We start from the raw sequence: 109,672 nt of genomic DNA on the forward strand, positions 1-109,672 counted from the left end.
ACGGCCATGTCGATCTCGGACTCGCCGGCGGGGGCGACCCTGCGCTCCTTGATGCCGACCCTGGACTGGATCCACTCGTCGTTGGTGTCGATGGTCTTGGCCAGGTCGTCGTTGGTGACGATGTTGGTCGGCTGGTAGTGGCCGAAGGCCAGGATCCTCGCCCCAGGGGCGACGTCGGGAATCCTCATCACTTGATCAGCTCCCTGGCCGCGTCGAGGTCGTCGGGGGTCTTCAGCGCGACGCTCTCCACGCCGCGCAGGGCGCGCTTGGCCAGGCCGGTCAGGGTGCCGCCGGGCAGGAGCTCGACCATCCTGGTGACGCCGAGCGAGGCCATGGTCTCCATGCAGGAGTCCCAGCGGACGGGGTTGCTGACCTGGTCGACCAGTAGGGCGACGAACTCCGCGCCGCTGTCGACGACCTTGCCGTGGGCGTTGGACAGCAGCTTGGTGTGCGGGTCGCCGGGGGTGATGCCGGAGGCCGTCTCGCGGAGATGGTCGACGGCGGGGGCCATGTGGACGGTGTGGAACGCTCCGGCGACCGGCAGCGGGATGAGCCTGGCGCGGGCGGGCGGCTCCTCCTTGAAGGCGGCCAGCTGCTCCAGCGTGCCCGCCGCGACGATCTGTCCCGCGCCGTTGATGTTGGCGGGGGTCAGGCCGTGCTTGTCGATGGCGGCCAGCACGTCGGCCTCGACGCCGCCGAGGACCGCGGTCATGCCGGTCTTGGTGACCGCGGCGGCCTTGGCCATGGCCTGGCCGCGCTCGCGGATCAGCGTCAGTGACTGCTCGGGGGTCAGCACTCCGGCCAGGGCCGCGGCGGCGAACTCGCCGACGCTGTGCCCGGCCAGCAGGTCGGGGGTCGCGCCGAGCGCTTCGGCGGCGGCGAGCGAGGCGGCCACGAGCAGCGGCTGGGCGACGGCGGTGTCCCGGATCTCGTCGGCGTCAGCGGTGGTGCCGTAGGCGATCAGGTCGAGCCCGACGACCTCCGACCATGCCGAAAGCCTGTCCGCGAGGCCTGGTAGCTCTAGCCATGGCGACAGGAAGCCTGGGGTCTGGGCGCCTTGGCCCGGGGCGACGAGTACGAACACGGATTCCACCATGCCCTGTAGAAGTCCGACACGCGGATAGAGATCCGTACGAACTTTGTCCCAGGCATTTTGTAGGAACCCTACAGTGGGGGTTTCGGTGGAGTTACGTTAGTGCGCGCCAGGTTACGGCGCTCTCGGAGAGCCTGCCCAAAATCAGTCCCACCTGTAGGGTGAAGGCCGATCTGCCCTCGGTCGGCTGGTAGCCGGTCAGCTCGGTGATCTTCTTCAGCCGGTACCTGACGGTGTTGGGGTGCACGAACAGCAGCCTGGCCGTCGCCTCGAGCGAGGTGCCCTGCTCCAGGTAGGTGGCCAGAGTGTCGAGCAGCGGGGTGCCCGCCAGCGGCAGGTAGACGTTCTCGACCAGCTGCTCCCTGGCGTCGTCGTCGCCGTCGAGCGCCCGCTCGGCCAGCAGGTCCTCCGCGTGCACGGGCCTGGGCGCGTCGGGCCAGCCGGAGGAGGCCTTGAGCCCGGCGATCGCCGCCCGCGCGGAGCGGGCCGCCGCGTGCAGGTCGGGCACCTCGGGCCCGATGACGATCGGGCCTGGCCCGAAGCGCGGCACGACCTGCCTGGAGGCCTGGTCCACGCTCTGGGCGCCGCCCACGATCACGATCAGCCGATCGGCCTGGACCCCGGCGAGCAGGTCCATGCCGATGCGCCTGCCCTTCTCACGCAGGGAGTCGATGACCGCGCGCGGGTCGTCGTCCGGCGCGTGACCCGCGAGCACCACGACGGGCGAGGAGGTCCAGCCGAGCGCCGCGGCCCACGAGTGCAGGCCGTCGTCGACCTCGCCGCGCACCAGAGCGTCGACGATCAGGGCCTCCAGCCTGGCGTCCCAGGCGCCGCGCGCCTCCGCCTCGCGGGCGTAGACCTGCGCGGCGGCGAAGGCGACGTCGCGGGTGTAGCGGAGCATCGCCTGCTCCAGCTGGTCGCCACCGCCTGGCGCGGCCAGCTCGTCGGTCATCGTCTCGACGACCTCGACGACGATGCGGACGATGTCGACCGTCTGCTGCAGCGAGATGGAGCGCTTCAGCTCGCGCGGCGCGGTGCCGAAGAACTCGATGCTCGGGGTGGGGCGGCCCTCGCCGGCGTGGGCGAACCACTCGACGAAGGCGGCGATGCCGGCCTGCGCGACCAGGCCGACCCATGAGCGGTCCTCGGCCGAAAGGGCGCGGAACCACGGCAACCGCTCGTCCATGCGCGCCATGGCCGCGGTGCCCAGGGTGCCCATGTTGCGCTCGAGACGCCGGGTGGTGTCCTCCCGCGTCCGGTCCTCGTGGTCTGTCACGCCTCTAGAGTGCCAGGTCCGCGAGAGTGCGCCGGTCTCGCCCGAACCGGGCCGCGGACATCCGGTCGGGTACGGCGATGCTGACCGTGTCGGTGATGTCCAGCGGCGTGAGGTCGCCCGAGCCGACGTAGTACCGGACGATCGGGTGCCCCCACGCGTTGCGGGTGGTGACGTCGGTCATCAGGTCCTCGGTGAAGACCGTCTCGGGCCGGCCGTACCCGATGGTGACGCCCTCGGTGAAGTTCACCTCGGAGAAGACGCAGACGGGCAGCTCGAGCGTGGTGCGCAGGAGCTCGGCGATGGTCGCGACGAGGTGCGGATTCTGCTCAGGGTGGGGCGGCGCGTGCTCGAACGCACCGCCGTCGGCGAGGTGGACGTCGCGGCGGTCCTCGGCGAGGTGCTGGCCTCCGCGGCTAGATGACGGCCACGGCGGTGATGAGGCCGATCGCCAGGTGGGTGACGGCCAGCAGGCGGGCGCCGGGCTGCAGGTCGCTCTCCTTGATCAGCTCACGCACCGAGATGCCCGCGACCAGGTCGAAGACCACCATGGCCACCGTCTGTACGGCGATGCCGACCAGGCCGAAGACGGCGGTGGCCAGCAGGCCCTCGTGCAGGGCGCCGCCCGACGACCAGATCGAGGCGGCGACGATGAGGCCGACGGCCGCCAGCCCCGAGGAGGCCAGCAGGGTGGCGTTGGGGTTGCGCTCGTGCTTGATGACGGAGCTGAGCTTGCCGGGCGTGGCCAGGTCGATGACGTAGAAGCCGACGATCAGCAGGATCATGCCGAGGACGGCGTAGGCGGCGATGGCCAGCGCGCCTGAGGCCAGGTGGTCGATGAGGGGCACGGTGACGTCTGCGCCGTTGGTGTTCAAGGTGCCTCTTTCTACGCCGATGGGAGGGACGCAACCCGCCTTCACGTCGGCGAGACCCTCGGCGACGGCGGGTGCGGGGGGTGCGGTCAGCGGATCGGGGGGACAGGGGGAGGGGGTCACTGCTCGATCCTGTGGGGGACGAAGGACGAGGTGTCGTCGGTGATCAGCCCCGCGGTCTCGCGGATGCCGAGCCCCGCGGACTCGTCGGCGACCATCCAGGCGCCGAGCACGGGCCGCTGCCCCTCGAACGAGGGCAGCGCCTCGAAGCCCTGGTGGACGTAGCCCTCCGCGCCGTAGGATCCGGGCGTCTCCGCCACGCCCGAGGGGGTGACGATCCGCATGGAGGCGCCCTCCCTGCCCAGCAGCGGCTTGACGATGTAGGAGGTCAGGTCGCGCGGGCCGTCGAGGTAGGCGGGCAGCAGGTTGGGGTGGCCCGGATACAGCTCCCACAGCACCGCCAGCAGCGCCTTGTTCGACAGCAGCGCCTTCCACAGCGGCTCGATCCAGGTGGTCGAGGCGGCGTGCCGTACGGCGTGCTCGCCGAAGCCGTCGGCCAGCATCCACTCCCACGGGTACAGCTTGAAGGCCGAGCGGATCACCCGGCCATGGGTGTCGACGAAGCGCCTGTTGAGGGGATCCCAGCCGATGTCCTCCATCGCGATGGCGATCGTGCCGAGTCCCGCCTGATCGGCGGTTTCCTGCAGGTAGGCGACGGTCATCGCCTCCTCGCCTGTCTCGTCCATGTTCGTCCAGGCGAAGTGGGTCGGCCCCGTCGGCAGGACCAGCGCGCGCCACCTGTCGATGAGGCGCTCGTGGATGGAGTTCCACTGGTCGTCGCCGGGGAAGCGGTCCTGCAGCCAGTACCACTGCACGACGCTCGACTCCACCAGCGAGGTGGGAGTGTCGGCGTTGTACTCCAGCAGCTTCGGCGGGGAGACGCCGTCGTAGCGCAGGTCGAAACGGCCGTAGACGTGCGGGTCGCGCCGTTCCCACGAGCGGGCGATCTCCTGCCACGTCCACTCGGGCAGCGCGAAGTCGGCGAAGCGCCGTTCGGCGACGACGTGCTCGACCGCGGCCAGGCACATCAGGTGGAGCTCCTCGACCTGCGCTTCGAGGCCGAGCACCTCGTCCATGGTGAAGACGTAGTGGACGGACTCGTCCCAGTAGGGGCGGGGCAGGTGCGCGGCCTGCACGGAGCGGTGGAAGGCCAGGCCGTGACCCTCGACGATCTTCTCCCAGCCGTCGCGGGGAGTGGCGTGCTCGCGTCGCATCAGGATCCCGTCGAGGTGCGGTTGCCGAAGCCGTTCGTGGAGATCTTCCCCGCGCGGGTGATCTCGTCGCCGCTCTTCGTCACGACGAGCGAGTCGCGCGGGCGGGAGGTCGTGCCCTTGGAGACGCGGTTCCTGACCTTGGTACCGCCGTAGTACCAGAGGTAGGCGCCGTGCCTTCCCGCGCTGTCGCAGCGGTCGTCGTCCACGATCACGTAGCGGCCGTCGTCCTCGCTGTCCCGCCTGACGCACCGGGCGACGACCTCGTCCTCGTCCTCTTCTTCCTCGAGGAGGTCCTCGTCGGTGGAGGTGTCCCCCTCCTCGAAGGAGTCCATCACGACCTGCTCGGAGCCCGCGTAGGTGGAGCCGCCCGTGGCGCAGCCCGCCAGGACGACGGACGAGACGGTCACCACGGCGCCGAGCGCCACCGCGCGGGAGGAGAGCCTGCGCGCCATCAGCTGCCGCCTCCACCCCTGCCGCCGAACCCGCCGCGCTGGACGACGTGTCCGCTCCTGCTGCTGATGCGCGCCTCGGCGGGCTTCACGGTGGTGCCCTTCAGCACCCGCATGCCCGTTCTGACGCCGCCGTAGTACCAGCCGTAGGCGTGGTGGGAGGAGTGGTAGCCACTGCCGCCGTCGTCGTCGCAGTAGTCGTCGTCGACGACCTGGTAGGAGCCGTCGGGAAGCTGGGTGTTGAGGTCGACGCAGTCGGCCGCGACCTCTTCGTAGTCGTCCTGCGCCGAGCAGAACCCGACCACCATCAGCGAGATCACACCGAGCGCGGTCAGCGTGATCACCTTGGTCGATTTGCGGGAGCGGGTTTCTGCCATGGGGCTCCAGAGCTTATCGGGGGTTTATACCTCGGACAACGTGGTCGTGCGGAGCCGGGTTCCCTATGGGTAGGTATGTCGGCATGGAGCCGGTCGAGGCACTGCGTGACATCGCGTTCCTTCTGGAGCGCGCGGGCGAGCCGACCTACCGGGTGCGGGCGTTCAGGCGGGCCGCCGCCGCGGTCGAGGAGCTGCCGCGGGAGGAGCTCGTACGGCTGGCGAGGGCCGGCGCTTTGGCCGACCTGCCGGGCATCGGCAAGGTCACCGCGCTGGCCATCACCGAGGCGCTCGACGGGAAGACCCCGACCTACCTGCGCAGGCTCCAGGCCACCGAGGGCGCCGACCTCGACGAGGAGAGCGCCGCGCTGCGGGCCGCGCTCAAGGGCGACCTGCACTGCCACTCCGACTGGTCGGACGGCGGCTCCCCGATCGAGGAGATGGCCGCCTCCGCGAAGGCGCTCGGACACGAGTACTGGGCGCTGACCGACCACTCGCCGCGGCTGACGATCGCCAACGGCCTGTCGGCCTCCCGGCTGCGCAGGCAGCTCGACGTGGTGGCCGAGCTGAACGAGCGGCTCGCGCCGTTCAGGATCCTCACCGGCATCGAGGTGGACATCAACCTCGACGGCACCCTCGACCAGGATCCCGACCTGCTGGCCCGCCTGGACGTGGTGGTGGCGAGCGTCCACTCCCAGCTGCGCATGAACACCCACGAGATGACCCGCAGGATGGTGACCGCCATCGCGAACCCGGACGTCGACGTGCTGGGTCACTGCACGGGAAGGATCGTGAAGGGCGGCACCAGGCGGGGCGGCCTGCGGCCCGAGTCCGACTTCGACGCCGAGCTGGTGTTCGAGGCGTGCCGCAGGTTCGGGGTCGCCGTGGAGATCAACTCCAGGCCCGACAGGCTCGACCCGCCGAAACGGCTGCTGCGGCTGGCCTACGAGACGGGCTGCGTGTTCTCCATCGACTCCGACGCCCACGCGCCCGGACAGCTGGACTGGCAGCGGTTCGGCTGCGAACGGGCCGCGCTGTGCGGGGTGGAGGCCGAGCGGATCGTCAACACCTGGCCGCTGGAGCGGCTGCTGGACTGGACGGCCGCCTAGCGAAGGCGAGCGAAGGGTCCTGGTTTCGGCATGCCCTGCCGTCCTGCCCGATTTTTTGAAAGTTTTCGCGGCAGTATTGCAAGTCCGGGAAACACGGAGGTAACGTCTGGCCGCGTCAGGCCACGCTCTGCACCCCCTGGAGACCCCCATGGCCCACCTCGACCGTCGCCGTTTCCTTCAGCTCAGCGCGCTGGCCGCCGCGGGAGGCGCGCTGAGCGCCTGCGGCGGCGGCACGTCAGGGACCTCCGCCGGAGGGTCGGGGAAGATCACGGTGTGGAGCTGGCAGGGTCCGGCCGCGATGATGAAGCAGCTGGTCCCCGCCTTCGAGAAGCAGTTCCCCGCGATCAAGGTCGATGTCCAGGACATCGGCAACCCCGCCATCTGGGACAAGATCACCGCGGGGCTCGCCGCGGGCGGACAGGGGCTCGGCGACGTGCTCCACATCGGCGTGGACTACCTGCCCGCCTACGTCGAGAAGTTCCCCGACGGGCTGGCCGACCTGTCGCCGCTCGGCGCCGGCAAGCACAAGACGGCCTTCGCCCAGGGCATGTGGGAGACCGTCAGCCGCGACGGCAAGGTCTACGCGCTGCCGTGGGAGGCCAACTCCGCGGGCTTCTACTACCGGGCCGACCTGTTCGAGAAGGCGGGCGTCGACGTCGAGGCGCTGCAGACCTGGGACGAGGTCATCGAGGCCGGAGTCAAGCTCAAAGAGAAGACCGGCGTCCAGCTCCTCGGCATCGACAAGCCCGCGACCCAGGCCGACTCGGCCAACCTCTTCCAGATGCTGCTGCAGCTGCAGGACAGCTTCTACTTCGACATGCAGGGCAACATCACGATCGACACCCCGCAGGCCGTCACCGCGCTCACCGTCATCAAGAAGCTCAACGACGCGGGCCTGGTCGCCGACATGGCGGGCGGCTGGAACACGATGATCAGCTCGATCAAGAAGGGCTCGGTCGCGGTCCAGGCCATGCCGACCTGGTTTGGCGGCATCATCGAGGAGACCGTGCCCGCCGAGAAGGGCAAGTGGAAGGTACGGCTGCCGCCCGCCGTCGCCGCGGGCGGCAAGGTCTCCGCCACCGTCAACTCCACCCACCTGGCCGTCGCCAACACCAGCCAGGACAAGGCCGCCGCCTACGCCTTCGCCGAGTTCGTGCTGACCAGGCCCGAGAACCAGGTCGCGATCTACAAGGGCAAGGGCATCGCGCCCGCCCTCATGAAGGCCTACGACGACCCCGTCTTCCACGAGCCATCGGAGTTCTTCAGCGGGCAGAAGAAGGGCGAGATCTTCCTCGACGCGCTCAAGCAGCCCTCCTACGTCACCAACTACTCGGCCGACTACCCCCGGGCGCTCAAGGCGGTGACGGACGCGCAGGGCAAGGTCCTGCTCAAGGGCGCCGACCCCGCCACGGTGCTCAAGGAGGCGGCCGACCTCGTAGCCCAGCAGACCGGCAGGAAGGTGCTGCGGTGACGGCGCTGGCATCGCGCGCCACCGCCGCGAAGGCGACACGAGCGCGGCGGCTGCCCGCGATGAAGGCCGCCCCCTACCTGTGGGTGCTCCCCGCCGTCGCGCTGTTCGCGATCTTCAAGCTGTATCCGATCGCCTGGTCGTTCTGGCTCAGCCTGTTCAAGACCGACGGCGCGCTGCAGACCTTCGCGGGCGCCGCCAACTACCGGCGCCTGGCGGGCGACCCGCTGTTCTGGACGGCGCTGCGCAACACCGTGGTGATCCTCGTCGTCCAGGTGCCGCTGATGCTGGCCATCGCGGTCGCGCTCGCGGTGGCGTTCAACTCGCCGCTGCTGCGGTTCAAGGGCCTCATCAGGCTCGGGTTCTTCCTGCCGATGATCACCGGTCTGGTGGCGTACGGCCTGCTGTTCGCCGTCCTGCTCAACCCGCAGTCCGGGCTGGTCAACTGGGTGCTCGGCCTCGTCGGCGTCCCGCCGGTGCCCTGGCTGACCGACACGCTGTGGGCCCGCATCGCCCTCGGTCTGGCGTTGACCTGGCACTACACGGGCTACAACGCGGTGATCTTCCTGTCCAGGCTGCAGTCGCTGCCCAAGGACCTCTACGACGCGGCGTCCGTGGACGGCGCGGGCGCCTGGCACCGCTTCGCGCATGTGACGCTGCCGGGACTGCGGCCGGTCATCCTGCTGACGCTGGTGATGTCCACGATCGGCACGCTCCAGCTGTTCGACGAGCCTTACGTGCTGACGAACGGCGGCCCCGACAACAGCACGCTCACCGTCGGCCTGTACCTGTACAACAACGGCTTCAAGTACCTCGACTTCGGCTACGCCTCGGCCATCGCCTACGCGCTCGCCGTCATCATCGGGATCCTCGGAATCGTGCAGTTCCGCGTGCTGGGGGACAAACCGTGAGCCGCCGGATCATGCTGACCTCCACGCTGCTGATCGCGGTCGCCGTGGTGCTGGTGCCGTTCTACTGGCTGGTCGTGGCCGCCACCCACAGCAACACCGAGGTCTTCGGCAGCCCGCCGCCGCTGCTGCCCGGCGGCCACCTGCTGGACAACCTGGCGAGCCTCGAGGCCGGCATCGGCTTCAGCCGCGTCGTCGGCAACTCGCTGCTCATCGCCACCGTCTACACGCTGCTGGCCGGCCTGGTCTGCACGATGGCGGGCTACGGCTTCGCCAAGTACGACTTCCGCGGCAAGGAGTTCCTGTTCGGGCTGCTCATGCTGGGCCTGGTCATCCCCAGCCAGGTCACGCTCGTGCCGCTGTTCAAGATGATGCTGGCGCTCGAGTGGCTCAACACCTACCAGGCGATCATCCTGCCCAACCTGGCGCTGCCGTTCGGCGTCTTCCTCATGCGGCAGTCGATGTCGGCGCTGCCGTCCGAACTGCTGTCGGCGGGCAGGGTGGACGGCTGCGGCGAGCTGCGGCTGTTCGTGCGGGTGGTGCTGCCGCCGATCAGGCCCGCGCTGGCCGCCCTCGGCATCTACCTGTTCCTCTACCAGTGGAACGACTTCGTGTGGCCGTTGATCGCGCTCCGCACCAGGGACGCCTACACGATCCCGCTCGCGATCGCCGCACTCCAGGGCGCCACCGAGACCGACTACGGCCAGATCCTCGCGGGCACGGCCGTCGCCGCGCTCCCGATGGCGGTCCTGTTCCTTCTCCTTCAACGACACTTCGTGTCCGGACTTCTCGCTGGAGCGGTGAAAGAGTGAGCGTCACGACCGCGGGCCTCGCGCCCGCGCCGACCGAGCACCTGCTCGACGACGTACGGCTGGCCGTGCTGACGCGCGGAGGCACGGCCGACTGGCGGCTGCACGGCGACGTGCTGGAGATCGGTGCCCACGAGGAGCTGGAGATCCGGCTGTCGGTGCCGCTCGGCGACGCCGTCGGCTTCTGGCACCCGGCCTGCGACTGGCAGCGCACGCTCGTCGCCGACTGGGCCGGGTACCAGCGGATCTCGCTGGTCCACGGCGCGGCCGCCGGATGCCTGTACGACAGCCGGGGCCGCACGCTGCTCGCCTTCGCGGCCGAGGACGCGGTGCCCGAGGTGTCGATGCGGTTCGGGGTGTCGGAGGAGTCCAAGACCTTCGTCGTGCACCTGTCCGTGCCCGCGGGGCCGTACCGGATCCACTTCGCCAGGAGCGCGCCCACGGTGGCGACGGCGATGCGCGCGCTGCGGCGCGCGCTGGGGGAGGGCGCGACCGAGCCCGCGGAGGGAGCTCGGGAGCCGGTCTACTCCACCTGGTACGGCTTCACGCAGGACGTCTCGGCGGAGGGCGTCGAGGAGGAGGCGGCGCTGGCGGCGGCGGCCGGGTGCGGCGTGCTCATCCTCGACGACGGGTGGCAGGAGTTCGGGAACGGGCGTGGATACGGGGGCGTCGGCGACTGGGTGCCCGACAGCCAGAAGTTTCCCGACTTCGCGGAGCATGTGGCGCGGGTGCGGGCGCTCGGACTGCGCTACCTCGTGTGGGTGGCGCCGCTCCTGCTCGGGCCGGGCGCCGCCTGCTTCGACGAACTGGAGCCCCACGCGCCCGCCTCGGCGGGAGTGCCGGGAGCCAGGGTGCTCGACCCGCGAAGGCCCGAGGTCAGACGGCACGTCGTCGCATTGTGCGCCAGGCTGATGGAGCTCGGGATCGACGGCCTCAAGATCGACTTCCTCGACCAGGCGATGGTCTACGCGGGCAGGCCCGCGCACGGCGCCGACATCCACGACCTCGGCACGGCCATGCGGGTGCTGCTCGCCGAGGTGCGGCAGGCGGTGGGGGAGCGGGCGCTGCTGGAGTTCCGCCAGCCGTACGTCGGGCCGGGGATGGCGGGGCTCGCCGACCTGCTGCGGGCCGACGACTGCCCTGCCGACGCGACCGCGAACAGGGTCAGGACCATCGACATCGCCCTGCTCGCCGTCGCGGGCACCGTGCACGGCGACATGCTGATGTGGGACCCGCGGGCGGGCGCCCACAGCGCGGCCAGGCAGCTCATCGGGTCGCTGCACGCCGTGCCGCAGATCTCGGCGCGCCTCGCGGGGCTGCCGGAGGAGCAGCGGCGGATGGTGGCGTTCTGGCTGGGGGAATGGCGGCGGCTGCGGCACGTCCTGCTCGACGGCGAGGTCGAGCCGGGCAGGCCGGACGAGCTGTACCCGGTGGTGAAGGCAGCCCGCGGCGACGAGTGCGTGATCACGGTGAGCGCGGAGCGGGTGGTGCCTGTCGACAGCGCGGCCTACCGGTCCATCACGCTGGTCAACGGGACGGGCGCGGGGCGGCTCGTGCTGGAGGTGTCGGGGCCCGGCGCCGACGTGGCACGCCTGCACGGGGCTGACGGCTCTAGGATCGAGCCGGTGGTACGGCGGCTGGAGGCAGGGCTGGTCTCGCTGGCCGTACCCGCCTCGGGTCTGGTGGTCCTGGACGCCCCTGGTCCGCCGGTCTCGTCGGTCTCGGGTGTGGCGGGCTTGGAGGAGGAACGGTGAAGATCGGCATCACCGAGGTCGCCGCGCGGGCGGAGGTCAGCGAGGCCACGGTCAGCAGGGTGATCAACCGGCGGGCAGGTGTGTCGGCCAAGACCCGCGAGGCGGTCGAGCGGGCCATGACCGAGCTCGGCTACGAGCGATCCACCCGCGGCCAGATCGTCGCGGTGATAACGCCGTGGCTGTCCAACCCGTGGTTCGCCGACGTCGCCGAGCTGATCGAGGCCGCGCTCGCGCCGCACGGACTGAAGGGCGTGCTGTGTCCCGCGCTGCCCGGCGGCATACAGGAGCGCGAGTTCGTCTCCGCGCTGGCCGAGCACGGCGTGGCCGCGGTGGTGTTCCTGTCGGCCAGCAACACCCTCGACGACCCCGACCCCGAGACGTGCAACATCCTGGCGGCGCGGCGGATCCCGTTCGTCGGCGTCAACGGCGGGTTCGAGGGGCACTCGATGCCCGTGCTGTCCACCGACGACGTCATGGCGGCCGAGCTGGCCGTCGACCACCTGTGGCGGCTCGGCCACCGCCGGATCGGCATCGCCTCGGGGCCCGTCGGCAACAGGCCGGCCGACAGGAGGGTGGAGGGGTTCCTCGCCGCCATGGCACGGCGCGGGGTGGGGGAGCCCGAGTCCCTGGTGATGCGGCAGTACTACACGATCGAGGGCGGGCAGTCGGCGACGACCGTGCTGCTCGGACGGGGGGTCACGGCCGTCGTGGCGGCCAGCGACTTCATGGCGCTGGGAGCGATCAGGGCGATCAGGCGTGAAGGCCTGACGGTGCCCGGCGATGTCTCCGTGGTCGGCTACGACGGATCGATGATCATGGAGTTCGTCGACCCGCCGCTGACGACCGTCAGGCAGCCGATCGACCGGCTGGCCAAGGAGGTGGCGCGCAGCGTCATCTCGCTGGTCAGCGGACGCGGCGTGCCGGCGGGCGAGCTCATGTTCGGTCCCGAGCTGGTCGTGCGCTCGTCCACGGCGGCGCCGCGCTGAGGCACACCCATCGTCCTGCTATCCGGATTTGTGCCCATTAGATTCATCCGATGATCGGGAGTATCCATGAGGATGTTACCTGTCCTGCTCAGCTCCGTCCTGGCCGCCGGGCCCGTCGTCGTCAACCCCGGCTTCGAGAAGGGCGCCGAGGGGTGGACCTTCACCGCCGGCACCGGCGTGGCCACCAACATGCCCCACGGCGGGGCCAAGCTCATCTACCTCGACGCGGGGCCCGGCAAGAGCGTCAGCCAGACGATCACCGTGCCCGCCGCCGGCACCTACTCGGTGTCGGCGTGGATCGCGACGGGCGGCGCGGGCGGCACGTTCACCGTCCTGCGCGGCGGCACGCCCGTCCAGACGCTCACGCTGCCCGCGCGCTCCACCTACTCCCGCTACACGATCTCCGACGTCGCGGTGGCCGAGGGCGACCAGCTCGGCATCGCCTTCGGATCCGGTTCCGGCTGGGTGAACGTCGACGACGTCATGATCTCCCCCGGCGCCAAGGCCTCTCCCACGGTCAGCTCGTCCAACCCGAAGATCGTCGAGATGTTCGGCTGGGCGAAGGCCAAGGCGGGATCATGGGTGCACCAGGACGGCGTCCCCGGGCTGCTCAACGTGGACGAGCGCCAGCCGGGCGGCACCGGCGAGGGCGTCTACACGCCCTCCTACTGGGCCGGGTACGCCAACCGCAGCGGCTACTACTCACGCGACTTCGCCCACCAGCTCGCCGGAGCCCACATCCTCGGGCTCGCCGCCGAGAACAAGAACATGCTGCGCTCCTTCGCCCAGTCGGCGACCGAGGAGCACAAGTTCTACCCGGTGTGGGCGCTGAACTTCGACGCCACCACCTACCTGTCCATCGACTACCGCTCGCCCACGAACTTCGTCCGCGAGGTCCCCGCCACCTTCGAACTCGTCGAGAAGGCCAACCAGGCCTTCCGGTGGTCGGGAGACCGCGCCTACGTCGACGACCCCGTCTTCTGGGACTACTACAGGCACGCGACCAAGGAGTTCGTCGCCCTGCACGACGGCCAACTGCCCAACGGCGTCGCCGAGGGCACCGGCAGGGGCATCTTCCAGGGCGCCGCCAGCTACAACGAGGTCAGCGGCGAGCCGCTGGCCGAGGCCGGAGACGCGATCGGGTCGCAGTACCAGGCCCACAGCGCCCTGGCCGCGCTCGCCCTCGACAAGGGCGACCACGCGCTGGCCCGCACCCAGGCGAAGCAGGCGCGCACCGTCAAGGACTACTTCAACAAGACGTGGAGCGTGAAGCAGGGCACCGGGGAGTTCGTCAGGGCGTACACCGTGGACGGGACCCCGCTGACCGGATTCGGCAAGGAGAACAGCTGGTTCATGCCGATGAAGGGCATCATCGACGCAGGGCCGCGCAACGACGCCTACCTCGACTTCGTCGACGCCGAGGCCTCAGGGGCGGGGCGGCCGCGCAACATCGAGGCGATCACCTACCTGCCTGACACGTTCTTCAGGCACAACCGCGCCGACACGGCGTGGAAGTGGATGCAGGACGTGTACGACAAGCGTGAGGCCAAGCACGTCAACTCCCGCCAGGGGTTGAACGGCGACTACCCGGAGGTGCCGTTCACGCTGGTCAGCCAGACGGTGGAAGGCCTCATGGGCATCCAGCCCGACGCGCCCCGCAGGACCGTGGCCACACAGTCGCGGCTGCCCGAGGACATCGGCTGGCTGGAGGTGGCCGACGTGCCGGTCGGCTCGGGCAAGGTCACCGTACGGCATGACGGAGCGGTTTCCAGCACGTTCACCAACAAGGGGTCGTCGCCGGTGTCCTGGGAGGCGCGGTTCGCCGGGCAGCACCGGTGGCTGGAGGTCAACGGACACCGGTTCCCCGGGCTCCCGCGGGTGATCGACGGGGTGACGTACACGGTGGCCAAGGTCCCCGTACGCGCGGGCACGACGGCGACCGTCAAGATCGCCGCGTAGCCACCCGGCCCGCCGTACCCCACCCCTTCCCCGGGCGTACGGCGGGCCCCACCGCTCCCAACCCCGCCGTCATGGTCCACCTGACCACCTACAGTGACGATCGGGCGATACTCTCCTCACCAACCCCCGCCACACAAGCGGAATTGTCGGCACCGGCGCGTACCGTGCCGATTGTGAACCGTACCGATCGGCTCTACGCGCTAGTCGAGGACCTGCGCGCGATCTCCCCCAGGTGCCGGTCAGCGCGCCAGCTCGCCAAACGCTTCGAGGTCAGCGCCAGGACCATCGAGCGCGACATCGCCGCCCTCCAGGAGTCCGGCGTGCCCATCTACGCCGAGCCGGGCCGCAGCGGGGGTTACGCGATCGACAAGACACACTCCCTCCCTCCGCTCAACTTCACCCCCGCCGAGGCCGTGGCCATCGCGATCGCGCTCAGCAGGGCGGGTGACCAGCCGTTCGGCCGCCAGGCGCGCAGCGCGCTGCGCAAGGTCGTGGCCGCCATGCCGGGCTCGGAGGGCGAGCTGGCCAGGGAGCTGGCCAGCCGCGTGCAGCTCGTCGCCCCCGTGGAGACCGGCGAGGAGATCCAGCCGCTCGGCCGCGCGGGCGTCTCCCGCACGATCGAGGACGCACTGCTGCGCAGGCGCGTCCTCCACCTCGAGTACGCCGACAGGAAAGGCGCCCTCACCTCGCGCGACGTCGAGCCTGGCGTGTTCCTCGGCGGGCGCGGCGGGTTCTGGTACCTCGTCGCCTGGTGCCGCCTGCGCGACGACGTGCGCGTCTTCAGGCTCGACAGGATCGCGGGCGCCGCGGTGAGCGAGGAGCGCTGCCCCGATCGGCCGCTGGAGGGGTACGTCTCGGACGTCCCCGACATGATCGTTCACGGCACGGTTCTCGATTAGGAAATCGAAAACACCGACATAGGGTTGTCGCATGGACGTCTTATCGTTGTCTTGTTCGAGAAACTTGACGACTTGGAGCGCACATGCTGAACACCGTGGCCTGGTTCGAGGTCGGCACCGACGACCCCGACGGAGCACAGCGGTTCTACGGCGACCTTTTCGGCTGGACGTTCGCGACCGACCCGAAGGCGCCGATGGACTACCGGCTGATCACCCAGGGTGAAGGAGGCCAGCCCTCCGGGGGCGTGTACGGGAGCAAGGGAGAGTTCCCCAACTACGCCGTCTTCTCCGTGCTCGTCGAGGACGTCGAGGCGACGTGCGCCAAGGTCGAGAGCCTGGGCGGCAAGGTGATCCACAAGGTCATCAGCGCCGACGACACCAGCTTCGCCTACCTGAAGGACGTGTCGGACAACCTGTTCGGCGTCTTCACGCCACCGGCCGGCTGACTCGCGTCATCCGTCCGCTGAAGGGTGTCGGGTCTTTCCCCCCGTCGCCCTGACCGGCGCCTTCCCCGCCGCGGACGTGACGCGTACCGACCGCCTCCTGGGCGGTCCACCCCTCCCTGGGCACGCCGCCAACCGCCGAGCGGCGGCGCGCCCAGGGCATTCGCACGTCTGACCCAGTTCGCTCCGCTCGGGTCGCGTGCCCCCTCCGGTCGCGTGCTGCTCCGGTTCCTGGCATGCGACGGAGGGAGGCGGCGGGAGTGCGCCGTCATGCCCGCCGGCGTAGAGAGGGCCGGGACCCCGGTCGAGGCGTCAGGCTGGGCAGGAGGCGTCCTTGGCGGGGATCTTGCCGTCGATCAGGTAGGCGTTGACCGCGCCCTGGATGCACTTGTTGCCCGACAGGTAGGCGCCGTGTCCCTCACCCTCGTAGGTGAGCAGGGTGGCGGTCTTCAGCTGCGCCGTCAGCCTCGGCCCCCACTGGTACGGCGTCGCGGGGTCGCCCTTGCCCGCCACCACCACGATCGGCCCCGACCCCTTGGCGTTCACCTTCCTGGCCTCGTTGCTGCCCGGCACTGGCCACAACGTGCAGATCGAGCCCGCGCCCGCGTTGCCGAACAGCGGAGAGATCTTCAGCGCCGCTTCCTCGGTGCGCAGCAGTTCCTCCCTGCCCGGCCGCTCGGCGGTGTCCACGCAGGTGATGGCAGGGAAGCTGGACATCTCGGTCGAGTAGCTGCCATCCGACCTGCGGCCCGTGTAGGTGTCGGCCAGGTACATCAGCGCGCCGCCGTCGCCCTTGAACCCCGACGACAGCGCGCTCTCCAGGAACGGCCAGCTCAGCTGGGAGTAGAGCGCGGCCGCGACGGCGGTGCTGGCCAGGCCCTGGGTCAGCTGGCGGTCGCCCACCTGCAGCGGCGAGACGACCATCTTGTTCATGAAGTCCTCGATCTTCCTGTCGGCCGTCTCGACGCTGTCGCCCAGCTCGCAGCCCTGCGTGACGCAGTCCTTCAGGAAGCTCATGTAGGCCTGCTGGAAGCCTTTGGTCTGGGCCAGCGTGCGCTGTTCGAGGGTCACGCTCGGGTCGAGCGGCGCGTCGAGGACCGTGCGGCCGACGTTCTTGGGGAACTTGGTGGCGTAGACGGCGCCGAGCTGCGTGCCGTACGACATGCCGAAGTAGTTGAGCTTGGGGTCGCCGAGGGCGTCGCGCATCCTGTCCATGTCCATGGCCGCGTTGACGGTGCCGACGTACGGCAGGACCGGGCCGGAGTCCTTCTCGCACAACCTCGTGAACTGCTCGGTGGCCGCCCGGACCTTGGCCCTGGTCTTGTCATTGGCGGGCAGCGTGTCGAGCGAGACGTAGGTGTCCATGTCCTTGCCGGTGCCGCAGACGACGCCGCGGCTGCGCTGGACGCCGCGCGGGTCGAAGCTGACCAGGTCGTAGCGGGCGTTGAGGGTGCCGAACGCCTTGACGGCCCGCGCCATCGTGTCGACGCCCGACGCGCCTGGCCCGCCGAAGTTGAACACCAGCGACCCGATCCGCTGGCCGGGGCCCTTGGCCGGGATCCTGATCATCGCGACGTCGATGGTCTCCCCGTCCGGCTTGTTGTAGTCGAGCGGGACGGCCAGCTTGCCGCACTGCAGGGTGGCGTCGGGAGTGGCCGTCGAGCCTTCAGGCACGGCCAGGTCGGTGCAGGCACCCCAGGCGATCTTGTCGGACGCCGCCGAGCCGGCGGGCGTCGAGCCCGAGCTGCCGGGTGTGGGGTCACCGGAGGTCCCGGTGGAGGTGCCGCAGGCGGCGAGCGAGATGGTCAGCCCTGCCGTCAGGGCGACGGTGGTGAGTGCGCGGCGCATGAATATCCCCCGATATCGAGTACCGGGGAAAATCCTTTCACATGCCCGGCCTGGGCGTCGCACACGCCGCGCTTTCTCGCCCGGCCGGTGGCTGCCCTCGCGGGAACCGGCAGGGAACGCGCGGGAACCGGCAGGGAAAGGAAAGAGCCCGCGCCGGCAGGGCGCGGGCTCTTTCGGAGTAGCGGATCAGACGCCCATGGACTGGGTGTCGTTGCTCTCGGCGCCACCGGCCTCGGTGACCCCGTTCTTCAGGTGGTAGCGGGCGATCGCCTCGCGCAGCACCTCGCCGTCGAGCTCGCCCCTGTAGACCAGCTGGGTGAGCACGGCCAGCGTGATCGACGCGGCGTCGACGTGGAAGTGACGGCGCAGCGCCGAGCGGGTGTCGGACAGGCCGAACCCGTCGGTGCCCAGCGAGCTCCAGTCACCCGGCACCCACTGCGAGATCTGGTCCTGCACCGCCTTCATGTAGTCGCTGACGCCCACGAACGGCCCCTGCGCGCCCTGAAGGGCCCGCGTGACGTACGGCACGCGCTGCTCGGAGTCGGGGTTGAGCAGGTTGTGCTCGTCGCAGGCCAGCGCCTCGCGGCGCAGCTCCGCCCAGGACGTCGCCGACCAGACGTCGGCCGAGACGCCCCAGTCTTCCGCCAGCATGCGCTGGGCCTCCATCGCCCACGGGCCCGCGACGCCCGAGGACAGGATGTTGGCCTTCGGCCCCTGGGTCTGCGGAGCGTCGGCGAACTTGTACAGACCCTTGAGCAGGCCGTCCACATCGAGGTCGGCGGGCTCGGCGGGCTGTACGTAGGGCTCGTTGTAGACGGTCAGGTAGTAGAAGACGTTCTCCGGCTGCTCGCCGTACATCCTCCTGAGGCCGTCCTTGACGATGTAGGCGGTCTCGAACGCCCACGAAGGGTCGTAGGAGACGGCCGCCGGGTTCGTCGAGGCGATCAGCGGGGTGTGCCCGTCCTCGTGCTGCAGGCCCTCGCCGTTCAGCGTCGTACGGCCGGCGGTCGCGCCGATCAGGAAGCCCCTGCCCATCTGGTCGCCGAGCTGCCACATCTGGTCGCCGGTCCGCTGCCACCCGAACATCGAGTAGAAGATGTAGATCGGGATCATGTGCTCGCCGTGCGTGGCGTACGCGGTGCCTGCCGCGGTCATCGAGGCCATGGAGCCCGCCTCGTTGATGCCCTCGTGCAGGATCTGGCCCTCGGTCGACTCCTTGTACGACAGCAGCAGGTCCCTGTCGACGGCCTCGTAGGTCTGGCCGTGCGGGCTGTAGATCTTCGCCGTCGGGAACATCGCGTCGAGACCGAAGGTGCGCGCCTCGTCGGGGATGATCGGCACGAACCGCTTGCCGATCTCCTTGTCGCGCATGAGGTCCTTGAGCAGGCGGACGAAGGCCATCGTGGTGGCCACCTGCTGCTTGCCCGAGCCCTTGGAGAACTGCTTGTAGACATCGTCGCCCGGCAGCTTGACCGCCTTGGCGCGCACCATGCGCCTGGGCAGCACGCCGCCCAGCGCCGCGCGGCGCTCCTTCATGTAGGCGATCTCTTCGTCGTTCTCGCCGGGGTGGAAGTACGGCGGCAGCTCGCCCTCGAGCGCGGAGTCGGGGATCGGCAGGTAGAGCCGGTCGCGGAACTCCTTCAGCTCGGCCTTGGTCATCTTCTTCATCTGGTGCGTCGCGTTGCGCGCCTCGAAGTCCTTGCCCAGTGTCCAGCCCTTGATGGTCTGGGCGAGGATGACCGTCGGCTGGCCGACGTGCTCGCGGGCCGACTTGAAGGCCGCGTAGACCTTGCGGTAGTCGTGGCCGCCGCGCGACAGCTTGCGGATGTCGTCGTCGTTCAGGTGCTCGACCATCTTGCGCAGGCGCGGGTCGCTGCCGAAGAAGTTGTCGCGGATGTAGGCGCCCGACTCGACCGAGTAGGTCTGGAACTGGCCGTCAGGCGTGGTGTTCATCTGGTTGACCAGGACGCCGTCGACGTCGGCGGCCAGCAGCGGGTCCCAGTCGCGGCCCCACACGACCTTGATGACGTTCCAGCCCGCGCCGCGGAAGTACGACTCGAGCTCCTGGATGATCTTGCCGTTGCCGCGTACCGGGCCGTCGAGCCGCTGCAGGTTGCAGTTGATGACGAAGGTGAGGTTGTCGAGCTCCTCGCGGGCGGCCAGGCCGATCGCGCCGAGCGACTCGGGCTCGTCCATCTCGCCGTCGCCGAGGAAGGCCCAGACGTGGCTTCTGGAGGTGTCCTTGATCTGGCGGCTCAGCAGGTAGCGGTTGAACCGCGCCTGGTAGATCGCGCTGATCGGGCCGAGGCCCATCGAGACGGTCGGGAACTCCCAGAAGTCCGGCATGAGCCGGGGGTGGGGGTAGGAGGGCAGGCCGTGGAAGCCGTGCGACAGCTCCTGGCGGAAGGCGTCGAGCTGGGCCTCGTTGAGCCGGCCCTCGAGGAAGGCGCGGGCGTAGATGCCCGGCGCGGCGTGCCCCTGGAAGAAGACCTGGTCGCCCGACTCGCCGTGGTCCTTGCCGCGGAAGAAGTGGTTGAAGCCGACCTCGTACAGCGAGGCGGCGGAGGCGTAGGTGGCGATGTGGCCGCCGACGTTGGTGCGCGCGTTGGCGCGCGAGACCATCACCGCGGCGTTCCACCTGATGTAGGCCCTGATGCGACGCTCGACGTGCTCGTCACCTGGGAACCAGGGCTCGCGCTCCGGGGGGATGGTGTTGATGTAGTCGGTGCTGCGCAGGCCGGGCACGCCGACCTGGTGCTCGCGGGCCCGCTCCAGCAGGCGAAGCATCAAGTAACGGGCGCGCGTACGACCCTCGGTCTTGATGACGTTGTCGAGGGACTCGAGCCACTCGTTGGTCTCGCTGGGGTCGACATCAGGCAGCTGGCTGGGTAGGCCGTCGCTGATGATCGAGAAACGCTGGCGTCCGGAAGCCACTGGGTCTCGCCTTCCGAGGATCGACTGATGTCTGGGTTGGGTCGCCTTCCATCCTGGTCGCTAACTCCGGAAAGTGCATCTCTACTGACCGGTAACCAGAACGTCCCTGCTGGCAGTGACATTGATGGTGGCCTAGACCACCGATGGTAGGACGAATCGCCACCAAAGGTTACAGTGCACGCCAGATTTATCAAGACTAGAAAAGAGACGAAATTTCGCCCGCCGCTATGACTCTGGGACAGGCTCACCGGGCGGCGCTCGCCACGCAGTATAGGAATGGTCTCGCCCGCGCCGGTCGGCGGGACCGCGGCCGCTCGCGATCATCTCGTGTGTACGGCACGCGACGCCGTCGTGCCGTGCGGGCAGAAGGGTCGTCGACCCCGGGATCAGGAGGACGCGGCGAGCTCGGCCCTGGCGGCAGCGGCGACGACGTCGCCCGCGACCTTCAGCGCCTCCGTGTCGCGCAGCGACCTGCACAGCACGAACGCCCCCTCCAGACTGGTCACCAGGCAGATCGTGAGTCTGCGCGCCGCCTCACGGGACAGTCCGAACCTGGCGAACCCCTCCGTGCCCGCGGCGATCCAGGCGGTGAAGACGTCGGCGGTCGCCCTGCGCAGGGGTTCGTTCGTGCTGGCCACCTCGAGGGCCACCGTGGCGATGGGGCAGGCATCGGCGTAGCCGGTCTCGACCAGCGTGTCGGCCGCGGCGGTGAAGAACGTCTCGATGCCGCTGACCACGTCCGGCGCGGGCGCGATGAGGGCGTCGAAGAGCTGGACGTAGGTCATCCCCGACGAGCGGACGACCTCCTCGCCCAGCTGCTCCTTGCCGCCCGGGAAGAAGTGGTAGATCGACCCGAAGGGCGCGTTGGCGGCGGTGACGATCTGCTTCAGGCCGGTGCCCGTGTAGCCGTTGCGACGGAACAGCTCGGCGCTCGCGTCCAGGATGCGTTCCTTGGTGTTGCCCACACCCCGACCCTACCCTAGGGTCTCGCTAGAGCGATCTATCAAATCGGAGGCGGCCTTGCCGGAGATCGAGCTGTCAGCGGGCACCATCGACTACGAGGACACCGGAGGCGAAGGTCCCGTCCTGGTGTTCCTGCACGGGGTCACCATCGACGGCTCCGTGTGGCGCCAGGTGGTGGCCGACCTGCGCCGCGACCACCGATGCGTGTGCCCGACGCTTCCCCTCGGAGCGCACCGCCGCCCGATGCGGCGCGACGCCGACCTGTCGCTTCAGGGCATGGCCCTGCTGGTGGCGGAGTTCCTCGACCGGCTCGACCTGCGCGAGGTGACGCTCGTGCTGAACGACTGGGGCGGCGGGCAGCTGCTCGTCCCGCTCGGAAGGGCCGAGCGGATCGCCAGGCTGGTCCTCACCTCCTGCGAGGCCTTCGACAACTATCCTCCTGGGCTGCCGGGCCGCCTGATCGAGCTCGCGGCCAAGACTCCCGGCGGGTTGTGGCTCACCATGCGGATGCTCGGGCTCAGGTCCTTCCGCAGGGCGCCGGGCGGATGGGGCTGGATGAGCAAGCGGCCCGTGCCCGACGCGGTGATGGACGCCTGGTTCGCGCCCGCGCGGACCAGCGCGGCGATCAGGCGCGATCTGGCCAGGTACGCGGTGTCCGTGCCGCCGCGGCGGGTCCTGCTCGACTGGGCGGAGCGCCTGCGGTCCTTCAAGGGGCCCGTCCTGGTCGCGTGGGCGGTGGAGGACAAGCTGATGCCCAGGGAGCACGGTCCCCGGCTGGCGGCGCTGTTCGAGGACGCCAGGCTGGTGGAGATCGAGGACAGCTACACCCTCATTCCCGAGGACCAGCCAGCGTTGCTCGCTCGCACGATCGAGCAGTTCGTCGCCGAGACCCGCACGGGCGGAACGCCCGCCTGACCTCGCCCGCCCGTCCCTCCCGGCGCCCTCGCGCGCTGACCGCGCGGGACCTCGCGGGCACTCCGCGATGACGGGTGGGCGGAGCGTAACATTTCGATTATCTTTTGCCCTTCTACCTGGGTCGGGGGGCTTTTCGGATGGGCTCCGCCGTACGAAGGTGGAGGTATGAACGCGACGGTAGGCGACCGGCTCCTTGTGCACGGAAACACCGTTGGAGAAAGGGACCGGATCGGAGAGATCATCGAGGTACGCGGGTCCGACGGCGGGCCTCCGTACATGGTCAGATTCGACGACGGCCACACCGGCCTGGTGTTTCCCGGCCCGGACGCGGTCGTCGAACATGCGTAGGATTCCCATGTGAAATCCCAGATCATCTCGGTGACCACGGGGTCGCGCGAGACGGTGCACGACATCACGAGCGCGTGCGAGGCTTTCGTGCGCTCACTCGGCGGCGACGGCTTGCTGCACGTGTTCGTGCCGCACGCGACCGCCGGGGTGGCGCTGATCGAGCTCGGCTCGGGCAGCGACGACGACCTGCTGGCCACGCTCGGCGACCTGCTGCCCGCCGACGACAGATGGCGACACGCCCACGGCTCGCGTGGCCACGGGAGGTCTCACGTGATGCCTGCGCTGATTCCGCCCTACGCCATCGTTCCCGTACTGGGCGGGCGGCTGGAGCTGGGCACGTGGCAGTCGATCGCCATCGTCGACCTGAACGTCGACAACCGTGAACGGCAGGTTCGCCTGTCGTTTTTGTCTGATTAATTCGTGTGGACTACGGCCGTCATCGTGGCGACCGTTGACGACTGAGGGTCACAGCGTGTGGACTGTCCCGAAGCGATGACCGCATATCAGGAGGGATACAAGTGAGCGCGACCGCGGGTCAGGCGCAGGGCGAGCGCGGCCTGGCCGAACGACTCGGCCTCAAGCCGGGTCAGGTGGTGCAGGAGATCGGTTGGGACGAGGACAGCGACGAAGAGCTTCGCGAGTCCATCGAGAACCTGACCGGCACCGAGCTTCTAGACGAGGAAACCGACGAAGTAGCCGACGTGGTGCTGCTGTGGTGGCGCGACGGCGATGGCGACCTCTTCGACGCTCTCAGCGATGCGATGAGAGGTCTGGCCGACGCGGGCCAGATCTGGCTCCTGACTCCCAAGGCCGGGAGAGACGGCCACGTGGAGCCGAGCGACATCGGGGAGGACGCCGCCACCGCGGGCCTCTCGCAGACCAGCAGCATCTCCGCAGCACCCGATTGGTCGGGGACCAGGCTCGTGGCGCCCAAGGGCCGTCGCTAGCTAGACGTTGATGCCTGCCGTACGACCGAGGAGGTCGTACGGCAGGATGAATCGTATGGCTCCCGACTTCGAACTGCCCGACCAGCACGGCACCCCGGTCAGGCTGTCCAGCCTGCGGGGCGGGCGGGTGCTGTTGATCTTCTATCCGCTGGCCTTCAGCGGCGTGTGCCGCAGCGAGCTCGGCCAAGTGCGCGACGAGCTCATCCCACGCCTGCCCGCCGACGTGCGGGTGCTGTCGGTCTCCGTCGACTCGATGTTCACCCATCGCGCGTGGGCGGAGCAGGAGGGGTACGAGTTTCCCCTGCTATCCGACTTCTGGCCACATGGACAGGTCGCCGAGGCGTACGGTGTGTTCGATGAGACGAAAGGGCTCGCCAAGCGCGGGACCTTCCTCATCGATGGCGAGGGCGTGATCAGGTGGTCGGTCGTCAACCCGATCTCCGCGGCGCGCGATGTCGCCGACTATCTCAAAGCATTGTCCTGACTGTCGTATCGGAGGACACCATGCCCTGCTACCGGTGCGGGGCCCGGCAGACCGACCCGGTTCGCGGAGCGAGCCCATGGCGGCGTGGGGTACACAGCGAGGTTCAGGTGCTCATCTGCCCTGACTGCCAGCGCGCCCACGACCTCGAACTCGACCTCTGCGAATCCTGCGGCTCCACGTCGCTCATCTGCCGGCTCGGCGAAGTCGAGTGCCGCGCCTGCGGCTCGGTGCGGCTCGCGCGGCTCACGCAGCCCGCCGGATCGGAGCCGCCCCCAGGCCTGGCCGACGAGGTCGAGGCGGCCCTCAACAGAGTGCTGGGTCTTTCCCGACAATAGGGTGCGCTATCGTTCATAGCCGTTGACCAGCCACCCGCCTCCCAGGATGACCGCTATGAGTTCCTACGTTGTCGCGCTCGATGTCGGCGGCACGTCCATGAAGGGCGGCCTCGTCAGCGAGAACGGTCAGGTGCTGGTCACCGACCGGCGCGCCACGCCGCGCGCCGAGGGGCCTGACGCCGTCGTCACCGCCATCCGCGAGTTCATCGCCGACCTCGCCGCCCGCGGCGGGGCGGACCTCGCGGGCGTCGGCCTCGCCGTACCGGGGCTCGTCACGGCCACCAGCGCCGTCTACGCCGCCAACCTCGGCTGGCGCGACGTGCCCGCGCAGGCCTTCGTCGACATGGACGTCCCCGTCATGCTCGGCCACGACGTCCGCACCGGCGGGCTCGCCGAGAGCGTTCTCGGCGCGGGACGCGGCGTGTCCGACTTCCTATTCCTGCCCATCGGCACCGGGATCGCCGGCGCCATGATTCTTTCCGGCCGGCCGTACGGCGGGGCGGAGGGCTGGGGCGGCGAGATCGGCCACATCCCCGTCTTCCCCGACGGCGAGCCCTGCGCCTGCGGGCAGTTCGGCTGCCTCGAGACGTACGCGTCCGCGGCCTCGGTCGGACGGCGCTACAGCGAGCGTTCAGGCGTGCCGGGGGTCAAGGCGGAGGAGGTCGTCGCCTCCGACGACCCGCTGGCCATAGAGGTGTGGGACGAGGCCGTGGAAGCGCTCTCCCTCGCGCTGGCCACGTACACGCTCCTGCTCGACCCCTCGGTCATCGTCCTGGGCGGCGGCCTCGCCGAGGCGGGTCCCGCCCTGTTCGACCCGGTACGCACCAGGCTGGTGAAACGACTCGCCTTCCGCGACGCGCCCCCACTGGTACCGGCGTCGCTGGGCGTGAACGCGGGCATGCTGGGCGCCGCCTTGCTGGGCTGGACCGCGGCAGGCCGGCCTTCGGTGGGGACAGGGTGGACAATGGATGTGCGATCGGCGCCTGCGGTGTCGTAAGGTGTAGTGCCGATCAGGGGCGGTTAGCTCAGCGGTAGAGCACTCGCCTTACAAGCGAGGGGTCACTGGTTCGAACCCAGTACCGCCCACATGTTCCAGGGCTCGTGGGGGTCCGGTGGTATATCGAGTGGCGGCCGGCTAGGTCGTGGCCGTTGCCTCCCACAGGGCGCTGACCGGGACGGCCAGCATTCGGTCGCTGAAGGAGAATGTCTGCGTGCCGGTGTGCAGGACCAGACCGGCGACGAAGTCGGGGCCCACCCGTTCCGCAAGGTGGCGGAGTCCTTTGAAGTCGTCCGGTCGTACGGTGGAGGCGGCCTTGACCTCGATGCCCACAACCCGGCCCTGGCGGCTCTCCAGGACGGCGTCCACCTCCACCTTGTCCTTGGTTCGGTAGTGGTACAGGTCGACCAAGGTGTCCGCCCAGGTCACCTGCCGGGCCAGTTCCGTCAGGACGAAGCCCTCCAGCAGCGGCCCGAATGCGGAACCGGGCCGGAGGAGGCTGTGGGCGTCGACGCCCAGCAGGTTCGCTGCCACTCCCGAGTCGACAAAGGTGACCTTGGGGGTGTGTACGGCCCGGCTGCTGATGTTCTTCGACCAGGCGGGGATGCGTTTGATCAGGAAGACTTCTTCCAGCAGTGCCAGAAATCTGGCGGTGGTTGTGCCGGGCAGGCCGAGGTCACGGCCCAGCGCCTGAACGACGAGGAGTTGGCCGGATCTGGCCGCCAGAGACCTGACCAACGCGCGTAGTTCCGCAGTACGTTCGATCTCCGACAGTTGCATCACGTCACGGTTGATCAGATCGCCGACGTAGGAGTCGAAGAAGCGTTGCCTGCGTCGAGGGTTGGTGCGGGCGACAGCTTCGGGATAGCCGCCGCGGACCAGGCGGTCTGCATAGTCGGCCCGGGTGAGCCGGGAGGTGTGCCGGAGGGTCGGGCCGTGCGTGAACACCGCGTCGACGAAGGCATCAGGACGGCCGTCGATCTCGCCCTGCGCGAAAGGCCACAGTTCGATGGTTTCCATCCGCCCGGGCAGGGTGTCCGGCAGACCGCGTAGGGCGAGTAGCCGGGAGGAGCCGGTGAGCAGGTATCTGCCGGGTCTCGGATCGGCGTCCACCTGAGATTTGATGGCGAGCAGTAGTTCCGGAGCACGCTGGATCTCATCGATGACCATGGGCTCCGGAAAGTCGACGAAGCCGCTGGGGTCGCTCAACGCAGCCTGCAGGGTCAGTGGATCGTCGAGGTCGCGCCACTCGGTACCGTCTGCCTTGGCGAGCCGCCGGACCAGCGTGCTCTTGCCCGACTGTCGTGCGCCGTTGACCAGGACGACGCGCGTGTCGGCCAGGGCGTCCGTGACTGTTTGCTCCGCGTGACGGTGGATCAAGCGCCCGAGCGGGGTGGTGACCATGCTCTCTATCATGACATGTTGTGGTGAGTTGGTCGCCTCATCGGCAGTGACTTGGTCGCCATATTGATGGCGGAATGGTCGCTAGAGATATGGGGTGATGGTCGCTCGCTGAGCGGCTCGTGCCGCGCAGCAGTGAAGGTGAACGGTGCAACTCCTGATCAAGGAGGACACACCTGATAAGTAGCGTTGACCAGGCATCGATGGCAGGGGCCGGGCGAAGGTGACACAGGAGACGTCGTAGATCCAGCCGTGTTGCGCAAGCCGGTCGAACCCCCTATGCGAGCGTCTCATCATGACTCCCTTGGTCAGTTCGTGTCATGATGGCGGCCGTCCAGTGGGTCCGCGCCTTTCCCGGGAGCGGCGACGGTCTTTCTGAGGTCATGTGCCTGGGTGACCAACTGAGTGACAACCGCCCCGGACAGCGGCGGACGCCGGTGGACTTCCGTGGATTGCTCGCGCAGATGGGAGCGGGTATGGGTGGTGATCCCGCCCCCACCCGGATTGACTTACAAGCGAGGGGTCACTGGTTCGAACCCAGTACCGCCCACTAGCACAAGAAGCCCGGTAGCGATCTTGCTGCCGGGCTTCGTGCCATTAGCGTGCCATGAGGTCTTGGCGATCATGGCGTCCATCCGGATGGGGATGCAGCCGACGGATGGGACCGTCGTAGACCGGGCCTGCAGAAGTCGACGTGCTGAAACGTGTCGCTAGATCACCCGGGGCTGGTTGTCCGCCGGGTCCACCGGGACGATCTCCTCCACCGTCACCCTGTGGTCGCGGCCGTTGTGATAGCCGAACGACTGGCCGGGCTCGTTGGCGAGCTGTGAAAGGGTCGCGTCCGGAGCCTGGTCGGCGTCGATTCCGCCGTCCTGGACCGAGAAGCTGTAGTGGCCGCCCGCGCCGGCGTTGGCGTCGATCATCGCGTGGAGCCGGTCAAGCCGAATCCTGGACGGCACCTGCACCCGGAGCGGCTGTGGTCCATCGACACGCAGGATGGCCCGCCCTCGGTCGGGCACCGGCTGGTCGCGGAATCCGGGCCGGCCACAGCATTTCTTGTACTTGCGCTGAGAGGTGCACCAGCAGGGCGTGTTGCGCTCCGGTGGCCAGGAGATCGCGTCCCGGTCCGGCAGCGTGGACAGGTAGGCCAGCCGTGTACTTCGACGTCGGGGGTCGCGTCCCGTCCGCTTGGCGAACGCGTCGACCTCCGCCAGGTCGATCGCGACCACCGAGACCCTGCCGAGCTCGGCCGAGTCGCGCAGCGATGACTCCAGCTCGCGACGGTAGTCCTCGTGGTCGAGGGGGAATGTGGCGTCGAGCAGCCCTTCGGCCAGGCCCTTGGCGTACTCCCGCGCGGGGAGATAGGCCATCCGATACCTGGAGCGCTCCCCGCCCAGCGCACGTTTCCCGGAGGGCGTGGCGGCAGTGCGGGCTGCGCTGAGCAGCTCCTCCATCGCACTCCGAAACGGATATCGCGGCGCTCCGGTAGCAGGAACGACATGTCGCGATGGAGGGCCTCCATCTCGGCCAGGCCCTCGGCGTCGCGGTGGGCCGCACGCAGGGCGCCCAGGGCGAAGCGCTGGTCGGGGTGGGCGTTGAGTACCTCGGTCAGCAGCTCGACCGCGTCGTGGAGCTCGTCGTCGTCATAGAGGTCAACCAGTTCCCAGGCAAGCTCGAACACCCCGGGATCGCCCTGGCTGCGCGGATCCAGTAGCACCTGCCGAACCGTCTCCCTGGCCGCAGACTCGTTGGTGAGTTCGCCGAACTCGTCCGGCTCGCCGAACTGGTCGTAGACGGTGTCGAGCACCTGCGTGGGCTTGAGGGGGTGGAAGAATCTGTCGGGGAGCATGGGTTCATTGTCCATACGGCGCGGGCACGATGAGCCGGTTCTCCTTGGCATGCGGTTGGAGGAGCGACCTCGTCGCGCTTCGACGCGGCATGGTTCTAACGGTGCCACATCTGCGCCGCATCTCAGTTGCGGATCGTGTCTCTCGAAGGCGAGCATGGACTTGTAGTCAGCACCCGCACCAGTTCAGAGACCTACACCTGGATGCATGCGTTATGCGCGAGGAACTGCATCACCTGGTGGATCAGTTGCCGGAGTCGGAACTGCGGCCCGCACCGGAACTGGTTCGCGGGCGCTTGGGTGAGGCTGGCCATGAGCGCGACCTGCTGTTCTTTGCATCGTTCGAGGGTGAGCCTGATCTGGCCGAGCGTCATGAGGAGATCCTGCTCGCCGAGTTGGGCCGCTGACGTGTTGCGTTGTGACACAGGTGTCCTTCTCGCCGCCGGCAACGTCAAGGACGAGCGTCATCACGCCTGTTTGATGCTGCTTCGCCAGGCAGTGGGGCAGCTGCTCGGGCCGCCCCGGTGATGGGTGAGTCGGTTACCTCCAGGACCCGCGCGTCGGTCCGCAAGCCGAATCACCTTCTCAAGTCGTGCGATTTGGCTGGGCCGCGCTAAGTACCTGTACATACACTGGCGGCATGAGCGCGCAACCGCAGGAGTTCACCCCCGAAGGCCCCCCGCCGGAGAAGAATCTGCGCGCCATCCGCAGTGCGTTGGTCGTCCCGCAGGACCGAGATGGGTTCGACGCAGGTCTTGACGTCGTCTTGGCTGAGGTCCGCGCCAGTTTGGACCTCGGCCGACTCGGCGAGTTCATCCATACCTGGTGGCTTGTCGCGTGCGACTCGATCAAGGATCCGCAGGGCCGGAGAGATCTTTACGAGCGGGCTGCCCGTGTCCAGGAACTGGCCGATGTCGGCAAGCCGATCCCTCGGGGCGACAAGACGTGGCGCCAACTGCTGGCTGAGCGCGGGGTTGAGCGGTAGGTGTATTTGAACGAGTCGAGATGTTCCTGTACGGCGGGGATGATCGCCCGGGGGATGGCGACCGTGCGAACACCGGCGCGTGACTTGGGCGGCCCGACCAGGAGTTCGCCTGTGTCCAGCTCGACGTGCTGTTGCCGAACGCTGACCGTGCCCTTCGTCAGGTCCAGGTCCATCCGCCGCAGGGCAGCCACCTCACCCCACCGCAGGCTCGCGAAGGTGGCCAGGAGGATCAGCGCCCGCAGACGCTTCACGACGAGGTCAGCCAGCTTGAAGACCTGCGCCACCGTGAGCACCGGTCGCTCATCGGGCTTCTCCTCACCGGCTCCCCTGATGCGATAGGGGTTGCGCGGGATGATCCGATCGTCTGCCGCCGTCATGAGCACGGCCCGCAGGAACCGGTACGCCTTGGCCACCTCCGACGCGCCGACGCCGTTCGAGATCAGCGCGGTTCGCCACTCTCGGACGGCCGACGTGTCGATCTTTCCGAGAAGGATGTTTCCGAGGTAGGGCAGGATGTACCGCTTGAGCAAGCCCGTGTAGATCTCGACCGTGCGGGGGCGGAGGTTGGTCCGTTCGGCTATCCACTTCGCTGAGTAGTCGCCGAGCTTGACCTTCGCGCGCTGAGGGTCGGTCCAGTCGCCTGTGATCAGCTTGGCTTCGATCAGGGAGAGCGCCTTATCGGCGTCGCGTTCCTTCACATAGGTCGTCTCGCCGACGTAGATCTTGCCGTCAGGCCCGGGGTACCTGATCTGGAATCGGCCCGAGGGCAGCGCGCGGATGCTGCCGAAGCGGCGCTTACCAGGTTTGTTCGCCATCACGCCGCCCTCCTCTCTCCGGTTGCCGAAAGATCTGTGCTGTCTGCCTGCCCCTGCCGTTCGGCCATGAGTGCGCGCCATCGTTGGCGGTTGGCGATCTCGACCAGGAGGCGTTGCCCGAGGGGCGGAAGGTCCGGATCACCGGGTGGGATCGGTCGCCAGGTGTAGCGGTTCGGATCGGTGCCTTCGGTTGCCGAAAGACCGAGCGCTTCCAGGACCCAGGCACGTCGGTCGGCGCGGTGGTCTGTCAGGGTCTTGTTGGACCACTTGCGGGAGACCAGGACGCGCCGGCCCGGGTAGCCGAGGTGTTCAGGCTTGTGTCCCTTGCCACGGCACTGTCCGGGTGCCTGGCCTGGCTTGGCGCCCTTGGGTTGCACGCCGTAGCGGAGCCAGTTCGGGCAGGTGGGCGAGCACGGCTCGTAGCGCAGCGCCTCTGCCATCCGGTCGGCGTGGTCCTTCTGGCGCTGGTTGTCCGGGTCGCAGGTCTCGGCGATCGACTTGGTGAGGTACTTGGTCAGGTAGTGCTTGATCAGGTGGTCGGCTCGTTCGGTACCACCGAGCACGCCTTTGGCGTCTACCTGACTGCCGAAGGTGAGCACGTGCAGCCGCAACCGACCCGCCGCCGCCCTACCAGTTCGTCGAGATGACCGGGGCCCAGGAGGTTCCCGGTCCCGGCGATCCGGACGGGGTGGGGATCTTCGCCTGGAGGGTGATCGAACGGTCGTTGCTCTGCTACGTCATCACCGCCCACAACATCGACCGCGCGACCGCGGCGCACATCCATGAGGGGAGGGCAGGAGTGGCGGGTCCGATCGTGGTGACCTTGCAGGCGCCCAGCGAGGGCTTCGCGAGCGACTGCATCCGCGCCGTGAAGCGCCAGACGGCCGACAACGCCGACTGCGGTGTCCGGGTAGCGATCCTGTAGCCCCCTGCCCGACGCGGCTGGCCGTACGGGCAAACGTCCCGTCCAGCGGCATATCGATGACGCTAAGTGACCGCTTCACGGAGTTTGTGCCAAATTTCGTGAAGCGGCACTATTTGTGCGCCGTTCGGGCGCCAGTGGCGATCAACTGGTTTCGAAATGTCGATGGGCGCCTCTACCTCTTTGACCCGTCCTGGAGAGACCGCCGGTCTTGAGTGGTTGCCGCTCGATGTGCGTCGACGAGAGGACGTCGATGTGCTGATCGGCGCATTCCGGCCAGAGGTGGTCATTAACGCTGCCTTCCGGCGTTGAGTTCGGTACCTTCGCGCCCGTCGGCCGGACCACACGGGGGAAGAGCGGACCGTAGGAAGACCCAACCCTCACGCATGAGATCCCCGAGAGATGAACACAGTCCATGAAGACTCGCGAGGCTACGGTGAGAACGCCATCGACCAGCCGCGCACCGGCAGCGGGCACACCGGCTCTCCACACAGGCCGACTCCCGGTTCGATCTGGGCGTAGGGCGGAGAAATCTCGCGGTCTCGGGTCCCTCAATGTGGTTCAACCGAGGCCGGGCCGGCCACATTCATTGCCGGGTCCGAACCGGAGGTTCGGGGCTGCAGGTCACCGGGGCCGGTGGCCCTTCCTTTTACGGCTGGCCGGCACGGCCCGGCGTCCGGAGCCATTCTGTGCGGGTTTTTGTGCCTGCCGCTGTGCCGGTTTCTCCGCGGGGGAGGCGGAGGTACGGCCCCGCGAGCTGTTCACTGTCCGGCCGCGGACGACGCCGATGAAATCTTCCACCAGGTCAGTGGTCGCGTCCGTGGGCCAGGCCAGCGCGACCTGGGACTGCGACGCGTCCTGCACCGGCCGGTAGGTGAGATCCCTGCGGTGGTGGAGGCGTGCCAGCGACTGCGGAACCAGGAGAAGCCCAGTGCCGGCCGCTACCAGCTCGACCGCGTCCGCCGTTGTGGCCGGTCGGGTGAACGCGGGCAGCCCGGGCCGGACCGTCCACTCGATGGTGTCGTCCAGAGGATGGAACACCTCGTCGTCGGTCAGGTCGGCGATGGCCACCTCGTCGGCGGCGGCCACCGCGTGGTCCTTGGGCACCACGACCACCGTGGTCTCCACGTAGAGAGGAATCACGCTGAGCCCGTCCCGGTCGACCGGCAGCCTGACGAATCCGGCGTCGGCGCCGCCCTCCCGCAGGAGCCCCACCACCTCGGCGGCGGGGACCGCGACCAAAGTAACCGGCACGCCGGGCATCCTCTCGGTCCAGACGTTGACCCATTTCGCGGGTGTCACCCCGGGCACGTACGCCAGCCGGAACACCCTGCCGGTCTCCGCATCAGTCACTTCCTCAGGGTACCGATGTCAGGGAACCCGTTCCGACTGACTACTCTCGACGCTATGAACTCGTCCAAACCGAAGACCATCCAGACGATGAAGCCCGAGACCGCGGCCAAGAAGCTGGGTGTTCTCCTTTCGGCCACTCCCGCCGAGTTCCAGGCGGGTGTCGTCTCCAGGGACGAGCTGAACGAGTTGCAGTCGAGGCCACCCGCCTGGCTCGCCGACCTTCGCCGCAACGGCCCGCACCCCAAGCAGGTCATCGCCGCGAAGCTCGGAATCTCCATTTCCGGCCTGACCAGAGGCGGGATCACCGAACCGCTCACCACCACTGATATCGATGCGCTGAAGGCGGAGAACCCAGCGTGGCTGGAGCGCGAGCGGTCCATCCAGGCCGAGACCCGCAAAGAGGCACTCCGCCTCAAGCAGCGCTAGACAGCTGAGATCATGAACGTCTCCGACTCGAGACGAGCTCGTCGACGGAGCGGCTGATCAACTATGGTGACCGGCCATGAGAACCCTCATCGTCGGCGGCAGCGGGTTTCTCGGCAGAGAGCTCGCTCGACAGTGTTCGCTGGCAGGGCACGAAGTTGCTGCGACGTATCTGACCCGGTCGGGAGAGACCGCTGGCGTTGAGTGGTTGCCGCTCGATGTGCGCCGCCGAGAGGACGTCGATGTACTGATCGGCGCATTCCGGCCAGAGGTGGTCATCAACGCTGCCTTCCGGCAGACGGATTGGGCGACCACGGCGACTGGCGCCGCGAACGTGGCTCTCGCTGTCTCCACGGCGGGTGGACGCCTCGTCCATGTGTCCAGCGACACCGTCTTCTCCGGCGCCGCGATCCGCTATGACGAGACGTGCGTTCCTGACCCGATCAGCCCGTATGGTGCGGCCAAAGCCGCCGCCGAGACAGCGGTGAACGCGATCGTGCCCGCTGCGGTGATAGCCCGGACATCCTTGATCATTGGCGACGGTGGCTCCCCGCACGAGGCGTTGGTGCATTCACTGGCCACCGGCAGGGCGAGAGGAGTGCTGTTCACCGATGACGTGCGGTGTCCCGTGCATGTAGTTGACCTTGCCGCGGCGCTCTTGGAACTTGCCGCATCTGAGTATCGCGGCATCCACCACGTCGCCGGAGCCGATGCCGTAAGCCGATACGAGCTCGGGCTGCTCATCGCTCGCCGCGATGGCCTGGACGCGGACCATTTGCCTTCAGGCCGGCGGGCGGACACCAGGTTGTCCGGCCCTATAGACGTGCGTTTGGACTGCACCATGACTCAGCGGCGGCTTCAGACCAAATTGCGCGGCGCGCGGCAGTTTCTGGGTGATGGTCAGCGATGATCGTGACTTCAGTCTGAAAGGCGAGTGACCAGCGTGCAGGTCGCCTGGCGTCCCGACCGCCATGCGCGAGGAACTGCACCACTTGGTGGACCGGTTGCCGGAGTCGGAGCTGAGGCGCGCTCTGGAGTTGGTCCGTGGGCTTCCGGACGAGTCCGGTACCGCTGAGCGCGTGAGTGAGTGACTCCCGAATTGGCGTGACCTCTGGCACGCTCCCACCGGGTCTACTTGCCGGCTCCAGCGCGCCCGTGTTCGACGACGGCGCAGACCAGCGCACCGAGCATCATGCCGATACCGGCCTTGAGCGCTGTATCGATCTTTCCGGGCTCGAGACCGAAATAGAAGTAGCGGCCGATCGACCAGCGAGTCAATCCGACAAGCGCGAGTAAGAGCAGAGCGACTCCACCGCTCAGGAATGCTTTCCTGAAGAACTGAGCAGTGGAGGACGGATCTGCACGCGACCGCCACATGGCGTGCAAGAGAGCGGCTAACGGCAGAAGGATGAGAAGCGGCGCAACGACGTTCATGGGGCGTGATCGTATGGGAAGCCGCGTCAACCGCCACATCTTCTCGGACAGGTATCCGGAAACCGACGACAATCGCCTCGGACGGCCATGGACCGAAGAGGATCACACTGGACTGTGAGCCCAGGTGAGCATAGGAACCCGGGGTGGTCCCGCCTTCTTCAAGGGGTGCCTTACTAGCGTGGGGTCACTGGTTCGAACCCAGTACCGCCCGCAAAGGAAGTCCTGAGCTGGAAACACACCTCGGGACTTCGGCAGTTCTGCGTATTTGCCATCTGGCTACATCGCTGAGCGATCACTCGCTTTGTCGGTCGCCTTTCCGGCATCGCGCTCCATGCCCTCAACGACACCGGATCCCGCCGTTACGGCCGCAAGATCACCTCGTTTCGGCGACACACGCTCGTTGTGGTCGGCATCCAGACGGGGTGGCGTCTTGAAGGCAGCGACCGACTACCACGAACGCGTCCTCGCCCCGCCTGAAGGTGTCCGCCCGCGTCTACCGGTACGTCACGCTGGACGGGCCGCCTTTCTAGGTCGCTGAACGCAACGAGTTCCTGCGGCGTGCCCCCGTACGACGTGATCCCACAAGCTCGCCAAAACTCTGGCTGGGTTGAAGCTGCAGGAGGTGAGCGACGTCAAGCCGACAGCGCTGGTTGGGCGGTCGGCCAGTCCTACCTCGCGGTGACAGCGACCACGGGGAGGCCGGTGGGCCGCCGACCCGCGAGTGGTCGGCGAGCGCTGCGCCCGTGAGAAGGACCGCCTCAGCTCGCGGCCTTCTTGATGAGCGCGCCGTTCCTGGGATACGCGGGCATCCCGTACCAGAGCTTCGGCGAGAGGGCCGGCGCGTTGGCTTTGACGATGTCATGGAGCCGCTCGGCGAGGACGCGGTCCGCCTCCTCCATTTCGACGATCTTCGCGAGCACTTCGCTGTCCGCGTCCGGCTTGGCCGCGCGCGGGCCGCGCCGCGCGGACGCCTTCCGCTTGCTCGCGGCCACGTCCGCTGCTCCCAGAACGATCTCGTCGAACTGCTGGGTGGCCGGCCGGTGTCACGACCTTCAAGATCGTCCCATCCGGGGCCTGTACGACGCCGCCGTAGCACCGAAGGCGGTCCAGAAGCGGTCGGCGGCCGCGGTGTCGACCACCTCGAGGGTGAAGGATTCGATGGAAGTCATATCCGTCACGCCAGTTGCGGCTCGGTGACCGGCGCCTCTCGACTCCTGACCGGTCTCGTCACCTGTTTCGCCACGCACGACGGCATCCCCGCCGCAGCGCCCGCCGTGCGGCGCTGGTAGGCGCTGGGCGGCATGCCGACCAGCTCGGTGAAGCGGGTGCTGAAGGTGCCCAGCGACGAGCAACCGACCGCGAAGCAGACCTCGGTGACGCTGAGGTCGCCACGACGCAGCAGCGTCATCGCGCGCTCGATCCGACGTGTCATCAGATAGGCGTACGGCGACTCGCCGTAGGCGAGCCGGAACTGCCGGCTGAGATGCCCGGCCGACATGTGCGCGCCGCGGGCGAGCGCCTCGACGTCCAGCGGCTGCGCGTACTCCCGGTCGATCCGATCGCGGACGCGGCGCAGTCGCGCAAGATCCTTCAGGCGCTGTGCCGCGGTAAGCGCGCGCCCCCATACGGGATGACACATGAGAGAACTCCTTTCATCGATGTCCGCGAGCACCTGGGCTACATGGCGAGGTGCTCGCCGGTGAGGGTGAAGCCGGCGGCGAGGCCGGTGGCCGGTGGGCGCCGCCCTTCTCCGCCATGTGAACGGCCGGCGTGCGCGCCTCTCGTTCGCGGCGGCCGACATCGCGAGGACCTCCGCGATGTCTCGGCCGTCGAGGGTGAGTCGAGGACGGAGTCCTGGCAGCGCTGGCCCCCGCATTCTCTGCGGCGGTCATCATGGCCAAATCGATTACCGAACGGCTCAGCGAAGCTCCTGGATGCGGACCAGGTTGCCCGCGGGATCGCGGAAGGCGCAGTCGCGGACGCCGTACGGCTGCTCCGTCGGCTCCTGGACGACCTCGGCGTCGCCGGCCTGTAGCTTCTCGAAGGTGCCGTCGAGGTCCCGGGTGGCCAGCAGGATCCAGCCGTAGGTGCCCTTGGCCATCATCTCGATGATGGTGCGGCGCTCGTCCTCGGTGATGCCGGGGTCGGCGGCCGGCGGCGCCAGGAGGATGGACGTGCCGGGCTGGTCGACGGGACCCACCGTGATCCAGCGCATCTTGCCCTGTCCGACGTCGCTGCGTACCTCGAAGCCGAGGGCGTCGCGGTAGAAGGCCAGGGCGGCGTCCGGGTCGTCATGCGGGAGGAAGCTCGTGTGAATGGTGATGTCCATGGACGTCACGTTATATGCGGCCCGGTGACCGGTGCTTCTCGAATCCTGATCGGTCCGGCCACCTGCTCACCTAGGAGCTCCACGACTCGATGTAGCCGTCCCATGTCGGCCACAGCGCGGAGGGTACGAGACTCTGGTTTCATCGTCGCAAGGCCATTACCAGCGTCACTGCTGTGTCGAGTAACTCCACCTCTCGTGGGCTCAGGGCCGCGTCGGCGGCCCGTCTCGCCCGGGCCTGCGCGAGGTACCCGGTTCGGGCATCGCCGATGTTCACGGTGCCGTCGAGATGCGCCAGCAGCGATGAGAGCACCAGGCGGGCCGGTGTTGCCACCTCGCTCACCGGGTCCACGGCGACCTGCGCGTGGATCAGGGCCGACATCGCCCAATCCAGTCCCGGCGGCCCTTCCGCCGTGTTGCACCAGTCGATCACAACCGGTCCTTGCGACGTCAGCATCACGTTGTCCGGATGCAGATCGAGGTGCAGGATTCGATTTCCGGGAGCGGTAGAGGCCCGCGCCGGAATCGTGTGCAGGCGGCGCAACAGGTGCGCGAGAATTCCCCCCGCTTGCTCCGGCGTTATCGCGGCGTCGATCAGTGCCCGCAGCATGGTTGGTCCGGACAGCCGCTGCATCACCAGATCGGTGCGCGCGACCGAGCGGGCGTCCGGATCCGCGACGATCGTCATCGGAGATACGGCGGGCACGGGAAAGCCTCGGTCTGCGAGGTAGGACATCACCACTGCCTCGTCGGCCGCGTCACTGCCGTCTCGGTAACGGCGCAGCACCCACCCATCATCGATCGCGAACACATCTGCGCTGCGGCCTGAACCCAACAACTCTCCGGTCTGCACCAGAAGAATCCAATCAAGGAACGGCCGGGACATCCACTCACCCAACGCTGCTAGATCAACACGTCAATGGGCGGCAAACGCGGAGAAACGACATCAATCCGCGGAACCTTCGAGAAGACACAATCCGTAACGTCCATAATTGAGGCTCTATAGCGTTCCATGAGGTCGAATCGATTAGCGCGCGGTCTTGCGGTCTGCCTTCGTCGTTTCGTGCTCGTCGATCAGCGCGGCGCGCCCTCATGGCCGGGTTCGGGCTTGTTCCTCGACCAGGGCGGCGAAGCCGTCGAGATGGCGTGCGAGGCCGTACTCGAAAAGTCCGTCCAGGTCCGACGCGGTTTCCTCTGGAATCGTGGCCAGCAGTGGAAATCGTCCGCTGTCGAGGAGTTCGTCGGCCCGCTTCCGCTGTGTCACCCACCACCGGTCGAGCGTCACACCAGTCTCCTGCTCCGCTTCGACCTCGTCCGCCATGGACAGGGCAACGGTGACGACCAGTGCGTGCAGCGTGAGTGCCTCTCGAATCCGTGTCGTCATGGGCAATCCAAGCCCGTCGAGTGCGCGCAGGGTCCACTCGGTGTGGGCCATCATGTTGGGCACGAGCAACGGGCGAGTGAACGAGACGGCCCTGGGCAGCCAGAGGTGTCGCCGGCACAGCTCCCACTGCCGGCGGGAGATCAGTTCGAGCTTGGCTCGCCACCCCTCCGGCCCCGGGATGGGTAGCTCTGGTTCGCCGAAGGCTTCGTCGACCATCTGCGTCACCAGTTCGTCTTTGTTCGCCACATGCCGGTACAGCGACATCGGACCGACGCCGAGCTCGGCCGCGACTCGCCGCATGGACACGGCGTCGAGCCCCTCGGTGTCGGCGATCGCGATGGCGGTGCGCAGAACGTGCTTCCGGTTCAGTGCCTGCTTGGGGACACCGGTCTGTCGCGGTCTCGGTGACGTGGTCAGGCCGGCCGGCTGCTGCAGGCTCGTGAGCGCGCTGACCACCGTGCCGGAACCGACCTTCGCTTCGACCAGCCCTTCGTCGCGGAGAGTCGCCATCACTCTGGTCGCGGTCGCGACCGCGACGCCCCATCGTTGGGCGATCTGCCGGATGGAAGGCATCCGATCGCCGGGCCGCAGCTCGCCTGCCGCGATCCGGGCACGGATCTCCGCGACGATCCGCCGGTACGGCGGATCCGGTATCTGCGTTGACGACGACATGGGAGCCCCCGGGTTCATCGGTAGGTCGTTGCCTGCAGCAGTGTACTAGTTCAATCTCTACCGTACTAGTTCACTTTTTTCGCCTACGTCGCGGAATAGCGCCAGTTCTGCGGCTGGTTCAATACTCTGTACGCATGACATCAGATACGTCGTACGCGCTTGTACGGCAGGCGGATGACGCGGACCGGCAGGCGGTGTTGGACGTCCTGACCGAGGCGTTCGTGGACGATCCCCTCGTCTGCTGGATCTTCCCCGAGGCGAGCGAACGAGGTCGTCTCCAGTCGCACTTCTACCGTCCTCTGCTCACCCATCCCGCCGGCGAGGCATACCTGGCCGGCCGTCGCGAGGGTGCGTCGGTGTGGCTGACGTTGGCCACAGGCGAGGCGCCCCATGGGGAGCATCCAGACGTGCCCGAGACGGGAGAGAGCAGCGCGCGGTTGCGGGCTCTGGGCCAGGCGCTGGCTCAACGGCACCCCGATCGCGAACCACACCTCTACCTCCCGTGTATGGGGGTGATCAGTGGGCGGCAGGGCGCCGGGCTCGGCTCGGCGATGTTGCGGCACCGGCTCGCGCGGGCGGACGCCGACGGGCTCGCCGCGTATCTGGAGGCGAGTTCGCCCCGGAGCCGTGCCCTCTACCTGCGGCACGGATTCGAGGATCTCGGCGAACCGGTTCGCGTGGCCGACAGCCCGCTCCTGCGGCCGATGTGGCGCCGACCGCGCCGTTGACCGCCGGCTCGCACCGCCCGTCCAGCCACCCTCACTCAACAGCGGAACCCGCCAGACAACCCAACAGGCAAAAGGAGAGAGAACGTTGATGACAACGAACCACGAAGCAGGGACCAGCGGTGTCAGCGAGCTCGGCGCGACGCCGCTTCACGACACCGCGACCCCCGCCATCGATCACGGTGATGATCGGCGCCCGCCGACCCTGGTCTTCGTCCACGGCACCAACGCCTCGTCGTCCTGGTGCTCGGGGCTGATCCGCGAACTCACCCTGCGCGGGCACAGGAGCGTGGCCGTCGACCTTCCAGGACACGGCGATGAAGGGTTCTTCCCCCGTGCGTACCAGGCCCCGCAGGACCTCGAAGCGCTGGCCACCGAGCCGTCGCCGCTCGCCAAGATCACCATCGACGACTATGTCGAGCGCGTCGTGGATGTGGTGCGCCGCGCCCGCCGCCACGGGCCGGTGATCCTTGCCGGTGCCAGCCAGGGCGGCGTCACCGTGAGCAGGGTCGGCAACGCCGTCCCTGACCTGCTCGAGCGGGTTGTCTATGTCGCGGCGTACTGCTGTGTGGACCTGCCGAACATGGCCGCCTATCTCGCCACGCCGGAGAACAGCGACAGCCTGCTCCCTCTTATAGAGGCGGTGAAGGTTGCCGATCCAGCGATCCTGGGGGTGAACCGGCTCAACTGGCGCTCGGCCGACCCGTCGGTGTTCCAGGCCGTCAAGCAGTGCCTTGCCGGCGACTTCACCGACGAGGAGGTGAGCCGGCTGCTCAACATGCTCGAGCCGGACGAGACCGCCAGCATTCCCATGGCTGAGGCTCGGGGCGAAGCGCAGACCTGGGGCCGGATTCCCCGGACGTATGTGCGCTTCACCCTCGACCGGCTGATTCCGCCTGCACTGCAAGACCGATTCATCAACGAGGCCGACCGCCTCACTCCGGACAACCCGACTGAGGTGCGAAGCGTCGCGGCACCCCATGTCGGCCCGTTCGACCGGCCTGAACTGGTGGAGATCTTCGCCGAGCTCGCCGGCCGCTGACCCAGCGCACCCCGAAGCGGCGAGCCGCGCTGGTCGTGCCGAGCGGCCGGTCCAGCGCGCACCCCGGAACGGCGGGCCGCGCGGGTCCTGCCAAGCGAGCGGTCCAGCGCGGTCGAGCAGCAGTTGCCGGGCGAGCGCCGCGCGGTTGAGCGCCCTGGTGTCGAGAACGGTCATCTGGTCACGCCGCGGCGCGCTCGTGGGCCGCTCGCCTGCGCAGCGCCGCGTGCTCGATGGCGGGCGGAACATAGGACACGTCAAGCGGGCCGATGTCGGTCCTCCAGGGTGTTCGCGGGTGTTGGCCTTCGCGTGGGCAGGGCGGTGGCACTGGCGGGGCCGGGCGGTCGGCACCCGGCCCCAGCCCGATCCGGCGCGGCGCCGGATCGGGACGGCGGTCCGATCCTGCGGAATCCGCCGGTCAGCTCGACTTCTGCCCGTCGAGCGTCTCGCGCAGGATGTCCGCGTGCCCGGCGTGCTGGGCGGTCTCGGCGATGAGGTGCGTCAGCACGCGGCGCACGCTGCGCACCGCCCCCGGCTCGTTCCACGGCGCCTCCGGCAGCGGGTGGGTGGCCGACAGGTCGGGGACGGCGGCGATGATCTCCGCGGTCCGGGCGGCGACCTGCTCATAGCGCTGGAGGATGCCGGTCAGCGTCTCGCCGGGCAGCACCTGGAAGTCGTTCTGGTGGTCGATCGCCCACTGCGGGTACTCACGGGCGGTGCCCGCCGCGAAGTCCTCCCAGGTCACACCCTCGGGCAGGTCGTAGCGCATGGCCGACGGGCCCTCGACCACGAACCTCAGCCAGTCCTCCTCCATGGACGCGACGTGCTTGACCAGGCCGCCCAGGCACAGCGCGCTGGCCGTCGGGCGCTCGCCCGCCTGCTCGTCGCTGAGCCCGCGCACGGTGGTGAGCAGGGCGGACCGCGCGGCACGGAGCTGGCCGAGCAGGTCGGCCCGCTCGGCGTCGAGGGTCGGGGACGTCGCGGGGTCGGTGGTGGCGGTCATCGCCTTCAGATCCTTCCGGTTGTTGTCGGGAACGGGATGACAATCGCAGGGGCAGCGGCCAGGTTGTGTCCGCTTCTCAGGGGAATATGGAGTCATGCCGAAGACCTCAGCGCGACTGCTGTCGTTGCTCTCGCTGCTCCAGGCGCGCCGGGACTGGCCGGGGGCGCTGCTGGCCGAACGGCTGGATGTCAGCCCGCGCACCGTGCGCCGTGATGTCGACCGCCTGCGCGAGCTCGGCTATCCCATCGTGGCCTTCAAGGGGCCCGACGGTGGGTACCGGCTCGAGGCCGGCACGGAGCTGCCCCCGTTGCTGTTCGACGACGAGCAGGCCGTCGCTCTGGCCATCGCACTCCAGATCGCCACCACCACCGCTGCCGGCATCGAGGAAGCCGCGGCGCGGGCGCTGAACACCGTCCGGCAGGTCATGCCCGTACGGCTGCGCCGCCGGATCGACACTCTCCAGGTCACCGCCGTCGAGCGGCCCGCGAGCCGACCGGACCCACAGGTCGACAGCACCGTGCTCATCGCACTCAGCGCCGCCGTCCACGCCCGCGAAGTACTGCGCTTCGACTACACCCCCGCATCCCCACCAGGGGTGGAGGACGACGGCGTGCAGACCCCGCCGCGCCGGGTGCAGCCCCATCACCTCGTCACCCGGGGCGGGCGCTGGTACCTCGTCGCCTGGGATCTCGACCGCGAGGACTGGCGCACCTTCCGTGCCGACCGGATCACCCCGCGCACCCCTACAGGGCCCCGCTTCACCCCGCGCGAACTGCCAGGAGGTGCGGTGGCCGCCTTCGTGACCAGCAGGTTCCGGGGCTCCGACGGCTCGGGCGACTGGCCCTGCCGCGGCGAGGTGATCCTCGACCTCCCCGCCTCCGTCGTGTCCGGCTACACCCGCGACGGAGTCGTCGAGGAACTCGGCCCGAACCGCTGCCGGCTCGTCCTGGGCTCGTGGTCATGGCCTGGCCTGGCCGCCGCCATGGGCAGGTTCGACGCCGACATCGAGGTCGTCGGCCCGGCCGAGCTCAAGGACGCCTTCGCGCACCTGTCCCGCCGTTACGCCGACGCCGCAACCGGCGCGCCCGCCACGCCGCCCCCGATCCAATGAGCCAAGCGCGCGTCGAGCACGGTACGGCAGCGTGCGGACGGCCTCGCATCCACCGCCGGATGCGAGGCGGTGGGCCGGGTCCACCGCATCGTGCCTTCGCTCAGGTGCAGGGCCGGTGATTCACCCGGCAGATGCACCCGCTGCCGCTCTTGGTGTAGTCGCAGCAGTCGAACCGGTACAGCGTGCTCCCCAAGTAGGCACACGTCGTCCAGCACTGCTTGCCGCCGCAGGTGTAGCGCTTGGTGCGGCCGCTCGCGCAGCAGCTTGTGGCTGAGCAGCAGCTGCAGCCGGGCAGACCGTAGCAGCCGTCCGGCGCCGCCTCGGCTCGTCCGGGGAACCACGCGTTGCTGGCCACCCCGACGAGTGTCGCCCCGGCGACGGCGAGGAACCTGCTCCTCGTCAGCCGCGTCTTCTTCACGTGCTCGACGAGCATGCTGTCATCCCCCGTTGGTACGTCCAGTCTCTGTTCCCGCAGCACCTCGAGGTCCGCGGCGCTGTCGGCGTCGCCGCCCGTCGCGACAGCGATCATGAAGCCGTCCCTCTGCAGGACGACGGTGGGCCACATCGCGATGGGCAGGTCGGCGTCGACGGCCTTGGCCTGCTCGCCGTCGAAGGCATTGACGTGCGGTGGGAGCATCGCGAGCAGATCGGCGGAGGAGCCGCCGGCGATGATCGCCACCATCTGGCGGCCCGCGAACCTGCCCAGATCGGCCGCGAGGCCGTGACAGGTGCCGCAGGTGCTGGACATGAAGAGCAGCAACGCGTCCTGCGTCGCCTGGGCCAGCGGCTTGGCGGACAGCGGGACGGGGAACGCGGTGGGGGACGCCGCATGGCGGGTTCACCGCGTTGACGACGACCCCCGGTCGCTGTCATGTGCCGGGGGCTCGGTATTCCACCTCCTGCCTGGTGGCCTCGTCGATCTCCTCCGACGTCAGGAGGACAACCGTCTTCGTTCGTGCTCCGCCGGCTGCCGTCACTCTGAGGCCAACGGCGGCCGCGGCGACGTTGCCGGGCAGGTCGGCGACGATGTAGACGTCGTTCTCGCCGAATGCGAAGTACATCTGCTCGACCCGGCCACCGACGCTCTCCACCATGCGATCCACCGCCTGGCGCCGCGCGGTGCCTCCATCGCGAAGGACCCCCTTGAGGCCGTCCACGGTGTAGCCCGCCTGGATGAGGTATTTGGGCATGGTTGAACCCCTTCCTTGGCCGCCCCTGCCGGAACGGCCACGAATGCGATGACGTGGACGAACTTCTCGACATCGGTCGACGGTAAGCCCAGCCGATGGACTGATTTCCGCCTGGCGACGCACAGGACCTTGCGATGGTGTGCCGTCGCCGAACATGCCGCGCACCCACCGCACGGACGAAGAACCGGAGCGCTGCCGGCGCGGGTCGCCGGCGCTCCCGATGATGTTCGAGTGCCTCATGGGCCGCTGACCGGACCGGGGTCGCTCGCGCAGAGCGGGGGGTGGCCGCGCGATGACGCGAAAAGCCCTCGCTCTGTGTGAGAGCGAGGGCTTCGATGTGGTGCCTGCGGTCAGGTCAGCATCTGCTGGCGCCGTCGAAGGATCGGACGCCGCGGGGCACTTGTGTGCTGATGGTCTGCCCGGGCCGCACGGTCTCGCAGGGGCCGTCTGTGCCGCGCGCCCAGACGATCTTCAGGTTCAGCGAGTAGTCGCAGTCGTTTCTGGCGTAGCCGGTCTTGGTGATGCGTCCTGTGTGTTCCCAGACGGTGACGCAGGTCGGGGCGTTGCCTGCGGGGACTGCCGCGGCGGCCTGGCCGGGCAGGGCGAGAAGGCTCGCGACGAGGAGGCCGGACGCGGTGAGGGCGGCACCTGTGCTGAGAGCGATGCGCATGGTCGGGGTTTCCTTTCATGGGGGAACCTCGCCATTAGTAACTGCACGACTACATGGAGTCAAGCTCTCTTGTGGGGTGGCGCTCCCGCCTGGGTGGTCGGCGGCTCTTGACGACGTCGGGGGAGTACCGCGTCGGATGTGAGAGGTCAGGAGGCGGGCAGGACGTTCAGGCGCTTCAGGAGGTCGCGGGCCAGCGGCACTCGCTTGCTCGTGTCGCTGTCGGCGTTCACGTCGATGTTCAGCGCGAAGGTGTACAGGCGGTGGTCGCGCTCGACCCAGCCCACCCACCAGCCGATGCTGGGCTTGACGTCGAAGGCCCAGCCGGTCTTGGCGTAGAGGGCGTAGCCGTCCTTCTCCTCGATCTTCAGCATGTCGCGGACCAGCTGCTGGTTCTTCTTGGAGGCAGGCAGCTTCTGGCGGGCGAGCCTGGACAGGAAGCGCGTCTGCTCGACGGCCGAGATCTCCAGCGGTCCCTCGAGCCAGAACGTGTCGACCACGGCGCCGACCTCGCGGTTGCCGTAGCCGAGGCGGTTGAGCCACTGCTGTTCCCTCTTGAGCCCGATCCGGCGGGTGATCGTCTGGAAGACGGGGACGTTGGAGGCCCTGATGGCGTCGCCGAGGTTCATGTCCTTCTCCCACTCGGGGAAGCGCTGGGGTCGGCCGCCGTAGGGGATGACCTCGTTCTCGTCCTTGACCGCGCCGCTCTCCAGCGCGACGAGGGCGTGAGGGATCTTGAAGGTCGACGCGGGGATCAGGCGGCGTTCGGCTCTGGCGCGGTCGACGACCGTGGTGCGGCCGGTCCTGACGTCCATGAGGGCGAAGGTGCCGCGTACGCCGGCCTGGTCGAAGAGAGCCCGCAGATCGTCCCTGACGACCGGATCGGTCTGGAGGGCGGCATCGGCGGCCTGGGCTGGCGCGGGGGTCGCCGTGGCGGGGACCGTGCCGCCGGCCAGCGCGGAGATCGTCAGAAGGGCGGCGTTCAACAACATCGTGGGACGCTTCATGCGGGAGATCAGACCAGCGCGCCGGTGACATGTCCAATAGTGATATTGATCATCGAACGATACGAGAACAGATATCGTGCCTGTTCATAGGGCAAGAGGCGGCCCGGCCGTCCAGGGAAGGCCGGGCCTGACTCGCTTCATCTCCGCGACGGTCTCCCGCAATTCGTTGGCAGTCTCGTGCAGGAAACCGTCATGGAGGATCATGACGCAGCAGCTGACCGTTCGTCACGCCGGCGCGTTACGGGTTCTTCTGTGCTTCAACGTGATCCGGTTCGGGCGTCGCGCAGGCTCGAGCGTGATCGTGCGTGCCATTGCCGGAACATGGCGCAGATCATGGGTGATCATGATGGTGGTGCGCCCCTCCATCAGCCGGGCCAGCGGCTCCATGATGCGCGCCGCCGTGACCTCGTCGAGGCCGGTCATCGGCTCGTCGAGCACCAGCACAGGCGCGTCGCGCAGGATGGCCCGCGCGATCGCCAGGCGCTGCCGCTGCCCGCCCGACATCAGGCGTCCCCGCTGCCCGATCGGGGTGTCGTACCGCTGGGGCAGGGTGTTGACGAAGTCGTGCACCCCCGCGAGCTCGGCCGCCTGCACGACCTCGTCGAGCGTCGCCTCCGGCCTGCCGTACGCGATGCTGTCGCGGACGGTCCCCGAGAAGAGCAGGCTTTCCTGGTGGAGCAGGGTGATGTTGTCGCGGAGAGAGGCCATGGTCACGTCGCGGATGTCGGTGCCGTCGAGCAGTATCCCTCCCGTCACGGGGTCGTAGAAGCGCAGCAGCAGCTTGGCCAGCGTCGACTTGCCCGCGCCGCTCGGCCCTGTCACCACGACGAGCTCGCCGGGTGAGACCGTGAACGACACGTTCAGGAGCGTCGGCTGGCGGCGCTTGGGATAGGTGAAGGAGACATGGGCGAACTCGATGTAGCCACGGCTGCGCGTGGCCAGGGGTACGGCGGAGGCCTTGTCGCTGACCGCGGGACGGGCCCGCAGCACCTCCATGACCCTGTCGGATCCCGCCGCCGCCTCGGAGACGGTGAGCGCGATCTCGCCGAGGCTCTGCACGGACGGATAGAGGTAGGCCAGGTAGGCGGCGAACGCCAGCAGGCCGCCGATGGAGAGACGTCCGGAGGCGATCTCCCAGGCGCCGAAGCCGATGATGACGATCAGGCAGATGGTCTCCAGCACCTGTACGGCAGGGCCGTACGCGCCGGACAGCCACGCCTGCGTCATGTTGGCCTTCAGCCAGGTGCGCCCCTCTCTGTGCAGGTGGCGTGACTCCGACCGCTGACGGTTGTAGGACTGGACGAGTGACTGGTTGGACAGGCTCTCCTCGATGACGCTGTTCATCGCGCCGTTGCTGAGCCGCTCGCGCGCGGCCGCGGTCCTGAACCGGCCGGCGAACAGCTTCGACACCAGCAGGAACGCGGGGATCAGCGCCATCGTCACCAGCGCGAGGTCCCACCTGATGTAGAAGGCGGCGCCGGCGAAGAAGACCACGCTGGCCAGGGTGGTGACCACCTTGACAAGCCCTGACCCGACGAGTTCCTCGATCGCCTGGACGTCGTCGGTGAGCCTGGCCATCAGGTCGCCGAGCTTGCGGTTGTCGAAGAAGTCGGGCGTCAGGGTCTCGAGGTGAGCGAAGACGGCGTCCCTCAGCTTGAGCAGGAAGCGTTCGGCTCCCAGCGCCGTGACGTAGGAACCGGCGAAGGAGAAGACGCCGGCGACCACCGCGAGACCCAGCCAGGTGAGGGCGGGGCGCCAGAAAGCCCCGAGGTCACCTGCGCTGAGCACCTGGTCGGTGATGTAGCCGAACAGCGCGATCGCCGCCACTTCGCACAGTGCGGCCAGGATGGCGAGCACGACGCCGGCGACGAACAGTTTCCGTAGGCCGCGGGTGTAGGGCCAGAACTCCCTGAAAGTCCTGCGGATGGTGACAGCGGGGGCGAGGGGGGAGCTGTCCCGAGCATGAAATGAGAGCCGACGGGAAATCCATCGGCTCTCACGGGTGTCAACTACCACCACCACCCCCTGCGCCAGCCGCCGCCCCAGCCCCAGCCGCCGCCCCAGCCACCGCCGCAGCCGCAGCGACGCCGACGCCGGCAGCCCCACCAGTTCGCGCTGGTCGGGTGTGTCGGGAACAGTTTGTTGAGAGTCATGTTTCCTCCCCGTGATGTGCTGTCTCTCACAACAGGACGTTAGCACCCAAATCGGGATGAATCATCAATTGTCGCGCATATTGAACATCTCTTTGCGGCGCGATCCCAAGGAGATCAAAAGGACATTTTCGGTAAATTGACGATAAATCCTCTACAGGATTGCCATACCTTGCTCGACCTGGGTCAATGCCATCTCAAGCCAGGCATGGCCGGCTGCCAGATGTCGCAAACTTTGACATGATTTCGTTGTACGGGCAAAGATGTCCGCGCAACAAATCGAACACAAAATTCCATGCCTGTATGCGGATATTTCGGCATAAGGATGGTGATCTAACGGCTTGTCGCCACGGTTATGCCTTCCGCGCGGCAATTGAGTCGTCCGTCCGCGGTGGCTGAGAAGGGGAGAGGTGGCAGGCTGAACGGGGTTACGCAAGCGCCTGCATGAAGGGAAGAGGGGGGTGGGGGCGAGGGGGTGGGCGCAGGCCGCGCGCCGCGCGGCGGCCTGCGCTTGGAGTGGCTACACGCCTGCGCGGGCGCGGCTGCTGCCGGCCATCGACTTGTCGAACACGGCCGTCTCGGAGATCTCCTCCTTCTCCTCGCGGGCCTCTTCCATCCGCAGGGCCATCCCGAGCACGAAGAGCGTGGGTGCCCACTCGCCGATGAAGATCCCCCACCGGTCGGCCCTGTCGATCCCGGCGTCCTCGGCCGTCGCGGAGATCAGCCAGGTGCAGATGGACGCGCCGATGGCGGCGAATCCCGCGGAGTACATGTGGCCGGACCTGAGGCCCATGTGATGCAACTTCTTGATCATCTAAGATCCCCCCTTGTCGTGGGGAACCTGCCCGTCCCGGTAGGCCGAAACCCGGCATGAGGGACAAAGAGTTCGTATTCTGAGCCGCGGAGGACACACCATGACCGCTGATCGCCACCGCCCCGGCCATGTCCGACGCCGCCTGGGCAGGGCGCTGCTCGGATACGCCGTCGCCCTGCTCGTCGCCGCGCTCGTGATCGCCTACTGGTGGTTCACCAGGTGATCAGGCCGGCGCCGAATATTCGGATGTGGGGCGCCGCGTAGATCGCTACCGTTGGGGCCATCTGGTCAGCCCTGCCGGTGACGCGGGTCGAATCCCGTCGGTTATCGAGGTTCGACTCCTTGCGGCCGCTCTCGTGCGGCCGCCGCCCACCTGGCGGGCACACCCGGCCGGAGTCCCCACATCCGCGCCACCGGCAGGGCTGACGAGCAGGGGAGCGGGTCGAAGGTCGTCGGTTATCGGGAACAGAGGGTCGCGGGTTCGAATCCCGCCCTCCCGCGGCAACGCGAGAGGTGGCGCAGTTCGGAAGCGCATCTGTCTAACCCGGCGGCCATCCCCACATCCGCTCCCCTTCCCACATCCGCCTTCACGGCGGGTCGAAACCGAAGGAGCACCACCGTGGCACGCGACCCCCTCGCGTCCGTCTCGGCGATCGCGACCCCGCAGAACCGGCCGATCGCCGGCCGTACAGACCAGGTACCCAACGCGGCCGGCGGCCACGTGTTCGCCAAGGACCTGTGGACCAGGCTGGAGGACTTCCTCATCCTGGGCACCACCGGCGGCACCTACTACGTCGGCGAGGACAGGCTGACAGCCGACAACGCGGACGTGCTGTTCCAGGCCATCGGCGAGGACGGCCCCCGCGTCGTCGCGCTGCTGACCGGCATCTCCACGGCCAGGCCGCCGCGCGCGCCGAAGCAGCGCCCCGCGCTGTTCGCCTTGGCCGCCTGCTACGCCAAGGGCGACGCCGACACCCGGCAGGCCGCCAAATCGGCCCTGGCCAAGGTCGCCCGCACCACCGACCACCTGGCCCAGTTCTTCGGCTACTACAAGAACCTGGGCGGCAAGGCCACCGGCAGGGGCAGCGCGCCCGTCGTGGGCCGCAGCCTGCGCACGGCGCTCGGCTCGTGGTTCCTCACCGGCGACGCCGACGACGTCGCGTTCAAGGCGTGCAAGGCCGCCCGGCGCAGGACGCCGCAGGGCGAGGCGTTCTCGCTGCGCGACGTGCTGCGCATCGCGCACCCGGCCGCCGACGACGAGCGGCGCAGGACACTGTTCGGGTGGATCGCGGGCAACGTCTCCGACGACGAGGCCCGTGACGTGCTGCCCTCCGTCGACCGGTTCCTGACCGCCAAGGCGGTCACGTCGGCCGGGCAGGCGGTCCGCGTGGTGACCGAGGCGCGCGTGCCGTGGGAGTTCCTGCCCGACGCGATGCTGCGCGAGCCCGGCGTGTGGGACGCGCTGGTGGACACGGTCGGCATGACCGCGCTCATCCGCAACCTGGCCCGCATGACCCGCATCGGCACGTTGCGGCCCATGGGTGACGCCACGGCGCGCGCGGTCGCGCGGCTGTCCGACGCCGACGCGGTCCACAGGGCGCGCATCCACCCGATGGACGCGTGGCTCGCCATGCGCGTGTACGGCTCGGGCCGTTCCCAACCGGACAGGAAGGCGGAGGCCCAGACGTGGACGCCGGTCCCGGCGATCCTCGACGCGCTGGAGGAGACGTACGAGCTGTCGTTCGGCGCCGTCGAGCCCTCGGGCAGGCGGCTGCTGGTGGCGGTGGACTCCTCGGGCTCGATGAGCCAGGCCGTCCACTCCGGCGGATCGCCGCTCGGCACCGCCTACGAGGCGGCCTGCGCCCTGGCCGTCATGCTGACGCGCATCGAGAAGGACAACGTGCACGTCATCGACGTCGACACCGTGGTGCGCGCGTCGAAGGTGACGCCGCGCACGAACCTGCGGGAGATCTCCTCGTGGGCGCCCTCGGGCGGCGGCACCGACCTATCGCTGCCGTTCACCTGGGCGGCGCGCGAGCGGTTCGCCGCCGACGGGATCGTCGTCCTGACCGACAACGAGACGTGGGCGGGCCGTTCGCACCCGAGCCAGGCGCTCACCCACTACCGCCGGTCGGTGAGCCCGGACGCCAGGACCGTCGTCGCCGCGATGACCGCCGCCGGTTACACGATCGGCGACCCGAAGGACGACGGCGTGCTCAACGTCGCCGGCCTGGACGCCTCGTTGCCGATGGTGGTCAACGGGTTCGTCAGGTCCTGACGTCCGGGGTGCCGTCAGGGCCTGGTCCTAGCCGAGGCCCTTGAGCGAGCCCACGGCGGTGCCGCCGAGCAGCTTGCCGAGCAGCTGGGTGATGAGGTCGGAGCCGGTGTGGACGGGCACCGGCGCCGAGTGGGCGGTGGCGGCGACGGCCGGAGCGGCTGCCAGGCCCAGCGCCAGCACCACGCCGGCGGTCATGATCGTGAAACGCTGCATGTTCAGTCCCCCTAAGGTGATCGTTGCCCGGCAGGTTATCGACCCCGATGGCAAGGGGCCGCCAAGTACGAGGTCGCGTTCGTCAAGGGGAGACTCAGCCCCGCGGAAAGGGTTGTGGCGCTTCATCATGAATCGCGAGAGCCGGGAGCACCCCCGTCGACGTGGCGGTTTTGCCGCGGCTTGGTGCGTCTCCTGTCACCGTGAAGTATGGACTCCTCGGGGGAGCGCTGGATTTCCGCACTCCGTGACCAGGCCGCCCGCCTGGCCTTCCCCGAGTGGGTGCCCGGACCCGACGACTGGACCTCCCTCTACACGAGCTTCGAGGAGGGTGGCGCCCCGCTGACCGAGGTGGCCGTCTACCGCGGCCACGACCGCATCCACTTCATCCGTTACACCGGCAGCGAGCTGATCGCCTTCTGGACGAAGCTGGTCGACCGCATCGCCGAGTGAGCCCCACCGCGAAACCCGAAATTGTCGGTCAGGTACGAAAGACTGATGTCCATCATGGTGATCTCCCCTTCGCTTCCCTTCACCCCCGTGCGCTCCCCTTCGGGGGACATCGTGGTGTTCTACACGGGCACCGAGCCGCGCATGTCCCGTGAGCAGGCGCTGGCGTTCGCCGACCAGCTCCGCGAGCTGGCCGCCGAGGCGCCGGGCGCCGGCATGGCCGAGGCCCTGCGCAGGGTGGACAGATGAGCCTCTACGTCGAGCTGGCGCTCACCGCCGCCGAGCGGCAGCGGGTCCGCGCGCTGGCCGGCGACGTGCCCGTGTGGTTCGCCCAGCCCAAGGAGCAAACCGGCCGCGACGCCGAGGCGTTCGCCGCGGCGAGCGTCGCGGTCGGCAACTGCCCGCCCGAATGGCTGACGGAGACGGGCAACCTGCGGTGGCTGCAGCTGTCGTCCATGGGGATCGACAGGTACCTGGAGCTCGACTGGTCCAAGCTCGGGCAGCGGATCACCGTCACGAACCTGTCGGGCACGTTCGCCGATCCCGTCGCGCAGACCTGCCTCGCCGGGCTGCTCGCGCTGTACAGGGGGACGGACGAGCTGGCCAGGCTGGGAGAACGGCGGGCCTGGTCGAAGGAGCCGATCAGGCCCAGGCTGCGGCTGCTGACCGGGGCGTCGGTCGTCATCCTCGGCGCGGGCACGATCGCGCGGCGGCTGGCCGAGCTGCTCGCCCCCTTCGGCTGCCGCGTCACGTTCTACTCGCGCAGGATGAGCCTGGCCGAGCTCGACGCCCTGCTGCCCGAGACCGACGTGCTGGTGGGGCTGCTGCCTGGCACCGAGGAGACGGCGGGGCTGCTCGACGCGGCGCGGCTGGCGCTGCTCCCGGCCGACGCGATCCTCGTCAACGCCGGGCGCGGCTCGCTGGTCGACGAGGACGCGCTGGTGGCGGCGCTGCGGGAGGGACGGCTCGGCGGGGCGGTCCTCGACGTGACGTCGACCGAGCCGCTGCCGCCGGGACACCCGCTGTGGAGCACCCCGAACACGCTGCTCACCCAGCACACCGCGGGCGGCTCCGACCAGGAGTCGGGCCAGATCCTCGAGGTCTTCGAGGACAACTGGCGCAGGTTCGTCGCGGGCGAGCCGCTGCGCAACGTCGTGCGGTGGTCGAGGGGCTACTGACCACCTGCCGGACGGCCGGCGTCACGAGCGTGACGCGGCGCCCGCCCGCGGCGGCCCTTCCTCCGTCACCCCTTCACCGCCCCACCGAGCAGGCCGGAGACGAACTGCTTCTGGAAGACGAAGAAGACGAGCATGAGCGGCAGCGTCGCCAGCAGCGCGCCCAGCATCAATCCCGAGTAGTCGACGCGGGTCAGCCCGGTCAGGTGGCTGAGCGCGACGGGGAGCACGTACTTCTCCTCGGAGTTGAGCATGAGCAGGGGCCAGATGAAGGAGTTCCACTGGCTCATGAAGGTGAAGATGACCAGCGCGCCGAGCTGGGGCCGCACCACGGGCAGCACGATCCGGTAGAAGATCCGCAGGTCGCCCGCGCCGTCCAGGCGCCCACTCTCGATCAGCTCGTCGGGGAAGTCCAGGAACGCCTGCCGCATCAGGAAGATGCCGAAGGAGTTGGCCAGGAACGGGATGACGATCGCCTGGTAGGTGTCGACCCAGCCGATGCTCGCCATCATCTGGAACAGCGGCACGAGCAGCACCTGGAACGGGATCATCATCGTCGCGAGGACCACCGCGAGCAGCACGCCGCGGCCCCTGAAGCGGAACTTCGCCAGGCCGTACCCCGCCATGGCGCTGACCAGCGCGCTGCCTACGGTGTAGACCAGCGCGGTGGCCAGGCTGTTGACGACCACCCTGGTGAAGCCGACCGCCTCCTCCAGGCCGCGCAGGTTGGCCAGCAGGTCGTCTCCCGGCAGGAACGGCGGCGGCGAGCGGAACAGCTCGCTGGTGTCGTGCGTGGAGGCGACCGCCATCCAGTAGAACGGCACGACGCTGACGAGCGCGCCCGCCGCCACCAGCAGCCAGACCAGCAGCCGCCTCATTTCAACCACCTGAACTGCGCGTAGGACAGCACGCCGATGATCAGCACGATCGCCCATGCCATCGCGGCGGCGTAGCCGAAGTCGAACTGCTTGAACCCGACCTGGAACAGCAGCAGGATCGGCGAGAGCGTCGCGTCGTCAGGGCCGCCGTCGGTCAGCACCTTGTTCTCGTCGAACAGCTGGAGCGTGCCGATCGTGGAGGTGATCGAGCAGAACAGGATCACCGGCTTGAGCTGCGGCACGACCACGCTGGTGAGCGTCCGCCACGGGCCGGCGCCGTCGATGGCCGCGGCCTCGTACTGTGATCTGCCGATCGTCTGGAGTCCGGCCAGGAGGATGACCATGTTGTAGCCGGTCCACCGCCAGGTGATGGAGGCGATCAGCGCCACCCGCGCCCACATCGGGTCGTCCAGCCAGGCGATCTCGTGGCCGAGCAACTGGTTGACCATGCCGCCCTCGGTCTTCAGCAACACCCTGAACACCACCGCGTACGCCACGAGCGTGGTCACGGCGGGCAGGAAGAAGGCGACCCGCAGGGTGGCGCGGAAGCGCAGCCACGACTGGTTGAGCACGTAGGCGAGCACCAGCGCAAGCCCGATCATGATCGGCACCTGGACGAGCAGGATCAGGCCGACGTTCAGCAGGGACCGGCCGAACCTGGCGTCGCCCAGCAGCCTGGCGTACTGGTCGAGGCCCGCCCACGCGGTGACGCCGTCCTCGGTCCGCTGGAAGCTCTGCATCAGCGAGGCCGCCAGCGGATAGGCGAAGAAGACGGCGAACAGCGCGGTGGCGGGGCCCGCGAAGATCCACGGGATCAGCCGCCGGTGACGGGGACCCGGCAGGGCGGGGGCCCTGACGAGTTTCTCGGTCAGCGCGGTCACGGCGCCGCGATCTCCCGCTTGGTGGCGGTCGAGATCTGCTTGGCGGCCTCGTCCAGCACGGTCTTGGGGTCCTCGCCGCCGACCACGGCCCGCGAGAGCAGCTTCTTGAGCAGTTCGGAGGCCTCGGCGTCGTCGTCGGTGGACTCCACGGGCGGGATGTCGCGCACCTGCTCGGCGAAGAGCTGGTTGACCGGCTGGCCGCCGAAGTAGTCGACGGGCCGGCCGAAGTAGGGGTCGGCCAGCGCGGGCAGGTAGGCGGGGAACAGGCTCTCGGTCTTCATCATCGACAGCTGGCTGTCCTTGTTCGCGGTGACGAACTCGACGAAGGCGTAGGCGGCCTGCTGATTGCGGGTCTGCCCGGTGACGGCGAGCATGGAGCCGCCGTTGGCCGAGGTGCGCACGCCGCCCTCCTCGAAGGCGGGCAGCGGGACCACCCCGAACTTGCCCGACAGTTCGGGCATCTCTGAGGTCAGCGTGCCGGTCCACCACACAGCGGTGGGCGCGGTGGCGGCCTTGCCCTCCTTGGTGGCGGTGACCCTGCCGTCCCAGCCCTTCTCGTTCTGCAGCAGGTCCTGCTTCTTCAGCTCGGCCATCAGGGTCAGCGCCTTCACGCCCGCCGCCGAGTTCACCGCGACCTTGCCGTCCTTGAAGATCCCCTGGCCCTGCTGCTGCAGCAGGGTAGTGAACAGCGGGGTGCTGTCGCCGAGGTCGGCGACGAACAGCCGCTTGCCCGTCTTGGCCTTGACCTGCAGGCCCGTCTTGACCAGCTCGTCCCAGGTCGTGACGTCCTCGGCCTTGACCCCGGCCTGCTCGAAGTAGTCACGCCGGTAGAACAGTCCGACGGGGGCGGAGTCCCATGGCAGGGCGTAGAGCTTGCCGCCTGGACCCGACGCGGTCTGCCATTTGGCGGGGTCGAAGTCGCTCTTGTACTTGGCGGCGACGGGGCCGAGGTCGACCAGGCCGTTGGGGAAGTTCTTGGCGTAGGCGGAGACGCGCTCGTCCTCCAGGTGCACGACGTCGGGCAGGCCCGAGCCGGACTGGAGGCCGACCGTGATCTTGTCGTAGACGTTGTCGTAGCCGACGTCGGTCACCTCGACCTTGACGCCGGGATGCAGCTTCATGAACTCCGGCGCGAGGCGCTGCAGTGCCTTGGCTCCGACGTCGAACGACCACACCTTGACCTCGCCGGACAGCTCCTGAGAGCTTGGCGCGATCGACGGGGCGGCCCGCTGGACGCCGCCCGTGGCGCATCCGGTCAGGGTGACCAGTGCCGCCGCGGCGGCAAGGAGAGCTTTCACTTCCGCTCCAGGTACGTACCATGTCACACGCTGAATAATGAGTGCTGAGTAACGTACGCGGAATAATGCCGAAGCGCCAGCCCTCTTGCAGCGGGAACTCCGGGAATACCCGAGCATGACGGGCAAGCTCAACGCGTCACCCCGGCGCGAGGGCGCTGGCGGTCTCGGCGCCGGTGGCGCAGGTGGTGGCGGCGCGTTCGTGGGCGGCGGGATGCTTGAGGTGGATGGGGCGGGCGCCGCCTGGTATGCATTGAGCGTCAAGGGGAGAGAAGGGGCCATGCGGATCGAGCGCCGCCCGCTGCGGGAGCAGATCAAGGACGAGTTGCTGCGCCGGCTGGAGCGGGGCGAGTTCGACCCCGCGGAGCCGTTGAACGAGGGGCAGATCGCGGCCTCGATGGGCGTCAGCAGGACGCCGCTTCGTGAGGCGCTCATCGCGTTGGAGATCGAGGGGCTGATCCGCAGCGAGCAGGGCAAGGGGTTCAGGTTCGCGCCGATGACCCCGAAGGAGTTCAGGGAGCTCGCGCAGGTGCTTTCGGGGATGGAGGCGCTGGCGCTGCAACTGTCCGACCTCGACGACCTGCGGCGGATCGCGCCCGCGCTGCTGGAGAAGGCGCGCGACTTCTCCGCGCCCAGGGCCGAGCACGGCGTCATCGAACGCTACGACGACGAGTGGCACGACCTGATGCTCAGCGGTTGCCCGAACGAGCGGCTGATCGAGCTGATCACCAGCCTGAAGCTGGGCATGCACCGGTACGAGCGGCTGGTCGTGGGTGATTCGGAGGTGCTCGAACGCGTGGCGGAGGAGCACGAGCGGATCGCCGAGCACCTGCTGCGCGGTGACGTGGCGGGCGCGGTGTCCGCGCTGCACACCAACTGGAACAGCGGCGTGAGTCGCGTCCTTGAACGGCTCCCGTGATTTTTACCTCGGCACTGACAGGCTGGTGACCTGCGGTTTCGTGCGCTCCATGACGTGAGCGCGATCACAGTTGACCGATTTGTAATCAACCGCCCCCTTGCTGGGGCGGTTGATGCGTTTGTACGGTCCCTTCATTGCCACTTAACAACTTGTTCAGTGCAGAGAATCGAGACGTTCGATGGCATCTGAGCCCTTGGGCGACCGGATCCGTGCCTATCGGAGCATGCGCCAGATGACCGTCAGGGGTCTGGCGGCGCAGGCCCAGGCGAGCGCCAGCTTCATCAGCCAGTTGGAGCGAGGCCAGACCAGTGCGAGTGTCGGGATGCTGCGGCGGATCGCCCTGGCGCTCGGCATCACGGTCGCCGATCTGTTCAGCGAAGAGGAAGCGGACGGCCATCGCGTCGTCAGAAGGACCGAGCGCCCGGAACTGCACGCGGGACGAGGCTCGCGCAAGTACCTGATCTCGCAGCGACCACTCCAGAACCTGGAGGTGTACAGCGGCGAGTTCGAGCCAGGAGCCTCCACAGGGGACGACCAGTACACCCACGGCGACTCCCAGGAGATCCTGCTCGTCCTGCGCGGCACGGTAGCCGTCCAGCTGGGCGAGAAGAGCCTGCTCCAGATGGGGCCGGGCGACAGCGTCGAGTACCGCACCTCGATCCCGCACCGCGTCGTCAACGACGGCGAGGTGGACGCCGAGGTCCTCTGGATCATCGGCCCGCCCACACCTGACTGACCCCTGACCACCCCGCAAGAACCCCATTCAACGATCAACGAGGGGGCAACCATGCTCATGCGACCCAAGCGACTGGCCGGTACGGCTGTCGCCGCGGCCTCCCTCCTGCTGGCCGCGGCCTGCGGCGGAGGCGCCGCGGCGCCCGCGGACGTCGATCTCGGCTCGGGACCCGCACAGTCCGGAGCCGTGAAGAAGGACGCCCTGAAGGGCGTGAACATGACCTTCGTGTCCTACGGAGGCGTCTACCAGAAGGGCCAGCAGGACGCGGCCATCGACCCCTTCGGCAAGGAGTCGGGCGCCCAGGTGGTGCAGGACGGCCCGACCGACTACGCCAAGATCAAGGCACAGGTCGACTCCTCCAACGTCACGTGGGACGTCGTCGACACCGACTCCATCTGGGCCGAGGCCCAGTGCGGCAAGCTGCTGCAGCCCCTCGACTTCAAGGTCATCGACAAGTCGAAGGTCCCCGACGGCCTGGCCACCGACTGCAGCGTCCCCGCGATGCAGTACGGCATGGTCCTCGCCTACAACAAGGACAAGTTCGGCGCCAACCCCCCGCAGGGCTGGAAGGACTTCTTCGACACCGCCAAGTTCCCCGGCAAGCGCGCCATCCCCGGCAACCCCGGTGACGCGGCGCCCGGCCCGTTCGAGGCCGCGCTCGTGGCCGACGGCGTCGCCGCCGACCAGCTCTACCCGCTCGACGTCGCCAAGGCGACCAAGAAGCTCGACGCCGTCCGCGGCAACCTCGTCTTCTGGAAGACCGGCGCCGAGTCCCAGCAGTTGCTGGAGTCCGGCGAGGTCGACATGGTCATGATGTGGAGCGGCCGCGCCTACGCCGGCATCAAGAACGGCGCGAAGTTCGACGTGCAGTGGAACGAGTGGATGCCCATCATGGACTCCCTGTCGGTCCCCAAGAACGCCAAGAACCCCAAGGCGTCCATGGCGATGATCAACTACTACCTGGGCGCCCAGCAGCAGGCCAAGCTCACCGAGCTGACCTCCTACTCGCCCATCAACACCGACGCCAAGCCCAAGCTCGACGAGCTCGGCGCCTCCTTCCTGACCACCCGTCCCGAGGTCGCCGACAAGCGGCTCAAGGTGGACGACAAGTGGTGGGCGAAGAACCAGCCCGAGATGATCGAGAAGTGGTCCGCCTGGCTCGGGGGCTGAGCACGCCGTGAAAGAGAGAACGGCGGGGTCCGCGCTCCTCCTGCTGCCCGCGCTGATCGCGCTCGGCGTCTTCTTCCTCTACCCGCTGGTGTCGATGCTGATCAGCGCCTTCACCGACCCTGAGCCGGGGCTGGGCAACTTCGCCTGGTTCTTCGGTGAGCGGGCGAACCTGCAGGTGCTCGGCAGGACGTTCAGCACCGCGTTCTGGGTGACGCTGGTGGCGCTGGCGCTGTCCTACCCCTACGCCTACGCGATGACGATCGCGGGGTCGAGGGCCAGGGCGATCCTGACGCTCCTGGTGCTGGTGCCGTTCTGGACCAGCCTCATGGTGCGCACGTTCGCGTGGGTGATCCTGCTCCAGGACACCGGCGTGATCAACAAGATGCTCGGCGTGATCGGGATGGGGCCCTTCAGCCTCATCCGCACCCAGACCGGTGTGGTCATCGGCATGGTGCAGCTGCTGATGCCGTTCATGGTGCTGCCGCTGTACGCGGTGATGAGCGGCATCGACAGGCGGCTGCTGCCGGCGGCCACCAGCCTGGGCGCCCATCCGGTCAAGGCGTTCCTCAAGGTGTACGTGCCGCTGTCGCTGCCCGGCGTCTCGGCCGGGTGCCTGACGGTGTTCATCAGCGCGCTCGGGTTCTACGTCACCCCCGCGCTGCTGGGCTCGCCGACCGACGCGCTGATCTCGCAGCAGATCTTCACCCAGGTGAACGGCCTGCTCAAGTGGGGCCGCGGCGGCGCGATGGGCGTCGTGCTGCTCGGGCTGACGCTCGCCATGATCGCGCTGCTGGCGCTGACGCTGCGCCGTACGGGAAGGAAGGTGACAGGATGAGGGCCCGCGGCCTGCTCTGGGCCTTCTGCGCGCTGATCGGCGTGTGGCTGGTCGCGCCCGCGCTGATCGTGGTGCCGCTGAGCTTCACCGACAAGCCGTCGCTGAAGTTCCCTCCTGACGGCTACTCCACCCGGTGGTATGCCAACTTCTTCGGCGACTCGGCGTGGATGTCCGCGCTCGGCACCTCCGTGCAGGTGGCGCTGCTGGTCACGGTCGTGGCCACCGTCCTCGGCACGGCCGCCGCGCTCGGCCTGACCAGGGCGAAGATCAAGGGTCTCGCCGTGGCACAGGGCTCCATGCTGGCGCCGATGATCGTGCCGGGCGTCGTGCTGGCCATCGGCACCTACGCGGTGTTCCTCAAGCTCCAGCTCGTGGGCACGCTCGTGGGATTCGTCATGGCGCACACCGTGCTGGCCCTGCCGTTCGTCATCATCCCGGTCACCGCCTCGCTGCGCGGCTTCGACAGGCGGCTGGAGGACGCGGCCGCCAGCCTCGGAGCGAGCAGGTGGACCGCCTTCCGCAGCGTGACGCTTCCCCTCGTCGCCCCCGGCGTGGCCTCGGGGGCGCTGTTCGCCTTCGTGACCAGCTTCGACGAGGTGGTCGTCTCGCTGTTCATCCAGAGTCCGTATCTGCAGACCCTGCCGGTGAAGATGTACGCCAGCGTCACCCGTGAGACCGACCCGACCATCGCCGCCGCGGCCACCATGATCATCGTGCTCACCACGACGCTCGTCCTCGTCGCCACCTTCTTCGTCGCCAGGAGGACCCGTGCCAAGTAGCATCGAGCTCACCGGCCTCACCAAGACCTACCACGACTTCGTCGCCGTGGACGACGTGTCGCTGTCGATCGAGCCGGGCGAGTTCATGACCCTGCTCGGGCCCAGCGGCTCGGGCAAGACCACGACGCTCAACATCATCGCCGGGTTCGTCAGGCAGACCAGCGGTCAGCTGACCGTCGACGGCACCTCCATCGGCGCCACCCCGCCGCACAAGCGCGACATGGGCATGGTCTTCCAGCACTACGCCCTCTTCCCGCACATGACGGTCGCCGAGAACGTCGCCTTCCCGCTCAAGCAGCGCAAGATCCCCAAGGCCAGGCGCGCCGAGTTGGTGGAGGCGGCCCTGGCCACCGTTCACCTCGGCGACTTCGGCCATCGCTACCCGCGCGAGCTGTCCGGCGGCCAGCAGCAGCGCGTCGCCGTCGCCCGCGCGATCGTCTACAACCCGCGCGTGCTGCTCATGGACGAGCCGCTCGGCGCGCTGGACAAGAAGCTGCGCGACTGGCTCCAGCTGGAGATCAAGCGCATCCACGCCGAGCTCGGCACCACGTTCGTCTACGTGACGCACGACCAGGACGAGGCGCTGGTCCTGTCCGACAGGATCGCGGTGTTCAACAAGGGCCGCATCGAGCAGGTCGGACCCGCCGCCGAGCTCTACGAGCGGCCGAAGACGCTGTTCGTGGCCAAGTTCCTCGGCGAGTCGACGGTCCTGCGCGGGCCCGTCTCCGACGGGGGCATCGGGGTGTGCGCGCGCAACCTGCACGTCCAGGACGGCATCGACGCCAAGGACGGCGCCCTGGTGGTGCGGCCCGAACGGCTGGCCGTCCGCAAGCCGGGGCACGAGGCGGAGGCGGGCTGGAACGCCCTGCCGGGCACCGTCACCGGCGAGATCTACCTGGGCTCCAGCCGCAAGCTGGAGCTGCGGCTGCCGGACGGCTCTCCCGCGCTGGTCCGCGAGCAGGCCGGCGGCCTGAGCGAGGCCCGCGTAGGCGACGAGGTGACGCTGACCTGGCGCGTCGCCGACTCCGTCCTCCTACCCGACGAAAGCGACGCGGAGGCTGTGCTCACGTGAACGTCACCAAGGACTTCGCCAACGGAGGAGTCTCCTTCTGGTACCGGCAGATCGGCATCCCCGACCGCAGGGCGGCCCTGCCGGGCTCGCGCGACTACGACGTCGCCATCGTGGGCGGCGGCTACACCGGCCTCTGGACCGCCTACTACCTGAAGAAGTCCCAGCCCGACCTGCGGATCGCGATCCTGGAGAAGGAGTTCGCCGGATTCGGCGCCTCGGGGCGCAACGGCGGATGGCTGTCGGCCGAGTTCGCGGGCTCGCGCGAGCGGCACGCCAAGGCACGCGGCCGTCAGGCGATGATCGACCTGCAGCACGCCATGTTCGCCTCGGTCGACGAGGTCATCCGCGTCGCCGACGCGGAGGTCATCGACGCCGACATCCACAAGGGCGGCCTCATCCACACCGCCACCAACCCCGCCCAGCGTCGCCGCCTGCACGAGGAGCTCGACGAACTGCGCGCGTGGGGGTACGGCGAGCAGGACCTGCGCCTGCTCGAGCGCGACGAGCGCGAGTCGCGCCTGCGCGTGGCGGGAGCGCTCGACGCCACCTTCAGCCCGCACTGCGCCCGCATCCAGCCGGCCAAGCTGGCCGTGGGCCTGGCCAGGGTGGTCGCCGCGCTCGGCGTCGACATCTTCGAGGGCACCACGGTCACCGCGATCAAGCCCAGGCAGGCGATCACCACCAGGGGGGTGGTGAAGGCCGAGTACGTCATCCGCGCCACCGAGGGTTTCACCGCGGGGATCGAGGGCCAGCGCCGTCAGTGGCTGCCGATGAACAGCTCGATGATCGTCACCGAGCCGCTGCCCGCCGACGTGTGGAAGCACCTGGGCTGGGAGGACCGCGAGCTGCTCGGCGACGAGGCGCACGCCTACATCTACGCCCAGCGCACCGCTGACGACCGCATCGCCATCGGCGGGCGCGGCGTGCCGTACCGGTACGGCTCCCGCACCGACGACCGCGGCGCCACCCAGCGCTGGACCGTCGAGTCGCTGTGGCGGATGCTGGTCAAGCTCTTCCCCGCCGCGGCCGACGCGCGCATCCAGCACTCCTGGTGCGGCGTGCTCGGCGTGCCGCGCGACTGGTGCTCGACCGTCCACCTCGACCACGAGACGGGGCTCGGCTGGGCGGGCGGCTACGTCGGCAGCGGCGTCACCACCACCAACCTGGCCGGGCGCACGCTGCGCGACCTGGTGCTGCGCCAGGACACCGAGCTGACGGCGCTGCCCTGGGTGGGCAGGCAGGTCCGCCAGTGGGAGCCAGAGCCGCTGCGCTACGCCGGCGTCCAGCTCATCTACACGCTGTTCCGCGCCGCCGACCGGCGCGAGAACGACAGGGGCACCACCACCTCCGGGTACGCCCGCCTGGCCAACCTGATTGCGGGGCGCTGATGACGCATCTGACCGACGCCGTGTCCGTGGCGCTTCCTCCCGCCGTTCCCAAGCCCACCAGCCTGACCGGGCAGCGCGAGTCGACGCTCCAGCTGTGGCGCGACGGCGGCGCGGAGACGGGAGTGTGGGAGTGCGAGCCCGGCACCTTCACCGCCGTGCGTGACGGCTTCCACGAGATCTGCCAGATCCTGACCGGCAGGGCCACGCTGACCGCCGAGGACGGCGAGGTGACCGAGCTCGGCCCCGGCTCGACCGTGGTGCTGCGGGACGGCTGGAAGGGCACGTGGGTGGTGCACGAGACGATGCGCAAGACCTATATCACAATTGACACAAATCCTACCTGATAAGTAGATTACTGGGCGGCCCGTCGTGATGGCGGGCCGTCTTCTTCGCCAAATTTCCTGCTTTTCCTACTTGGATATGTGATATGAGTAAGCGCATCGTTCTGGCCCTCACCGCCCTCCTTGCCGTCTCCGCCTGCGGATCGAACGGCTCAGGCGACTCCGCGGGGGCCGCCGCCAACCCGTACAAGCTCCTTCAGCCGGGGACCGTCAGGGCGGGGACGCTGACCGACGCGCCGCCCAACGTCTTCCTCAAGGACGGCAAGTTCACCGGCTTCGACAACGACCTGTTCTCCGCGGTCGCCGCCAAGGCCGGCCTCAAGGTGGAGTTCGTCGGCACCGACTTCTCCGCGCTGCTGTCGCAGGTGGCCACGCACAAGTTCGACGTGGGCAGCTCCTCCATCACGATCACCGAGGCCCGCAAGAAGACCGTCGCCTTCACCAACGGCTACGACTTCGGCTACTTCGGCCTCGACGTGCCGTCCGGCTCGGCGATCAAGTCCTTCGACGAGCTCAAGGGCAAGCGGGTGGTCGTCGTCCAGGGCACCGTCCAGGACGACTACGCCACCCAGCAGGCCCTCGACCCCGTCCGGGTGCCCGACTACAACGGCGCGGTCAACCAGCTCAAGGCAGGCACCGCCGACGCGTGGATCTCCCCGGCCGAGATCGGCGAGACCAGCGCCAAGGAGAGCGGCGGCAAGATCGCGCTCGCCGCCAAGCGGCTCAGCCCCGCGCCGACGGCCTTCGCGGTCGCGCAGGACAAGCCCGAGCTGCTGGCCGCGCTGAACAAGGCGCTGGACGAGGTCATCGCCGACGGCACATGGAAGAAGCTGCAGGACCAGTACTACCCCGGCCGTCCGATCCCCGCGGACTTCAAGCCGGGTAGCGCGGGCGCCCGATAATGGACTGGTTGTCGACGCTGTGGCGGATGTTCTTCGACTGGGAGTCCATGCGCGAGGCGCTGCCCGACATGCTCACCGTCGGGCTGCCCAACACGCTGATCCTGGCCGGCGTCTCCGCCGTGCTCGGCACGGTCCTCGGCATGCTGCTGGCCATGGCGGGCATCGCCAGGGCCAGATGGCTCAGATGGCCCGCGCGCGTCTACACCGACGTCTTCCGCGGGCTGCCCGCCGTGGTGACCATCCTGCTCATCGGGGTCGGTCTCGCGCCGATCGGCATGCGCGTCTGGGGACCCAACCCGTATCCGCTGGGCATCCTCGCGCTCTCCCTGGTCGCCGCCGCCTACATCGGTGAGATCTTCCGGTCAGGCATCCAGAGCGTCGAGAGCGGCCAGCTGGAGGCAGCCCGCGCGCTGGGGTTCTCCCGCGGCGCCGCGCTGCGCATGGTGATCATCCCCCAGGGCGTACGGCGGGTGCTGCCCGCCCTGGTCAACCAGGTCATCGCGCTCATCAAGGAGTCGAGCCTGGTCTACTTCCTCGGCCTCCTGGCCACCCAGCGCGAGCTGTTCAGGATCGGGCAGGACGCGGCGGCCAACACCGGCAACGAGTCCGCGCTGGTGCTGGCGGGACTGTTCTACCTGCTGCTCACCGTGCCGCTCACGCACCTGGTGAACCACATCGACAGACGGCTGAGGGCCGCACCGAAGGAGGCGAGGGCATGAGCGGCGTCGTCACCCGCGACATCCACCTGTCCTTCGGCGCCACACCCGTCCTGCGCGGTGTCGACCTCGACGTCGAGCACGGGCACACCGCCTGTGTCATCGGGCCCTCAGGCTCGGGCAAGTCGACGTTCCTCCGCACGATCAACCGGCTGCTCGAACCCTCCAGGGGCGACGTCCTCCTGGACGGTCAGAGCGTGCTGGGGGAGGACCCCGACCGGCTGCGGCGCCGGATCGGGATGGTGTTCCAGCAGTTCAACCTGTTCCCGCACATGAGCATCCTGCGCAACCTCACGCTGCCGCTGCGCAAGATCAGAGGCGTGTCCGCCGACGAGGCCGAGGTGATCGCCAGGCGCCAGCTCGACCTGGTCGGCCTCGCGGGCAAGGCGGATGCGCGGCCCGGGCACCTGTCAGGCGGCCAGCAGCAGCGGGCCGCCATCGCCAGGGCCCTGGCGATGGAGCCGCAGGTGATGCTCTTCGACGAGGCCACCTCGGCGCTCGACCCCGAGCTGGTCAAGGGCGTGCTGGGGCTGATGGCCGACCTGGCCCGCGAGGGCATGACCATGGTGGTCGTCACCCACGAGATGGGCTTCGCCCGCGAGGCGGCCGACACCGTGGTCTTCCTCGACGAGGGGGTGTCGGTGGAGGCGGGGCCGCCCTCGCAGATCTTCGAGGCGCCGGTCAGCCCCAGGCTCAAGCAGTTCCTGTCCGACGTGCTGTGAGCGTGGCGCCCGGCGGTACCCGCCGGGTGCGCCCCCCGGCCGTCCAGGTGTAGGTGACGTGATCCGACAGGTTGGTGAGCGTGGTCGTCCCGCCCTCGTGGCGGACCGCCACGCTGCCGCCGCCGACCGGGATGCCGGAGACGGCCAGCCAGTCGACCCCAGCGGGCAGCGAGGGCTCCGTGGCGATCGCGCTGCCGTACGGCCGCACCCCAAGCAGGCCCTCCACCACCTGGCTGACCAGCGTGAACGACACCTCCGGATAGTCGCCGTTGCGCCCGCCCGCCACGTGCTCGCCTTCGCGGGAGGCGTAGATCTCCCTCATCCACCGCCAGGCCGCCTCCGGCCTGCCGTGCCGGAAGAACGTGTCGGGCAGGTACGTCCACGCCTCCACGTTGTGCGGCCTGCCGGGACCGCCGGCCTGGGCGTCGATGTGGTCCAGGAGGTCGTCGTCGGCGGTGAGCCGCTTCAGCGCGGGGAACCAGCTGCTCTCCATGCCCCAGCCCGTGACGGGCGTGCCGTCCCTGGTGAAGCCGCGCACGCCCGTCCACTCGGACGCGAAGTGGCGGCGCAGGTCGGCGGCTCGCCGCTCGTAGTCCTCGCCGTCCAGGCCGCGCGTCCTCGACAGCTCGGCCATCGCCAGGAAGGCGGCGTACCGCGCGGCGACGCCGTCACCGGCCACCGCCAGCGGTTCGGCGTCCTGCTCGTTGTAGGTGGCGGTGCCCTCGAAGATGCTCGCCCCCATGGCGGTCGGGGGCAGCTCGACCGCCCGCCGGTAGTAGTCCCACAGCACGGGGTCGTCGACGTAGGCGCGGTCGCCTGTCCACCGGTAGGCGACGGCGCCCGCCTCCACCAGCTCGTACCCCGCGGGCGCCTCCCTGACGAACGCGTCGGGACCGCGGTAGTCGATCGCCAGGTAGGAGCCGTCGAAGTTGAACGCCCACACGGGGCGGTGGCCGTGCTCCTCGGTGGCCGAGGCGGCGAAGCAGCGCAGCATCGCGAGGTTGGCCTCGTCGAGGCCGAGCAGGTGGGCACCTGGCAGCTGGTGGACGAAGTCACGCAGGTAGAAGCCGCTGCGGTGGGCGTACCCCGCCCAGTACGAGGGCAGGTAGACGCCCTCGCCCGTGCCGGACGGCTGCCGCTCGTCGACGTTGAGCGGGCCGCGCGACCCCGCGGGGTGCGCCCAGCGCAGCGCCCTGTCGCACGCCCACTCGAACATCGCCACCAGCTCCTCGTCGGAGGAGTCGATACGCATGGAGGATTCCGATCTCAGGGCCCTCACGGGCCGAGGCTGGGGCGGACCACCAGCTCACCTGGGAGCAGGAGGCCCGCCTGGGGGGTGACACCGTCCTCGACGATCTGCAGCAGCCGGCTGACCAGCGCCTCGGCGATACGGCGGAGCGGTAGCCGTACGGTGGTCAGGGCCGGTTGCAGGAACGCGGTGACGGGCAGGTCGTCGAAGGCGGCCAGGGCCAGGTCGGCGCCGATCTCCACGCCCTCGGCCCGGGCGGCGGCGTAGACGCCGAGCGCGAGCCAGTCGCCCCCTGCCACGATCGCGGTCGGGCGGGAGCGGCCGGTCAGCAGCTCACGGGTGGCCGCGACGATCTCGCCAGGGTCGTCGCCGGGCACGGAGAACTCCTGGCCCGCCATGCCGTGGCGGCGTACGCCCGCGAGGAACCCGTCGCGCCGGTCGTCCATCCACGGCTGCTCGGCGGAGGAGCCGAGGAAGGCCACCTTGCGGTGCCCTCTGGCCGCCAGCAGGCCCACCAGCTCGATCACCGCCTGGACGCTGTCGACGTCCACCCACGACTGCGGGTGCTCGGGCTCCGTGCGGCCGAAGGCGGCGAAGGGGAAGCCCTCCGTGGCCAGATGGGCGACACGGGGGTCGTCGCGCAGTATGTCGGACAGCAGGAAGCCGTCCACCGTGCGCGCGGCGATCAGCTCGTCGAGCGACTGCTCCTGGCTCTGTCCCGGGCGCGGCCTCACCAGCAGGATCCGGTAGCCGGCCTCGCCCGCCGCGGACACGACCGCCTCGAGGAAGCCGCCCATCAGCGGGTTGGGGTTGGCCGGATCGTCCACCGGCGTCGGGTAGGCGATGATCCGCCTGGTGCCGGACTTCAGGGCGCGCGCCGACTGGTCGGGCCGGTAGCCGAGCTCCTCGATCAGCGCCGTCACCCGCTCCAGCGTCTCGGCCTTCAGCCGGTGCGGGGCGTTGAGCGCGTTGGAGATCGTCTGACGTGACACGCCGGCCGCGCGCGCGACGTCCTCGATGGTGACCCCGCGCTCGCGTGGCCGACGTGTCGTCACCTAGTCTCTCCTCAGCTTCAGCAGGCCGCCCATGGGCACCTCTACCAGGCTCGCTCCCGCGTCGAACCGCAGCCTGTCGGCCCTGACGAGCGAGCCTCCGCAGTCGAAGACCTCGGCTCGTGCCTCGCCCTCGCCGTAGAGGACCACGCGGGGGTCGGGGTCGGCGTTGGCGACGAGCACCTCGCCCCTGCCCGGCACGTCCACGGCGAGGGGAGCGTAACGCGCGATGATCGTGGTCTCCCCATCGTAGGCCCGCACGAGGGGGTAGCCGTGCTCTGGCTGGGCCGGTTCGAGCACGCCCAGCTGCAGCGCGTCGAGGTGGCGGCGGAAGATCCCCAGCCAGAACCCGATGGCGGCCAGCTGGTCGGGCCGCTGCGCCGCCAGGTCGACCGACAGCTGCGGCACCGAGAACAACGCGTTGATCAGGTGGACCGCGACTTGCTCGGCGGGCTCGTCCGGGTGCCAGAGGATCATGTCCGAGTGGACGGCGACCGGGCCGGCGGTCAGCCGCAGGTCGATCGTGCGCTGCCGGTTCTCCTGCGGGCTCAGCGGGCAGTCGGTCGCCCGCACCATGTTCGCGTACGGCCACAGCCCGGGGCTCGTGTACGGCTGGCGGTGCTCGATCAGCACCTCCGGCCTGGTACGGCGCAGCCGTGCGTCGAGATCGTGCAGCAGCCGCCGCACCCCCTCGTCCACCTCCGCGCAGTCGGCGCCGTCGGCGGGCGCCGGATCGCCGCCGGGCGTGGCGAACCGGTCCACGAAGTCGATCTTCAGGCCGTCCATGCCCCAGAGCTCGACCGCCTGGGCGAGCCTGCCGACGAGGAACTCGCGCACCTCGGAGTGGCGCGGGTCGAGCACCGCCGCGTCCATGTGGTCGAGGTAGCGCAGGAACCTGCCGTCGAAGCGCTCGAAGGCCGCGTTGTGCTTGCCGACGAACGGCAGCGCGTACCACAGCATGTAGGCCATGCCGTTGCTCTGGACCCTGCGCACGTGGCTCGCGATGTCGGGGAACGCCTCCTTGTTGGGCTCCCAGTCGCCGCAGAAGGCGTAGCCGCGCGTCCGGTCGGCGGTCTGCCAGCCGTCGTCCACGATGATCGTCTCGCAGCCGAGCCGCTTCGACAGCCTCGCCTGCACCTCCACCGCCTCCTCGGTGACCTCCTGATGCATGCTGTACCAGGTGGAGTAGACCGGGAGCCTGGCCTGACGTGGCGTCGGCGGCAGGTGGCGGCCCTCCTGCCACCACTCCGCCACGCCGGCCAGGGCCGCGGAGTACAGCCGGTCCGACAGGTCGAGCCTGATGCGCAGCCCGTCGCCCTGCAGGGTGAAGACGAACTCGCCGGACTCCTCGATCAGCCCTCCGGTGAAGCTCACCGGCGCCACCGACTCCGCCAGCGCCGCCGTGCACACGTTGGCGCCCGCCGTACCGACCAGGCTCACCACGGGCGCGCCCACGGTCAGCCTGGCCGTCATCGGCGCGTTCCAGATCGGCGGCACCCAGCGGGTGCCGCTGCCCGGCGTCCAGAAGGCGGCGGTGTTCACGCACGGCACCCTCCACTGCGCCGCCGTCGCCTCGGGGGCGTCGATCAGCCAGACGCCCTCGGCGACCGGCGTCACCGTGACGCCGGTGGTCCCCGCGACCGACACCTCGACCCCGCCCGCGTGGACCACGGTCGTCTCGCCGAGCGCGTGCGGCTCCCAGATCTGCATGTCTATCCCTTCGTGGCACCGGCCAGCAGGCCGGATATGAACTGTCTCTGGAGAACGAGGAAGAGGATCATCATGGGCAGTGAGGAGATCGCCGTGCCCACCATGACCTGGCCGAAGTCGGTCCTGGCCAGCCCCTGCAGGGTGGCCAGCGCGACGGGCAGCGTGTACATCTCGGGCGTGCGCAGCGCGATCAGCGGCCACAGGAAGTCGTTCCACGCGCCGAGGAACAGGAAGACCGCCAGCGCCGCCAGGACGGGCCGCATCACCGGGACCACCACCCGCCACAGCACCCGCAGCTCTCCCGCGCCGTCCACCCGCGCCGCGTCCAGCAGCTCGTCCGGTATGGCCAGCAGTGACTGCCGCATCAGGAAGATGCCGAACGGCACCGACAGGCTCGGCAGGATCAGCGCCGGATAGCTGTCGATCATCCCGAGGTCGTTCATCATCTCGAAGATCGGGATGATGGTCACGCCGCCGGGGATGACGAGCGTCGACAGCAGCAGCACGAAGAACAGGTTGCGGCCCCTGAAGGAGAACTTGGCGAAGGCGTAGCCCGCCAGCAGCGACACCACGATCGCCCCCGCGGTCTGCACGACCGCCACGTACAGCGTGTTGCCCAGCACCCGCACGAGGCCGATCGACTCCTCCAGCTGGGCTGTGTTCGCGGCCAGCTGGTCGCCGGGGTAGAACTTCGGCGGCCAGGAGAAGATCTCGGCGTTGCCGTGCGTGGCGGCCATGGCCAGCCAGTAGAACGGGCCGACGCACAGCCCGAACACCACGGCCAGCGTGAAAGTCAGCGTCCAGCCCTTCATTTCTTCTGCAACCTCATCTGTGCGATGCCGAACACGGCCACGATCAACGTCAGGGCGTAGGCGATCGCCGCGGCGTAACCGAAGTCGAAGTAGCGGAAGCCGTTCTGGTACAGGTAGAGCGAGATCGTCAGCGTGGAGTTGTCCGGGCCGCCGCCGGTCAGCACGAACGGCTCGTCGAACAGCTGCAGCGTCCCGATCGTCGACAGCACCACCGTCAGCGCCAGGATCGGCCGCAGCTGGGGCACCGTGATCGACCAGAACCTGCGGGCCGCACCCGCGCCGTCCACCATCGCCGCCTCGTACAGCTCCTTGGGGATGCTCTGCAGGCCGGCCAGGTAGATCACCGCGTTGTAGCCGGTGTAGTGCCAGGTCAGCGCGATGACGATGGCGATGCGGGCCCAGAACGGGCTGCCCAGCCAGTCGATCGGCGTCACGCCGAACAGGCCGAGCATCCAGTTGAGCAGGCCCGAGTCCTTGCGCAGGATCACCGAGAACATCACGCCGTAGGCGACCAGGCCCGTCAGGCTCGGCATGAACACCCCGAGCCGCCACAGGCCGCGCAGCCGTACGAAGGGGGAGTTGAGCCCGAGCGCCAGCAGCAGCGCGAAGAGCAGCATGATCGGCACCTGGACGACCAGGATCAGCCCGGTGTTCCAGAGGGAGGTCCAGAACAGCGGGTCGTTCACCAGCCGGACGTAGTTGTCGAGCCCGACGAAGCTGCGGGCCGCGCCCGCGCCGGTGGTCAGGCTGATGTACATCGCGGCGAGGATCGGATAGGCCTTGAAGACCAGGAAGCCGAGCAGCGCGGGCATGATCAGCAGGTAGGGGATGTTCCGCCTGGTGACGTACGACCGCCTGGTCCGCGCCCGCTCCCGGGGCCTGGACAGCGTGAGCGTCATCCGGCCAGCTTCCTGTTCGTCTGCTGGGACAGCAGGGTGGCGGCCTCGGTCAGCGCGGTGGCCGGGTCGGCGCCCTTGAGCAGCACCTTCGTCTGCGCGTCACTGGCGATCTTCAGCGCCCTCGCGTAGTCGCCCGAGTAGTAGGTGGCGTCGGCGCCCTCGGTGAGCGCGTCGACGAACGTCTTGAGCGCGGGCTGGTCGCCGAAGTACGGCTGGGGCGCGGTGAACCTCGGGTCGGCGTAGGCCGCGGTCAGCGCGGGGAAGACGCCGCCCTCCTTGAACACCTTGTTGATCACTTCGGGCTTGGTCAGCGCGTACTCCACGAACTTGTACGCCTCCTTCTGGTGCGGGCTGGTGCCCGACACCGCCAGGTGCGTGGAGTTGACGATCGCGGCGCGCTTGCCGCCGGGCGTCACGGCGGGCGGCTGCATCACGCGCCACAGGCCCTTCTGCTCGGGGCGCATCTCGGGGATGTAGCTGACCGCCCACGCCGCCCACGGCAGCACGGCCAGCTTGCCGCTGCTGATGAGCTGCTTGGCGGTGCCCTCGCCGGAGGTGTCGGCGATGATGCCCGCGTCGTTCATCTTCTTGATCAGCGTCATGGCCTGGACGGCGGGCGCGGAGCTGAGCGTGACGTCGCCCTGCTGGTTGAAGTAGAACGCGCCCTGCTGCTGGAGTAGCGCCTGGTAGAAGTCCATGTCCACGCCGCCCGCCGCGGGCTTGTTGAGGCCGATGAGGAAGGCGCCGGTCTTCTCCTTGAGCTTCTTGCCCGCCTCGATCGCCTCGTCCCACGTGGTGATCTTCTCCACGTCGACGCCCGCCTTGTCGAACAGGTCCTTGCGGTAGAAGAAGCCGATCGGGTTGACCTCCCACGGCATCGCGTAGACGCCGCCGTCCTTGCCCGTCACGGTCGGCCACAGGCCCTTGGCGAAGGCGTCCTTGTAGGAGTCGGCCCCCAGCTTGCGCAGGTCGGCCAGGCCGCCGGGGAACTTGTCCATGTAGCCGGGCAGGTAGTCGATGCCGATGTGCAGCACGTCGCCCAGGCCCTTGCCGCCCGCGGCCATGCCGATGGTGATCTTGTCCCAGATGGCGGGTTGGCCGACGGTCTGGACGTTGACCTTGATGTTGGGGTTGGCCTTCTCGAAGTCCTTGGCGACGGCGGCCAGGCCTTCGGAGGCGGGCTTCCACGACCAGACGGTGATCTTGACGGGGCCTGCCTGCTCGGGTTCCTTGGCGGTGCCGCAGGCCGCGGCGAGAGCGCCGGTGAGGAGGACGGCGAGGGCCGCGCGACGGTTGATCATTTCGTTCCTTTCGGGGGGTCAGGGCCTGCGTGCGGTACGCAGTCCCTCGGCCAGGCGGTCCACGGCCTGGCGCGGGGTGGTGGCGTGGGGGGACAGCCGGATCCAGCGGCCGCGCAGCGTGGTGGTGAGCCCCGCTGCCGCGAGGGCGGCGTGGACATCCTCCGGGTCGTGTCCGGGGAGGTGGAGGCAGGCGATGCCGCCGCGCTCGGCGGGGGAGAGGCCGTCGTGCGGGATCTCCGCGCCGGCCGCTCTGGCGGTGTCGAGGAGGGCGCCGAGGGTGTCGGCGATCCTGGCCGCGATGGCCTGGACGCTCACGGCGGCGACGAGATCGAGGGCCGCGCCGAGTGCGGAGACGGCCGGATAGTCGGGATTGGTCATGGTGTACGCGGCCGCCCCCGGCAGCGGCTCGCGGGGGTGATCCTCCGATGCCAGCGGGTCGTGGACGCCGGACCAGCCGCCGAGGTCCGGGGAGAGATGGCCGGCGACGCGGTCGCGGACCATGAGGAGGGCGGCGCCCCACCCCGCCCTGAGCCACTTCTGGCCTCCGGAGGCGAGCACGTCGGCCGCCTCGACCTCCAGCGGGACCGCGCCGAGGCCCTGGATCGCGTCCACGACCAGGACCCTGTGGGGCCCGAGGACCTCCTTGAGCGCGCCGAGCGGCGGCCGGTGGCCGGTCAGCGCGTCCACCGCGCTGACCGTGAGCGCCCTGACATCGGGGGTCAGGTGGGCGGCCACGATCTCGGGGGTCACCCGAGGGGCCTCGATCCACCGCACCCTCAGGCCTCCGCGATCCTGGAACCGCAGCCACGGGTAGACGTTCGAGGGGAATTCGCCGCGCCGCACCAGCACCACCCCCTCGTCCGTGGCGCCGCGGTCGAGGGCGGCGGCCGCGAACAGGGCGTGGCTGGTGGAGGTGGCGAAGGTGACCTCGTGCGGCGCGGCCCGCAGGAGCAGGGCCGCGCTCGCGCGCACCTCCTCGGCCCGCGCCGCCAGCACGTCCACCGCCTGCTCGCCCCTGCTCAGCCGCGCCGCCTCGACGAGTGTCATGGCCACGTCGTGCGAGATCGGGCCCACCCTGGCGAAGTCCACATAGCCGGGGAGGTCGTCGAATCGCTGCAGGTAGCGCGCGTGTTGAACGTTCATATCAACAAGGCGCTGCATGAGGTCTCCAGGAGCAGACGGGGGATATGAACGTTCAATATAGGGCAGACCGGGCGCGCCGGGAAGACCCCGCGCGCGCCCGTTCGTCCGGATCAGTACTCGGTGGTCAGCGTGACGCCGCCGAAGTCCGTCACGCCGTACAGGCTGACGTAGTTCCAGCTGTTCGGCTGGACGTCGGCCACCAGGCTCTCCGCGGTGCCAGGACCCGTGGACCTGGCGTCATAGGAGGTGACGGTGGCCCATCCCGCCCTCTTGACGTACAGGTCGGCGTTGCCCGTGCCGCCGGAGGAGGTGACCTTGAGCCTGGTCACGCCCGGCGGGATCCACAGGTAGAAGTAGGCGTGGTTCCGGTTGGTGTGCCCGATCCCGGTGCGCCTGCAGTCCTCGCCCATGAGGCGCGGGTCGTCGCCCGGGCAGTCGGGCAGGGCGGGCGGCTCGGCGCAGGCGCCCGCCGCGCACGCGGTCAGCCACGTCCGCCAGTCGGCCTCGTGGTCGAGCGACCTCAGCAGGCCGCCCGCGGCGCTCCAGTTTCCCGCCCTGTAGTGGCCGAGCAGCGTGGCGACCTCGGCGCGCTGCCGCTCGACCATGTAGCGGACGGCGAGGTAGCCCCAGACGTAGATCCGGTTCTCGCCCTGGCCGTAGGCGGTGTCGAAGAGCTGGCGCAACGTGTAGCTGTGCTTGGCCGCCTCGGTGTAGGCGGTGGTGTTGGGCAGGCCGCGGTAGGACCACGAGACGTACTCGGCCAGGCCCTCGCTCCACCACACGACGGGCGTGGTCGGCGAGCCGAAGTCCCCGTACAGGTCGAAGCGGCCGTCGAGGTAGTGCGTGTACTCGTGGTTGAGATTCCACACCGCGAAGGCGGGGCGCTCCCACGTCGCCTCGTAGGCGATGAAGCGCGCCTGGTTGCCCGCCGCGGCGGGGTCGCCTTCCAGGTACATGCCGCCGTTGTTGGTGTCGATGCCGTAGATCGGGCCCGCGTAGGTCCGGTAGTCGGCGCTGGAGTCGAAGACGACCACCTCCAGAGTGGCGTTGCCGTCATCGGCGACGGGCCTGCCGCCGGAGGCGACCAGGCCGTGGAAGAAGGCGTCCTGGTTGGCCAGGCTCGCGCAGGTCGTCGCGAACTGCGCCGCGGTCATGTCCTGGGCCAGGATGCGCAGGGTCGGGCCACAGGTGTGGCTGAACGGCAGGGCCACGGCCTTCAGTCTGGCGGGCAGGTCGCACACGTCGTAGTACGCGCAGTCGGCGGGGACGCTGTCGAAGGTCACGTCCGCGATGCCGATCCAGAGCGGCGCGGTCCTGCCGGTGATCGAGAACTCCTCCAGCAGGGCCTTCACCATGGGTTTGACGGTCGGGACCAGCTCGGCGTGGCTCAGGAACCTGGCCAGCTCCCGCCCCGCGTTGACGGTCATGAAGGCGGAGTCGGTGCCGAGCAGGTCCAGGTGGTTCTCGGCGAAGGCCCTCAGGGAGTGGAGCAGGCCGTGGTCGGCGGCGACGGCGGCGACGAAGTCGGGCCTCCAGTGGCCGCGGAAGATCGTGTTGAAGGCCTCGTAGGCGGCGTTGCGCATCCACCACGAGGCGTTGTAGGCGCTGTCGTAGGAGTCGAGCAGGCGCTTCATGACCGGGATGTAGCGGGCGTTCTCTCCCGAGCTCGCGGTCAGGATGACCGCCTCGGTGAGCACCTCTCCGTTGGCGTCGGAGACGGTCCTGGAGGCGGGCGCGGCGAAGAACGCGTCGAGACCCGCTCGCACCGCCACCTGCAGGCTCTCGGTGTACGGCCCGACCGCGTCCTGGTTGTACCACTGCACGTAGTAGCCGGCGCGCAGGTAGAGCAGGACCTGTTCGACGGAGGTGGAGTTGTTACCTGGGTAGGAGGGGGCGGCGCTCCGCAGGGCGTTCGCCACGGTGATCATCTGCGATTCGCGGAAGGCACCTCGGGCGTTGGCGCCGGTCAGCGCGAACAGCGTGTTCACGCACGACACCTGCGCCGCCTTGATCGCGGCCATGAGCGCGTCGCCCGTCCTGGTGGTGAAGACGGTGACGTCGCAGGCCGCCGCCTTGGCGGAGCGGGCGGAGGGGCGCGGGCGGGTGGGCTTCAGCGCGGCGGGGTCGTCGTAGTCGCGCCTGGACTCCTCCTGGGGCTCGGCGAGCGGCGGCAGCTCGGTGGCGGGCAGCGGCTCGGCCTGCCGGTGCGGGCTGGCGGCCGAGGCGTCTCCCGCGGGCGGCGGCTCGGCGCCCGACGCGCCCGTGCCTGGCGTCGTCGCGGCCGCCTCCGCGCGCCCGGCGCCCGTGGCGGCTTCGGTCTCGGCGGCGACCGCATGGGCTTCCGTCTCGGCGGCGACCGCATGGGCTTCGGCCTTGGGGGCGACCGCGGAGGGCGGGGCCGCCGCGGATAACTCGAGGGAGTCGGCGTGGGAGGCGGGGGCGAGGCCGCCCGCTCCCAGGCCGAGCGTCAGGGCGACCACGGCCGCCTTGAGCAGGGATTGCGCGATTCTCATCGCCACTCCTGGGGGATGGAGCGCGGTAGAGCCGGGCCCCCGAATATCCGGCCGGCCGCGATGGACTACGTGATGTGTAACATGTCACACCGTTTAGTCGGAATCAAGACGCAGTTTTGTGAACGCTCACAGTCGGGCCGGAGCCCACCACCTCACCGCGTCCGGCCGATCTCCCTGCCCGCGTCCCTGAGGAGATCGGCCAGACGAGGGAAGAGCACGGCCCGCTGTTCGAGCAGCCCGGCCAGCGGCACGTCAAGGTCGGGCCCGTAGTACTGCTCGGCGATCGACAGGTGCTCGGCCATCGCCGCGCGGGCCGCCGACGCGTCCCTGTCGAGCACGGCGGTGAGGATCTCGTCGTGTTGCGGCACGCCCTCGCGCCTGATCACCCGGTCGGTCAGGCTGCGCAGGACCACCCCTCGCACCAGCGCCCTGATAGACCCGAACATGATCCGCAGCACCGGGTTGCCCGCGGCGGCGGCGACGGCCTCGTGGAAGGCGACGTCGAGCACCGCTCCCGCCGCGGCGTTCGGCGAGGCCTTCAGCGCGGCCAGCGGCTCGGCCATGCGGGCGGCGTCTTCCCGCGTGTGATGGACGGCCGCGAGCGCCGCGGTCTCGCACTCCAGCATCCGCCGCGCCACGATCAAGTGTCTGGCCGTCACCAGGCCCTCCCGCGCCAGCAGGTCGACGGAGGCGGGCCTGGCCGAGCGCACGAACGTGCCGCGTCCCGGCTCGACCGAGAGGAACCCCCGCGCCTGCAGGTCACGCAGGGCCTCGCGCAGGACCGGCCTGCTGACGCCGAACTCCTCGGCCAGCGCCCGCTCGCCCGGGATGCGCGACCCTTCGGCCCACACCCCGGACACCAGACGCGACTCCAGCGTCCTCAGCAGCTGCTCGCCCGAGGGCCTGGCGTCGCCTCCGTCCTCGCCCAGCACAACCGTCATGCCGGGAATCCTGCCACGCGCTGCCGCAGGACCCCCACTTCGCTGATCGTGATCGTCACCTCGTCTCCACCCAGGAGCGAGAACTCCAGTGGCGGCACGATGCCCGTGCCCGTGGCGAGTACCACCCCGTCGGGGAAGCCCTGGGCGAGGAAGAGCCACCCCAGCAGCTCCGACGGCGTCCGGCGAAGCCGCCTCGTCCCCGTCGCGCCGGAGAAGACCTTCTCGCCGCCCCGCACGACCTCCAGCTCGACGAAGAGCTCCTCGGGCAGTTCCCACCACGGCCTGATGGCGGGAGAGAGCCCGCAGCTTCCCGCGAAGCACTTGGCTTGGGGAAGGTAGAGCGGGTTCTCCCCCTCGACGCTGCGAGCGGTCAGGTCGTCGCACACCACGGCGCCGACGGGCTCGCCGTGCCTGTTGGCGACGATCGCCAGTTCGGGCTCGGGGACGCACGAGCCGTCCGCCCTGATGCCCGCGGGCTCGCCGTCGGTCGTGACCCGCCACGGCGTGGCCTTGAAGAACAGCTCGGGCCGCTCGGCGGTGTAGACGGCGTCGTAGAGGTCGCGGCCGCTCTCCTCGACGCGGGCGGCGCGCGAGCGCTCGTAGGTGACGCCCGCGCCCCACACCTCCATCCGCCCCTCGACGGGGGCGAGCAGCCGTACCTCGGAGACGGGCAGGGACGCCAGCGGGGCGTGCCTGGCGACCAGCGCGCCGATCTCGGCGACCGGCAGCGCGAGCAGGTCGGTCAGCGACAGCTCCATGGGGGCGACGAGCCCTCTGGCCAGCACGCCGACCTGGCCGTCGAAGCGCACGATATGGGTCACATCAGTCCTTTCCACGGGGTGGCGGGCGATCCATGGGTGCCGGTCTCGACGGTGAACAGGCCTCCCGCCATGGGACCGGGATCGGCGAGCTGGTGGACGGCGGAGGTGATGTAGAGGGTCGATCCGCCGAAGGCGCAGCTCGTCACCTGCGCGGCCGGCACGTGGACGACGGTGTCGAGGCGGCCGGAGGGTGTGTAGCGGTGCACCGCGCTCCCGCCCCACATTCCGACCCACACGCACCCCTCCGCGTCGACGCAGAGGCCGTCGGGCAGGCCGTACCGCGGCTCGATCTCCAGCGTGGCCACAGGAGGTCCGAGCGTGCCGGCGGAGTAGTGGTAGCCGGTGATCCGCCGGGTGACGGAGTCGGTGAACCACATCGTCCTGCCGTCGGGCGACCAGTCCATCCCGTTGCTGAGCGTCAGCCCGGTGAGCACCGGCGTGGCCACGGGACCGGGGTCCAGGCGGTGCAGGGCGCCCGCGCCGGGCTCCTCCGAATAGGCCATGGTGCCGGCCCACGCCCGCCCGTCGGGGTCGCACTTGGCGTCGTTCGACCGCACGCCCGAGGGGATGTAGGAGAGCAGCGGCGTGACCGTCCCCCCTTCGGTGAGCGTCGCGAACCCTTCCCTGGTGGCCAGGAGCCAGCCGTCGCCCTCGGCCGGCAGCGCCGCGCCCACGTGGGTGCCGACGTCGAAGACCCTGCCGTCGGTCAGGTGGACCAGACCCGCCGTGATGTCCACCCAGACCAGGCAGCCGTGCCGCGTGTCCCACAGCGGCGCCTCACCCACCTGGGCCGCCGCGGCCTCCAGCAGGGTGGCCTTCAGTTCACGCATCGGTGCCTCCCGAAGGATCGATCAGGACCTTGGATCCGGGACGTTCCAGCGCCTCAGCCACCCTGTCCAGGGGCAGTGTGGCCGACAGCAGCGGCAGCGGGTCCACCACGCCGCGCGCCAGGAGAGCGACGGCCGCGGCGACGTCCTCGTCCCACAGGTGCGCCGCGCTGCCGAGCAGCCTGCGCTCGCCCAGCACGACGTCGAGCCAGGGGACGCTGAGATCACCGCTCCTGAAGCCGACGAGCACGACCGTGCCGCCTGGCCTGCTCAGCCGTACGGCCTCGCGCGGCGCGTCCGGCACACCCGCGCACTCCAGCACCACGTCGGCGCCCGCCCGTCCTGGCGGTACGACCAAGGCGCCCGCCTCCTCCGGAGACACGGCCAGGGCGCCGACGCTCTCCGCCAGCGCGCGCCGGGAGGGAACGGGGTCGACGGCCACCACCTGTGCGGCGGGGCCCCTGGTCAGAAGCTGGACGGCGAGCTGGCCCACCGTGCCCGCGCCGTACACGACGACACTCGCCCCCGTGAGGTCGCCCGCCTTGCGCAGCGCCCGCACCGCGACGGCCAGCGGCTCGGCGAAGGCCGCCGCCTCCACGCCCACGTGCGGAGGCACGGGCACGCAGGTGGCGGCGGAGGCGAGCATCCAGCGGGCCAGGCCGCCGTCCTGGTGCTGCCCGCGCACCCGCAGGTCGGGGCAGAGCCCCTCCTGGTGGCGCGCGCAGAAAACGCACCTCCCGCAGCCGACCACCACGTCGGGCACCACCCTGGTGCCCGGAGGGAACGGACCCCCTGCGACCGTGCCGACGACCTCGTGGCCCATGGTGATCGGCAGGGAGCGCGCGATGGCGGGGGAGCGGTACTCCTCCGCGTCGGATCCGCACAGCCCGACCCGCTCGACCTCGATCAGCACCTCGCCAGGGCCTGGTTCGGGGACGGGCACGTCCTCGATCCGCAGGTCGCGGGGGCCGTGGAGCCTGGCCGCCCTCACAGCGAGGTCACCCGCCTGTCCATCTCGTCCGTCCGTGTCAGCCGTACCCCGTGGCCAGGCGTGGCGGGCGCCCGGACGATGCCGGCCTCGATCGCGGGCAGGCCCTCGGCGACCGCGCGGTACCAGGTGCGCAGGAACGCGCGGGCGGTCTCCTGGATCAGTCCGTTGGGCTGGCTGAGCACGAGGTGGACGGAGGCGGCCAGCGTGACGGGGCCCGAGCAGTCGTGCGGCGCGATCGGCACGCCGTACGTCTCGCACAGCGCGGCCACCTTGCGCGCCTCGGTCAGCCCTCCGCACCACTGGACGTCCACGGTCGCCACGTCGATGGCGTCCATGATCGGCAGGAACCCGCGCCTGCCCGTCGCGGTCTCGCCGGTCGCGATGGGGACGTCGACCTGCCGCGCGAGGCGGCGCAGCGCGTCGGTCGCGTCGGGCCTCACCGGGTCCTCCACCCAGCGGGGCCGCAGCGGCGTCAGCGCCTCGATGATGGCGGTGGCCGCGGGCCGCGACCACAGGCCGTGCAGCTCGACCATCACCTCCATGCCGTCCACCTCGCGGATCGCCTCGATCACCGCGAGCCCGCGGTCGAGGTCGCGTCTGGGGATGTGGGTGCCGTTGGTCGCCTCCGCGGCGGTGTCGAACGGCCACACCTTCATCGCGGTGATGCCCTCGTCGCGCAGCTCGCGGGCCAGACGGCCAGGCTCGTGCAGGAAGGCGTGCAGGTCCTCGTAGAGTCCCGGCCGTAGTCCCCAGTTGCCCGAGCGCTGCCCTCCGCTGCTGACGTAGCCCGAGCCTGCACAGGTGTTGTAGATCGGGATCTCCTCGCGGACCGGACCGCCCAGCAGTCTGACCAGCGGCAGGCCCGTCTCCTTCCCGAACAGGTCCCACAGCGCCAGGTCCACCGCGCCGTTGCCGCGCACCTCCGCGCCCGCCCCCTGGAATCCCGTGTACGGCGCCAGCAGCACCGCCACCCGCTCGGGCGCCGGGTCCGTCATGCCCATCAGCAGGGGAGCGACGCTCTCGTGCAGGTAAGCCTCGACCGACCGCGCCCCGAAGTAGGCCTCACCCAGCCCGGTGCGGCCCTCATCGGTGCGCAGCCGCACGAACAGCAGGTTCGGCTGCACGCGCGGCCGCAGCGTCTCCAACTCGACGATCTTCACGAGACGCGACCTCCCATCGCCACACCGCGCTGGATCTGCCCTCGCAGGAACAGGTAGGCGGCCAGCGCGGGGACCGCCCCGATCGTCACCGCCGCGAACACCAGGTCGTAACGGGTGCCGAACCTGCCGCTGAACTGCAGCAGGGCCAGCGGCAGCGTCCTGCCCTCCTCGCCCGCGATCAGCACGAGCGCGAAGACGAAGTCGTTGTACCCGGACAGGAACGTGAGGATGGCGAACGTCGCGATCGTCGGCTTCACGCTCGGCAGCACGACCCGCACCAGCGTCCACGGCACCGACGCCCCGTCGATGGCCGCCGCCTCCAGGTACTCGCGCGGCACCTGGTCGAAGGCGTTCTTGAACAGGAACACCCCCAGCGACACCGAGAACCCCGCGTAGACGATCATCAGCCCCACGGGGCTGTCGGTCAGCCCCATGCTCTGGAACTGCGTCAGCACCGGGATGAGCACGCTGAAGGTCGGGATCATCATGCCGAGCAGCAGGAACGTGAAGATCGCGTTGGCGTGCGGCAGGCGGCCCCTGCTCAGCGCGAACCCGGCCAGCGCACTGCACGTCCCGCACAGCACGGTCGCCGCCGAGCTCACCAGCACGCTCATGACCAGCGCCCTGCCCAGGTCTCCCTGAACCCACGCGTCGGCGAAGTTGACCCGCTTGGCCCATTCCGGTGCTCCCACCGCGCTGAGGAAGATGTCGTTGTTGCCGCGGAAGCCGTTGACCACCATCCAGACCAGCGGACCGAGGCAGACGACCGCCCAGAGCGCCATCAGCGCGGTGAAAGGCAGGCGTCTCATGCCGGCTCCAGCGGGTCCCGGCGGAACAGCCGTTGCAGCCCGACCGCCAGCAGCAGGTTGAGCAGCAGCATGAAGGTGGCGACGGCGGCGGCGAAGCCGAGCCTGTTGTCCTGGAAGGCCTTGACGTACATGTACGAGGCCAGCACGGAGGAGGAGTTGGCGGGACCGCCCTTGGTCATCGCCCAGATGAGGTTGAAGTACTGCACGCTCCCCGTGACGACGAGGATGACCGACAGCTTCACCGTGTCCAGCAGCATCGGGACAGTCAGCGTCAGCGTCTGCCGCCAGCCGACCGCGCCGTCCAGCTCACCCGCCTCGTAGATCGAGCGCGGGATGGCCTGCATGGCCGACAGGAAGATCAGCATGTAGAGGCCGACGTACTGCCAGCCCACGACCACGACGACAGACATCAGCGCGGTGCCGGTCTCGCCGAGCCACGCGTGCGTCAGCCCGGCCAGGCCGAGGGCGTCGAGGGCGGCGTTGAGCAGGCCGTACTGCGCCTGGTAGACCTGGGTCCACAGGACCCCGATCACCACGGTCGACAACACGACGGGGATGAAGAAGACGGCCTGGAAGAAGCCGCTGCCCGGGTGGCGCTTGTGGATCAGCACGGCGAACAGGAACCCGAGGGGAAGCTGGATGGCCATCGCACCGAGCAGCAGCACGAAGGTGTGCCACAGCGCCGCCCACAGCTCGGGATCGGTGAAGATCTCGACGTAGTTGTCCAGGCCGGCGGGACGGCCCCGCTGCCCCGCCGACCAGTCGAAGAACCCGTAGTCGACCACGCTGATCGACGGCACGATCACCACGGTGAGGTAGAGCGCGAGCGCGGGCAGCAGGAACAGCAGCGACCACCTGCGCAGGGTGCCCGTCATGCGGGGTGCGCCTTCATGTAGGCGGCGAAGTCACTCATCATCCGCTCGGGCGTGATCTCGCCGATCGCCATCGAGTTCTGCAGGTTGGTGAACTCGGTGTTGTGCCGCGGAGGGAGGATCTCGTTCCAGAACAGGTTGTAGCCGGTGTAGCCGGGCAGCTTGTCCACGAGCTCGTCGAACAGGTCGGGGGTCTTCGCCTTGTCGATGGTGACCTTGTTCGGCATGAGCAGCAGTGCCTGCTCGGCGAGCTTGCCGGCGAGCTCCGCGCTGGTCGCGCCCTTGACGAACTCCCACGCCAGCGCCTTGTCGGGGGCGCTCGCGCTGACGCCGAGCGCGCCGTTCGGGCCACCCTGCACGTCGGCCACGGTGCCGGGGCCTCCGGTCGTGGGGAAGTCGAAGACGCCGGTCCTGGCGAGGATCTCCTTGTTCTCGGTGGCGGTCAGGGAGGAGGTGATCCAGGTGCCGCTGAGCACCATCGCCGCCCTGCCGCCGTAGAAGTTCGCCATGGCCTCGTCGTATCCGGTGCCCATGTGGCCCTTCTGGAACGCCCCGGCGTCGATGACCTGCTTGGTCCGCCTGGCGGCCTGGACGAACGGCTCGGCCGTCCAGGCGACCTTGCCCGCCATCGCGTCGTGGATCAGGTTCGCGCCGCCGTCGCGCATGGCGAAGTAGGTGAACCACTCCTGCAGCGGCCAGCCGTCCTTGCCGTCGAGGGTGACGGGGGTGATTCCGGCCGCCTTGAGCTTGCCGATCGCCTCGAGCAGTTCGTCGAAGGTGGCGGGCGGGCGGGCGATGCCCGCTCGGGTGAAGAGGTCCTTGTTGTAGAAGAGCTGCACGATCGGCGACTCCGTGGGGACCATGTAGATCTTGCCGTTCACCGTGTAGTTGTCGAACGCGTGGGGGAGCATCCCCTCGCGCCACTTCCCGTCGGCCTCGATGTGTGGCGTCAGGTCGGCGAGCGCGCCCGCCTCGACTAGTGGGGTGAGGAAGCTGCCGCCGTACCAGGCGACGATCTCGGGCAGATTCTTGGCGACCAGCGCCGCCTGCACTTTCTGTTTCACGTCGGCATCCGCCATGTAGAGGATGTTGACCTTCACCCCTCTATGTGAGCGTTCAAATTCGCTGCCGTAGGCGGTGAACAGCTCCTTGCCGGGGCCGTTCGCGGTCGTCCAGATGGTGAGCGTGCTGCCGTCCTGAGCGCTCGGCGCGGGCGCGGTCCCGCCGGGCGCGCACGCCGCCAGCGCCATGGCGGTGAGCACGGCCGCCGCGACTTTCCTGATCACGAAGGTTCTCCCTTGATGAGCGCGGTCATCCGCCGGTGCCATGCGACGTCGTCCCACATGCCGCGAAACTGCGGCGAGCAGAAGTTGCTGGTGGCCAGGGCGGTGAAGCGGCCGGTGGCCACCGCGGCACCGATGCCGACCTCGGCCAGGTCCTTGATCCAGTCCCAGTCGAGCCCTGGGCCGTCCTTCCAGAAGATCAACGCCCAGCACTCGGTGGTCATCAGCGGCTTGCCGCTGACCCGCGACCACTCCGCAAGGCTCTCGACCTTCGCGACCAGCTCGGCGTTCCACCGCTCGCGATCGCTCTCGTAGAGGGCCCTGGCCTTCTCGGCGAGCAGCGTGTCCCTCCCTCAGTGGTATTACCGGTATGACCGGTCAGACTAAGTGGGGGTTCCGGGGAGGTCAATGGGTTGGCTTTGAACGGTCAAACTCTGTCATGGCGTTTCAAGGCGACGTGCTCGTAGAAGCTCGTCGCGAAGTGCTCGAGCCCGGCACGCGGGCTGACGCTGTCGCCGGAGAGCGGGCCCGCGTAACGGGGTGCGGCCATCTCCGTGCCGGGTCGGGTCGGTACCGCGGGAGCTGACATTCGCGCGGGTCAGGACCTATAATCGAACACATGTTTCAGGCTTCGCTGCTCGACTGCTTCTCCTCGGAGGGTCCGGGGCCGCTCGGGTCCACGGTCAGGCGCGTCGACCTGGGCCGTGGGGCCTGGATCGACCTCAGGCCCGGCTGGATCGGCGGCGCCGACGCCCTGCTCCACCGGCTGATCGCCGGAGTGGCCTGGCATGCCGAGCGGCGGCACATGTACGACAGGGTGGTCGACGTGCCCCGGCTGCTCGCCTTCTACGAGGAGGGCCGGCCGCTGCCCGAGCCGGTGCTGGAGGAGGCCAGAGCGGCGCTCGACGAGCACTACGGCGCCGAGCTGGGCGAACCGTTCGCCACGGCGGGCCTGTGCTTCTACCGCGACGGCCGCGACAGCGTCGCCTGGCACGGCGACACGATCGGGCGGGGGAGCACCGAGGACACCATGGTCGCCATCGTCTCGGTGGGCGCTCCCCGCGCGCTGATGCTGCGCCCCCGCGGCGGCGGAGGGGCCACGGTACGCCACGAGCTCGGCCACGGCGACCTCATCGTGATGGGCGGCAGCTGCCAGCGCACCTGGGAACACGCGATCCCCAAGACGGCCCGCCCCGTCGGCCCCCGCATCAGCATCCAGTTCCGTCCCCGCGGCGTCCGCTGATCCGGCGGCCTCGACCTGGTCGCTCCTCGGGCGGATCAGTAGGCTCGGCCCGTGTCACACTCTCTCGCCGACGGCTGGACCACGCTGGTGGGGCCCTCACGCGCGGCCGGGGCCGTAGGGGCCGAGCTGGTCGCCCGATGGGCCGAACCGCACCGCAGGTACCACACCCTCGACCATCTGCGAGCGGTCCTCGGCGCGATCGACAGGTTGGCGCCGCTGGCCGCCGACCCCGACGCGGTACGGCTGGCCGCGTGGTTCCACGACGCGGTTTACGACGGGAAGGCGGGTTCGGACGAGGAGCGCAGCGCCCAGCTCGCCCAGTCCCGCCTGCCGAGGTGCGGCGTCCGGGGGGAGCGGGTCGCCGAGGTGACCAGGCTCGTCCGCCTCACCGCCACCCACGACCCCGACTACACCGCCGGCGAACCAGGACCCGACGGGAGCGCGGCCTCAGGACGCGACGCGAACGGCGCCGTGTTGTGCGACGCCGACCTGGCCGTGCTGGGCGGCGACGACTACGCCGGTTACGCGGGGGCCGTCAGGCAGGAGTACGCCCACATCCCGGACGAGCTGTTCAGGCTGGGCAGGGCGCAGGTGCTGCGGCGGTTGCTGGCCGCGCCGCGCCTGTACCGCACGGCGCTCGCCCACGACCTGTGGGAGGCGAGGGCCCGCGCGAACATGACCGCCGAGCTGGCGGCTCTCGAAGGCTGACCTGCCGCGGGGGCCTGTCGCCGATCAGCGGCGTTTGCGGCGGCGCAGACCGGCGGCGATCAGGCGGGCGAGCAGTTCGCGCGAGGTGACTGGCTCGGCGCCCATGGCGACGGCGCGCGAGTGCACGGTCTCCGGAACGTCGTAGTGGTCCCGGTCGAACGCCCGCTCCGGCACCCCCAGCCGTACCGCGAACGCGTGGAGCTCATCCAGCGAACTGTCGCTGACCAGATGGGACCACAGCAGGCCCCTGGGGCCGGGCCAGTTGGGGGGATCGATCAGCACGGTCACGCCGACAAGCGTAGAACCACCCGGGACCGTCCCATGAAGGGGCTCCGCGGGGCGATGGCATCAACCGATCGGTTGATGGGAGGTTCATCCGGACCCCTGATGGACGGAGGCGGGCCGAACGGCAACCTGGAATCCGTCAAGCCGTTCCGACCTGGAGAAACGACACCATGAAGATCCGTACCCGCCTGGTCGCGGTAGCCGTTGCCGCCCTCGCTCTCACCAGTGGCGTCGCCACCGTCCAGGTCGCGCAGGCCGCCGCCGACCCCGCCGTCGTCGAGACGAAGGCGCTGTCCGCCGAGGCCGCCCTGAAGATCGCCGACGCGGTGCGGAAGGAAGCGGCCAAGCAGAAGCAGCGCGTGACCGTGGCGATCGTGGACCGTTCGGGCGCCACCCGGCTGATCCTCAAGGGGGACGGCGCGGGCCCGCAGACGGAGGAGTCGGCCAGGCGCAAGGCGTTCACCGCGGTGTCGTTCGGCCAGGCGACCAGCGCGCTGTCGAAGAACCAGGCGCTGGCGGCCATCCCCGGCACGCTGCTGCTCGCCGGCGGCATCCCCGTGGCCGTCGACGGCGCCCCGATCGCGGGCATCGGCGTCGGCGGTGCGCCCTCCGGCGACATCGACGAGGCCATCGCCCAGGCCGGCTTGAAGGCCGTCCAGGGCGAGCTCGGCTGACGGCCCGTCAGAAGTGCGCGGGTCCCCGGCAGGGGACCCGCGCCGTTTCACTTCCTGCCGCTGCTGGCGGCGTGGTACTGCAGGTCCTGCACGGCGAAGTCCTTCTTCACCTGCCAGGGCGAGGTGACGGTCACCGCGCCGACCGACGCCGTGTTCGTCCCGTACGCCAAGGGGAACGTCTTGGCCTGGAGCCCTGCCTGGCCCGCGTAGGTCTTCTCGGCGCCGCCGATGCTCGCCTTGACCGTGGCGTTACGGGTGAGGAAGGACAGCACCTCCACCGTGTCCCGCGGGGCGCTGGTGCCCGAGCGAGGGGCCATGAACCTGCTCTGCGTGCCCGACGTCGGCCGGGCGGCGGCGAACTGCGTGCGATGCGTCAGGTAGAGCGTGTCGCGGACGATCGCCGGCGCCTTGCCGGTCTTGAGCCAGGTCAGGTAGTAGGACGAGATGTCCAGGTAGGCGCCGCCGTTGTGGACGCTGGGCGCGAACTGGGTGCCCTCGGAGAAGTCGTTCCAGGTGGTCAGCTGGATCCAGTCGGCGTCTTCGGAGATGGCCTTCTCCCACGTGAGGCGGAGGTTCTCGGTGTTGTTGGCCTCGTCGTAGATGCCCTGGTTGGGCCGCTCGTCCTGGACGGACACGGGCTGCATCCAGATCTTGTCCATGCCGTGGGCCTTGGCGATGTTCGAGGCGACGCCGCTCTGTCCCGCCGGGCTGCGGTTGCCCCAGTTGGAGAAGCCGTAGCTGATCGGCGCGTAGGCCGCCGCGTTGGACGGGAAGTTCAGGAAGACGGGGACGAAGGCGACCGTGATGCCGTGCGTGTCCTTCATGATCTTCATGAAGTTCTGCCACCAGGCGACCGACTGGCCCTCCGCCTTGAACGGGGAGATCACCAGACGCTTGTCGGCCAGGCGGTAGACGGACTTGGCGGCGGCGAGCTTGGCCATCGAGGCCGCCAGCGTGGCCGCGTCGGTCTTCAGCGAGGTCATGTCGGGCATCAGCACGATCTTGAAGCCGGGGTCCACCGCTTCCGCCGCCTTGATCAGCGTCTGGAGGCGGTCCCAGTGGGCGCTGGTGAGCGAGAGGATGTCCACGGTGAAGCCGTCGAGGCCTGCCGCCGCGGCGGTCTGGACCTCCTTCTTCATGTCCGCGAGCTGCCAGTCGCCGGCCAGCGCGCCCCTCGGCACGGGCCGGTCCCTGAGCAGGCCGCCGTAGGCCGCGTGCTTGCCGCTCTCGCCCGTCGGGGTGAGGTAGTGCTTGGTGTAGTAGTCGTCCGCGCCCGCCTTGTTGTTCAGCGAGAGCGGGTACGGCGTGAAGTAGTGCGCGAAGACCTTGCGCTCGGAGCCCCGCAGCGTCGCGGCCGAGGGCATGGCGAAGGGCAGCGGGCCGCTGGGCGTGGGCGTGGCCACCTGCGTGTCGTAGCTGATCGACAGCTTGGGGCCCTGACCCGACGTGGCACGCGAGGAGTGGAGCACGCCGTGGGCGCCTGAGGGGGAGGTCAGCGCGAAGTCGTAGGAGCCGTTGCCGGTGAAGGCGGAGGACACGTCCAGCTTCGCGGTGCCGCCGGAGGTCAGACCCTTGATGGTGGAGATCACCTCTCCCACGGCCGGGCGGTTGTCGAACGTGAGCGTGGCGGCGGTCCACTCGCCGGTGACCGGCCGCACCTCGAGGGTGGTGTCGGTGGTCCTGACGGACTGCACGTCCAGCGTCATCTTGACGTTGACCGCGTTCTCCGGCACGTCCTTGACGGTGAAACGGACGAAGGCGCCGCGCTCGGAGGCGTTCGCGCCGTCGCACGGGGTGGTGCAGACCGACAGCCAGGTCGCCGTGTGGTGCGGCTTGCCGGGACCGGCTTCGCTGACGTAGCTGTCCTCGTCGGACGCGAAGGTGACGGACTTCTCGGCAGCCGCCGCGACGGTCGGGGTGACCACCGTGGCGGTGCCTGCCAGGGTGACCAATAACAAAGTCATCGCGCGTAGGCGCATGCTCATCGTGCCCTCCATGTAGCGATATGTCCTGACATATCGCATGACAACGGGCATGATCATAGAGCCACGGACGCCACCCCAGAGCAGTGATTACACATAACGATCAATTACACCTTCTGATCGATGGCCCTCTCATAGCACGCGAAACGACGAGGGGAACAGCTCGTCCGCCGGCCTGCGCAGGTGGTCGCGGACCGAGTACGCGGCCTTCATCTTCTCGAAGTACGCCTGCGCCCGTGCCCTGAACGCCTCCTCGTCCACTCCGGGGATCACCCCGTCCCGCATCACGATCCGCCCGTCGATCACCACCATGGACACGTCCGCCCCCGAGCAGTTCATCAGCAGCGTCCTGATCGGATCGTCGACCGGCCCGGTCCGCGGCCCCGACAGGTCCACGACGACCAGGTCCGCCTTCGCCCCCGGCGCCAGCCTGCCCAGGTCCGTACGGCCCAGCGCCCTGGCCCCGTTCAGCGTCGCCGCCCGGTAGTAGTCGGCCGCCGATCCCGCCTCCAGCCGCCCCGTGACCAGCTTGGCCAGGTTGTTACCGTAGTCCATGTTGCGGATCATGTCCGGCGGGAACGAGTCGGTGCCCAGCGCCAGGTTCACCCCGGCCGCCCGATAGCGGTCGAAGTCACGCAGCGCGTCGCCGTACCTGACCATGGTCAGCGGGCAGTGCACGATGCCCGCCAGCGACGCCAACCGGTCGGGCGAGCCCTCGAACGGCGTGTCAGGCGAGCCCAGGTAGAGCGCGTGCGGGACGAGCAGGCGGGGGCCGAGCAGGCCGACCTCGTCCAGCACGTCGAGCGGGTGCCTGCCGTACCACTCCCTGAGCAGCCGCAGCTCCGTCAGCCCCTGCATGCAGTGCAGCCGCACCAGGCAGTCGAGCTCCTCGGCGGCCCGCGCGGTGGCCCGCATCAGGTCGAGGGTGACGGTCTCGATCCTGCACGGCAGCAGCGCGCCGCGCAGCCGCCCGTCGTAGGCGCCGTCGAAGTCGCGCACGAACCTGACCGCGTCGGCCAGCCCCTTCTCGCCCATGGCGGGCTCCCAGTGGACGTCCCGCTCGCCGTTGTGCTGGACCGGCACGCCGGAGCGGTAGCTGGGCCCGAGATACATGCGCAGCCCGAGCCGCCCGGCGATCTCGGCGACGCCGGCGAACTCCTCGTAGGACTCCGCCCACGCGCTGTGGGTCTCGGCGGCGATCGGCATCGCCGTGGTGATGCCGTTGCGGATGAGCTGGGTGAGCGCGTACTCCCGCATGAACAGCGTCTCCTCGAGAGGGAAGACCGCTGCCCTGCGGGTGGTGGCGTACTCGAGGGACCAGTTCAGCCCGTCGGAGGCGGCGTGCCACGTGTCGATGATCGCGTGGTCGATGTCGGACAGCGCGTCGAGGTCGATGAAGCCGGGCCCGACGATCGCCTCGCCCGCGTCGATCACCTCGTCCACGGGTCCTTCGTAGCCTGCGCCGACGTGGACGATCGAGTCGCCCGCGTAGACGACTCCGCTGTCGCGGTGGATGACGTGGTCGGCGCCGTCGAAGCCGATGACGTACGACGCCTTGACGAGTGTGGTGCTCACTTTGCTCGGTTTCTCCGGGTCGGTTTCCAGCCGGGACGGGGGACCGCGGCCAGCAGGGCCTTGGTGTAGTCCTCCTTCGGGTCGCGCAGCAGGTCCGCTGTGGGACCGCGCTCCACGACCTCGCCCCTGTGCATCACGATGGCCGTGTCGCTGATCTGGTTGACGACGGCCAGGTCGTGCGAGATGAAGACGTAACTGATCTCGCCGCGCTCGCGGATGTCGGCGAGCAGGTTGAGGATCTGGGCCTGGATGGAGACGTCGAGCGCGGCGACGGCCTCGTCCAGCACCAGCACGCGGGGTTCGACGGCGATCGCGCGGGCGATGGCCACGCGCTGGCGCTGCCCGCCGGACAGCTGCTTGGGCAGCATGGCCGCGTGCCGTTCGGCGAGGCCGACCGACTCCAGCAGTTCCGTCGTGCGCCTGCGCAGCTCGGCGGGAGTGAGCGTGAAGTGCAGCGACAGGCTGGTGGCGATGACGTCGCCGATGCGCTGCAGCTTGTCCAGCGAGGAGTAGGGATCCTGGAAGACGATCTGGATCTCCCTGGCCCGCCTGCGCCGCTCCTTCGACGAGACGCGTCCCCCGGGGCGCGGCCGTCCGCAGACGGTGATCGTCCCGCTCGTGGGCGTCTCCAGGCCGAGCAGCATCCTGGCGACCGTGGTCTTGCCGGAGCCCGACTCGCCGACGATGGCCAGCGACTGGCCCTCCTCGACGGCGAACGACACCTCCTGGACGGCGACGGCCTCGCCGTACACCTTCCGCAGCCCTTCGGCCTCGATCACGGTCATGAGTCCTCCTTCGTCGGCCTCATGACCACGGTGATGTGTCTATTGATGACCTCGACAAGCTCGGTCATGAATCCCCCTGAAGGGTCAGGTCGGCGGCGCGGGCGCAGGCGACCGTGCCGTCGAAGGCGGGCCGCGCCTCGCCGCACGAGGGCAGGGCGTGCGCGCAACGGGGCGCGAAGGCGCAGCCTGGGTCGGCCTCGAAAGCGGCCACGGGCCGCCCGGGGATGACCGGCAGCCGGTGCGTGACCTCCTCCAGGCTGGGGCGCGAGAGGAGCAGCCCGCTGGTGTACGGGTGCAGGGGCGTGGCGGTGAGCTCGTGCGAGGGCCTGGCCTCGACGATCCTGCCCGCGTACATCACCGCGAGCCTGTCGCAGGTGGCGGCCGCCAGTTCCAGGTCGTGCGTGATCAGCAGCATCGCCATGCCGCGCTCGCGGCGCAGCTCGTCCAGGATCGCCATCACCTCCGACTGCGTGGTGACGTCGAGCGCGGTCGTCGGCTCGTCGGCCAGGATCAGGTCGGGCTCCACTGCCAGCACGGAGGCGATCATCACCCGCTGCAGCAGCCCGCCCGAAAGCTCGTGCGGGTACTGCCGCAGCCGCCGCGCCCCGTCGCCGATGCCCACCTCGGCCAGCAGCCGTACGGCACGCGCGACCGCCTCACGGGCGGGGACGCCCAGGTTGGTCACCATGGCCTCGGTCAGGAAGTCGCCCACGCTGCGCACCGGGTTGATGTGCGCCCGAGGGTCCTGGAAGATCATCGCGATCCGCCTGGCCCGCAGCTCCCGCAGCGCTCTGCCCGACGGCACGGCTACGCCGTCGAAGAGGATCTTCCCGCTGAGCCTGGCGCCCGGCGGGGTGAGTCCGATGACGGCTCGAGCGGTCATCGACTTGCCCGAGCCCGACTCGCCGACCAGGCCGACGGCCTCGCCGCGGCCGATCGTCAGGTCGACCTCCTCCACCAGCGTCTTCCACTCGCGCCCCGCGGGGACGGCGAGCGCCAGCTTCTCGATCGACAGCAGGCTCATCGCCGCCTCCCCAGCCGGTCGCCCAGCACGTTCACCGCGGCCACGACGAGCGCGATCATCACGCCCGCCGCGACCGCCTCCAGCGGCTGGCCGCGCTGCGCGCTGTCCAGCCCGCTCTTGACCATCAGCCCCCAGTCCGCGGTGGGCGGCTGCACGCCGAGCCCGAGGAAGGAGACCGCGGCCACGTCGATGACCGCGAAACCCAGCGCCGACACCGACTGCGCCACGATGATCGGCCGCAGGTTCGGCAGCAGGTGGCGGGCGCAGATGGCGAAGGCCGACCGGCCCTGCACCCACGCCGCCGCCACGTACGGCAGGCTCCGCTCGCGCAGCGCCGCCGAGCGCACGACCCTGGCGACATAGGGCGTGTACGCCACGGCGAGACCGGTCACCACACCCGGGATGCCCGGGCCGAGCACGGCCACCGTGACCAAGGCGAAGACGATGCCGGGCACCGCGAACAGGATGTCGAGCAGCCGCGAGATCACCGCGTCGACCCTGCCGCCCGCCCACGCCGCGGTGATCGCCAGCGTGGCCCCTGCGACGGTGGAGACGCAGATGATCAGGACGGGCCCGATGAGCGTGGTCCGCGCGCCGTACATGAGTCTGGACAGCACGTCGCGGCCGAGCGCGTCGGCGCCCAGCGGGTGCGCGGCCGTGCCGCCGCTCAGCGCGCTCATCAGGTCGGGGAAGTCGGGGTCGTAGGGAGCCATTAGCGGCGCCAGCAGGGTCACCGCCGCCACGACGGCCAGCAGGACGGCGGACGCCGTGCCCAGGCCGCCCAGGCGGGTCACCGCGACAGGCGCGGATCGAGAGCTGAGTAGCACAGGTCCACCAGAAGGTTGATCAGGACGAAGGCGGTCACGAGCACGAGCACCACCGCCTGGACGATGGCGAAGTCGCGCTGCAGGATCGCCCGGACGAACAGCGAGCCGATCCCGTCGAGGGCGAAGATGTTCTCCACCACGACCGAGCCGGCGATGAGGCCCGCCACGTTGAGCCCCGTCACGGTCACGACGGGGATCGAAGCGTTGCGCAGCACGTGCCGCCTGACGATGTGCCGCTCGGCGAACCCGCGGGCGCGGGCCGTCTCCACGTGCTCGCGGCCCAGCTCCTCCTGCACGGAGGCCCTGGTGATGCGGGCGAGGAAGGCGGCGCTGGCCAGGCACAGCGTGATCGCGGGCAGCGTCAGGTGGTAGAGGCGGTCGAGCAGGCCGTCGCCCGGCCCGAAGACGGGGAACCAGCCGAGGCCGAGCGCGAAGACGATCACCAGCAGCACGCCGACGACGAACGGCGGCGTGGCCAGCAGGACGGAGGAGACGACGCCGACGACGCCCTCGACCCTGCCGCCACGCAGGCCCGCCAGCAGGCCCATCGCCACGCCGCCCACGGAACGCCCGTAGCCTTGATGAGGTTCGTGGTCTGCTCGTGCGTGGCCGCGCTGCCCTGGATGCCGATCGTGATCGGCTCCGTCGGCGAGCCCGCCTCGGTCAGCAACTGCTTGGCCTTGGCCAGGTCCTGCGTCTCCGGCGGCAGCGCGTCGTAGGCCTGCTTGAAGGTGTTCTCCTCGTAGCCCCAGTACTCCGCGCCCGCGAGCGTACGCTGAGGCGCCGCGGTGCCCTGGAAGACGACCTTGGCGATGGCCGCCCTGTCGAGCGCGAGCGAGAGCGCCTGGCGGACCTTCGGATCGGCGTAGGGGCCCGACTGGGCGGCGCTGAGCAGCGTCCAGAACGTCAGCGACTTGCCCAGCGTGACCGACCCGGTCGTGGAGCTCCGCAACTGGGCCAGCCCCGCGGGCGGCAGGTAGAAGTACTGGCCGTCCACCTCGCCCGAGCGCAGTGCGTTGACCGCGGTCGTCTCGTCGGCGATGAAGCGGAAGACCAGCTCCTTCGACTTGGCGGCGAGCGCGGGGTCCCAGTAGGAGTCGTTGCGGGCCAGCGTGAGCGAGTCGCCGGGCTTCCACCCCTTGAACGTGAAGGGCCCGGTGCACATGACGCCGGCGGTCGGCGAGCCCAGGTCCTTCTTCCCCGCGTACGCCTCCGACACGATGGCGCCCGCCGCCGTGGCCATGGCCTGGTTGAACAGCACGTCGGGCTGCTTCAGCGTCACCGTGACCGTCATCGGCCCGGTGGCCTCGATCTTGTCGACGGTGTGGAAGTAGTCGCCCCACCAGGTGCCGAGCGCCGGGTCCAGGTGCCTGTTCAGACTGGCGGCCACGTCCTTGGCGGTCAGCTCCTTGCCGTCCCAGAACTTCACGCCCTTCCTGATCGTGTAGACCCAGGTGGTCGGCGTCGGGTTGTCCGCCTTCTCCGCCAGGCCCGGTTCGATCTTGAAGTCGGGCGTGAGCCGCAGCAGGCTCTCGCACATGTTGGCCAGTGCGGTGTTCTCCGCGTAGTTGAACGACCTGATCGGGTCGATCGTCTGCGGCTCGTAGGGCAGGTTCCACGTCACCTTGTCCAGGCCCTTGGCGGCCGCGGTGGTGGAGGTCTTCAGGTCGAGCGCCGCGGGCTTGTCCTGCGCAGGCGCCTGCGCCTGCTGCTGGGGTGCTCCGCCGCAGGCGGCGAGGGCCAGGGCGAGCCCCGCGAGGGGTACGGCACGACGGATCATCTGGGGGACCTTTCGAGGAGGCTTCCGTCCTGGGCGATCACGACACCGCCACGGACGACGAACAGGGGGACGGGCCGGTCCACGACGACCTCGGCGACCGAGCCGCCCCGCACCAGCACGAAGTCGGCGGGATCGCCGACCTGGAGTTCGACCGGCTCCAGACCGAGCAGCGCGGCGCCCCCGTGCGCCGCGACCGCGTAACACGCGGCCAGCTCCTCGTCGGTGCGGGCGTCGGTGCGATAGGCGAGCAGATGCGCCCGCGCGATCATGTCGCCGTCGCCGAACGGCGTCCACGGGTCGCGCACGCCATCGGATCCCGCGGCCAGCAGCAAGCCCGCCCTGGTGAGCGGGCCGACGGGCAGGACGGGGTCCGCGCCGAGCGCGCAGGTGGCCAGCGCCACCCCGCTGCGCGCGAGCACCTCGTCCATGCTCCTGCTCTCGGACGTGGCCTCGCCCAGGCAGAAGGCGTGGCTGATGGTGACGGAGTGCCCGCCGGCGCGGCGGGCGATCTCCTTCACCTGGGCCATGCCCTGCTCGCCGCCGTCGTGCAGGTGGATGTCGATCGGCGCGCCCGTGCGCTCGGCGATGCCGAACAGCACGTCGAGGTGGCCGTGCAGGTCCCCGTCGACGCCGATGGGATCCAGGCCGCCCACGACGTCGGCGCCCTCGGTGAGGGAGCGTTCCATCAGCTCGGCGGTGCCCGGCCTGGTCAGCAGGCCCAGCTGGGGGAAGGCGACGATCTGCACGTCGAGCAGGTCCTTGCGGGCCTGCGCGGCCTCGCGCACGCCGTGCACGTTGGCCAGGCCGTACACGGGGGCCACGTCCACGTGGGCGCGCCACGCCCTGGTGCCGCGGGCGATGGCCGCGTCCATCAGCGCCCCCGCCCGCTCGGCCACCGACGCGGACATCTCCGCGCGCGCTCTCACGTCGCCCTCGATCAGGTCCATGAGTGTCTCGGCGTGGGTACGGCTCAGCCACGGCTGGCCCCACGTCGTCTTGTCGGGGTGGATGTGCGCGTCGACGGGAGAGGGAAGCGCGAGCGCCCCCTTCCCGTCGACCGTCACGGTGTTCTCCCGCGCGGTGGCGGGGTCGGCGATGCGGCCGTCGACGACCAGCAGGTCATGGGGGCGGATGTTGGTGAACAGCACGGAGCTCATGGGAGGTGATCCCCTTACTCTGAGGAGAACTCCGCACTAGAGTTATCAGACATCAGATGTTTAGAGAAGAGGACTGATGCGGAACGTGGGCCGGATCTCGCTCGTCGACGCCGCGATCGCCGAGCTGCGCCAGGAGATAGTGAGCGGGTCCTGGCCGGTCGGCAGCAAGATCCCGTCGGAGAGCCAGCTGGCCGCCTCGCTCGGCGTGAGCAGGCTGTCGGTGCGCGAGGCCGTACGGGTGCTCGTCCACGCGGGGTTGCTGACGACCAGGCAGGGTGACGGCACCTACGTGACGGCCAGCGACGAGTCGCAGGTGGCCCTGCGCCGACGGCTCGACAGGGCGGCGGCGATGGACATCATCGACGTACGGCGCGGCCTCGACCTGGTGGCGGCACGGCTGGCGGCCACCAAACGGACGGACGAGGACCTGAGCCTGATGAAGGAGGCGCTGGCCCGCAGGGCCGAGGCGAGCCGGTCGGTGGACGTGGACGCCTTCGCCGACGCGGACGTGGACTTCCACGTGCTGGTCGCTCAGGCCGCCCACAACCCGGTGCTGGGGGACCTGTACAGGAGCATGAGCGACGCGCTGCGGGACAGCGTGCGGAGCGACCACTGCATGGAACGGGCGGTGCTGGGATCGGACACCGCACACGACGAACTGCTGGCGGCGATCGAGGCGGGCGACGCCTCGACGGCGGTAGCGGTGGCGCTCGCCATCCTCGACCAGCAGCAGAACGACCTCTGACAGCATGGGCCTGCCTCGGTCGGGTCATATGACGAGTCGCCGGCGCGGAAGCGGGTGAGGGGTGGTCGCCGCTTCGGTCCCGGGCCGACGGACGTCTCAGCCGGTGGCGGACGCTGTCAGGCGACCCAGTGCGGTCGCCCGGTGGCGGACGAGGGCGAGGGTCCATCGGCGAGGGCGGCGGCCATGCGGCGTACGGCCTCGCGCAGAGTGTCCGGAGGTGTTGTGTAGGGGATGCGGAGACGCTGTTCGAAAATGCCGGGGTCGGTGGCGAAGTAGGTGCCGCTCTCGATCCGGACCCCGTAGTCCAGTGCCCGTTCGGCCAGCGTCGTGGCGATGGGCTCGCCCAGGTCGACCCACAGCGACAGACCGCCGGGCGGCAGTCGCCAGGTCCACTGCGGGACGTGCTCGGCCAGGGCGGCGGCCAGGGCGGTGCGCCGTTCGCGCAGCTGTTCCAGGCGGGCAGGCAGCAGGTCCCCGGCCCGAGTCAGCAGGTCGAGGGCCAGCAACTGGTCCAGGACCGAGCCGCCCATGTCCGTGGCGACCCGCTGGCCGGCGAGCTCGGTGACGAGCCGCGCGGGGGCGCGCAGCCAGCCCATGCGCAGCCCCGCCCAGTGGGTCTTGCTCATCGAGCCGATGGTGATGACCTGGCCGGTTCCGCTGGGCGTGGTGTGGGAGGCGAAGGGCGGTGGGGCCGGGACGTCGAGGGCCAGCTCGGCCAGGGTCTCGTCGATGACCAGCCAGGTCCCTGAGCGTTGGGCGGCGCGCAGGAGGCGGGCGCGCTCCTGATCGGCCATGAGGCAACCGGTCGGGTTCTGGAAGTCGGGGATCAGGTAGGCCAGGTGGGGGACCACCTGACGCAAGGTCGATTCGATGATCTCGATGTCCCAGCCGGTGTCGGTCACCGGGACCGACACGGTGCGCGATCGGGCTCGGCGCATGGCCTCCAGAGCGTTCGGATAGGACGGATTCTCGGCCATGACGCGGTCGCCGGGGCGGCACAGCAGCGCCAGGACCAGCGTGAAGGCGTGCTGGGCGCCGGAGGTCACCAGAATCTGCTCGGGCACGGTGGCCAGGCCCCGCCGGGTGAAGCGCTCGGCGATGGCGGCGCGCAGCTCGGGGAGGCCGTAAGGGTGGTAGCCGGGGGTGCTCGCGTGCTCCGCCAGGTGCGGGGTGACGTGAGCGAGGGCGTCGACGAGCGTCTGCCCCGCCAGCCCGGGGGCGGCCCTGGCAAGGTCGATCGCGGTGTCCTCGCGACCGAGGAGCCGGGTGACGCCGTTGGGCCTGCGGCCTTCCGGCAGGTCCGTCCAGGTGCCGGAGCCCTGGCGGCTGTGTGCGAAGCCTCGCTCGCGCAGCAGGTCGTACACGGCGGTGATGGTGGCCCTGCTGGTGTTCAGGGCGGTGGCGAGATCCCGCTCGGCGGGGAGCCTGACGTGCAACGCGATCCGTCCGTCCAGGATGAGCGCGCTGATCGCCTGGGCGAGGTGGCGGTAGGCGGGCCGCGCGCCGGCCAGGTCGGGCAGCATGGCGGCGAGCTGCCGGCTGCCCAGTGCCCGGTCGCCGCGTTCCATCCCCTGAAGAGGCTCGGCCATACCAACCATTCCCGTGAGATTGGCCATGTCATCTGGGCCAATCACTCTACAGACTCGCCTCATTGGTCTTGAATCCTTTGGAGGCGAACGTTATGGAGCAGGAGATCACCGACGGCTGCGAGTGCGGACTCGGACGCCGCCGTCGGATGGCACGCGTCGCGGCTCGACTGAGGCCCCGCTCCGGCCCGTCCCTGCCCCCACTCACCTACGTCCGGCTCGCCGAACGTCCACTGCGACGCCTCCCGCAGCTGTTCGTCGGCCTGGCCCTCTACGGGTTCAGCCTCTCGGCCATGGTCCGGGCGTCGCTCGGCGTCAACCCCTGGAGCGTCCTGTACGAGGGGCTGGAGCACCACACCTCACTGAGCTTCGGCACGATCAGCGCGGTCCTCGGCGTTCTCGTGCTGCTGCTGTGGATCCCCCTCAGGCAGGCGCCGACGTTCGGCACCGTCGCGAACATCGTCGTCCTGGCGTGCTCGTCCGACCTCGGCCTCCTGCTCATCCCCCAGCACCTCGGGCTGCCCGCCCGGGTCGGGCTGCTCGTCGGCGGGATCCTCCTCAACGGACTGTCCGTCGCCGTCTACGTCGGCGCGCGCTTCGGCCCCGGGCCCCGCGACGGCTTGATGACCGGCGCGTCCGCCGCGACCGGGCGCTCCATCCGGCACGTCCGTACCTTGATCGAGATCACCGTGCTCACCGTGGGCTGGCTGCTCGGCGGGACCGCGGGCGTCGGCACCGTGCTGTACGCACTGACGGTCGGCCCCATCACCCAGTTCTTCATGCCCTGGTTCGCCTACGGGCGAAGCTCTAGCCGGCGGGGGGCGCCCCCGAAGGACGGTCCGAGCCGGCAAGCGCGATGGCTCATGCGTTCAGGGGAGGAGTTTGTCCAGCGCCTTTCCGATGCGTTTCTCCGAGATGGGGGTGGGGGTGCCGAGGGTCTGGGCGAAGAAGCTGACCCGCAGTTCCTCGATCATCCACCGGATCTCCAGCACGTCAGGGTCGGTCCTGCGCGCGGGCGGGAGCTTGTCGAGCACGTCGAGGTAGTCGTCCTCGACCTTGTGCACCTTGTCCATCCACTCGACGTCTCGCCACGGCTCCTCGGGCAGCTTGGCCAGCCGCCGGTCGATCGCCCTGATATAGCGGGAGATGTCGGAGAGGCGACCCGCGCCCGTCGCCGTGATGAAGCCGGGATGGACGAGCTTGCCCAGCTGCTCGCGCACGTCCTCCGTCGACGCCGACGAGCGCAGCGCCCCCAGCTTCAGGTTGACCTCGTGCCACGCGGCCAGGATCTGCTCGACCTTCGACAGGATCTGTGCCGACGTGTCGTACAGCTCGGCCCGCACGTGCTGGTAGAGCCGGTCGAAGGAGACCGGGTCCCACGCGGGCCCGCCGACGTCGCGCGTCAGCTGGTCCACGGCCGCGTTGACCACGTCGTCGAACAGGGCCACGGCCCCGCCGTGCGGCGAGCGCGACAGCGCCAGCTTCGCCTGGTTGGACAGGCCGCCGAGTAGCGACTTGGCGGGCGAGGTGACGTTCAGCAGCAGCAGCCGCCTGGTGCCGAGCCACATGGACCTGCGCTGCTCGTCCTGCGTCTCGAAGATCTTCACGGAGACGGACGAGCCCGCGTCGACCAGCGCGGGGTAGCCCTTCATACGCCCCTGCTCGAACACCTTCGGCAGCGTTCCGATGCTCCAGGTGGTCAGCCCGGTGCGCTCGAGGTCGTCGCCGGCCGCCGACAGCGTCTGCCGCAGCTTGGGGGCCAGGCGCTTCTTCAGCGCGTCGAGGTCCTTGTCCTCGGCGATGGTCCGCTTGCGCTCGTCGATCACCCGGTAGGTGACGCGCAGGTGGTCGGGCAGCTGGTCGAGCTGCCACGCCTCGCGCGGCACCCGTACGCCCGTCAGCCGCAGCAGCTCCCGCTCCAACGCCTCCAGCAGCGGCTCGCCGCCGGCCTTGACGTGCTGGAGCACCTGCTTGGCGTAATTGGGCGCGGGCACGAAGTTGCGCCTGACGTTCTTCGGCAGCGACCTGATCAGCGCGGTGACGAGCTCCTCGCGCAGGCCGGGGATCTGCCAGTCGAAGCCGTCGGCGTTGACCTGGTTGAGCACCTGGAGCGGGACGTGCACGGTGACGCCGTCGGCCTCGGTGCCCGGCTCGAACTGGTAGGTCAGCTTCATCCGCTGGCCGAGCTGCCGCCAGGTGTCGGGGTAGTCGTTGGTGCTGACGTCCGCGCCCTCGTTGACGAGCATCTCGGGGGAGAAGGTCAGCAGCGTCTTGTCCTGCTGCTTCTTCCACCAGGCGTCGAAGTGCCTGGCGGAGACCACGTCGGCGGGCACCCGCTGGTCGTAGAAGTCGAACAGCGCCTCGTCGTCGACCATGATGTCGCGTCTGCGGGCGCGGTTCTCCAGCTCCTCGACCTCCTCAAGGAGCCGCCTGTTCTCGCGGAGGAAGGCGTGGTGGGTGTCCCAGTCGCCCTCGACGAGCGCGTGCCTGATGAACAGCTCGCGCGACAGGTCGGGGTCGATCCTGCCGTAGCCGACCTTGCGGCCGACGACGAGCGGCACGCCGTACAGCGTGACCTTCTCCATGGCGACGACCGCGCCCTGCTTCTTCTCCCAGTGCGGCTCGGAGTAGGTGCGCTTGACCAGATGCTGGGCCAGCGGCTCGACCCAGTCGGGCTCGATCTTGGCGTTGACGCGCGCCCACAGCCTGCTGGTCTCCACCAGCTCGGCCGACATCACCCACGCGGGCTGCTTCCTGGCCAGCGCCGAACCAGGGAAGATCGCGAAGCGGGCGTTGCGCGCCCCGATGTACTCCTGGATGGGCCTGCGCCCGTCACCGGGCTTCTTCTCGATGACGTCCTTGACGCCCAGGTGCGACAGCAGGCCCACGAGCAGCGAGACGTGGATCTGGTACGGCGAGGCGTCCTGGCTGTTGGGGTGGGCGCCGAGCGCCTGCCGTAGCTGACTGTAGATGTCCTGCCACTCGCGCACCCGCAGGTAGTTGAGGAAGTCCGCCTTGCACAGCCGCCTGAACGCGCTGGAGGACAGCTCCTTCTGCTTCTCCTTCAGGTGGTTCCACAGGTTGAGGTAGGACAGGAAGTCGGACTCGGGGTCGGCGAAGCGGCGGTGCTTCTCGTCGGCCTGCTGCTGCTTGTCGGAGGGCCGCTCGCGCGGGTCCTGGATGGACAGCGCGGAGGCGATCACCATCACCTCGCGCACGCAGCCGTTCTTCTCCGCCTCCAGCACCATGCGCGCCAGGCGCGGGTCGACCGGCAGGGCGGCGAGCTTGCGCCCCATCGCGGTCAGGCCGCCCGCGGCGTCGAAGGCGCCCAGCTCCTGCAGCAGGTTGACGCCGTCGCGCACCTGCCGCTGGTCCGGCGGCTCGACGAAGGGGAAGGCCGCGATGTCGCCGAGCCCGATCGTCGTCATCTGCAGGATGACGCTGGCCAGGTTGGTGCGCAGGATCTCGGGGTCGGTGAACTCGGGCCTGGCGAGGAAGTCCTCCTCCTCGTACAGGCGGATGCACACGCCGTCGGAGGTACGGCCGCAGCGGCCCTTGCGCTGGTTGGCCGAGGCCTGCGAGATCGCCTCGATCGGCAGGCGCTGCACCTTGGTGCGATGGCTGTAGCGGGAGATGCGCGCGAAGCCGGGGTCGACGACGTACTTGATGCCCGGCACGGTCAGCGACGTCTCGGCCACGTTGGTGGCCAGCACGATCCTGCGGCCCGTGTGCGACTGGAACACCCTGTGCTGCTCGGCGGCCGACAGCCGCGCGTACAGGGGGAGGATCTCGGTGTTGCGGAACTCGGCCTTGGACAGCGCGTCGAAGGCGTCGCGGATCTCCCGCTCGCCCGACAGGAACACTAGGATGTCGCCCTGGCCCTCGACGACCAGCTCCTTGCAGGCGTCGACGATGCCCTGGGTCTGGTCGTCGTCCTCGGACAGCGGCCGGTAGCGCACCTCGACCGGGTAGGTCCGCCCCGACACCTCGATGATCGGCGCGTCGTCGAAGTGGCGGGAGAAGCGCTCGGGGTCGATCGTCGCGCTGGTGATGATGACCTTGAGGTCGGGCCGCCTGGGCAGCAGCTGCTTGACGTAGCCGAGGATGAAGTCGATGTTGAGGCTGCGCTCGTGCGCCTCGTCGATGATCAGCGTGTCGTACTGCTCCAGCAGCCGGTCGTTCTGCAGCTCGGCCAGCAGGATGCCGTCGGTCATCAGCTTGACGAGGGTGGAGTCGCTCGCCTTGTCGGTGAAGCGCACCTTGTAGCCGACGACGTCGCCGAGCGTGGTGTCGAGCTCCTCGGCGATCCGCTCGGCCACCGTGCGGGCGGCGATCCTGCGCGGCTGGGTGTGGCCGATGACGCCGCGCACCCCGCGGCCCAGCTCGAGGCAGATCTTCGGGATCTGGGTGGTCTTGCCGGAGCCCGTCTCGCCGGCGATGATCACGACCTGGTTGTCGCGGATCGCCTCCAGGATGTCGTCCTTGCGCTGCGAGACGGGGAGGATGTCCGGATACCGGATCGCGGGCACCACCTCGCGGCGGCGCGTCACACGCTGCTCGGCGCGTTCCACGTCGGCGAGGATCTCCGCGGCGATCTTCTGTTGCGCTTCGCGGGAGCGCACCCGGCGCGCGCCGTCGAGCCTACGCCGAAGTCGCCGCTGGTCGCGCGGCATCAACTCGGGCAGGCGTGACTGGAGATCGGTGAGCGAGGAGATCAAGGAAGGCGTTCCCATACTGCTATCAGGATATGCATGCGGATCAACCGCTCATCGTGCCCGACTCATTCCCGAGCCCGCATCCCAATTACGGGAGCGAGGCCATCAGGGCGGCGCCGATGATGCCCGCCTCGTTCTGCAGCGCGGCGGGAACGACAGGCGTGTCGATCTTCACATGCGGCAGGAACTTGTCGGCCTTCTTGCTCACCCCGCCGCCCAGGATGATCAGCGAGGGGGAGAACAGCATCTCCACGTGCTTGAGGTACTCCTCGACACGCTCGGCCCACTTCTCCCACGACAGCTCGTGGTCCTCGCGCGCCTTATCGGAGGCCCGGCGCTCGGCATCCTTGCCGTGCAGCTCCAGGTGGCCGAGCTCGGTGTTGGGCACCAGCTTGCCGTCGGTGAACAGAGCGCTGCCGATCCCGGTGCCGAAGGTCAGCATGAGCACGACGCCGCCTCGGTCACGGCCCTCGCCGTACGACAGCTCGGCCAGGCCCGCCGCGTCGGCGTCGTTGAGCACCCGCGCCCCGCCGAACAGCTTGCTCGCGTCGACGCCCACCCACGAGTGGTGCACGTTGGCGGCGGTCCGCACGACGCCGTCGACGACCACGCCGGGGAAGGTGACCCCGACCGGTCCGTTCCACGAGAAGTGCTCGACGATCTGTGACACCACCTCGGCCACGCCCTCGGGCTTGGCGGGCTGGGGGGTCGGGATGCGCAGCCGCTCCGCGGTCAGTCTGCCCTCTTTCACGTCCACCGGAGCGCCCTTGATGCCCGAGCCGCCGATGTCGATGCCGAGAACGTCCATGTCCCTGACCCTGCCCTGAAAAGTCGTGATGAACCCGGCGCAATCCTCCCACGTATCTCGCGTCACAAGCGCACATACCAAGGAGGCAGGATGCGGCCACGCATCGTCATGCTCTGCGCAGCGGCGCTGATCCTCGGCACCACCACCCCGGCGTCGGCCGGTCTCGTCTCGGGTCACACCAGGAACAGGTTCGACGTCGTCAACCTGGTCTCCGACATCAGGGGCAGGGCCCAGGTCACCGATCCCAAGCTGGTCAACCCGTGGGGCCTGGCCATGGGCAAGACCCTCTGGGTCTCGGCCACCGGCACCGGCGTCGCCACCGTCTACTCCGGCGCGGGCAAGAAGGAGGCCACCGAGGTCAACGTGCCGGGTGGCGCTCCCACAGGCCAGGTGTTCAACCCCACAGACGGCTTCACCGTGAAGGGAGAACCAGCCACGTTCATCTTCGCCAGTCCCAGCGGCGCCATCTCCGGATGGAACGCCGAAGCCGACCCCAAGAACGCCGTCATCGCCGCCTTCACCCGCGGCGCCGACTACAAGGGCCTGGCCATGATGAAGACGGAGCAGGGCGCGTTCCTGCTGGCCGCCGACTTCGCGGGCGGTCGCGTCCACGTCTTCGACGACGACTTCAGGCGGGTACGGCTGCAGCGCCGCCAGTTCGCCGACCCGTTCGTGCCCGAGGGGTACTCCCCGTTCAACGTCTCGGTGGCGCGCGGCTCGGTCTGGATCTCCTACGCCCTGCGCGACGCCCAGACCGGCAAGTCCGTGGCGGGCAAGGGCAAGGGCTTCGTCAGCCGCTTCGACGCGTCGGGACGCTTCACCGGACGGCTGGCCGCCCGCGGCCCGCTCAACGCCCCGTGGGCCGTGACCGTCGCGCCGCGCGGCTTCGGGCAGTACGCGGGCGCGATCCTGGTCGGCAACTTCGGCGACGGCTGGATCCACGCCTTCAGGAACGGCCGCCATCTCGGCCCGCTGCGCGACGGGAACGGCCGCGCGATCGTGCTGCCGGGCCTGTGGGACCTGGAGCCAGGGACGGCCGCCACCGGAGGCGACAACGCGCTGTGGTTCGCCGCCGGGATCGAGGGCGCCCAGCACGGCCTGCTCGGCCTGATCCGCCCGGCGGGCGCCCGCACTCCCCAGTCGGCCCCGTCCTCGACGCCGTCCACGTCGAGCCCCGCCCCGTCGCCCGCCGCCTCCACCCCCGGCTCGGGTTACGGCTACTGACGTACCGCCTCCGAAGCCTCGGCGACCCCCGTGCGGGTCCCCGGCGGGGGCCGCGGGCCGAGAGAGGCGCTGTTGACCGTCCGGTACGGCTGGCGCGGGCCGTACCGGACGCCCGCGCGAAGCGGTCATGGACGACACGATGTCGATACAGTGCGGTCGTGAGCGAGGGAACCTTCAGCGAGTGGCTGCGCACGCAGTGCGAGCCCACATGGACCGAGGTCGTCACCCACCCGTTCGCGGCGGCGATCACCACGGGCGAGGTGGCCGACGACGACATGCGGCGCTACCTCATCCAGGACTTCCAGTTCGTCGACACCTTCACCGCGCTGCTCGGCGCGGCGGTGGCGAGCGCCGACAGCTTCGACGCGCGCGTGCCGTACGGGCGCTTCCTCGGGCAGGTCGCCACCACCGAGGAGAAGACCTACTTCCATCGCGCGCTCGAGGCCCTCGGCGCGGGCGCGGGGGCCGCGGTGCTCGAACCGGTCACCGAGGACTTCCGCACGCTGATGGACGAGGCCAGGACCAGCCAGGACTACCCGCTGATCGTGGCGGTGCTGTGCGTGGCGGAGTGGACCTACCTGGGCTGGGCCTCGCGCGCCGCGCAGCCGTACCCGGAGAACTTCGTGCACAGGGAGTGGATCGAGCTGCACGAGGGGCCCGCGTTCAGGCAGTGGGTGGCGTTCCTGCGGGGCGAGCTCGACCGGCTCGGCCCCGCCCTCGGCGAGGACGGCAGGCAGGAGGTGCTGAGCGTCTTCCGCAGGGCCGTCGAGCTGGAGAAGCGCTTCTTCGACATGGCTAGCGGCTGAGCGCCTCCGCCAGGTCGCCCACCTCGGTGAAGTGCACGCCGATCATGCCGAGCGCGCGGGCGGCCTCGACGTTCTCCAGCCGGTCGTCGACGAACAGGCAGCGCTCCGGCGCCACACCCGCCACCTCGGCGGCCAGCTCGTAGATGCGCGGGTCGGGCTTGGCCAGGCCGACGCGGGCGCTGCTGACCACGGCGTCGGCGAAGTGGGTCAGGCCGATCAGGTCGAGGTGCGCCTCCAGCGTGTCCATGGCGTTGGTCAGCAGGACCACGGGCACCCGCTCCTGCGCCTTCGCCAGCAGCGTCCTGACCTCCTCGTCCACCCAGAACGGCACCTGCGCGAACTCGGCCGCCGCCTGGCGGGCCCGCTCGTCGCCGCCGAGCGCCTCGGCTATCGACTCCACCCACTGCGCCTCGGTGATCCGGCCGAGCGTGGCGGGCAGGATGCGCTCGGGCGCGAAGGCCGTCTTCATCAGCGGCAGGCCGTAGCGGGCCTCGATGTCGGCCTGGACGGCATGGTCGAACTGGCGCAGGACGCCGTCGAGGTCGCTGAGAACAGCGTCGTAGGAGGAGGTCACAACCACCCATTGTGCCGGGCCAGCCTGGCCGCCTCGATCCTGTTCCTGGTGTGCGTCTTGCCGATGGCCGACGACAGGTGGTTGCGCACCGTGCTCTCCGACAGGTGCAGCCTGACGGCCAGGTCGGCGATCGTGGACCCGTCGAGCGCGGCCGAGAGCACCTCGCGCTCCCTGCCGGTGAGGGGGTTGTGGCCCGCGTGCAGGGCGGCGGCGGCCAGCGCCGGGTCGACGACCCGCTCGCCGGCCACGGCTCTCCTGATCGCCCCCGCCAGCTCCTCGACGGGCGCGTCCTTCACCAGGAACCCCGCAGCGCCCGCCTCCATCGCCCTGCGCAGGTAGCCGGGCCTGCCGAACGTCGTCAGGATCAGCACCACGATCCCCGCCCTGTGCAGGTCGGCGGCGGCGTCGAGGCCGCTGCGCCCCGGCAGCTCGATGTCGAGCAGCGCCACGTCGGGCCGCGCCGCCGCCGCGGAGGCGACGATCTCGTCGCCGTCGGCGACCTGGGCGACCACCTCCAGGTCGTCCTCCATGCCGAGCAGCAGGGCGAGCGCGTCGCGCATCATGCCCTGGTCCTCGGCGATCAGCACCCTGATCACGCCGGCACCGCCACCCTGAGCGTGAACCTGCCGCCCCCGGCCGCCGCGTCCACCTCGGCGCCCCGCTCGGCCAGCCCCTTCAGCCCGTTGCCGCGGACGAACGAGGCGGCCGCTCCGTCGTTGACGATCTCCAGTACCACCCTGCCGCCCTCGTCCCTCACCGTGATGACGCACGTGATCGCCCTCGCGTGCCTGATCACGTTCGTCACCCCTTCCCTGATCGCCCAGCCCAGCAGCACGTCCGCGTCCGGCGGCGGCCGTACCTCCTCCAGCTCGATCTCGGCCCGCACGCCTGCCTCCTCCAGCGTCAGGCGGGCGGCCGCCAGCTCGTCGGCCATGCCGCGTCCCCTGTACCCCGCCACGGCCGCGCGGACCTCGCTCAGCGCTCTGCGCCCGATCTCCTCGATGTCGGCGGCCTGCGCGGCGGCGGCGCCCGCGTCGCGTGGGGCCAGCCTGCGCACCGCCTCGGCCTTGACCACCACCAGCGACAGCGTGTGCCCCAGCAGGTCGTGCAGGTCGCGGGAGAAACGCTCGCGCTCTCGGGAGACGGCGGCCCTGGCCAGCTCCTCCCTGGCCTCTGACAGCCTCATGGTGAGGTGCACGACGACGCCCGCGATGAACGTGCCCCATGCGACGGCCGCGACCCCGTCCTCGCCGCCGCCCGCCCGCAGCGTCACCAGCATCGAGGCGACCGTGACGGACGCCAGCGCGTACGGCAGCGCCCGCCCCCGCACCACGATCCCGCACGCGATCGACACCAGCGGCAGCAGGTAGAGCCACTTGCCGCCGTAGGCGAGCCCCAGCGAGAGCGTTGCCACGGCGAGCAGGACCAGCAGCGGCCACGACGCCAGCCTGATCGACAGCAGGTAGGCCGCCACCACGACCACGAGCCCCAGCGCGCCGCCCCACGTCGGCGCACCGACCAGTTCGGCGGCGGGAAAGTAGGCCACCGCGACCCAGACGTAGAACGGGCGCATCCTCACCTCCAGTACGCCGGACGGTGCTCGCCGGGGGCGCAGGACCCGGCGACGTGGGTCCGGCATCCGGCCATCCGGCCGGCCACGGCCGCGCCCCACCAGCGGGAACGCGTGAGCGAGCGGGATCCTCATGCTCTCAGGCTCCCGGATCGCCCGCACCCCGCCGAGATTCATCGATCCCGTGTTCATCAGGACGAAAGTCCCGGGGCATTACCATCGTCCGAGACATGAAAACGCACCAGCTACCGGCGAGTCTTTGCCGGCTGTTCGAAGACGGCGGCCGCGGGCGGTCGCTCTCCTTCGGGCTGCCCGCGGGCGAGGTCGTGTGGCCGGACGAGACGGCCAGGCGTCCGGCCTTCTGGATGAGCGACGAGCCCGCGCCCGAAGGGCTGTGGGCGGCGATGAGGGCCGAGCACCCGCATTCGGGGCTGTGGCCGGTGCTGCTCGACGAGACGGCGCAGCCGTGGTCGTCGGCGCAGGTGGCGCCCGACTCGCCTGACCTGGTCGACACCTTCACCGCCGCCGGGTTCATGAGCGAGGTGTGGCAGGACTGGGTGGCCCAGGTGCCCGCCGAGTCGCTCGCGGAGATCGAGCCGTTCGGGCCGATCTGCCCTGGTCTGGCCGAGCCGGGGAAGCTGCGCGGCGACCCCGGGCTGGTGGCCGACTGGTACGCGGGGATGCTGGCCGGGCGCGGCATGCCACTCGGCCTGGCCGCCGCCCGCAGGGGCGCCGACACGCTCGTCGTGATGGGCTGGCAGGGCGCCCTGCATCACAACGAGTGGATGGTCCCGCTGGCCGCCGTCGTGCGCAGCTGGGAGGAGCGCTTCGGCGCCCGCGTCGTCGCGATGGGGTTCAACACGCTGGAGCTGAGCGTGGCCGCGCCGCCCGTCACTCCCGAGCACGCGATCCACGTCGCCGCCGAGCACTGGGCGTTCTGCCCCGACAACGTCGTGCAGGGCGCCGGCGACCTCTACGGCTACGCCGAGCAGATCATCGGGCAGTACTCGTGGTCCTTCTGGTGGGACTGAGCGCCGCCGTGACGGTCGCCACGGCGGCGCGGCCGAGGGGTCAGTAGAACTCGTTCTCCGGCGTGGGCAGCTCGACCTCCTGCGGGCCGTACCACCTGGTCGTGTCGGCGGGCACCTCGGTCAGCGGCGCGCTGAGCACGAAGGGCACGGTGACCTTGCTCCTGGCCAGGTCGACGGTCACGGTCGCGCCCGTGGCCGTCTCGCCGCTGTAGGTGGCGTCGGTGCCCGCGAGCACCAGGCCGAGGCGGTGGCCCTTCCTGAAGACGTAGTCGTGCGGCAGCGTCTCCCATTCGACCCTGCCGTACTCGCCCGCGGGCAGCGGGCTCGGCGAGGACAGCGAGTCGCGGTTCTGCGCGTCGATCCAGCCGCGCGCGACGATCTCCAGCGGACGGGTGGCCAGGTTGGTCGCCACCTTCCGGTAACAGCCGTCGTCCTGCGCGGTCGCCTCGCCGTGGCAGTCCTCCTCGGTCAGCGTGGTGATGCCCTGCCCGCGCCGCCAGTCGACGCGGGTGGCGTCGCCGAAGTCGACGAGCAGCGCGGTGAGGTTGGCGGTCGGCCGGTCCAGCGCCACGCGCAGGTCGACCACCGGGGTGCCGGACAGCCGCAGGTCGAGCGGGAGCGCCCCGGTGGTGAAGGCGACGCGGCCAGGCTTGGCGGTGCCGACGTCGGCGACCATCTCCGTCTCCGGCATCCGCACGTCGGTGAACACGGCCGTCGTCCCCCTGCGCGCGGGCA

The 109,672-nt window shown here is 69.6% G+C and carries 117 protein-coding genes and 1 tRNA gene (2 of these 118 only partly in view); 49 read left to right on the forward strand and 69 right to left on the reverse strand.

The window, feature by feature from the left end; translation table 11 throughout:
- From AB0B45_RS05040 to AB0B45_RS05075, 8 genes are all read right to left on the reverse strand, one after another.
- Window positions 1-188 carry the start of a beta-ketoacyl-ACP synthase III gene (locus AB0B45_RS05040; RefSeq protein WP_358125458.1) on the reverse strand. The gene continues 769 nt to the left of window position 1, outside the view, so only the first 188 of its 957 coding nucleotides appear in the window; its start codon is at window positions 186-188; its stop codon lies off the left edge, out of view.
- Window positions 188-1,084, reverse strand: a complete 897-nt coding sequence (locus tag AB0B45_RS05045) for an ACP S-malonyltransferase (RefSeq protein WP_358125461.1) — start codon at window positions 1,082-1,084, stop codon at window positions 188-190. Before AB0B45_RS05045 ends, AB0B45_RS05040 begins: the two co-directional genes overlap by 1 nt.
- 103 nt (window positions 1,085-1,187) lie before the next feature.
- Window positions 1,188-2,312, reverse strand: coding sequence for a helix-turn-helix domain-containing protein (locus AB0B45_RS05050; RefSeq protein ID WP_358126260.1), 1,125 nt, complete (start codon window positions 2,310-2,312; stop codon window positions 1,188-1,190).
- 61 nt (window positions 2,313-2,373) lie between these two features.
- On the reverse strand, window positions 2,374-2,616 hold the full coding sequence (locus AB0B45_RS05055; protein WP_358125464.1) for a hypothetical protein: 243 nt from the start codon (window positions 2,614-2,616) through the stop codon (window positions 2,374-2,376).
- Window positions 2,617-2,782: 166 nt separating this feature from the next.
- Complete coding sequence (locus tag AB0B45_RS05060) at window positions 2,783-3,241, reverse strand: DUF350 domain-containing protein (RefSeq protein WP_358125467.1); 459 nt, start codon at window positions 3,239-3,241, stop codon at window positions 2,783-2,785.
- A 116-nt stretch (window positions 3,242-3,357) separates the two neighbouring features.
- Window positions 3,358-4,512: a glutathionylspermidine synthase family protein gene (locus AB0B45_RS05065; RefSeq protein WP_358125470.1), complete on the reverse strand. Its 1,155-nt coding sequence runs from the start codon at window positions 4,510-4,512 to the stop codon at window positions 3,358-3,360.
- Window positions 4,512-4,964 carry a hypothetical protein gene (locus AB0B45_RS05070; RefSeq protein WP_358125472.1) on the reverse strand — a complete coding sequence of 151 codons (453 nt, stop codon included), beginning with the start codon at window positions 4,962-4,964 and terminating at the stop codon, window positions 4,512-4,514. The genes AB0B45_RS05065 and AB0B45_RS05070 overlap by 1 nt, the downstream gene beginning before the upstream one ends.
- Window positions 4,964-5,338, reverse strand: a complete 375-nt coding sequence (locus AB0B45_RS05075) for a hypothetical protein (RefSeq protein ID WP_358125475.1) — start codon at window positions 5,336-5,338, stop codon at window positions 4,964-4,966. The genes AB0B45_RS05070 and AB0B45_RS05075 overlap by 1 nt, the downstream gene beginning before the upstream one ends.
- 65 nt (window positions 5,339-5,403) lie before the next feature.
- Here AB0B45_RS05075 and AB0B45_RS05080 point away from each other — a divergent pair, with 65 nt between their 5' ends.
- The 9 genes from AB0B45_RS05080 to AB0B45_RS05120 all read left to right on the forward strand — a co-directional run bounded on the left by AB0B45_RS05080 (window position 5,404) and on the right by AB0B45_RS05120 (window position 15,673).
- Window positions 5,404-6,444, forward strand: a complete 1,041-nt coding sequence (locus AB0B45_RS05080) for a PHP domain-containing protein (RefSeq protein ID WP_358125478.1) — start codon at window positions 5,404-5,406, stop codon at window positions 6,442-6,444.
- Between the two features lie 148 nt (window positions 6,445-6,592).
- On the forward strand, window positions 6,593-7,915 hold the full coding sequence (locus tag AB0B45_RS05085; RefSeq protein ID WP_358125480.1) for a sugar ABC transporter substrate-binding protein: 1,323 nt from the start codon (window positions 6,593-6,595) through the stop codon (window positions 7,913-7,915).
- Window positions 7,912-8,823, forward strand: a complete 912-nt coding sequence (locus tag AB0B45_RS05090) for a sugar ABC transporter permease (RefSeq protein ID WP_358125483.1) — start codon at window positions 7,912-7,914, stop codon at window positions 8,821-8,823. The genes AB0B45_RS05085 and AB0B45_RS05090 overlap by 4 nt, the downstream gene beginning before the upstream one ends.
- Window positions 8,820-9,632 carry a carbohydrate ABC transporter permease gene (locus tag AB0B45_RS05095; RefSeq protein ID WP_358125486.1) on the forward strand — a complete coding sequence of 271 codons (813 nt, stop codon included), beginning with the start codon at window positions 8,820-8,822 and terminating at the stop codon, window positions 9,630-9,632. The genes AB0B45_RS05090 and AB0B45_RS05095 overlap by 4 nt, the downstream gene beginning before the upstream one ends.
- A complete protein-coding gene (locus AB0B45_RS05100) occupies window positions 9,629-11,383 on the forward strand; it encodes a glycoside hydrolase family 36 protein (protein ID WP_358125489.1) in 1,755 nt (584 codons plus the stop codon). The genes AB0B45_RS05095 and AB0B45_RS05100 overlap by 4 nt, the downstream gene beginning before the upstream one ends.
- Complete coding sequence (locus AB0B45_RS05105; RefSeq protein ID WP_358125492.1) at window positions 11,380-12,369, forward strand: LacI family DNA-binding transcriptional regulator; 990 nt, start codon at window positions 11,380-11,382, stop codon at window positions 12,367-12,369. The genes AB0B45_RS05100 and AB0B45_RS05105 overlap by 4 nt, the downstream gene beginning before the upstream one ends.
- A 66-nt stretch (window positions 12,370-12,435) precedes the next feature.
- Window positions 12,436-14,328: a hypothetical protein gene (locus tag AB0B45_RS05110; protein WP_358125495.1), complete on the forward strand. Its 1,893-nt coding sequence runs from the start codon at window positions 12,436-12,438 to the stop codon at window positions 14,326-14,328.
- A gap of 173 nt (window positions 14,329-14,501) precedes the next feature.
- Window positions 14,502-15,227, forward strand: coding sequence for a YafY family protein (locus AB0B45_RS05115; RefSeq protein WP_358125497.1), 726 nt, complete (start codon window positions 14,502-14,504; stop codon window positions 15,225-15,227).
- Window positions 15,228-15,310: 83 nt separating this feature from the next.
- On the forward strand, window positions 15,311-15,673 hold the full coding sequence (locus tag AB0B45_RS05120; protein ID WP_358125500.1) for a VOC family protein: 363 nt from the start codon (window positions 15,311-15,313) through the stop codon (window positions 15,671-15,673).
- Window positions 15,674-15,982: 309 nt separating this feature from the next.
- Here the strand turns inward: AB0B45_RS05120 and AB0B45_RS05125 are convergent, their stop codons facing one another.
- From AB0B45_RS05125 to AB0B45_RS05135, 3 genes are all read right to left on the reverse strand, one after another.
- The gene (locus tag AB0B45_RS05125) at window positions 15,983-17,518 is read right to left on the reverse strand and encodes an alpha/beta hydrolase (protein WP_358125502.1); all 1,536 of its coding nucleotides are present in this window, start codon (window positions 17,516-17,518) and stop codon (window positions 15,983-15,985) included.
- Between the two features lie 186 nt (window positions 17,519-17,704).
- Complete coding sequence (gene aceE, locus AB0B45_RS05130; RefSeq protein WP_358125505.1) at window positions 17,705-20,452, reverse strand: pyruvate dehydrogenase (acetyl-transferring), homodimeric type; 2,748 nt, start codon at window positions 20,450-20,452, stop codon at window positions 17,705-17,707.
- 386 nt (window positions 20,453-20,838) lie between these two features.
- The gene (locus tag AB0B45_RS05135; RefSeq protein WP_358125508.1) at window positions 20,839-21,417 is read right to left on the reverse strand and encodes a TetR/AcrR family transcriptional regulator; all 579 of its coding nucleotides are present in this window, start codon (window positions 21,415-21,417) and stop codon (window positions 20,839-20,841) included.
- A gap of 55 nt (window positions 21,418-21,472) precedes the next feature.
- Between AB0B45_RS05135 and AB0B45_RS05140 the strand changes: the two genes are divergently transcribed.
- The 8 genes from AB0B45_RS05140 (at window position 21,473) to AB0B45_RS05175 (ending at window position 25,530) form a co-directional block, all read left to right on the forward strand.
- Window positions 21,473-22,330 carry an alpha/beta hydrolase gene (locus AB0B45_RS05140; protein ID WP_358125511.1) on the forward strand — a complete coding sequence of 286 codons (858 nt, stop codon included), beginning with the start codon at window positions 21,473-21,475 and terminating at the stop codon, window positions 22,328-22,330.
- A 165-nt stretch (window positions 22,331-22,495) separates the two neighbouring features.
- The gene (locus AB0B45_RS05145) at window positions 22,496-22,678 is read left to right on the forward strand and encodes a DUF1918 domain-containing protein (protein ID WP_358125514.1); all 183 of its coding nucleotides are present in this window, start codon (window positions 22,496-22,498) and stop codon (window positions 22,676-22,678) included.
- A 9-nt stretch (window positions 22,679-22,687) separates the two neighbouring features.
- A complete protein-coding gene (locus tag AB0B45_RS05150; RefSeq protein WP_358125517.1) occupies window positions 22,688-23,095 on the forward strand; it encodes a secondary thiamine-phosphate synthase enzyme YjbQ in 408 nt (135 codons plus the stop codon).
- A gap of 101 nt (window positions 23,096-23,196) precedes the next feature.
- Entirely contained in the window at window positions 23,197-23,625 is a 429-nt protein-coding gene (locus AB0B45_RS05155) for a DUF3052 domain-containing protein (RefSeq protein WP_358125520.1), read from the forward strand.
- Window positions 23,626-23,671: 46 nt separating this feature from the next.
- Window positions 23,672-24,109, forward strand: coding sequence for a peroxiredoxin (locus AB0B45_RS05160; protein WP_358125523.1), 438 nt, complete (start codon window positions 23,672-23,674; stop codon window positions 24,107-24,109).
- A 107-nt stretch (window positions 24,110-24,216) separates the two neighbouring features.
- A complete protein-coding gene (locus AB0B45_RS05165; protein WP_358125526.1) occupies window positions 24,217-24,444 on the forward strand; it encodes a hypothetical protein in 228 nt (75 codons plus the stop codon).
- Between the two features lie 55 nt (window positions 24,445-24,499).
- Window positions 24,500-25,441, forward strand: coding sequence for an ROK family protein (locus tag AB0B45_RS05170; protein ID WP_358125528.1), 942 nt, complete (start codon window positions 24,500-24,502; stop codon window positions 25,439-25,441).
- Window positions 25,442-25,458: 17 nt separating this feature from the next.
- A tRNA-Val gene (locus AB0B45_RS05175) sits at window positions 25,459-25,530 on the forward strand.
- Window positions 25,531-25,579: 49 nt separating this feature from the next.
- Here AB0B45_RS05175 and AB0B45_RS05180 read toward each other — a convergent pair.
- Window positions 25,580-26,845 carry an ATP-binding protein gene (locus tag AB0B45_RS05180; RefSeq protein WP_358125531.1) on the reverse strand — a complete coding sequence of 422 codons (1,266 nt, stop codon included), beginning with the start codon at window positions 26,843-26,845 and terminating at the stop codon, window positions 25,580-25,582.
- Window positions 26,846-27,552: 707 nt separating this feature from the next.
- On the reverse strand, window positions 27,553-28,296 hold the full coding sequence (locus AB0B45_RS05185; protein ID WP_358125534.1) for an SEC-C metal-binding domain-containing protein: 744 nt from the start codon (window positions 28,294-28,296) through the stop codon (window positions 27,553-27,555).
- 53 nt (window positions 28,297-28,349) lie between these two features.
- On the opposite strand from AB0B45_RS05185, the gene AB0B45_RS05190 reads away from it, so the two are divergent.
- From AB0B45_RS05190 to AB0B45_RS05200, 3 genes are all read left to right on the forward strand, one after another.
- Window positions 28,350-28,556 carry a hypothetical protein gene (locus tag AB0B45_RS05190; RefSeq protein WP_358125537.1) on the forward strand — a complete coding sequence of 69 codons (207 nt, stop codon included), beginning with the start codon at window positions 28,350-28,352 and terminating at the stop codon, window positions 28,554-28,556.
- A gap of 347 nt (window positions 28,557-28,903) precedes the next feature.
- A complete protein-coding gene (locus AB0B45_RS05195) occupies window positions 28,904-29,095 on the forward strand; it encodes a hypothetical protein (RefSeq protein ID WP_358125540.1) in 192 nt (63 codons plus the stop codon).
- A 233-nt stretch (window positions 29,096-29,328) separates the two neighbouring features.
- Window positions 29,329-29,673 carry a DUF6247 family protein gene (locus AB0B45_RS05200; RefSeq protein ID WP_358125543.1) on the forward strand — a complete coding sequence of 115 codons (345 nt, stop codon included), beginning with the start codon at window positions 29,329-29,331 and terminating at the stop codon, window positions 29,671-29,673.
- Here AB0B45_RS05200 and AB0B45_RS05205 read toward each other — a convergent pair.
- Both AB0B45_RS05205 and AB0B45_RS05210 read right to left on the reverse strand, forming a co-directional pair.
- Window positions 29,565-30,488: a site-specific integrase gene (locus AB0B45_RS05205; protein WP_358126263.1), complete on the reverse strand. Its 924-nt coding sequence runs from the start codon at window positions 30,486-30,488 to the stop codon at window positions 29,565-29,567. The genes AB0B45_RS05200 and AB0B45_RS05205 overlap by 109 nt on opposite strands.
- The gene (locus AB0B45_RS05210) at window positions 30,488-31,099 is read right to left on the reverse strand and encodes a replication initiator (protein ID WP_358125546.1); all 612 of its coding nucleotides are present in this window, start codon (window positions 31,097-31,099) and stop codon (window positions 30,488-30,490) included. Before AB0B45_RS05210 ends, AB0B45_RS05205 begins: the two co-directional genes overlap by 1 nt.
- A gap of 32 nt (window positions 31,100-31,131) precedes the next feature.
- Between AB0B45_RS05210 and AB0B45_RS05215 the strand changes: the two genes are divergently transcribed.
- Complete coding sequence (locus tag AB0B45_RS05215) at window positions 31,132-31,413, forward strand: CHRD domain-containing protein (protein ID WP_358125549.1); 282 nt, start codon at window positions 31,132-31,134, stop codon at window positions 31,411-31,413.
- Between the two features lie 621 nt (window positions 31,414-32,034).
- Here the strand turns inward: AB0B45_RS05215 and AB0B45_RS05220 are convergent.
- Window positions 32,035-32,763, reverse strand: coding sequence for a LysR family substrate-binding domain-containing protein (locus tag AB0B45_RS05220; protein ID WP_358125552.1), 729 nt, complete (start codon window positions 32,761-32,763; stop codon window positions 32,035-32,037).
- A gap of 54 nt (window positions 32,764-32,817) precedes the next feature.
- On the opposite strand from AB0B45_RS05220, the gene AB0B45_RS05225 reads away from it, so the two are divergent.
- Entirely contained in the window at window positions 32,818-33,189 is a 372-nt protein-coding gene (locus AB0B45_RS05225) for a DUF5997 family protein (RefSeq protein ID WP_358125555.1), read from the forward strand.
- A 76-nt stretch (window positions 33,190-33,265) separates the two neighbouring features.
- Window positions 33,266-34,096 carry a sugar nucleotide-binding protein gene (locus AB0B45_RS05230; RefSeq protein ID WP_358125558.1) on the forward strand — a complete coding sequence of 277 codons (831 nt, stop codon included), beginning with the start codon at window positions 33,266-33,268 and terminating at the stop codon, window positions 34,094-34,096.
- 221 nt (window positions 34,097-34,317) lie between these two features.
- On the opposite strand, the gene AB0B45_RS05235 is transcribed toward AB0B45_RS05230, so the two are convergent.
- The 6 genes from AB0B45_RS05235 to AB0B45_RS05260 all read right to left on the reverse strand — a co-directional run bounded on the left by AB0B45_RS05235 (window position 34,318) and on the right by AB0B45_RS05260 (window position 39,002).
- On the reverse strand, window positions 34,318-34,620 hold the full coding sequence (locus tag AB0B45_RS05235; RefSeq protein ID WP_358125561.1) for a hypothetical protein: 303 nt from the start codon (window positions 34,618-34,620) through the stop codon (window positions 34,318-34,320).
- A gap of 758 nt (window positions 34,621-35,378) precedes the next feature.
- Complete coding sequence (locus AB0B45_RS05240) at window positions 35,379-35,612, reverse strand: hypothetical protein (RefSeq protein ID WP_358125565.1); 234 nt, start codon at window positions 35,610-35,612, stop codon at window positions 35,379-35,381.
- Between the two features lie 182 nt (window positions 35,613-35,794).
- Window positions 35,795-36,259, reverse strand: a complete 465-nt coding sequence (locus AB0B45_RS05245; protein ID WP_358125568.1) for an AraC family transcriptional regulator — start codon at window positions 36,257-36,259, stop codon at window positions 35,795-35,797.
- A gap of 279 nt (window positions 36,260-36,538) precedes the next feature.
- Window positions 36,539-36,949, reverse strand: coding sequence for a VOC family protein (locus AB0B45_RS05250; RefSeq protein ID WP_358125571.1), 411 nt, complete (start codon window positions 36,947-36,949; stop codon window positions 36,539-36,541).
- Between the two features lie 139 nt (window positions 36,950-37,088).
- Window positions 37,089-37,832: a phosphotransferase gene (locus AB0B45_RS05255; protein WP_358125574.1), complete on the reverse strand. Its 744-nt coding sequence runs from the start codon at window positions 37,830-37,832 to the stop codon at window positions 37,089-37,091.
- A 204-nt stretch (window positions 37,833-38,036) separates the two neighbouring features.
- Window positions 38,037-39,002: a GntR family transcriptional regulator gene (locus AB0B45_RS05260; RefSeq protein ID WP_358125577.1), complete on the reverse strand. Its 966-nt coding sequence runs from the start codon at window positions 39,000-39,002 to the stop codon at window positions 38,037-38,039.
- Between the two features lie 134 nt (window positions 39,003-39,136).
- On the opposite strand from AB0B45_RS05260, the gene AB0B45_RS05265 reads away from it, so the two are divergent.
- Together AB0B45_RS05265 and AB0B45_RS05270 are read left to right on the forward strand one after the other, a co-directional pair.
- Window positions 39,137-39,730 carry a GNAT family N-acetyltransferase gene (locus AB0B45_RS05265; protein ID WP_358125579.1) on the forward strand — a complete coding sequence of 198 codons (594 nt, stop codon included), beginning with the start codon at window positions 39,137-39,139 and terminating at the stop codon, window positions 39,728-39,730.
- An 88-nt stretch (window positions 39,731-39,818) separates the two neighbouring features.
- Window positions 39,819-40,769: an alpha/beta hydrolase gene (locus tag AB0B45_RS05270; protein ID WP_358125581.1), complete on the forward strand. Its 951-nt coding sequence runs from the start codon at window positions 39,819-39,821 to the stop codon at window positions 40,767-40,769.
- A gap of 415 nt (window positions 40,770-41,184) precedes the next feature.
- Here AB0B45_RS05270 and AB0B45_RS05275 read toward each other — a convergent pair whose 3' ends face one another.
- Entirely contained in the window at window positions 41,185-41,769 is a 585-nt protein-coding gene (locus tag AB0B45_RS05275; RefSeq protein WP_358125584.1) for a DinB family protein, read from the reverse strand.
- Window positions 41,770-41,863: 94 nt separating this feature from the next.
- Between AB0B45_RS05275 and AB0B45_RS05280 the strand changes: the two genes are divergently transcribed.
- Window positions 41,864-42,880 (forward strand): WYL domain-containing protein, encoded by a 1,017-nt coding sequence (locus tag AB0B45_RS05280; protein WP_358125587.1) that lies wholly within the window; start codon window positions 41,864-41,866, stop codon window positions 42,878-42,880.
- Between the two features lie 100 nt (window positions 42,881-42,980).
- Here the strand turns inward: AB0B45_RS05280 and AB0B45_RS05285 are convergent, their stop codons facing one another.
- The 7 genes from AB0B45_RS05285 to AB0B45_RS05315 all read right to left on the reverse strand — a co-directional run bounded on the left by AB0B45_RS05285 (window position 42,981) and on the right by AB0B45_RS05315 (window position 48,708).
- Window positions 42,981-43,628 (reverse strand): hypothetical protein, encoded by a 648-nt coding sequence (locus tag AB0B45_RS05285; RefSeq protein ID WP_358125590.1) that lies wholly within the window; start codon window positions 43,626-43,628, stop codon window positions 42,981-42,983.
- 121 nt (window positions 43,629-43,749) lie between these two features.
- Window positions 43,750-44,070 (reverse strand): GYD domain-containing protein, encoded by a 321-nt coding sequence (locus tag AB0B45_RS05290; protein WP_358125593.1) that lies wholly within the window; start codon window positions 44,068-44,070, stop codon window positions 43,750-43,752.
- Between the two features lie 355 nt (window positions 44,071-44,425).
- The gene (locus tag AB0B45_RS05295; RefSeq protein WP_358125596.1) at window positions 44,426-44,740 is read right to left on the reverse strand and encodes a hypothetical protein; all 315 of its coding nucleotides are present in this window, start codon (window positions 44,738-44,740) and stop codon (window positions 44,426-44,428) included.
- Between the two features lie 146 nt (window positions 44,741-44,886).
- Entirely contained in the window at window positions 44,887-45,744 is an 858-nt protein-coding gene (gene blaOXA / locus AB0B45_RS05300; protein WP_358125599.1) for a class D beta-lactamase, read from the reverse strand.
- A gap of 225 nt (window positions 45,745-45,969) precedes the next feature.
- Window positions 45,970-47,601, reverse strand: coding sequence for an ABC transporter ATP-binding protein (locus tag AB0B45_RS05305; protein ID WP_358125602.1), 1,632 nt, complete (start codon window positions 47,599-47,601; stop codon window positions 45,970-45,972).
- 152 nt (window positions 47,602-47,753) lie between these two features.
- Window positions 47,754-47,897: a hypothetical protein gene (locus AB0B45_RS05310; protein ID WP_358125605.1), complete on the reverse strand. Its 144-nt coding sequence runs from the start codon at window positions 47,895-47,897 to the stop codon at window positions 47,754-47,756.
- A gap of 517 nt (window positions 47,898-48,414) precedes the next feature.
- The gene (locus tag AB0B45_RS05315; protein WP_358125608.1) at window positions 48,415-48,708 is read right to left on the reverse strand and encodes a hypothetical protein; all 294 of its coding nucleotides are present in this window, start codon (window positions 48,706-48,708) and stop codon (window positions 48,415-48,417) included.
- Between the two features lie 100 nt (window positions 48,709-48,808).
- On the opposite strand from AB0B45_RS05315, the gene AB0B45_RS05320 reads away from it, so the two are divergent.
- On the forward strand, window positions 48,809-48,931 hold the full coding sequence (locus AB0B45_RS05320) for a hypothetical protein (protein WP_358125611.1): 123 nt from the start codon (window positions 48,809-48,811) through the stop codon (window positions 48,929-48,931).
- A 396-nt stretch (window positions 48,932-49,327) separates the two neighbouring features.
- A complete protein-coding gene (locus AB0B45_RS05325) occupies window positions 49,328-50,986 on the forward strand; it encodes a TROVE domain-containing protein (protein ID WP_358125614.1) in 1,659 nt (552 codons plus the stop codon).
- A 27-nt stretch (window positions 50,987-51,013) separates the two neighbouring features.
- On the opposite strand, the gene AB0B45_RS05330 is transcribed toward AB0B45_RS05325, so the two are convergent.
- Complete coding sequence (locus AB0B45_RS05330; RefSeq protein ID WP_358125617.1) at window positions 51,014-51,199, reverse strand: hypothetical protein; 186 nt, start codon at window positions 51,197-51,199, stop codon at window positions 51,014-51,016.
- A 207-nt stretch (window positions 51,200-51,406) separates the two neighbouring features.
- Here AB0B45_RS05330 and AB0B45_RS05335 point away from each other — a divergent pair, with 207 nt between their 5' ends.
- The 3 genes from AB0B45_RS05335 to AB0B45_RS05345 are packed head-to-tail and all read left to right on the forward strand — an operon-like array spanning window position 51,407 to window position 52,824.
- Entirely contained in the window at window positions 51,407-51,649 is a 243-nt protein-coding gene (locus AB0B45_RS05335) for a hypothetical protein (protein ID WP_358125620.1), read from the forward strand.
- A 45-nt stretch (window positions 51,650-51,694) separates the two neighbouring features.
- Window positions 51,695-51,895, forward strand: a complete 201-nt coding sequence (locus AB0B45_RS05340) for a hypothetical protein (RefSeq protein ID WP_358125623.1) — start codon at window positions 51,695-51,697, stop codon at window positions 51,893-51,895.
- Window positions 51,892-52,824 carry a D-2-hydroxyacid dehydrogenase gene (locus tag AB0B45_RS05345; RefSeq protein WP_358125626.1) on the forward strand — a complete coding sequence of 311 codons (933 nt, stop codon included), beginning with the start codon at window positions 51,892-51,894 and terminating at the stop codon, window positions 52,822-52,824. The genes AB0B45_RS05340 and AB0B45_RS05345 overlap by 4 nt, the downstream gene beginning before the upstream one ends.
- Before the next feature lie 65 nt (window positions 52,825-52,889).
- On the opposite strand, the gene AB0B45_RS05350 is transcribed toward AB0B45_RS05345, so the two are convergent.
- Genes AB0B45_RS05350 through AB0B45_RS05360 form a run of 3 tightly spaced genes read right to left on the reverse strand, consistent with a single transcriptional unit; the run spans window position 52,890 to window position 55,878 of the window.
- Window positions 52,890-53,699, reverse strand: coding sequence for a carbohydrate ABC transporter permease (locus AB0B45_RS05350; RefSeq protein WP_358125629.1), 810 nt, complete (start codon window positions 53,697-53,699; stop codon window positions 52,890-52,892).
- Window positions 53,696-54,580 carry a sugar ABC transporter permease gene (locus AB0B45_RS05355; protein WP_358125632.1) on the reverse strand — a complete coding sequence of 295 codons (885 nt, stop codon included), beginning with the start codon at window positions 54,578-54,580 and terminating at the stop codon, window positions 53,696-53,698. The genes AB0B45_RS05350 and AB0B45_RS05355 overlap by 4 nt, the downstream gene beginning before the upstream one ends.
- Window positions 54,577-55,878 (reverse strand): sugar ABC transporter substrate-binding protein, encoded by a 1,302-nt coding sequence (locus AB0B45_RS05360; protein ID WP_358125636.1) that lies wholly within the window; start codon window positions 55,876-55,878, stop codon window positions 54,577-54,579. The genes AB0B45_RS05355 and AB0B45_RS05360 overlap by 4 nt, the downstream gene beginning before the upstream one ends.
- A gap of 115 nt (window positions 55,879-55,993) precedes the next feature.
- Between AB0B45_RS05360 and AB0B45_RS05365 the strand changes: the two genes are divergently transcribed.
- The 11 genes from AB0B45_RS05365 to AB0B45_RS05415 all read left to right on the forward strand — a co-directional run bounded on the left by AB0B45_RS05365 (window position 55,994) and on the right by AB0B45_RS05415 (window position 65,455).
- Window positions 55,994-56,794, forward strand: coding sequence for a GntR family transcriptional regulator (locus AB0B45_RS05365; RefSeq protein WP_358125639.1), 801 nt, complete (start codon window positions 55,994-55,996; stop codon window positions 56,792-56,794).
- A gap of 178 nt (window positions 56,795-56,972) precedes the next feature.
- A complete protein-coding gene (locus tag AB0B45_RS05370; protein ID WP_358125642.1) occupies window positions 56,973-57,530 on the forward strand; it encodes a cupin domain-containing protein in 558 nt (185 codons plus the stop codon).
- 51 nt (window positions 57,531-57,581) lie between these two features.
- Entirely contained in the window at window positions 57,582-58,700 is a 1,119-nt protein-coding gene (locus AB0B45_RS05375; RefSeq protein ID WP_358125646.1) for an ABC transporter substrate-binding protein, read from the forward strand.
- 7 nt (window positions 58,701-58,707) lie between these two features.
- The gene (locus tag AB0B45_RS05380; protein WP_358125649.1) at window positions 58,708-59,535 is read left to right on the forward strand and encodes an ABC transporter permease; all 828 of its coding nucleotides are present in this window, start codon (window positions 58,708-58,710) and stop codon (window positions 59,533-59,535) included.
- The gene (locus AB0B45_RS05385) at window positions 59,532-60,314 is read left to right on the forward strand and encodes an ABC transporter permease (RefSeq protein WP_358125652.1); all 783 of its coding nucleotides are present in this window, start codon (window positions 59,532-59,534) and stop codon (window positions 60,312-60,314) included. Before AB0B45_RS05380 ends, AB0B45_RS05385 begins: the two co-directional genes overlap by 4 nt.
- Window positions 60,304-61,386: an ABC transporter ATP-binding protein gene (locus tag AB0B45_RS05390; protein ID WP_358125655.1), complete on the forward strand. Its 1,083-nt coding sequence runs from the start codon at window positions 60,304-60,306 to the stop codon at window positions 61,384-61,386. The genes AB0B45_RS05385 and AB0B45_RS05390 overlap by 11 nt, the downstream gene beginning before the upstream one ends.
- The gene (locus tag AB0B45_RS05395) at window positions 61,383-62,774 is read left to right on the forward strand and encodes an FAD-binding oxidoreductase (RefSeq protein WP_358125658.1); all 1,392 of its coding nucleotides are present in this window, start codon (window positions 61,383-61,385) and stop codon (window positions 62,772-62,774) included. Before AB0B45_RS05390 ends, AB0B45_RS05395 begins: the two co-directional genes overlap by 4 nt.
- On the forward strand, window positions 62,774-63,118 hold the full coding sequence (locus AB0B45_RS05400) for a cupin domain-containing protein (protein WP_358125661.1): 345 nt from the start codon (window positions 62,774-62,776) through the stop codon (window positions 63,116-63,118). The genes AB0B45_RS05395 and AB0B45_RS05400 overlap by 1 nt, the downstream gene beginning before the upstream one ends.
- Before the next feature lie 83 nt (window positions 63,119-63,201).
- Complete coding sequence (locus AB0B45_RS05405; protein WP_358125664.1) at window positions 63,202-64,017, forward strand: ABC transporter substrate-binding protein; 816 nt, start codon at window positions 63,202-63,204, stop codon at window positions 64,015-64,017.
- Between the two features lie 8 nt (window positions 64,018-64,025).
- On the forward strand, window positions 64,026-64,736 hold the full coding sequence (locus tag AB0B45_RS05410; protein ID WP_358125667.1) for an amino acid ABC transporter permease: 711 nt from the start codon (window positions 64,026-64,028) through the stop codon (window positions 64,734-64,736).
- A complete protein-coding gene (locus tag AB0B45_RS05415; protein ID WP_358125670.1) occupies window positions 64,733-65,455 on the forward strand; it encodes an amino acid ABC transporter ATP-binding protein in 723 nt (240 codons plus the stop codon). Before AB0B45_RS05410 ends, AB0B45_RS05415 begins: the two co-directional genes overlap by 4 nt.
- Here the strand turns inward: AB0B45_RS05415 and AB0B45_RS05420 are convergent.
- From AB0B45_RS05420 to AB0B45_RS05500, 17 genes are all read right to left on the reverse strand, one after another.
- A complete protein-coding gene (locus AB0B45_RS05420) occupies window positions 65,427-66,707 on the reverse strand; it encodes a hypothetical protein (RefSeq protein ID WP_358125673.1) in 1,281 nt (426 codons plus the stop codon). The two genes, AB0B45_RS05415 and AB0B45_RS05420, sit on opposite strands and share 29 nt — an antisense overlap.
- Window positions 66,708-66,730: 23 nt before the next feature.
- Window positions 66,731-67,759 carry a LacI family DNA-binding transcriptional regulator gene (locus AB0B45_RS05425; protein ID WP_358125677.1) on the reverse strand — a complete coding sequence of 343 codons (1,029 nt, stop codon included), beginning with the start codon at window positions 67,757-67,759 and terminating at the stop codon, window positions 66,731-66,733.
- On the reverse strand, window positions 67,760-69,466 hold the full coding sequence (locus AB0B45_RS05430; RefSeq protein WP_358125681.1) for a glycoside hydrolase family 36 protein: 1,707 nt from the start codon (window positions 69,464-69,466) through the stop codon (window positions 67,760-67,762).
- A 2-nt stretch (window positions 69,467-69,468) separates the two neighbouring features.
- Window positions 69,469-70,278: a carbohydrate ABC transporter permease gene (locus AB0B45_RS05435; RefSeq protein WP_358125684.1), complete on the reverse strand. Its 810-nt coding sequence runs from the start codon at window positions 70,276-70,278 to the stop codon at window positions 69,469-69,471.
- Entirely contained in the window at window positions 70,275-71,177 is a 903-nt protein-coding gene (locus AB0B45_RS05440; protein WP_358125687.1) for a sugar ABC transporter permease, read from the reverse strand. The genes AB0B45_RS05435 and AB0B45_RS05440 overlap by 4 nt, the downstream gene beginning before the upstream one ends.
- Complete coding sequence (locus tag AB0B45_RS05445; protein WP_358125690.1) at window positions 71,174-72,478, reverse strand: sugar ABC transporter substrate-binding protein; 1,305 nt, start codon at window positions 72,476-72,478, stop codon at window positions 71,174-71,176. The genes AB0B45_RS05440 and AB0B45_RS05445 overlap by 4 nt, the downstream gene beginning before the upstream one ends.
- Before the next feature lie 18 nt (window positions 72,479-72,496).
- The gene (locus AB0B45_RS05450; protein WP_358125693.1) at window positions 72,497-73,621 is read right to left on the reverse strand and encodes an aminotransferase class V-fold PLP-dependent enzyme; all 1,125 of its coding nucleotides are present in this window, start codon (window positions 73,619-73,621) and stop codon (window positions 72,497-72,499) included.
- 110 nt (window positions 73,622-73,731) lie between these two features.
- Window positions 73,732-76,134: a M9 family metallopeptidase gene (locus AB0B45_RS05455; protein ID WP_358125696.1), complete on the reverse strand. Its 2,403-nt coding sequence runs from the start codon at window positions 76,132-76,134 to the stop codon at window positions 73,732-73,734.
- A gap of 152 nt (window positions 76,135-76,286) precedes the next feature.
- Complete coding sequence (locus AB0B45_RS05460; protein WP_358125699.1) at window positions 76,287-77,075, reverse strand: FCD domain-containing protein; 789 nt, start codon at window positions 77,073-77,075, stop codon at window positions 76,287-76,289.
- Window positions 77,072-77,896, reverse strand: coding sequence for a fumarylacetoacetate hydrolase family protein (locus AB0B45_RS05465; RefSeq protein ID WP_358125702.1), 825 nt, complete (start codon window positions 77,894-77,896; stop codon window positions 77,072-77,074). Before AB0B45_RS05465 ends, AB0B45_RS05460 begins: the two co-directional genes overlap by 4 nt.
- Complete coding sequence (locus tag AB0B45_RS05470) at window positions 77,893-78,726, reverse strand: SMP-30/gluconolactonase/LRE family protein (protein ID WP_358125705.1); 834 nt, start codon at window positions 78,724-78,726, stop codon at window positions 77,893-77,895. The genes AB0B45_RS05465 and AB0B45_RS05470 overlap by 4 nt, the downstream gene beginning before the upstream one ends.
- Complete coding sequence (locus tag AB0B45_RS05475; RefSeq protein ID WP_358125708.1) at window positions 78,719-79,714, reverse strand: alcohol dehydrogenase catalytic domain-containing protein; 996 nt, start codon at window positions 79,712-79,714, stop codon at window positions 78,719-78,721. Before AB0B45_RS05475 ends, AB0B45_RS05470 begins: the two co-directional genes overlap by 8 nt.
- Window positions 79,711-80,874: a mandelate racemase/muconate lactonizing enzyme family protein gene (locus AB0B45_RS05480; protein WP_358125710.1), complete on the reverse strand. Its 1,164-nt coding sequence runs from the start codon at window positions 80,872-80,874 to the stop codon at window positions 79,711-79,713. Before AB0B45_RS05480 ends, AB0B45_RS05475 begins: the two co-directional genes overlap by 4 nt.
- Window positions 80,871-81,683, reverse strand: a complete 813-nt coding sequence (locus AB0B45_RS05485; RefSeq protein WP_358125712.1) for a carbohydrate ABC transporter permease — start codon at window positions 81,681-81,683, stop codon at window positions 80,871-80,873. The genes AB0B45_RS05480 and AB0B45_RS05485 overlap by 4 nt, the downstream gene beginning before the upstream one ends.
- On the reverse strand, window positions 81,680-82,558 hold the full coding sequence (locus AB0B45_RS05490; RefSeq protein ID WP_358125715.1) for a sugar ABC transporter permease: 879 nt from the start codon (window positions 82,556-82,558) through the stop codon (window positions 81,680-81,682). Before AB0B45_RS05490 ends, AB0B45_RS05485 begins: the two co-directional genes overlap by 4 nt.
- Window positions 82,555-83,841: an extracellular solute-binding protein gene (locus AB0B45_RS05495; RefSeq protein WP_358125718.1), complete on the reverse strand. Its 1,287-nt coding sequence runs from the start codon at window positions 83,839-83,841 to the stop codon at window positions 82,555-82,557. The genes AB0B45_RS05490 and AB0B45_RS05495 overlap by 4 nt, the downstream gene beginning before the upstream one ends.
- A complete protein-coding gene (locus AB0B45_RS05500; protein ID WP_358126265.1) occupies window positions 83,838-84,179 on the reverse strand; it encodes a cellulase-like family protein in 342 nt (113 codons plus the stop codon). Before AB0B45_RS05500 ends, AB0B45_RS05495 begins: the two co-directional genes overlap by 4 nt.
- A gap of 278 nt (window positions 84,180-84,457) precedes the next feature.
- Here AB0B45_RS05500 and AB0B45_RS05505 point away from each other — a divergent pair, with 278 nt between their 5' ends.
- Both AB0B45_RS05505 and AB0B45_RS05510 read left to right on the forward strand, forming a co-directional pair.
- Window positions 84,458-85,081: an alpha-ketoglutarate-dependent dioxygenase AlkB gene (locus tag AB0B45_RS05505; protein ID WP_358125721.1), complete on the forward strand. Its 624-nt coding sequence runs from the start codon at window positions 84,458-84,460 to the stop codon at window positions 85,079-85,081.
- Between the two features lie 51 nt (window positions 85,082-85,132).
- Entirely contained in the window at window positions 85,133-85,789 is a 657-nt protein-coding gene (locus AB0B45_RS05510) for a metal-dependent phosphohydrolase (protein ID WP_358125724.1), read from the forward strand.
- 24 nt (window positions 85,790-85,813) lie between these two features.
- Here AB0B45_RS05510 and AB0B45_RS05515 read toward each other — a convergent pair whose 3' ends face one another.
- On the reverse strand, window positions 85,814-86,077 hold the full coding sequence (locus AB0B45_RS05515; RefSeq protein WP_358125726.1) for a DUF4031 domain-containing protein: 264 nt from the start codon (window positions 86,075-86,077) through the stop codon (window positions 85,814-85,816).
- Window positions 86,078-86,244: 167 nt separating this feature from the next.
- Here AB0B45_RS05515 and AB0B45_RS05520 point away from each other — a divergent pair, with 167 nt between their 5' ends.
- A complete protein-coding gene (locus AB0B45_RS05520; RefSeq protein ID WP_358125729.1) occupies window positions 86,245-86,748 on the forward strand; it encodes a heme-binding protein in 504 nt (167 codons plus the stop codon).
- 47 nt (window positions 86,749-86,795) lie between these two features.
- Here the strand turns inward: AB0B45_RS05520 and AB0B45_RS05525 are convergent, their stop codons facing one another.
- The 8 genes from AB0B45_RS05525 to AB0B45_RS05560 form a co-directional block, all read right to left on the reverse strand.
- On the reverse strand, window positions 86,796-88,733 hold the full coding sequence (locus AB0B45_RS05525; RefSeq protein ID WP_358125732.1) for an endo-1,3-alpha-glucanase family glycosylhydrolase: 1,938 nt from the start codon (window positions 88,731-88,733) through the stop codon (window positions 86,796-86,798).
- A 129-nt stretch (window positions 88,734-88,862) separates the two neighbouring features.
- Window positions 88,863-90,305, reverse strand: coding sequence for an amidohydrolase family protein (locus tag AB0B45_RS05530; RefSeq protein WP_358125734.1), 1,443 nt, complete (start codon window positions 90,303-90,305; stop codon window positions 88,863-88,865).
- Window positions 90,302-91,090 carry an ATP-binding cassette domain-containing protein gene (locus tag AB0B45_RS05535; protein ID WP_358125737.1) on the reverse strand — a complete coding sequence of 263 codons (789 nt, stop codon included), beginning with the start codon at window positions 91,088-91,090 and terminating at the stop codon, window positions 90,302-90,304. Before AB0B45_RS05535 ends, AB0B45_RS05530 begins: the two co-directional genes overlap by 4 nt.
- 64 nt (window positions 91,091-91,154) lie before the next feature.
- Window positions 91,155-92,114 carry an ABC transporter ATP-binding protein gene (locus AB0B45_RS05540; RefSeq protein WP_358125740.1) on the reverse strand — a complete coding sequence of 320 codons (960 nt, stop codon included), beginning with the start codon at window positions 92,112-92,114 and terminating at the stop codon, window positions 91,155-91,157.
- Entirely contained in the window at window positions 92,111-92,908 is a 798-nt protein-coding gene (locus tag AB0B45_RS05545; RefSeq protein WP_358125743.1) for an ABC transporter permease, read from the reverse strand. Before AB0B45_RS05545 ends, AB0B45_RS05540 begins: the two co-directional genes overlap by 4 nt.
- Window positions 92,905-93,489, reverse strand: a complete 585-nt coding sequence (locus tag AB0B45_RS05550) for an ABC transporter permease (RefSeq protein WP_358126267.1) — start codon at window positions 93,487-93,489, stop codon at window positions 92,905-92,907. The genes AB0B45_RS05545 and AB0B45_RS05550 overlap by 4 nt, the downstream gene beginning before the upstream one ends.
- Window positions 93,381-94,721 (reverse strand): ABC transporter substrate-binding protein, encoded by a 1,341-nt coding sequence (locus AB0B45_RS05555; protein ID WP_358125746.1) that lies wholly within the window; start codon window positions 94,719-94,721, stop codon window positions 93,381-93,383. Before AB0B45_RS05555 ends, AB0B45_RS05550 begins: the two co-directional genes overlap by 109 nt.
- On the reverse strand, window positions 94,718-95,878 hold the full coding sequence (locus AB0B45_RS05560) for an amidohydrolase (protein WP_358125750.1): 1,161 nt from the start codon (window positions 95,876-95,878) through the stop codon (window positions 94,718-94,720). Before AB0B45_RS05560 ends, AB0B45_RS05555 begins: the two co-directional genes overlap by 4 nt.
- 76 nt (window positions 95,879-95,954) lie before the next feature.
- On the opposite strand from AB0B45_RS05560, the gene AB0B45_RS05565 reads away from it, so the two are divergent.
- Window positions 95,955-96,623: a FadR/GntR family transcriptional regulator gene (locus AB0B45_RS05565; protein ID WP_358125754.1), complete on the forward strand. Its 669-nt coding sequence runs from the start codon at window positions 95,955-95,957 to the stop codon at window positions 96,621-96,623.
- A gap of 116 nt (window positions 96,624-96,739) precedes the next feature.
- On the opposite strand, the gene AB0B45_RS05570 is transcribed toward AB0B45_RS05565, so the two are convergent.
- The 5 genes from AB0B45_RS05570 to ppgK form a co-directional block, all read right to left on the reverse strand.
- Complete coding sequence (locus tag AB0B45_RS05570; RefSeq protein ID WP_358125757.1) at window positions 96,740-98,212, reverse strand: PLP-dependent aminotransferase family protein; 1,473 nt, start codon at window positions 98,210-98,212, stop codon at window positions 96,740-96,742.
- A 268-nt stretch (window positions 98,213-98,480) separates the two neighbouring features.
- On the reverse strand, window positions 98,481-98,711 hold the full coding sequence (locus AB0B45_RS05575) for a hypothetical protein (RefSeq protein ID WP_358125759.1): 231 nt from the start codon (window positions 98,709-98,711) through the stop codon (window positions 98,481-98,483).
- A 78-nt stretch (window positions 98,712-98,789) separates the two neighbouring features.
- On the reverse strand, window positions 98,790-98,990 hold the full coding sequence (locus AB0B45_RS05580) for a hypothetical protein (protein ID WP_358125762.1): 201 nt from the start codon (window positions 98,988-98,990) through the stop codon (window positions 98,790-98,792).
- An 88-nt stretch (window positions 98,991-99,078) separates the two neighbouring features.
- Window positions 99,079-102,942 carry an ATP-dependent RNA helicase HrpA gene (gene hrpA / locus AB0B45_RS05585; protein ID WP_358125765.1) on the reverse strand — a complete coding sequence of 1,288 codons (3,864 nt, stop codon included), beginning with the start codon at window positions 102,940-102,942 and terminating at the stop codon, window positions 99,079-99,081.
- A gap of 70 nt (window positions 102,943-103,012) precedes the next feature.
- Window positions 103,013-103,732, reverse strand: a complete 720-nt coding sequence (gene ppgK / locus AB0B45_RS05590) for a polyphosphate--glucose phosphotransferase (RefSeq protein ID WP_358125768.1) — start codon at window positions 103,730-103,732, stop codon at window positions 103,013-103,015.
- 90 nt (window positions 103,733-103,822) lie between these two features.
- On the opposite strand from ppgK, the gene AB0B45_RS05595 reads away from it, so the two are divergent.
- Together AB0B45_RS05595 and AB0B45_RS05600 are read left to right on the forward strand one after the other, a co-directional pair.
- The gene (locus AB0B45_RS05595; RefSeq protein WP_358125771.1) at window positions 103,823-104,956 is read left to right on the forward strand and encodes a TIGR03118 family protein; all 1,134 of its coding nucleotides are present in this window, start codon (window positions 103,823-103,825) and stop codon (window positions 104,954-104,956) included.
- 158 nt (window positions 104,957-105,114) lie between these two features.
- The gene (locus AB0B45_RS05600; RefSeq protein ID WP_358125774.1) at window positions 105,115-105,762 is read left to right on the forward strand and encodes a TenA family protein; all 648 of its coding nucleotides are present in this window, start codon (window positions 105,115-105,117) and stop codon (window positions 105,760-105,762) included.
- Here AB0B45_RS05600 and AB0B45_RS05605 read toward each other — a convergent pair.
- The 3 genes from AB0B45_RS05605 to AB0B45_RS05615 are packed head-to-tail and all read right to left on the reverse strand — an operon-like array spanning window position 105,752 to window position 107,909.
- Window positions 105,752-106,336, reverse strand: a complete 585-nt coding sequence (locus AB0B45_RS05605; protein WP_358125777.1) for an HAD family phosphatase — start codon at window positions 106,334-106,336, stop codon at window positions 105,752-105,754. The genes AB0B45_RS05600 and AB0B45_RS05605 overlap by 11 nt on opposite strands.
- Window positions 106,333-106,932: a response regulator transcription factor gene (locus AB0B45_RS05610; protein WP_358125780.1), complete on the reverse strand. Its 600-nt coding sequence runs from the start codon at window positions 106,930-106,932 to the stop codon at window positions 106,333-106,335. The genes AB0B45_RS05605 and AB0B45_RS05610 overlap by 4 nt, the downstream gene beginning before the upstream one ends.
- A complete protein-coding gene (locus AB0B45_RS05615) occupies window positions 106,929-107,909 on the reverse strand; it encodes a histidine kinase (RefSeq protein ID WP_358125784.1) in 981 nt (326 codons plus the stop codon). The genes AB0B45_RS05610 and AB0B45_RS05615 overlap by 4 nt, the downstream gene beginning before the upstream one ends.
- A gap of 227 nt (window positions 107,910-108,136) precedes the next feature.
- Here AB0B45_RS05615 and AB0B45_RS05620 point away from each other — a divergent pair, with 227 nt between their 5' ends.
- Complete coding sequence (locus tag AB0B45_RS05620) at window positions 108,137-108,937, forward strand: DUF4253 domain-containing protein (RefSeq protein ID WP_358125786.1); 801 nt, start codon at window positions 108,137-108,139, stop codon at window positions 108,935-108,937.
- Between the two features lie 40 nt (window positions 108,938-108,977).
- On the opposite strand, the gene AB0B45_RS05625 is transcribed toward AB0B45_RS05620, so the two are convergent.
- Window positions 108,978-109,672, reverse strand: the end of a protein-coding gene (locus tag AB0B45_RS05625; RefSeq protein WP_358125789.1) for a Xaa-Pro dipeptidyl-peptidase. It continues 1,204 nt past the right edge of the window; 695 of the gene's 1,899 nt are visible here — the last part of the coding sequence; its start codon lies beyond the right edge, outside the window — the gene reads right to left on this strand; its stop codon occupies window positions 108,978-108,980.

The organism is Nonomuraea sp. NPDC049152 (assembly GCF_040648355.1).
Taxonomy (GTDB): domain Bacteria; phylum Actinomycetota; class Actinomycetes; order Streptosporangiales; family Streptosporangiaceae; genus Nonomuraea.

Excerpts from the sequence above, each read along its gene's own strand:
- AB0B45_RS05180 (WP_358125531.1), bottom strand. The coding sequence starts at position 26,845 with ATGGTCACCACCCCGCTCGGGCGCTTGATCCACCGTCACGCGGAGCAA.
- AB0B45_RS05120 (WP_358125500.1), top strand. The coding sequence starts at position 15,311 with ATGCTGAACACCGTGGCCTGGTTCGAGGTCGGCACCGACGACCCCGAC.
- AB0B45_RS05145 (WP_358125514.1), top strand. The coding sequence starts at position 22,496 with ATGAACGCGACGGTAGGCGACCGGCTCCTTGTGCACGGAAACACCGTT.
- AB0B45_RS05485 (WP_358125712.1), bottom strand. The coding sequence starts at position 81,683 with ATGAGACGCCTGCCTTTCACCGCGCTGATGGCGCTCTGGGCGGTCGTC.
- AB0B45_RS05430 (WP_358125681.1), bottom strand. The coding sequence starts at position 69,466 with ATGCAGATCTGGGAGCCGCACGCGCTCGGCGAGACGACCGTGGTCCAC.
- hrpA (WP_358125765.1), bottom strand. The coding sequence starts at position 102,942 with ATGGGAACGCCTTCCTTGATCTCCTCGCTCACCGATCTCCAGTCACGC.
- AB0B45_RS05315 (WP_358125608.1), bottom strand. The coding sequence starts at position 48,708 with ATGATCAAGAAGTTGCATCACATGGGCCTCAGGTCCGGCCACATGTAC.
- AB0B45_RS05535 (WP_358125737.1), bottom strand. The coding sequence starts at position 91,090 with ATGACCGTGATCGAGGCCGAAGGGCTGCGGAAGGTGTACGGCGAGGCC.
- AB0B45_RS05405 (WP_358125664.1), top strand. The coding sequence starts at position 63,202 with ATGAGTAAGCGCATCGTTCTGGCCCTCACCGCCCTCCTTGCCGTCTCC.
- AB0B45_RS05460 (WP_358125699.1), bottom strand. The coding sequence starts at position 77,075 with ATGACGGTTGTGCTGGGCGAGGACGGAGGCGACGCCAGGCCCTCGGGC.
- AB0B45_RS05160 (WP_358125523.1), top strand. The coding sequence starts at position 23,672 with ATGAATCGTATGGCTCCCGACTTCGAACTGCCCGACCAGCACGGCACC.
- AB0B45_RS05250 (WP_358125571.1), bottom strand. The coding sequence starts at position 36,949 with ATGGACATCACCATTCACACGAGCTTCCTCCCGCATGACGACCCGGAC.
- AB0B45_RS05435 (WP_358125684.1), bottom strand. The coding sequence starts at position 70,278 with ATGAAGGGCTGGACGCTGACTTTCACGCTGGCCGTGGTGTTCGGGCTG.
- AB0B45_RS05310 (WP_358125605.1), bottom strand. The coding sequence starts at position 47,897 with ATGACTCTCAACAAACTGTTCCCGACACACCCGACCAGCGCGAACTGG.
- AB0B45_RS05185 (WP_358125534.1), bottom strand. The coding sequence starts at position 28,296 with ATGGAGGAGCTGCTCAGCGCAGCCCGCACTGCCGCCACGCCCTCCGGG.
- AB0B45_RS05555 (WP_358125746.1), bottom strand. The coding sequence starts at position 94,721 with ATGATCCGTCGTGCCGTACCCCTCGCGGGGCTCGCCCTGGCCCTCGCC.
- AB0B45_RS05350 (WP_358125629.1), bottom strand. The coding sequence starts at position 53,699 with ATGAGGCGGCTGCTGGTCTGGCTGCTGGTGGCGGCGGGCGCGCTCGTC.
- AB0B45_RS05330 (WP_358125617.1), bottom strand. The coding sequence starts at position 51,199 with ATGCAGCGTTTCACGATCATGACCGCCGGCGTGGTGCTGGCGCTGGGC.
- AB0B45_RS05050 (WP_358126260.1), bottom strand. The coding sequence starts at position 2,312 with ATGGGCACCCTGGGCACCGCGGCCATGGCGCGCATGGACGAGCGGTTG.
- AB0B45_RS05370 (WP_358125642.1), top strand. The coding sequence starts at position 56,973 with ATGGCATCTGAGCCCTTGGGCGACCGGATCCGTGCCTATCGGAGCATG.
- AB0B45_RS05245 (WP_358125568.1), bottom strand. The coding sequence starts at position 36,259 with ATGTGTCATCCCGTATGGGGGCGCGCGCTTACCGCGGCACAGCGCCTG.
- AB0B45_RS05420 (WP_358125673.1), bottom strand. The coding sequence starts at position 66,707 with ATGCGTATCGACTCCTCCGACGAGGAGCTGGTGGCGATGTTCGAGTGG.
- AB0B45_RS05570 (WP_358125757.1), bottom strand. The coding sequence starts at position 98,212 with ATGGCCGAGCCTCTTCAGGGGATGGAACGCGGCGACCGGGCACTGGGC.
- AB0B45_RS05445 (WP_358125690.1), bottom strand. The coding sequence starts at position 72,478 with ATGATCAACCGTCGCGCGGCCCTCGCCGTCCTCCTCACCGGCGCTCTC.
- AB0B45_RS05080 (WP_358125478.1), top strand. The coding sequence starts at position 5,404 with ATGGGTAGGTATGTCGGCATGGAGCCGGTCGAGGCACTGCGTGACATC.
- AB0B45_RS05455 (WP_358125696.1), bottom strand. The coding sequence starts at position 76,134 with ATGAGAATCGCGCAATCCCTGCTCAAGGCGGCCGTGGTCGCCCTGACG.
- AB0B45_RS05190 (WP_358125537.1), top strand. The coding sequence starts at position 28,350 with ATGGAGGGCCTCCATCTCGGCCAGGCCCTCGGCGTCGCGGTGGGCCGC.
- AB0B45_RS05110 (WP_358125495.1), top strand. The coding sequence starts at position 12,436 with ATGAGGATGTTACCTGTCCTGCTCAGCTCCGTCCTGGCCGCCGGGCCC.
- AB0B45_RS05195 (WP_358125540.1), top strand. The coding sequence starts at position 28,904 with ATGCGCGAGGAACTGCATCACCTGGTGGATCAGTTGCCGGAGTCGGAA.
- AB0B45_RS05335 (WP_358125620.1), top strand. The coding sequence starts at position 51,407 with ATGGACTCCTCGGGGGAGCGCTGGATTTCCGCACTCCGTGACCAGGCC.
- AB0B45_RS05230 (WP_358125558.1), top strand. The coding sequence starts at position 33,266 with ATGAGAACCCTCATCGTCGGCGGCAGCGGGTTTCTCGGCAGAGAGCTC.
- AB0B45_RS05260 (WP_358125577.1), bottom strand. The coding sequence starts at position 39,002 with ATGTCGTCGTCAACGCAGATACCGGATCCGCCGTACCGGCGGATCGTC.
- AB0B45_RS05550 (WP_358126267.1), bottom strand. The coding sequence starts at position 93,489 with ATGGGCCTGCTGGCGGGCCTGCGTGGCGGCAGGGTCGAGGGCGTCGTC.
- AB0B45_RS05615 (WP_358125784.1), bottom strand. The coding sequence starts at position 107,909 with ATGCGCCCGTTCTACGTCTGGGTCGCGGTGGCCTACTTTCCCGCCGCC.
- AB0B45_RS05505 (WP_358125721.1), top strand. The coding sequence starts at position 84,458 with ATGTTTCAGGCTTCGCTGCTCGACTGCTTCTCCTCGGAGGGTCCGGGG.
- AB0B45_RS05540 (WP_358125740.1), bottom strand. The coding sequence starts at position 92,114 with ATGAGCCTGCTGTCGATCGAGAAGCTGGCGCTCGCCGTCCCCGCGGGG.
- AB0B45_RS05225 (WP_358125555.1), top strand. The coding sequence starts at position 32,818 with ATGAACTCGTCCAAACCGAAGACCATCCAGACGATGAAGCCCGAGACC.
- AB0B45_RS05265 (WP_358125579.1), top strand. The coding sequence starts at position 39,137 with ATGACATCAGATACGTCGTACGCGCTTGTACGGCAGGCGGATGACGCG.
- AB0B45_RS05520 (WP_358125729.1), top strand. The coding sequence starts at position 86,245 with ATGAAGATCCGTACCCGCCTGGTCGCGGTAGCCGTTGCCGCCCTCGCT.
- AB0B45_RS05170 (WP_358125528.1), top strand. The coding sequence starts at position 24,500 with ATGAGTTCCTACGTTGTCGCGCTCGATGTCGGCGGCACGTCCATGAAG.
- AB0B45_RS05345 (WP_358125626.1), top strand. The coding sequence starts at position 51,892 with ATGAGCCTCTACGTCGAGCTGGCGCTCACCGCCGCCGAGCGGCAGCGG.
- AB0B45_RS05200 (WP_358125543.1), top strand. The coding sequence starts at position 29,329 with ATGAGCGCGCAACCGCAGGAGTTCACCCCCGAAGGCCCCCCGCCGGAG.
- AB0B45_RS05580 (WP_358125762.1), bottom strand. The coding sequence starts at position 98,990 with ATGAAGAACTGGGTGATGGGGCCGACCGTCAGTGCGTACAGCACGGTG.
- AB0B45_RS05275 (WP_358125584.1), bottom strand. The coding sequence starts at position 41,769 with ATGACCGCCACCACCGACCCCGCGACGTCCCCGACCCTCGACGCCGAG.
- AB0B45_RS05385 (WP_358125652.1), top strand. The coding sequence starts at position 59,532 with ATGAGGGCCCGCGGCCTGCTCTGGGCCTTCTGCGCGCTGATCGGCGTG.
- AB0B45_RS05285 (WP_358125590.1), bottom strand. The coding sequence starts at position 43,628 with ATGTCCAGCACCTGCGGCACCTGTCACGGCCTCGCGGCCGATCTGGGC.
- AB0B45_RS05085 (WP_358125480.1), top strand. The coding sequence starts at position 6,593 with ATGGCCCACCTCGACCGTCGCCGTTTCCTTCAGCTCAGCGCGCTGGCC.
- AB0B45_RS05595 (WP_358125771.1), top strand. The coding sequence starts at position 103,823 with ATGCGGCCACGCATCGTCATGCTCTGCGCAGCGGCGCTGATCCTCGGC.
- AB0B45_RS05415 (WP_358125670.1), top strand. The coding sequence starts at position 64,733 with ATGAGCGGCGTCGTCACCCGCGACATCCACCTGTCCTTCGGCGCCACA.
- AB0B45_RS05255 (WP_358125574.1), bottom strand. The coding sequence starts at position 37,832 with ATGTCCCGGCCGTTCCTTGATTGGATTCTTCTGGTGCAGACCGGAGAG.
- AB0B45_RS05565 (WP_358125754.1), top strand. The coding sequence starts at position 95,955 with ATGCGGAACGTGGGCCGGATCTCGCTCGTCGACGCCGCGATCGCCGAG.
- AB0B45_RS05320 (WP_358125611.1), top strand. The coding sequence starts at position 48,809 with ATGACCGCTGATCGCCACCGCCCCGGCCATGTCCGACGCCGCCTGGGC.
- AB0B45_RS05270 (WP_358125581.1), top strand. The coding sequence starts at position 39,819 with ATGACAACGAACCACGAAGCAGGGACCAGCGGTGTCAGCGAGCTCGGC.
- AB0B45_RS05365 (WP_358125639.1), top strand. The coding sequence starts at position 55,994 with ATGACGGGCAAGCTCAACGCGTCACCCCGGCGCGAGGGCGCTGGCGGT.
- AB0B45_RS05280 (WP_358125587.1), top strand. The coding sequence starts at position 41,864 with ATGCCGAAGACCTCAGCGCGACTGCTGTCGTTGCTCTCGCTGCTCCAG.
- ppgK (WP_358125768.1), bottom strand. The coding sequence starts at position 103,732 with ATGGACGTTCTCGGCATCGACATCGGCGGCTCGGGCATCAAGGGCGCT.
- AB0B45_RS05070 (WP_358125472.1), bottom strand. The coding sequence starts at position 4,964 with ATGGCGCGCAGGCTCTCCTCCCGCGCGGTGGCGCTCGGCGCCGTGGTG.
- blaOXA (WP_358125599.1), bottom strand. The coding sequence starts at position 45,744 with ATGAAGCGTCCCACGATGTTGTTGAACGCCGCCCTTCTGACGATCTCC.
- AB0B45_RS05450 (WP_358125693.1), bottom strand. The coding sequence starts at position 73,621 with ATGAACGTTCAACACGCGCGCTACCTGCAGCGATTCGACGACCTCCCC.
- AB0B45_RS05340 (WP_358125623.1), top strand. The coding sequence starts at position 51,695 with ATGTCCATCATGGTGATCTCCCCTTCGCTTCCCTTCACCCCCGTGCGC.
- AB0B45_RS05375 (WP_358125646.1), top strand. The coding sequence starts at position 57,582 with ATGCTCATGCGACCCAAGCGACTGGCCGGTACGGCTGTCGCCGCGGCC.
- AB0B45_RS05400 (WP_358125661.1), top strand. The coding sequence starts at position 62,774 with ATGACGCATCTGACCGACGCCGTGTCCGTGGCGCTTCCTCCCGCCGTT.
- AB0B45_RS05490 (WP_358125715.1), bottom strand. The coding sequence starts at position 82,558 with ATGACGGGCACCCTGCGCAGGTGGTCGCTGCTGTTCCTGCTGCCCGCG.
- AB0B45_RS05215 (WP_358125549.1), top strand. The coding sequence starts at position 31,132 with ATGACCGGGGCCCAGGAGGTTCCCGGTCCCGGCGATCCGGACGGGGTG.
- AB0B45_RS05295 (WP_358125596.1), bottom strand. The coding sequence starts at position 44,740 with ATGCGCATCGCTCTCAGCACAGGTGCCGCCCTCACCGCGTCCGGCCTC.
- AB0B45_RS05065 (WP_358125470.1), bottom strand. The coding sequence starts at position 4,512 with ATGCGACGCGAGCACGCCACTCCCCGCGACGGCTGGGAGAAGATCGTC.
- AB0B45_RS05525 (WP_358125732.1), bottom strand. The coding sequence starts at position 88,733 with ATGAGCATGCGCCTACGCGCGATGACTTTGTTATTGGTCACCCTGGCA.
- AB0B45_RS05290 (WP_358125593.1), bottom strand. The coding sequence starts at position 44,070 with ATGCCCAAATACCTCATCCAGGCGGGCTACACCGTGGACGGCCTCAAG.
- AB0B45_RS05560 (WP_358125750.1), bottom strand. The coding sequence starts at position 95,878 with ATGAGCTCCGTGCTGTTCACCAACATCCGCCCCCATGACCTGCTGGTC.
- AB0B45_RS05470 (WP_358125705.1), bottom strand. The coding sequence starts at position 78,726 with ATGCGTGAACTGAAGGCCACCCTGCTGGAGGCCGCGGCGGCCCAGGTG.
- AB0B45_RS05440 (WP_358125687.1), bottom strand. The coding sequence starts at position 71,177 with ATGACGCTCACGCTGTCCAGGCCCCGGGAGCGGGCGCGGACCAGGCGG.
- AB0B45_RS05205 (WP_358126263.1), bottom strand. The coding sequence starts at position 30,488 with ATGGCGAACAAACCTGGTAAGCGCCGCTTCGGCAGCATCCGCGCGCTG.
- AB0B45_RS05575 (WP_358125759.1), bottom strand. The coding sequence starts at position 98,711 with ATGAGCAGGAGGCCGAGGTCGGACGAGCACGCCAGGACGACGATGTTC.
- AB0B45_RS05235 (WP_358125561.1), bottom strand. The coding sequence starts at position 34,620 with ATGAACGTCGTTGCGCCGCTTCTCATCCTTCTGCCGTTAGCCGCTCTC.
- AB0B45_RS05620 (WP_358125786.1), top strand. The coding sequence starts at position 108,137 with ATGAAAACGCACCAGCTACCGGCGAGTCTTTGCCGGCTGTTCGAAGAC.
- AB0B45_RS05075 (WP_358125475.1), bottom strand. The coding sequence starts at position 5,338 with ATGGCAGAAACCCGCTCCCGCAAATCGACCAAGGTGATCACGCTGACC.
- AB0B45_RS05125 (WP_358125502.1), bottom strand. The coding sequence starts at position 17,518 with ATGCGCCGCGCACTCACCACCGTCGCCCTGACGGCAGGGCTGACCATC.